The 115343-nt window shown below is 73.9% G+C and carries 101 protein-coding genes and 8 tRNA genes (2 of these 109 running past the window's edge); 58 read left to right on the forward strand and 51 right to left on the reverse strand.

Annotated elements, in window-relative coordinates:
* Positions 1-390: the 3' portion of a TetR/AcrR family transcriptional regulator gene (locus tag K1J57_RS18080; protein WP_255646414.1), read on the forward strand. 294 nt of this gene lie to the left of the window's left edge; the window shows 390 of its 684 coding nt (coding positions 295-684); its start codon lies beyond the left edge, outside the window; it ends in the stop codon at positions 388-390.
* Between the two features lie 187 nt (positions 391-577).
* Here the strand turns inward: K1J57_RS18080 and K1J57_RS18085 are convergent, their stop codons facing one another.
* The 7 genes from K1J57_RS18085 to K1J57_RS18115 form a co-directional block, all read right to left on the reverse strand.
* The gene (locus K1J57_RS18085) at positions 578-1945 is read right to left on the reverse strand and encodes a hypothetical protein (protein WP_220559736.1); all 1368 of its coding nucleotides are present in this window, start codon (positions 1943-1945) and stop codon (positions 578-580) included.
* Positions 1945-3006: a TIM barrel protein gene (locus K1J57_RS18090; protein WP_220559737.1), complete on the reverse strand. Its 1062-nt coding sequence runs from the start codon at positions 3004-3006 to the stop codon at positions 1945-1947. The genes K1J57_RS18085 and K1J57_RS18090 overlap by 1 nt, the downstream gene beginning before the upstream one ends.
* Before the next feature lie 10 nt (positions 3007-3016).
* Positions 3017-4843: a GMC oxidoreductase gene (locus K1J57_RS18095; protein WP_220559738.1), complete on the reverse strand. Its 1827-nt coding sequence runs from the start codon at positions 4841-4843 to the stop codon at positions 3017-3019.
* Between the two features lie 26 nt (positions 4844-4869).
* The gene (locus K1J57_RS18100; RefSeq protein ID WP_220559739.1) at positions 4870-6735 is read right to left on the reverse strand and encodes an NAD(P)/FAD-dependent oxidoreductase; all 1866 of its coding nucleotides are present in this window, start codon (positions 6733-6735) and stop codon (positions 4870-4872) included.
* A gap of 617 nt (positions 6736-7352) precedes the next feature.
* Positions 7353-7429: transfer RNA gene (locus K1J57_RS18105), tRNA-Val, on the reverse strand.
* A 15-nt stretch (positions 7430-7444) separates the two neighbouring features.
* Positions 7445-7515: transfer RNA gene (locus K1J57_RS18110), tRNA-Cys, on the reverse strand.
* Positions 7516-7556: 41 nt separating this feature from the next.
* A tRNA-Gly gene (locus K1J57_RS18115) sits at positions 7557-7629 on the reverse strand.
* A gap of 192 nt (positions 7630-7821) precedes the next feature.
* On the opposite strand from K1J57_RS18115, the gene K1J57_RS18120 reads away from it, so the two are divergent.
* The gene (locus K1J57_RS18120; RefSeq protein ID WP_220559740.1) at positions 7822-8997 is read left to right on the forward strand and encodes a molybdopterin molybdotransferase MoeA; all 1176 of its coding nucleotides are present in this window, start codon (positions 7822-7824) and stop codon (positions 8995-8997) included.
* A 50-nt stretch (positions 8998-9047) separates the two neighbouring features.
* On the opposite strand, the gene K1J57_RS18125 is transcribed toward K1J57_RS18120, so the two are convergent.
* The gene (locus tag K1J57_RS18125) at positions 9048-10670 is read right to left on the reverse strand and encodes an MFS transporter (protein WP_220559741.1); all 1623 of its coding nucleotides are present in this window, start codon (positions 10668-10670) and stop codon (positions 9048-9050) included.
* A gap of 192 nt (positions 10671-10862) precedes the next feature.
* Here K1J57_RS18125 and K1J57_RS18130 point away from each other — a divergent pair, with 192 nt between their 5' ends.
* The 3 genes from K1J57_RS18130 (at position 10863) to K1J57_RS18140 (ending at position 13357) form a co-directional block, all read left to right on the forward strand.
* Positions 10863-11414, forward strand: a complete 552-nt coding sequence (locus K1J57_RS18130; protein WP_220559742.1) for a TetR/AcrR family transcriptional regulator — start codon at positions 10863-10865, stop codon at positions 11412-11414.
* Between the two features lie 318 nt (positions 11415-11732).
* Positions 11733-12923, forward strand: a complete 1191-nt coding sequence (gene manA / locus K1J57_RS18135; RefSeq protein ID WP_220559743.1) for a mannose-6-phosphate isomerase, class I — start codon at positions 11733-11735, stop codon at positions 12921-12923.
* Between the two features lie 59 nt (positions 12924-12982).
* A complete protein-coding gene (locus tag K1J57_RS18140) occupies positions 12983-13357 on the forward strand; it encodes an FKBP-type peptidyl-prolyl cis-trans isomerase (protein WP_220559745.1) in 375 nt (124 codons plus the stop codon).
* 66 nt (positions 13358-13423) lie between these two features.
* On the opposite strand, the gene K1J57_RS18145 is transcribed toward K1J57_RS18140, so the two are convergent.
* Positions 13424-14599 carry an acyl-CoA dehydrogenase family protein gene (locus tag K1J57_RS18145; protein ID WP_220559746.1) on the reverse strand — a complete coding sequence of 392 codons (1176 nt, stop codon included), beginning with the start codon at positions 14597-14599 and terminating at the stop codon, positions 13424-13426.
* Positions 14600-14778: 179 nt separating this feature from the next.
* On the opposite strand from K1J57_RS18145, the gene K1J57_RS18150 reads away from it, so the two are divergent.
* Positions 14779-15420 (forward strand): TetR/AcrR family transcriptional regulator, encoded by a 642-nt coding sequence (locus K1J57_RS18150; RefSeq protein WP_220559747.1) that lies wholly within the window; start codon positions 14779-14781, stop codon positions 15418-15420.
* A 37-nt stretch (positions 15421-15457) separates the two neighbouring features.
* Here K1J57_RS18150 and K1J57_RS18155 read toward each other — a convergent pair whose 3' ends face one another.
* Positions 15458-17122 carry a hypothetical protein gene (locus tag K1J57_RS18155; RefSeq protein WP_220559748.1) on the reverse strand — a complete coding sequence of 555 codons (1665 nt, stop codon included), beginning with the start codon at positions 17120-17122 and terminating at the stop codon, positions 15458-15460.
* Positions 17107-17868, reverse strand: a complete 762-nt coding sequence (locus K1J57_RS18160; RefSeq protein ID WP_255647198.1) for an ABC transporter ATP-binding protein — start codon at positions 17866-17868, stop codon at positions 17107-17109. Before K1J57_RS18160 ends, K1J57_RS18155 begins: the two co-directional genes overlap by 16 nt.
* A 218-nt stretch (positions 17869-18086) precedes the next feature.
* On the opposite strand from K1J57_RS18160, the gene K1J57_RS18165 reads away from it, so the two are divergent.
* On the forward strand, positions 18087-19466 hold the full coding sequence (locus tag K1J57_RS18165) for a sensor histidine kinase (RefSeq protein ID WP_255646415.1): 1380 nt from the start codon (positions 18087-18089) through the stop codon (positions 19464-19466).
* Positions 19467-19474: 8 nt separating this feature from the next.
* On the forward strand, positions 19475-20236 hold the full coding sequence (locus K1J57_RS18170) for a response regulator (protein ID WP_370634438.1): 762 nt from the start codon (positions 19475-19477) through the stop codon (positions 20234-20236).
* Positions 20237-20408: 172 nt separating this feature from the next.
* On the opposite strand, the gene K1J57_RS18175 is transcribed toward K1J57_RS18170, so the two are convergent.
* Positions 20409-21761 carry an MATE family efflux transporter gene (locus K1J57_RS18175; protein ID WP_255646416.1) on the reverse strand — a complete coding sequence of 451 codons (1353 nt, stop codon included), beginning with the start codon at positions 21759-21761 and terminating at the stop codon, positions 20409-20411.
* A 282-nt stretch (positions 21762-22043) separates the two neighbouring features.
* On the opposite strand from K1J57_RS18175, the gene K1J57_RS18180 reads away from it, so the two are divergent.
* Positions 22044-22496, forward strand: coding sequence for a carboxymuconolactone decarboxylase family protein (locus K1J57_RS18180; protein WP_220559753.1), 453 nt, complete (start codon positions 22044-22046; stop codon positions 22494-22496).
* Positions 22497-22593: 97 nt separating this feature from the next.
* Positions 22594-24390 (forward strand): long-chain fatty acid--CoA ligase, encoded by a 1797-nt coding sequence (locus tag K1J57_RS18185; protein WP_220559754.1) that lies wholly within the window; start codon positions 22594-22596, stop codon positions 24388-24390.
* A 150-nt stretch (positions 24391-24540) separates the two neighbouring features.
* On the opposite strand, the gene K1J57_RS18190 is transcribed toward K1J57_RS18185, so the two are convergent.
* Complete coding sequence (locus tag K1J57_RS18190; protein WP_220559755.1) at positions 24541-25074, reverse strand: hypothetical protein; 534 nt, start codon at positions 25072-25074, stop codon at positions 24541-24543.
* Positions 25075-25279: 205 nt separating this feature from the next.
* On the opposite strand from K1J57_RS18190, the gene K1J57_RS18195 reads away from it, so the two are divergent.
* The 5 genes from K1J57_RS18195 to K1J57_RS18215 all read left to right on the forward strand — a co-directional run bounded on the left by K1J57_RS18195 (position 25280) and on the right by K1J57_RS18215 (position 30125).
* A complete protein-coding gene (locus K1J57_RS18195; protein WP_220559756.1) occupies positions 25280-25786 on the forward strand; it encodes a helix-turn-helix transcriptional regulator in 507 nt (168 codons plus the stop codon).
* Between the two features lie 19 nt (positions 25787-25805).
* On the forward strand, positions 25806-26876 hold the full coding sequence (locus K1J57_RS18200) for a serine hydrolase (RefSeq protein ID WP_220559757.1): 1071 nt from the start codon (positions 25806-25808) through the stop codon (positions 26874-26876).
* A complete protein-coding gene (locus K1J57_RS18205; RefSeq protein WP_220559758.1) occupies positions 26873-27259 on the forward strand; it encodes a hypothetical protein in 387 nt (128 codons plus the stop codon). Before K1J57_RS18200 ends, K1J57_RS18205 begins: the two co-directional genes overlap by 4 nt.
* 260 nt (positions 27260-27519) lie before the next feature.
* Positions 27520-28887, forward strand: coding sequence for an ATP-binding protein (locus K1J57_RS18210; RefSeq protein ID WP_220559759.1), 1368 nt, complete (start codon positions 27520-27522; stop codon positions 28885-28887).
* On the forward strand, positions 28884-30125 hold the full coding sequence (locus K1J57_RS18215; RefSeq protein WP_220559760.1) for a cytochrome P450: 1242 nt from the start codon (positions 28884-28886) through the stop codon (positions 30123-30125). Before K1J57_RS18210 ends, K1J57_RS18215 begins: the two co-directional genes overlap by 4 nt.
* Positions 30126-30169: 44 nt before the next feature.
* Here K1J57_RS18215 and K1J57_RS18220 read toward each other — a convergent pair whose 3' ends face one another.
* Both K1J57_RS18220 and K1J57_RS18225 read right to left on the reverse strand, forming a co-directional pair.
* Positions 30170-31291: a CU044_5270 family protein gene (locus K1J57_RS18220; protein WP_220559761.1), complete on the reverse strand. Its 1122-nt coding sequence runs from the start codon at positions 31289-31291 to the stop codon at positions 30170-30172.
* A complete protein-coding gene (locus K1J57_RS18225; RefSeq protein WP_220559762.1) occupies positions 31288-31911 on the reverse strand; it encodes an RNA polymerase sigma factor in 624 nt (207 codons plus the stop codon). Before K1J57_RS18225 ends, K1J57_RS18220 begins: the two co-directional genes overlap by 4 nt.
* A 199-nt stretch (positions 31912-32110) precedes the next feature.
* On the opposite strand from K1J57_RS18225, the gene K1J57_RS18230 reads away from it, so the two are divergent.
* Positions 32111-33085, forward strand: coding sequence for an alpha/beta fold hydrolase (locus K1J57_RS18230; protein ID WP_220559763.1), 975 nt, complete (start codon positions 32111-32113; stop codon positions 33083-33085).
* 21 nt (positions 33086-33106) lie between these two features.
* Here K1J57_RS18230 and K1J57_RS18235 read toward each other — a convergent pair whose 3' ends face one another.
* Complete coding sequence (locus tag K1J57_RS18235) at positions 33107-33952, reverse strand: NAD-dependent protein deacetylase (RefSeq protein ID WP_255646417.1); 846 nt, start codon at positions 33950-33952, stop codon at positions 33107-33109.
* A gap of 49 nt (positions 33953-34001) precedes the next feature.
* A complete protein-coding gene (locus K1J57_RS18240; protein ID WP_220559764.1) occupies positions 34002-34397 on the reverse strand; it encodes a nuclear transport factor 2 family protein in 396 nt (131 codons plus the stop codon).
* Between the two features lie 136 nt (positions 34398-34533).
* Between K1J57_RS18240 and K1J57_RS18245 the strand changes: the two genes are divergently transcribed.
* A complete protein-coding gene (locus tag K1J57_RS18245; protein ID WP_220559765.1) occupies positions 34534-35094 on the forward strand; it encodes a PadR family transcriptional regulator in 561 nt (186 codons plus the stop codon).
* Positions 35095-35136: 42 nt separating this feature from the next.
* Positions 35137-35664 carry a potassium channel family protein gene (locus K1J57_RS18250; RefSeq protein WP_220559766.1) on the forward strand — a complete coding sequence of 176 codons (528 nt, stop codon included), beginning with the start codon at positions 35137-35139 and terminating at the stop codon, positions 35662-35664.
* Between the two features lie 3 nt (positions 35665-35667).
* Here the strand turns inward: K1J57_RS18250 and K1J57_RS18255 are convergent, their stop codons facing one another.
* Entirely contained in the window at positions 35668-36015 is a 348-nt protein-coding gene (locus K1J57_RS18255) for a UBP-type zinc finger domain-containing protein (RefSeq protein WP_220559767.1), read from the reverse strand.
* 154 nt (positions 36016-36169) lie between these two features.
* Between K1J57_RS18255 and K1J57_RS18260 the strand changes: the two genes are divergently transcribed.
* Positions 36170-37105 carry an aldo/keto reductase family oxidoreductase gene (locus tag K1J57_RS18260; RefSeq protein WP_255646418.1) on the forward strand — a complete coding sequence of 312 codons (936 nt, stop codon included), beginning with the start codon at positions 36170-36172 and terminating at the stop codon, positions 37103-37105.
* 75 nt (positions 37106-37180) lie between these two features.
* On the opposite strand, the gene K1J57_RS18265 is transcribed toward K1J57_RS18260, so the two are convergent.
* The 6 genes from K1J57_RS18265 to K1J57_RS18290 all read right to left on the reverse strand — a co-directional run bounded on the left by K1J57_RS18265 (position 37181) and on the right by K1J57_RS18290 (position 39456).
* Positions 37181-38218 carry a CPBP family intramembrane glutamic endopeptidase gene (locus tag K1J57_RS18265; RefSeq protein WP_220559768.1) on the reverse strand — a complete coding sequence of 346 codons (1038 nt, stop codon included), beginning with the start codon at positions 38216-38218 and terminating at the stop codon, positions 37181-37183.
* 208 nt (positions 38219-38426) lie between these two features.
* Positions 38427-38500 (reverse strand) — tRNA-Val (locus tag K1J57_RS18270).
* A 19-nt stretch (positions 38501-38519) separates the two neighbouring features.
* Positions 38520-38594, reverse strand: a tRNA-Cys gene (locus K1J57_RS18275).
* A 51-nt stretch (positions 38595-38645) separates the two neighbouring features.
* A tRNA-Gly gene (locus tag K1J57_RS18280) sits at positions 38646-38718 on the reverse strand.
* A 68-nt stretch (positions 38719-38786) separates the two neighbouring features.
* Positions 38787-38862 (reverse strand) — tRNA-Gly (locus K1J57_RS18285).
* Positions 38863-39024: 162 nt separating this feature from the next.
* A complete protein-coding gene (locus K1J57_RS18290; RefSeq protein ID WP_017546789.1) occupies positions 39025-39456 on the reverse strand; it encodes a roadblock/LC7 domain-containing protein in 432 nt (143 codons plus the stop codon).
* A 387-nt stretch (positions 39457-39843) separates the two neighbouring features.
* On the opposite strand from K1J57_RS18290, the gene K1J57_RS18295 reads away from it, so the two are divergent.
* Positions 39844-40686, forward strand: coding sequence for an aminotransferase class IV (locus K1J57_RS18295; RefSeq protein WP_220559770.1), 843 nt, complete (start codon positions 39844-39846; stop codon positions 40684-40686).
* Between the two features lie 99 nt (positions 40687-40785).
* Here the strand turns inward: K1J57_RS18295 and K1J57_RS18300 are convergent, their stop codons facing one another.
* Positions 40786-41208 carry an SsgA family sporulation/cell division regulator gene (locus K1J57_RS18300; RefSeq protein WP_220559771.1) on the reverse strand — a complete coding sequence of 141 codons (423 nt, stop codon included), beginning with the start codon at positions 41206-41208 and terminating at the stop codon, positions 40786-40788.
* 485 nt (positions 41209-41693) lie between these two features.
* On the opposite strand from K1J57_RS18300, the gene K1J57_RS18305 reads away from it, so the two are divergent.
* Positions 41694-41767 (forward strand) — tRNA-Val (locus K1J57_RS18305).
* A 201-nt stretch (positions 41768-41968) separates the two neighbouring features.
* On the opposite strand, the gene K1J57_RS18310 is transcribed toward K1J57_RS18305, so the two are convergent.
* On the reverse strand, positions 41969-42259 hold the full coding sequence (locus tag K1J57_RS18310) for a PGPGW domain-containing protein (RefSeq protein WP_220559772.1): 291 nt from the start codon (positions 42257-42259) through the stop codon (positions 41969-41971).
* Positions 42260-42886: 627 nt separating this feature from the next.
* On the opposite strand from K1J57_RS18310, the gene thrS reads away from it, so the two are divergent.
* The gene (gene thrS, locus K1J57_RS18315; RefSeq protein WP_220559773.1) at positions 42887-44860 is read left to right on the forward strand and encodes a threonine--tRNA ligase; all 1974 of its coding nucleotides are present in this window, start codon (positions 42887-42889) and stop codon (positions 44858-44860) included.
* A 71-nt stretch (positions 44861-44931) separates the two neighbouring features.
* Here the strand turns inward: thrS and K1J57_RS18320 are convergent, their stop codons facing one another.
* The 5 genes from K1J57_RS18320 to K1J57_RS18340 all read right to left on the reverse strand — a co-directional run bounded on the left by K1J57_RS18320 (position 44932) and on the right by K1J57_RS18340 (position 51129).
* On the reverse strand, positions 44932-45183 hold the full coding sequence (locus tag K1J57_RS18320; protein WP_220565933.1) for a hypothetical protein: 252 nt from the start codon (positions 45181-45183) through the stop codon (positions 44932-44934).
* 79 nt (positions 45184-45262) lie between these two features.
* Positions 45263-45910: a hypothetical protein gene (locus tag K1J57_RS18325; RefSeq protein ID WP_220559774.1), complete on the reverse strand. Its 648-nt coding sequence runs from the start codon at positions 45908-45910 to the stop codon at positions 45263-45265.
* A gap of 374 nt (positions 45911-46284) precedes the next feature.
* Positions 46285-47442 (reverse strand): acyl-CoA dehydrogenase family protein, encoded by a 1158-nt coding sequence (locus K1J57_RS18330; protein WP_220559775.1) that lies wholly within the window; start codon positions 47440-47442, stop codon positions 46285-46287.
* Complete coding sequence (locus K1J57_RS18335; RefSeq protein WP_220565633.1) at positions 47439-49445, reverse strand: biotin carboxylase N-terminal domain-containing protein; 2007 nt, start codon at positions 49443-49445, stop codon at positions 47439-47441. The genes K1J57_RS18330 and K1J57_RS18335 overlap by 4 nt, the downstream gene beginning before the upstream one ends.
* A gap of 58 nt (positions 49446-49503) precedes the next feature.
* Positions 49504-51129, reverse strand: a complete 1626-nt coding sequence (locus tag K1J57_RS18340; RefSeq protein ID WP_220559776.1) for a carboxyl transferase domain-containing protein — start codon at positions 51127-51129, stop codon at positions 49504-49506.
* Between the two features lie 120 nt (positions 51130-51249).
* Between K1J57_RS18340 and K1J57_RS18345 the strand changes: the two genes are divergently transcribed.
* Together K1J57_RS18345 and K1J57_RS18350 are read left to right on the forward strand one after the other, a co-directional pair.
* Positions 51250-51867, forward strand: coding sequence for a TetR/AcrR family transcriptional regulator (locus tag K1J57_RS18345; protein ID WP_220559777.1), 618 nt, complete (start codon positions 51250-51252; stop codon positions 51865-51867).
* A 228-nt stretch (positions 51868-52095) separates the two neighbouring features.
* Positions 52096-53469 carry an NAD(P)/FAD-dependent oxidoreductase gene (locus K1J57_RS18350; RefSeq protein WP_220559779.1) on the forward strand — a complete coding sequence of 458 codons (1374 nt, stop codon included), beginning with the start codon at positions 52096-52098 and terminating at the stop codon, positions 53467-53469.
* 60 nt (positions 53470-53529) lie between these two features.
* Here K1J57_RS18350 and K1J57_RS18355 read toward each other — a convergent pair whose 3' ends face one another.
* Entirely contained in the window at positions 53530-53820 is a 291-nt protein-coding gene (locus K1J57_RS18355) for a metal-sensitive transcriptional regulator (RefSeq protein WP_073380305.1), read from the reverse strand.
* Between the two features lie 244 nt (positions 53821-54064).
* Between K1J57_RS18355 and K1J57_RS18360 the strand changes: the two genes are divergently transcribed.
* The 6 genes from K1J57_RS18360 to K1J57_RS18385 all read left to right on the forward strand — a co-directional run bounded on the left by K1J57_RS18360 (position 54065) and on the right by K1J57_RS18385 (position 60795).
* Positions 54065-55354, forward strand: coding sequence for a hypothetical protein (locus tag K1J57_RS18360; RefSeq protein ID WP_220559780.1), 1290 nt, complete (start codon positions 54065-54067; stop codon positions 55352-55354).
* 60 nt (positions 55355-55414) lie between these two features.
* Positions 55415-55660 (forward strand): DUF2630 family protein, encoded by a 246-nt coding sequence (locus K1J57_RS18365; RefSeq protein WP_220559781.1) that lies wholly within the window; start codon positions 55415-55417, stop codon positions 55658-55660.
* Positions 55661-55779: 119 nt separating this feature from the next.
* Positions 55780-56418, forward strand: coding sequence for a DUF4126 domain-containing protein (locus K1J57_RS18370; protein WP_220559782.1), 639 nt, complete (start codon positions 55780-55782; stop codon positions 56416-56418).
* A 50-nt stretch (positions 56419-56468) separates the two neighbouring features.
* Complete coding sequence (locus K1J57_RS18375; protein ID WP_220559783.1) at positions 56469-57143, forward strand: HAD family hydrolase; 675 nt, start codon at positions 56469-56471, stop codon at positions 57141-57143.
* Between the two features lie 282 nt (positions 57144-57425).
* Positions 57426-59408: an acetoacetate--CoA ligase gene (locus K1J57_RS18380; protein WP_220559784.1), complete on the forward strand. Its 1983-nt coding sequence runs from the start codon at positions 57426-57428 to the stop codon at positions 59406-59408.
* A 133-nt stretch (positions 59409-59541) separates the two neighbouring features.
* Positions 59542-60795: a heparan-alpha-glucosaminide N-acetyltransferase domain-containing protein gene (locus K1J57_RS18385; RefSeq protein WP_220559785.1), complete on the forward strand. Its 1254-nt coding sequence runs from the start codon at positions 59542-59544 to the stop codon at positions 60793-60795.
* Positions 60796-60802: 7 nt separating this feature from the next.
* Here K1J57_RS18385 and K1J57_RS18390 read toward each other — a convergent pair whose 3' ends face one another.
* Positions 60803-61486, reverse strand: coding sequence for a hypothetical protein (locus K1J57_RS18390; RefSeq protein WP_220559786.1), 684 nt, complete (start codon positions 61484-61486; stop codon positions 60803-60805).
* Between the two features lie 355 nt (positions 61487-61841).
* Between K1J57_RS18390 and deoC the strand changes: the two genes are divergently transcribed.
* From deoC to K1J57_RS18420, 6 genes are all read left to right on the forward strand, one after another.
* Entirely contained in the window at positions 61842-62789 is a 948-nt protein-coding gene (gene deoC, locus K1J57_RS18395) for a deoxyribose-phosphate aldolase (protein WP_220559787.1), read from the forward strand.
* Positions 62790-62791: 2 nt separating this feature from the next.
* Positions 62792-64222, forward strand: coding sequence for an aldehyde dehydrogenase family protein (locus tag K1J57_RS18400; protein WP_220559789.1), 1431 nt, complete (start codon positions 62792-62794; stop codon positions 64220-64222).
* Complete coding sequence (locus K1J57_RS18405) at positions 64215-65162, forward strand: aldehyde dehydrogenase family protein (RefSeq protein WP_220559790.1); 948 nt, start codon at positions 64215-64217, stop codon at positions 65160-65162. The genes K1J57_RS18400 and K1J57_RS18405 overlap by 8 nt, the downstream gene beginning before the upstream one ends.
* Before the next feature lie 202 nt (positions 65163-65364).
* Positions 65365-65976 (forward strand): GNAT family N-acetyltransferase, encoded by a 612-nt coding sequence (locus K1J57_RS18410; protein ID WP_220565634.1) that lies wholly within the window; start codon positions 65365-65367, stop codon positions 65974-65976.
* Entirely contained in the window at positions 65973-66770 is a 798-nt protein-coding gene (locus K1J57_RS18415) for a purine-nucleoside phosphorylase (protein WP_220559791.1), read from the forward strand. The genes K1J57_RS18410 and K1J57_RS18415 overlap by 4 nt, the downstream gene beginning before the upstream one ends.
* Positions 66771-66797: 27 nt before the next feature.
* Positions 66798-68474, forward strand: coding sequence for a phospho-sugar mutase (locus tag K1J57_RS18420; RefSeq protein ID WP_220559792.1), 1677 nt, complete (start codon positions 66798-66800; stop codon positions 68472-68474).
* Between the two features lie 29 nt (positions 68475-68503).
* On the opposite strand, the gene K1J57_RS18425 is transcribed toward K1J57_RS18420, so the two are convergent.
* Complete coding sequence (locus K1J57_RS18425) at positions 68504-68995, reverse strand: Lrp/AsnC family transcriptional regulator (protein ID WP_220559793.1); 492 nt, start codon at positions 68993-68995, stop codon at positions 68504-68506.
* A gap of 682 nt (positions 68996-69677) precedes the next feature.
* On the opposite strand from K1J57_RS18425, the gene K1J57_RS18430 reads away from it, so the two are divergent.
* From K1J57_RS18430 to K1J57_RS18475, 10 genes are all read left to right on the forward strand, one after another.
* Positions 69678-70718 (forward strand): thiamine pyrophosphate-dependent dehydrogenase E1 component subunit alpha, encoded by a 1041-nt coding sequence (locus tag K1J57_RS18430; protein ID WP_220559794.1) that lies wholly within the window; start codon positions 69678-69680, stop codon positions 70716-70718.
* Entirely contained in the window at positions 70715-71737 is a 1023-nt protein-coding gene (locus K1J57_RS18435) for an alpha-ketoacid dehydrogenase subunit beta (protein ID WP_220559795.1), read from the forward strand. The genes K1J57_RS18430 and K1J57_RS18435 overlap by 4 nt, the downstream gene beginning before the upstream one ends.
* A 7-nt stretch (positions 71738-71744) precedes the next feature.
* Positions 71745-72083 carry a biotin/lipoyl-containing protein gene (locus K1J57_RS18440; RefSeq protein WP_220559796.1) on the forward strand — a complete coding sequence of 113 codons (339 nt, stop codon included), beginning with the start codon at positions 71745-71747 and terminating at the stop codon, positions 72081-72083.
* Between the two features lie 169 nt (positions 72084-72252).
* Positions 72253-72951, forward strand: coding sequence for an alpha/beta fold hydrolase (locus tag K1J57_RS18445; RefSeq protein ID WP_255647199.1), 699 nt, complete (start codon positions 72253-72255; stop codon positions 72949-72951).
* A 407-nt stretch (positions 72952-73358) separates the two neighbouring features.
* Entirely contained in the window at positions 73359-74417 is a 1059-nt protein-coding gene (locus K1J57_RS18450) for a BMP family protein (RefSeq protein WP_220559799.1), read from the forward strand.
* A 173-nt stretch (positions 74418-74590) separates the two neighbouring features.
* Positions 74591-76198, forward strand: a complete 1608-nt coding sequence (locus tag K1J57_RS18455) for an ABC transporter ATP-binding protein (RefSeq protein ID WP_220559800.1) — start codon at positions 74591-74593, stop codon at positions 76196-76198.
* A complete protein-coding gene (locus tag K1J57_RS18460; RefSeq protein WP_220559801.1) occupies positions 76195-77760 on the forward strand; it encodes an ABC transporter permease in 1566 nt (521 codons plus the stop codon). Before K1J57_RS18455 ends, K1J57_RS18460 begins: the two co-directional genes overlap by 4 nt.
* Complete coding sequence (locus K1J57_RS18465) at positions 77757-79019, forward strand: ABC transporter permease (RefSeq protein WP_220559802.1); 1263 nt, start codon at positions 77757-77759, stop codon at positions 79017-79019. The genes K1J57_RS18460 and K1J57_RS18465 overlap by 4 nt, the downstream gene beginning before the upstream one ends.
* Positions 78998-79414 carry a cytidine deaminase gene (locus K1J57_RS18470; RefSeq protein WP_220559803.1) on the forward strand — a complete coding sequence of 139 codons (417 nt, stop codon included), beginning with the start codon at positions 78998-79000 and terminating at the stop codon, positions 79412-79414. The genes K1J57_RS18465 and K1J57_RS18470 overlap by 22 nt, the downstream gene beginning before the upstream one ends.
* Before the next feature lie 89 nt (positions 79415-79503).
* Complete coding sequence (locus K1J57_RS18475; RefSeq protein ID WP_220559804.1) at positions 79504-80793, forward strand: thymidine phosphorylase; 1290 nt, start codon at positions 79504-79506, stop codon at positions 80791-80793.
* 63 nt (positions 80794-80856) lie between these two features.
* Here the strand turns inward: K1J57_RS18475 and K1J57_RS18480 are convergent, their stop codons facing one another.
* Positions 80857-82041, reverse strand: coding sequence for an ABC transporter substrate-binding protein (locus K1J57_RS18480; protein ID WP_220559805.1), 1185 nt, complete (start codon positions 82039-82041; stop codon positions 80857-80859).
* 964 nt (positions 82042-83005) lie between these two features.
* Positions 83006-83485, reverse strand: a complete 480-nt coding sequence (locus tag K1J57_RS18485; RefSeq protein WP_220559806.1) for a hypothetical protein — start codon at positions 83483-83485, stop codon at positions 83006-83008.
* A gap of 152 nt (positions 83486-83637) precedes the next feature.
* Here K1J57_RS18485 and K1J57_RS18490 point away from each other — a divergent pair, with 152 nt between their 5' ends.
* The 6 genes from K1J57_RS18490 to K1J57_RS18515 all read left to right on the forward strand — a co-directional run bounded on the left by K1J57_RS18490 (position 83638) and on the right by K1J57_RS18515 (position 91613).
* Positions 83638-85380: an acyclic terpene utilization AtuA family protein gene (locus tag K1J57_RS18490; RefSeq protein WP_370634441.1), complete on the forward strand. Its 1743-nt coding sequence runs from the start codon at positions 83638-83640 to the stop codon at positions 85378-85380.
* Positions 85377-86975, forward strand: coding sequence for an acyl-CoA carboxylase subunit beta (locus tag K1J57_RS18495; RefSeq protein ID WP_220559809.1), 1599 nt, complete (start codon positions 85377-85379; stop codon positions 86973-86975). Before K1J57_RS18490 ends, K1J57_RS18495 begins: the two co-directional genes overlap by 4 nt.
* 8 nt (positions 86976-86983) lie before the next feature.
* A complete protein-coding gene (locus K1J57_RS18500; RefSeq protein ID WP_370634443.1) occupies positions 86984-89071 on the forward strand; it encodes a biotin carboxylase N-terminal domain-containing protein in 2088 nt (695 codons plus the stop codon).
* The gene (locus K1J57_RS18505) at positions 89068-90240 is read left to right on the forward strand and encodes an acyl-CoA dehydrogenase family protein (RefSeq protein ID WP_220559810.1); all 1173 of its coding nucleotides are present in this window, start codon (positions 89068-89070) and stop codon (positions 90238-90240) included. Before K1J57_RS18500 ends, K1J57_RS18505 begins: the two co-directional genes overlap by 4 nt.
* 58 nt (positions 90241-90298) lie before the next feature.
* The gene (locus tag K1J57_RS18510; protein WP_220559811.1) at positions 90299-90904 is read left to right on the forward strand and encodes a TetR/AcrR family transcriptional regulator; all 606 of its coding nucleotides are present in this window, start codon (positions 90299-90301) and stop codon (positions 90902-90904) included.
* A gap of 145 nt (positions 90905-91049) precedes the next feature.
* Positions 91050-91613 (forward strand): hypothetical protein, encoded by a 564-nt coding sequence (locus K1J57_RS18515; protein ID WP_220559812.1) that lies wholly within the window; start codon positions 91050-91052, stop codon positions 91611-91613.
* 395 nt (positions 91614-92008) lie between these two features.
* Here K1J57_RS18515 and K1J57_RS18520 read toward each other — a convergent pair whose 3' ends face one another.
* Both K1J57_RS18520 and K1J57_RS18525 read right to left on the reverse strand, forming a co-directional pair.
* The gene (locus K1J57_RS18520; protein WP_220559813.1) at positions 92009-93349 is read right to left on the reverse strand and encodes a GH1 family beta-glucosidase; all 1341 of its coding nucleotides are present in this window, start codon (positions 93347-93349) and stop codon (positions 92009-92011) included.
* Between the two features lie 107 nt (positions 93350-93456).
* Positions 93457-94827, reverse strand: coding sequence for an MFS transporter (locus K1J57_RS18525; protein ID WP_220559814.1), 1371 nt, complete (start codon positions 94825-94827; stop codon positions 93457-93459).
* 254 nt (positions 94828-95081) lie between these two features.
* On the opposite strand from K1J57_RS18525, the gene K1J57_RS18530 reads away from it, so the two are divergent.
* The 3 genes from K1J57_RS18530 to K1J57_RS18540 all read left to right on the forward strand — a co-directional run bounded on the left by K1J57_RS18530 (position 95082) and on the right by K1J57_RS18540 (position 98281).
* Positions 95082-95891, forward strand: a complete 810-nt coding sequence (locus K1J57_RS18530) for a glyoxalase (RefSeq protein WP_370634444.1) — start codon at positions 95082-95084, stop codon at positions 95889-95891.
* A 124-nt stretch (positions 95892-96015) separates the two neighbouring features.
* Positions 96016-97077 (forward strand): ATP-binding cassette domain-containing protein, encoded by a 1062-nt coding sequence (locus K1J57_RS18535; RefSeq protein WP_220559815.1) that lies wholly within the window; start codon positions 96016-96018, stop codon positions 97075-97077.
* A gap of 364 nt (positions 97078-97441) precedes the next feature.
* Positions 97442-98281: an ABC transporter permease gene (locus tag K1J57_RS18540; protein WP_220559816.1), complete on the forward strand. Its 840-nt coding sequence runs from the start codon at positions 97442-97444 to the stop codon at positions 98279-98281.
* A gap of 303 nt (positions 98282-98584) precedes the next feature.
* Here K1J57_RS18540 and K1J57_RS18545 read toward each other — a convergent pair whose 3' ends face one another.
* The 9 genes from K1J57_RS18545 to map form a co-directional block, all read right to left on the reverse strand.
* On the reverse strand, positions 98585-99226 hold the full coding sequence (locus K1J57_RS18545) for a PadR family transcriptional regulator (RefSeq protein ID WP_220559818.1): 642 nt from the start codon (positions 99224-99226) through the stop codon (positions 98585-98587).
* A gap of 91 nt (positions 99227-99317) precedes the next feature.
* Positions 99318-101285: an acyl-CoA dehydrogenase gene (locus K1J57_RS18550; protein WP_220559819.1), complete on the reverse strand. Its 1968-nt coding sequence runs from the start codon at positions 101283-101285 to the stop codon at positions 99318-99320.
* A gap of 514 nt (positions 101286-101799) precedes the next feature.
* On the reverse strand, positions 101800-103050 hold the full coding sequence (locus tag K1J57_RS18555) for a sulfotransferase (protein ID WP_255646419.1): 1251 nt from the start codon (positions 103048-103050) through the stop codon (positions 101800-101802).
* Between the two features lie 84 nt (positions 103051-103134).
* A complete protein-coding gene (locus K1J57_RS18560; RefSeq protein ID WP_220559820.1) occupies positions 103135-103401 on the reverse strand; it encodes a helix-turn-helix domain-containing protein in 267 nt (88 codons plus the stop codon).
* Positions 103402-103541: 140 nt separating this feature from the next.
* The gene (locus K1J57_RS18565) at positions 103542-104519 is read right to left on the reverse strand and encodes an LD-carboxypeptidase (RefSeq protein WP_220559821.1); all 978 of its coding nucleotides are present in this window, start codon (positions 104517-104519) and stop codon (positions 103542-103544) included.
* A 60-nt stretch (positions 104520-104579) separates the two neighbouring features.
* A complete protein-coding gene (locus K1J57_RS18570; RefSeq protein WP_220559822.1) occupies positions 104580-105950 on the reverse strand; it encodes a M20/M25/M40 family metallo-hydrolase in 1371 nt (456 codons plus the stop codon).
* A 71-nt stretch (positions 105951-106021) separates the two neighbouring features.
* Complete coding sequence (locus tag K1J57_RS18575; RefSeq protein ID WP_220559823.1) at positions 106022-106855, reverse strand: M55 family metallopeptidase; 834 nt, start codon at positions 106853-106855, stop codon at positions 106022-106024.
* Positions 106856-106915: 60 nt separating this feature from the next.
* A complete protein-coding gene (locus K1J57_RS18580) occupies positions 106916-107713 on the reverse strand; it encodes a HEAT repeat domain-containing protein (protein WP_220559824.1) in 798 nt (265 codons plus the stop codon).
* Positions 107714-107757: 44 nt separating this feature from the next.
* The gene (gene map, locus K1J57_RS18585) at positions 107758-108609 is read right to left on the reverse strand and encodes a type I methionyl aminopeptidase (protein WP_220559826.1); all 852 of its coding nucleotides are present in this window, start codon (positions 108607-108609) and stop codon (positions 107758-107760) included.
* Positions 108610-108715: 106 nt separating this feature from the next.
* Here map and K1J57_RS18590 point away from each other — a divergent pair, with 106 nt between their 5' ends.
* Both K1J57_RS18590 and npdG read left to right on the forward strand, forming a co-directional pair.
* On the forward strand, positions 108716-108904 hold the full coding sequence (locus K1J57_RS18590; protein WP_220559827.1) for a hypothetical protein: 189 nt from the start codon (positions 108716-108718) through the stop codon (positions 108902-108904).
* A 46-nt stretch (positions 108905-108950) separates the two neighbouring features.
* The gene (gene npdG, locus K1J57_RS18595) at positions 108951-109646 is read left to right on the forward strand and encodes an NADPH-dependent F420 reductase (protein ID WP_220559828.1); all 696 of its coding nucleotides are present in this window, start codon (positions 108951-108953) and stop codon (positions 109644-109646) included.
* 55 nt (positions 109647-109701) lie between these two features.
* Here the strand turns inward: npdG and K1J57_RS18600 are convergent, their stop codons facing one another.
* Both K1J57_RS18600 and panB read right to left on the reverse strand, forming a co-directional pair.
* Positions 109702-110742, reverse strand: a complete 1041-nt coding sequence (locus tag K1J57_RS18600; protein ID WP_220559829.1) for an LLM class F420-dependent oxidoreductase — start codon at positions 110740-110742, stop codon at positions 109702-109704.
* A 195-nt stretch (positions 110743-110937) separates the two neighbouring features.
* Entirely contained in the window at positions 110938-111783 is an 846-nt protein-coding gene (panB, locus tag K1J57_RS18605) for a 3-methyl-2-oxobutanoate hydroxymethyltransferase (RefSeq protein WP_220559830.1), read from the reverse strand.
* A gap of 414 nt (positions 111784-112197) precedes the next feature.
* On the opposite strand from panB, the gene K1J57_RS18610 reads away from it, so the two are divergent.
* Positions 112198-113796 (forward strand): MFS transporter, encoded by a 1599-nt coding sequence (locus K1J57_RS18610; RefSeq protein WP_220559831.1) that lies wholly within the window; start codon positions 112198-112200, stop codon positions 113794-113796.
* Between the two features lie 14 nt (positions 113797-113810).
* On the opposite strand, the gene K1J57_RS18615 is transcribed toward K1J57_RS18610, so the two are convergent.
* Positions 113811-114416, reverse strand: coding sequence for a DNA-binding response regulator (locus tag K1J57_RS18615; protein ID WP_220559832.1), 606 nt, complete (start codon positions 114414-114416; stop codon positions 113811-113813).
* On the reverse strand, positions 114413-115343 hold the 3' portion of the coding sequence (locus K1J57_RS18620; RefSeq protein ID WP_220559833.1) for a sensor histidine kinase. Its footprint extends 212 nt past the window's final position; 931 of the gene's 1143 nt are visible here — the last part of the coding sequence; its start codon lies off the right edge, out of view — the gene reads right to left on this strand; it ends in the stop codon at positions 114413-114415. The genes K1J57_RS18615 and K1J57_RS18620 overlap by 4 nt, the downstream gene beginning before the upstream one ends.

Genomic DNA, 115343 nt, shown 5'->3' on the forward strand with positions numbered 1-115343 from the left:
TTCCGCGAGCGGCCGTGGATCCTGGATCTGCGCCGGTCCGCCCGCGGCGTCGGCCCGGCCCTGATCACCTGGCTGGACTCGGCGCTGCGGGTGTTCGACGGCACCGGCCTGCCCGAACAGGTCAAGCTCGACATCATCGAGGCCCTGGACGCCTACGTCTGCGGGGCGGCCACCAGCGACGCCCAGTCCGGAGAGGACGAGCGCGTCGCGGCCCCGGAGTTGGCCGCCGAGGTCGGGGAGGCCTACTCCGGCGCCCTCGCCCTCCAGCGCGCCGTGGAGGGCGGCGCCCTCACCTCCCACGAGGGCCAGTTCGAGTTCGGCCTGCGCTGCCTGATCACCGGCTTCCGCGCCATCGCCGAGGAACACGGGAAGGCCGGGGAGGGCCCCTGACCGGCTCCGCCGGCCCGGATCCCGCCCGCGGCCGCCCCGGGGCGGTGCCGGGCCGCGCGTCCCGACACACCGTGCGGGGGAGGGGCGGACGCTCCGCTCCCTCCCCCCGGGCCGGCACCCGGCTCCGCGCGGTGCCCCCCACTGCCGCGGCGGGCACCGCGCGGCGCGTGCGGCGGTGGACGGTATGTCAACCGTCGGCGCTGGACGGGATGACGGGATCGGCCACCGGCCGGGCGAAGGTGTTGCGGAAGAGCCGGACCTCGGTCTTCCTGCTCTTGTAGTAGCCGACCGTGTGGTAGGAGGTGGTGGCGAAGTCCAGCCTGCCGTCGCCGTTCGCGTCGAGCACGGCGATGTGGGCGGTGGAGTCCCCGCTCACCCACTCGCGCACGACCACGCGGCCGGTGGAGTCCGCCTTCAGGTAGAGGACGCCCTGCGTGGGTTCGTTCGGATCGCTGTTCTGCGGTCCGCGCATGGCGATGAGGAACTCGTCGTCGCCGTCCCCGTCGAAGTCCGCGGCCACGACGTGGTGCCCGACCGCGTCGTACGACTTCTTCGGCCCCTCCTCATCGGATTCGATCGGCTGGGGGAAGACCTTCACCACCCGGCGCTCCCACGGCCGCTCGAACGGGCTCCCCGTCCCCCAGGGGCGGGTGTAGACCGCGACGGTGTTGCCGTGGAAGGGCTCCACCGTGACGATGCAGGAGGCGGCCTGTCCTCCGATCCGCCCGACGGCGACGTTGCCGCTCCCGCCGAACAGGGGGGTCTCCTTGTAGTTCGGCGGCCTGCCGATCTCCTGTGACGCGCGCGGAGGGACCCCGTCGCCGATGTGCCTGCGGATCCAGACGCCGTCCCGCCCCGGCCCGATCCAGTCCAGGCCGCTGTGGGAGGCGACGACGAACGACTGGAGGTCGGGCCGCGGCGTGCCGGGGAAGCGCCCGGCGACGACCGCGTGGATGATCCGGAACTTCAGCCGGTCCAGGCCGGGGGCCGACGCGGGCCTCCACTCCCCGGCGGGGTCCGCCGGGATGTCGTAGAGGACCGGGCTGTAGGGCGTGAGGAACCCCTTCTCCCCCTTCTCGGCCTCCGGCGTCCCCGGCGCGGCCCTGCCCACGACGGGGAACGCCGCCAACTGGAGGCCCTGTGCCGGGTCCCTGGTGAATCCGCCCAGGCGCACCCGGTGGGTCGCCACCAGCGAGGCCACCTCCTTCCGCGTGTACGCCCCGTTCGCGTCCGGCTTGAGCCAGGAGATCTTCCCGTCGTCGTTCCCGCAGCCGAACATGCACTGGCCGTAGTTGTGGCAGACGACGAGGTCCGGGTGGGGGCCGGTGCCGAGGCGGGCGTGGTCCAGCGCCACCGGCTTGTTCAGTCCCCCGGTGCCGAAGTCGAAGACGTCGCTCCGGGTCCAGGAGCCGTTGGAGTGCCCGTACCTCTCCACCTTCTGCCTCGTCAGCCCGGAGGTCACCAGCCCCGCCCCGGTCCGGTGGACCCAGTAGCCGTCCCCGGTGTCGGAGGCGATGGTCTCCGGGGTGAAGGCGGGCCGCGCGTGGGCCGTCATCACGATCCCCCCTTCGGGGAGGGCTTCGCGCCCCCGAGCAGGCTGTTGACGGTCCGGTAGGCGTCGACCGCGTAGTCCTTGGGCGTCTTCCCGTGGTGGAAGTCCGCGAAGGTGGGCTGCTCGGCCTCCACCACGAGCCACTTGCGCCACTTCTTCTGCGGGTCCGGCGCCTGGCCGGTCTTCTTCCAGCGGTCCTCGCGCGCGTAGTCGACGTCGTCCAGGGCCTTCAGCACCTTGTCGAAGGGCACCGTCCACTTCCCGTCGGAGCCGGGGACGGTGAAGATCCCGGCCTTCACCCCGTCCTTGAAGGAGGTCTTCGCCAGGTCCAGACCCGCGAACCTGTCCGGCCTCAGGTCCTTCAGGTGGATGTGCTTGATCCGCTCACCGTGCCGGTGCACGGCGGCCACGGGGTCGCCGCCCGCCCAGGTGAGGTGGCCGGTGTCCAGGAGCAGGTGGACGTACGCGGCGTCGGTGCCCGCCATCAGGCGGTCCATCTCGGGCTGGGTCTGCACGCCGGTCCCCATGTGGGGGTGGTAGCACAGGCGGAACCCGTCGGCGGCGGCCCGCCTCCCCAGCTCGTTGAGGCCCTCCACGAGGGCGTTCCACTGCTGGTCGGAGAACCGGTTTCGCTGTTTGAGGGGCACGTGCGGCCGCAGGTGCACGGCGTTGCCGAACTCGGCGGCCCCGATGTTCTGCACCCCGCGGGCCGACCACTGCCCCTTGTTCGCCTCGTAGAAGTCCAGCGTGCGCCGGTGGCCTCCGGCCGTGGTGAACCAGGTGCTGATCCAGGGCTCCGTGACGTGGAACTCCCGGCCGCTCGGCAGCCCGGCCGCCGTCAGGAACGCCTTCCAGTCGGCGGCGTCCTTCGGGAAGTCCCGGTCGTCGCTGCACCCGGTGAACCCGGTCGCGATGATCTCCTTCAGGCACTCCTGGGCCGTGTAGTACTGCGTTCCGTTCGCGTCCGCGGTCAGGTCCGGGAAGTCGGCGTTGCGCCATCCGGTGGGCGTGATCCCGATCCGCACACCCGTGAGGATGCTCCTGTCCGTGTTGCTCTCTGCCATGACGCCCCCTTCAGCTCTGCGTGCCGGCGTTGAGGACGCTGAGCACGTCCTGGACGGCCACGTGCGCCATGGCCATGCTCGTGTGCGTGGGGTTGCCCGCGTTGCCGAACGGGTGCAGGCCGTTGCCGCCCAGCCAGAGGTTCGAGGTCCCGCACACCCTCGACCGGGGCGTGACCACGTGGTCGCGCTCCTCCGTCACGTGGGCCCTGCCGTCGTTGGCGGGGTCGCTGCCCATTCGCGTGGTCCCCGCCACGTGCAGCGGCAGCCCCGGAACCAGGAACTGGGGCTCCGACCCGGGCATGAAACCGCCCAGGTGGGAGGCGACCTTGATCATGTCGGCCATCATCATCCCGGCCGTGTGCCGCTCCTCCTCCGTGAGCTGGAAGTGGAAGGTGGGCTGGGGCATGTCGAAGGAGTCGACGTTGCGGAACTTCAGCACGCCGTTCTCGCGGTAGCGCTCGCTGAACTCCACCCGGTTGGCCGCCCGGGGCCGGGACAGGCCGAACCAGCGCAGGTCGACGATGAGCCGGGTGTCGATGTTGGGCGGGACCGCCCCGTAGCTGAACGCGTCGCGGTGGATCTGGCAGTGCCAGGGGCGCGCGGTCGAGGCCGGGATGTACAGGTTCGGCTCCGGCTCGTCCTTGGGGAACGGGATGGGGTCGGCCGGGGCCTTGCGGAAGTTCTTCTGGTTCTCCTTGAGGACCTTGCGCTGGGCGGCGCGGTAGGCCGCGACCCGGGCCTTCGCCTGCTGCGCGAGCGGCCTGTCCTTGTCCCCGGTGACCTCGTCCAGGTGCCTTTCCAGGCCGTCCAGGTGCTCCTGCCGGAGCACCACCTGGCAGAAGGCCATGGGCTGCTCGGTCATGTACTTGCCGATGGGCAGGTTGAGCTTCTCGTCGAGTTCGGAGGCGTACAGCAGCTGGGCGGTGAGGACCGGGCCGCAGGCGATCACGTAGGCCCCGGCCTCGACCTCGGCGGTCTTGCCGAGATCACGCAGGTTGCGCAGGTGGACGCGCTTGACCTTCGCCGGCGCGGAGTCCGAGCCCCCCTCCAGTTCGATCCGGGTGGCCTGCCACTCGGCCCGGAGCGTGAACTCGGCCTCGCCGTTCCCCTTCTTCCACGCGGGGTCGGCGAGCCCTCCCAGCACGGTGTCGGCCGCGCTCCAGGTGACGAACTCCCGGTGGCCGTGTTCGTTCTCGTCCGTGCGCCGCTGCACCGCGAGGGGCAGCTCCGAGACCTGGAAGCCGGCGTCCTGGTTGAGGACCTTCTTCACCAGCTGGTGCCGGGCCGAGTGCCGGTAGGCCTCGGTGGTGCGCTTGAGCACCTCGGCCGAGTGCGCGTAACCGCCGTTGAGGTCCTGGTCGCCGAGCGGGTAACCGATCTCGTTGCCGTTCTCGTCCACCCAGGTGCGTTCCAGGGCCTTGTCGAACTCGGGCATCGCACAGGTCCAGTGGGTGGCCATCCCGCCGACCGCGTAGGTGGCGGCGTAGGCGCCGAGGTTGTCCTCCTCCCTCTGGTACGGGTTCTGGTTGTTGAGCACGAAACCCGCGTACTCCTCCGTGTCGTAGCGGTAGGAGGAGGGGTCCAGGGTCGTCGGGATGTCGCTTCGGGTGGACACCGACAGGGGGTGGAGGTGTCCCTTGATGACGTTGACGAACTCGTCGATGTTGCGCTGGTAGAGGAAGGAGTTCTTCTGGTGCTCCCCGTAGCGTCCGGCCGTCTGGGGACCGGCGTCCACCATCAGCACGTTCTTGCCCTGGGCGTGCAGGTCGCGGGCGAACAGTGCCCCGATGGGGCCCGTGCCCACGACGAGGACGTTCGGAGTGAGTTTCTCCGCCACTGTGTTCTCCTCTTGGTGCTCCGTCGTCATTTTCCGGCGCGCCGGTAGTACCTGTAGGCCTTGCTGACGGTGTCGCCGAGGACCAGGCCGGCGTTGTCCCCGCGCCTGAGGTGGGCGTCCATGCTCACCGTGGCCGCGGCCCCCTCACCGGCGGCCTGCGCGATCCGCTGGACCGACGCGGCGCGCACGTCGTCGGCCGCGAACAGGCCCTCCTCGGTGGTCTGGAAGGCCAGGACCTTCGGTTTCTGGTTCTCGGTGTCGGGGTCCTCCTCACCGTTCGGCTTGTACTTGCGGGGATAGGGCCAGGGGATCTGTTCCGTGAGGACGAAGCCGTTCCCGTCCCGGGCCACACGGGCCGCGTTCGGGTTCCGGCCATCGGGCGGGCGGAGCCATTCGGTGGCGGGCACACCGCCGATGAGCGCGAAGACGAAGTCCGCCGGGATCGCCTTTGTCGGAGTGGCCGACCGTGTGGGGCGGATGACCACGTGGGAGAAGGGCCGGATTTCCCCGGCGACGAATTCCCGAACGGTCCATTCCTTGTACAGGGTGACCTTTTTCTCCGTGGCGAGCGCTTCCACCTCCTCCCGGAGGGGGCCGCCCATGCTCAGGTCCGACCGGACGACCAGGATCACGTCGGCGACCGCGCTGAAGAGGACGGCCGCGCGCTCCGCGGTGTCGCCCCCGCCGACGATGACGACCTTCTTCCGGGCGCCGCCGGGGCCGGGCCGGAGGAGGTCGGCGTCCCCGGGGAGCGCGTCGTAGTACAGGCCCCGGTCGACGTACTTCTCCTCGTCCTGAGCGCCGATACGGCGCGGCCTGCGCCCGCAGGCCGGCAGCACCATGCCCGCCGAGTAGGTGCCGGTGGCGCCGTCCTGGTCGCGCCAATGGACCCGGTACCTCTTGAGCCGGACGTTTCCCTGCCCGAGGTCCACCGTGAGGATCTCGCGCTCGAGCGCGGTGGCGGTGACCGTGGGCATCCAGTAGGTGTACCGGGACCGCACGACCTGGGACAGGGCGCGCCGGATCAGGCTCGGGGCGGAGATGCCGCCGGGGAAGCCCAGGTAGTTCTCGATGCGGTTGATGCCGGTCCCGGCCTGGCCGCCGGGCGCGTCGTCCTCCAGGACGAGGGTGCTGAACCCCATGGCCGCGGAGCTCACCGCCCCCGCGAGCCCCGCCGGGCCGCCGCCCGTGACGACCAGGTCGAACCGCTGGCCCTCCCCGCCCCTCTGGAAGAGCCCCAGCTCCTTCGCCAGCGTGGTGAGCGAGGGGTCGGCGTGCACCGTGTGGTGTCCGGACCCCCATTCGATGAGGACCCGGATCTCGTCCGTCGGGGTGCCGCTCGGGAATGCGAGGTGGTTGATCCGGTTGAGCGCCAGGAACCGCTTGGTGCGGTGCGCGCGGGGACTGAGCCGGTCCCCGAAGACCACGACCAGGGGGTACTCCGGCACGGGTTCGGGCAGGAGCCTGCGCGTGAGGCGGAGGGCGAGGTCCTCCGTCTCGGAGGGGCGGTGGAGCAGGGCCACGGGCTCGTCCCGGAGCGCGGCGAGGTACTCCGGTGTCACGTCCCCGATGCCGTCCGGTGCCGGGGGCCGTGCGGTGAGCAGGAGGGTCTCGGCCACGCCGGCCTCGTCCGGGGCGTCGCCGAGGGCGCTCAGCGCGGTCCGCCCGGTCTCGCCGGCCACCGCGTCCTCATCGGCGACGACGACCACCTGTGGCGGTTCAGCGGAGGCTTCGGAGGGCAGGGCGCGGAGCGCTTCGCGCGCCCGGTCCAGGTCAGGGGTCGTGATGAGGCGGGCGTCGTTCCCGAGCCGGTCGTCGAGCGTTTCCCGGAGTGCTCCCAGGCGCTGCCGGTCGGGGTCGGAGAGGACGACCACGAGTTTCTCTTCGGACAACGGTCACACCGTCCATGCTGCGGAGAGGGCGGTTCCACGGGAATGGGACGCGGGATTTGCCGGTGGGCCCGGGCGCCGGGCATTTGATGAAACCGTAACAGCGAAAAAGCGGAAAGTGTCGCCGAAGAAAAAAATATCTCGCTTTTCGGGTGGGCCAAAAAAAGGAGTGGAGATTCTTCTTCTAAAACAGCGGAATCCTCAGTCGCAGAGAAGCCCTAATGTGAACCCAAAGGGAGAATTAGGCATAAGGTGCAAAGGGTTTCGTTGCCAGATGGTCCGGTGGGGGCGGGGGTGGGGGATCGACCTCTGGGAAGAGAGATCGGCCTGACATGGCAGGGCAAAGAGGGGCATTCGACGCGGGTCGCCGCGTGCGGGGGCCGGGGGAGGGTGCGGGGCCTCCCGCGCGCCGGCCTGCCGGGACGCGAACGAAGAACGTGCGTCTTACGTGCTCTCCGAAAACAGGGGACCTGTCCGCCGGCACCCGTGATGCGTACGGGCGCCGTGCCCTGGACGGCCGTTTCCGAGCGTTCGCGGGCCCCGGGAACCCGGGGCGGCCGGCCCGGTCACGGCCCCCACATGACGAACGGGCCGGAGGTGTCCTCCGGCCCGCTGCGTACTGGTGGGCGATACAGGATTCGAACCTGTGACCTCTACCGTGTCAAGGTAGCGCTCTAACCAACTGAGCTAACCGCCCGCGTGAAGCGATGTGAGGTGGAGACGGGATTCGAACCCGTGTAGACGGCTTTGCAGGCCGCTGCCTCGCCTCTCGGCCACTCCACCGAGTTCCACGCGGCCACCGGGGTGGCCGCGCGTCTCCTCCGAGCGGACGACGGGATTCGAACCCGCGACCCTCACCTTGGCAAGGTGATGCTCTACCAGCTGAGCCACGTCCGCTTGTCGACCGGCCCGGCCTCGTTCCCTCGGTCGTTGCCCTGTCGCTGGTTAGAACTTTAGCGGAAAGTCGTCAGACGGCAAATCGGGTTTGCGCGGGCCCCGGCCCACACGCTGGGAGGAGGTGGAAACGCCGCCGTCACAGCCCCGGGTGGACAATGGTGGCCAGGCCGCTGACGACGGGAGGGCGACGCCATGGGCGGGTGCGGATCGGACCGCGGGGGGCCGCTGGACTGGCCGGCGGCCCGGGACCGCGCGCGCGGTGCGGGGGAGCGGGCGGCCGCCGCGGTGCGCGAGGTGCCGCTGGCGCAGGCGCTGGGCGCGGTGCTGGGCGCGGACGTGCGCGCGCTGACCGGGGTCCCGGCGTTCGACGCCTCCGCCATGGACGGCTTCGCGGTGGCCGGTCCCGGCCCCTGGAAGCTGGTGGGGGCGGGCCTGGCGGGCGCCCCGGTGGCCGCCGCGGGCCTGGCGCCCGGCGAGGCGGTGGAGATCGCCACCGGCGCGCGGGTGCCCAAGGGGACCGAGGCGGTCCTGCCCTACGAACTGGCCGAACGCTCCGGCGGCCGCGTCTCGGGCCCGGTGCGGGCGGGGCGGCACGTGCGCTGGACGGGGGAGGAGACCGCCCCGGGCGAGACGGTCCTCACCCGGGGACGTGCCGTGGGCCCGGCGGTCCTGGGCCTGGCGGCCTCCCTGGGCCACGAGACCCTGCCGGTGCTGGCACCCCGGGTCGGGGTGCTGGTCACCGGTGCCGAGGTCACCACGTCGGGCCTGTCCGGCGAGGGCCTCGTGCGCGACGCCATCGGCCCGATGCTGCCCGGCCTGGTGGCGTGGGCGGGCGGCCGGGTGGCGCGGACGGTCCACCTGGACGACGACCGAGGCGCGCTGGCGGAGGCGATCGCCGCCGCCGACACCGACGTGCTCGTGGTGTGCGGCTCCTCCTCCAAGGGCCCCGCCGACCACCTGCGCTCCGTGCTGGCCGACCTGGGCGCGGAGGTCCTGGTGGACGGGGTGGCCTGCCGCCCCGGGCACCCGCAGCTGCTGGCGCGCCGGGAGGGCACAACGGTCGTCGGCCTGCCCGGCAACCCCGGGGCCGCCCTGGTGGCGGCCCTCACCCTGGTCGTTCCGCTGCTGTGCGCGATGGCCGGGCGCCCCGACCCCGCGGCCGACCCGGATCCGGTGCCGCTGGACGGGGATGTGGACGCCCATCCCCGTGACACCCGGCTGGTCGCCGTCCGCCTGGAGCGCGGCCGGGCCGTCCCGGTCGGCCACGACCGTCCGGCCAGCCTGCGCGGCGCGGCCCTGGCCGACGCCTACGCCGTGGTGCCGCCCGGTTGGAGCGGCGGTGCGGTCGAGCTGCTGCACCTGCCCTGAACAGGCGGGAGGCCCCGCAGGGCATCCCTGCGGGGCCTCCCGGGCCGGGGTCAGGACCGGTCGGCCGGCTCCTGCCCGTGCTGCTCGGCGAGCACCGGCGGCTCGGGCTGCTCGACCGCCGGGTTGCCCAGGCCGCGCAGCAGCAGCCATGCCTGGACCGCCGCCACCACCACGATCGCCACGGCGATCGCGCTGGTCATGTGCATGCCGCTGGTGAACGCGGTGCGCGCGGCCTCCATCAGCGCCGCCCCGGAGGCCCCGCCCAGGTCGGCGGCGGCGTTCGCGGCGCCGCCCAGGGTTTCGCGGGCGGAGTCCACCGCGTCGGCGGGCACGCCCTCGGGGCCGGTCAGGTGCGAGCGGTAGAACGCGGTCAGCGCACTGCCCAGCACGGCGACGCCCAGGGCCGCGCCCAGCTCGTAGGCGGTCTCGGAGATGGCCGAGGCCGCACCGGCGCGCTCGGGCGGGGCCGCCGACATGATGGCGCCGTTGGTGAGCGTCTCGGCGAACCCGGCGCCGGTCGCGATCAGCGCGAACCCGGTGGTCACGGCCGTCACGCCGAGCGTGACGTCGTTCACCGGCGCGATGACCAGCACCGCGAACCCGGCGGCGGTCACCAGCAGGGCCCCGCCGATCACGGTGGCCAGGCTCAGCCGGCGCGACAGCCGCACCGCCACGAGGCCGGCCAGGACCGACAGCGTCAGACCCGGGATCAGGACGATCCCGGCCCGCATCGGCGAGATGTCCAGCACCAGCTGGAGGTACTGGGTCAGGAAGAACAGGGACGACACCAGCGAGAAGACGATCATCAGGTTGGTGACCACCGCCACGCTGAACACGTGGTCGCGGAACAGGTCCACATCGATGAGCGGGTCGTCCAGCTTCTTCTGCCTGCGCACGAAGGCGTAGCCCAGGATCAGGCCGATCGCCAGCGAGGCGACGGGGACCACGGACAGGCCCTCGGTGGCGAGCTTCTTGACGCCGTACACGGCGGGCAGCATCGCGGCCAGGGACAGGGCCACGCTGACCGGGTCGAGGCGGCCCGCGTCGGGGTTGCTCGACTCGCGCACCAGCAGCGGCACCAGGACCAGGATCAGGGCCATCACCGGCAGGTTGATGAGGAACACCGAGCCCCAGAAGAAGTGCTCCAGCAGCCAGCCGCCCAGGATCGGGCCCAGCGCGGCGCCGCCGGAGAAGCCGGAGGCCCACAGGGCGATGGCCAGCAGCCGCTGGCGCGCGTCCAGGAAGATGTTGCGCAGCAGGGACAGGGTCGAGGGCATGAGCGAGGCGCCGGCGACGCCCAGCAGGGCGCGGGCGGCGATGAGGACCTCGGGCGTCGGTGCGAAGGCTGCCAGCAGCGAGGCGGCGCCGAACGCGGCCGAGCCGATCATCAGCAGCCGGCGGCGGCCGATGCGGTCGCCGAGCGAGCCCATGGTGATCAGCAGCCCGGCCAGGATGAAGCCGTAGACGTCGACGATCCACAGCAGCTGGCCCGCGGTGGGCGACAGCTGTTCGCTCAGTGCGGGTACGGCGAAGCCGAGCACGGTCGAGTCGACCGAGATCAGGATCACGGGCAGGACCAGGACGGCCAGCGCGGTCCACTCGCGGGGACCGGCCAGCGCGGGGCTGCCGTTGCGTGCGCGGTCGTGTCCGTTTCCGGCCTTGGCGGAAGTCATCTCTCCTCGTTACGTGTTCGCTGTTCCCGCGTTCCCGGCAGCGGCCGGGCGCGGCTCCGGCGGGATGGCGGGCTCCGGGCCGGAAGGTGGGGGACGGGAAGCGCTGTCGACCGTGCGGCGCGCGGGGCGCACCTCGGGGATTCTTCAACCGTCCAGACGGTACAGTACCGTCCAGCCGGTACAGTGTCAATCGTGAACACTTCCAACACCCGCGACCGCATCCTCGACGCCCTCCAGGAGATCCTCATCCGGGAGGGCTACTCATCGGTGACGCTCGAGGCGGTGGCCCGCGCCGCCTCGGTCTCCAAGGGCGGTCTGCTGTACCACTTCCCCTCCAAGGCCGCCATGCTCACCGGCCTCATCGAGCGCCTGTCCGTCCTGGCCGAGCAGGAGTTCCGCGAGGCGGTGGAGGGCGAGGAGGGCGTGGTCCGCGTCTTCCTGCGCACCTCGCTGCCGCAGAGCTCGGAGGAGCGCGAGCTCTACTGGGCGATCATCGCCGCGCTGCGCGGCCAGGACGACATGCCCCCCGAGGCCTTCGCGCACGTCCAGGACCTGTTCGACCGCTGGCGCCGCCTGCTCCACGAGGAGCTGGAGGACCCCGTCCTGGCCGAGATCATCCTGCGCGCCGGGGACGGGCTGTACCTGTCGGACATCGTCGGCCTGCCCCCCGCCGACCCCGCGCTGCTCCAGGCCGTGATCGACCGGCTGGCGGCCGAGTCCGACCGGGTCCGCCGCGCACGCTGACCCCTCCGGGCGCCCCCGGCCCCCCGCGCGGGCCCGGCGCACCGCCGTTCCGCCCGTCCGGCCCCCGGCTGTTCGCCGGACGGTGACACGGCGGTGCTGTCCATGTGTCCGGGATCATGATTTACTTCCCAGTAACTTCATTGCCGCCGCCGGGTCCCGGGACCGCCGGGTGCCCGCTCACACCGTGAGGTGACGCGTGCACCACCGCGGAAGTGGGGCGTGCCGGGTCGACGCAGGGGCGCTCCGTTCGCGAGACTGGCCCCACCTCGCCGGAGCGTCCACGGGGTGAGAACACGCAGACGGGAAAGCGGGGAGCGGATGCACAGGCTCACCAACCAGGTCCGACCGTACGCCTGGGGGGCGCGCACGGCCATCCCCCGGCTGCTGGGCCTGGAGCCGGACGGCACCCCGCAGGCGGAGCTGTGGCTGGGCGCCCACCACGGCGCCCCCAGCACCGCGCAGTGCGAGCAGGGCCCGCTCCCGCTGCCCGCGCTCATCGCCGCCGAACCCCACCGGGTCCTGGGCCCGGAGGTCGTCGACCGGTTCGGGGTGCGCCTGCCGTTCCTGCTCAAGGTCCTGGCGGCCGACGAGCCCCTCTCCCTCCAGGTGCACCCGAACGCCGACCGGGCCCGGGCCGGGTTCACCGCCGAGGAGGGCCGGGGCATCCCGGTCGACGCGCCGCACCGCAACTACCGCGACCCCCACCACAAGCCGGAACTGCTGCTGGCCCTGGAGCCCTTCGAGGCCCTGTGCGGCTTCCGGGAGCCGGCCGCCGCCCACCGCGATCTGCTGGACCTGTCCTGCGACCTGGCCGCCCTGCTGCGCGAGGACCTCTCCCAGGAGGACGACCGCGCCGCGCTGCGGGCGGCGCTCACCCGCCTGCTCACCCTGGACGAGGCCGACCGCGAACGGCTCATCGGCGGCTTCGTGGAGGAGTGGGAGCGGGTCCGCCCCCGGTGCGCCCACGCCGGCATCATCGGCGACCTGGCCGCCCGCTACCCGGGCGACCCCGGAGCGGTGGCGTCGCTGCTGCTCAACCGGGTCACCCTGTGGCCGGGCCAGGCCCTCTTCCTGCCCGCGGGCAACCTGCACGCCTACCTCCAGGGCACGGCCGTGGAGGTGATGGCGGGCTCCGACAACGTGCTGCGGGCCGGGCTGACCCGCAAGCACGTGGACCCGGCCGAGCTGCTCGACGTGGTCGACTTCTCGGTCCTGCCCATCCCGTACTCCCTGCCGACCGTCCAGGACGGGCGGCGGCAGTTCCGCCCGGCCGCGCCGGAGTTCGCCCTGCACGAGATCGGCCCGGGCCGGGTCACCGCCCACCTGCCGGGGGAGGGGCCCGCCGTGGTGCTGGCCCTCAACGGCCGGGTCGAGCTGATCCCCGAGGTCGGCCGCCGGATCGAGCTGCGCCGCGGCGAGTCGGTGTTCGTCCAGGCCGACAGCGGGCCGCTCAAGATCGAGGGGCAGGGGCACGTCGTCGCCGCCACGGTCGGCGCGCTGCTGGACTGAGCCCCGGGACCGATACGCTGGCCCTCTCTGTCCACTTGTGTCACAGAAGAGGTAGCACCATGGCTCTGGAGCGCCCGGAGATCGACCCCATCGAAGGCCCGCCCCCGGCGGACCTGCAGATCACCGACATCGTGGTCGGCGAGGGGCAGCAGGCCGGACACGGCAACACCGTCGACGTGCACTACGTGGGCGTGGCCTTCTCCAACGGCGAGGAGTTCGACGCCAGCTGGAACCGCGGCGCCCCGCTGAGCTTCACCCTCGGCAAGGGCCAGGTCATCCCGGGCTGGGACCAGGGCGTCCTGGGCATGCGCGTCGGCGGCCGCCGCAAGCTGGTCATCCCGCCGCACCTGGCCTACGGCGAGCGCGGCGCACGCGGCGCGATCGGTCCGAACGAGACCCTGATCTTCGTCTGCGACCTGGTCGGCGTCCGCTAGGACACGCCTTCGGCGGAGCACGCGTGAAGGGCCCGTGCCTGCGCGGCACGGGCCCCGTCCCCGCGGTCAGCCCAGGGTTGCGCCCACCTTGACGTGGCCCTTGAGCAGGTCGCGGGCGATCGTGCGGCGCTGGATCTCGTCGGTGCCCTCGAAGATGCGCAGCAGGCGCAGGTCGCGGTAGAACCGCTCGATGGGCAGCTCGCGCGTGTACCCCATGCCGCCGTGGATCTGGAGCACGCGGTCGACGATCTCGTTGGCCTTGACGCCGCCGAAGAGCTTGGCGATGGACTGCGCGTGGCGCGAGTCGCGGCCCTCGCCCACCTGCCAGGCGGCGTGCAGCACGAGCAGGCGCAGCGCCTCGATCTCCACCTGGGAGTCGGCGATCATCCACTGGATGGCCTGGCGGTCGGCGATCGGCGCGCCGAAGGTCTCCCGGGTTTTGGAGTAGTCGACGGCCATGGTCAGCAGGCGCTCGCAGCTGCCGACGGCGCGCGCGGGCAGCAGGTAGCGGCCCTTGCCGATCCACTGCATGGCCAGTGCGAAGCCCCTGCCCTCCTCGCCGAGGATGTTCTCGTGCGGGACGCGCACGTCCTGGAAGACCAGCGCGGCCGGGCGGCGCTCGCCCATGGTGTCGATGGGCTCGGCGGTCCAGCCCATGTCGCGGTCCACCAGGAAGCAGGTCACGCCCCCGTTGGCGCCCTTCTCGGGGTCGGTGACCGCGAAGACCATGGCGAAGTCGGCCTCGTAGCCGCCGGTGATGAAGGTCTTCTCGCCGTTGATGACCCACTCGTCGCCCTCGCGGACGGCCCGGGTGCGGATGGCCTTGGCGTCCGATCCCGCGCCCGGCTCGGTGATGGCGAAGCAGGAGCGCTTCTCGCCGGCGATGGTGGGCAGCAGGTAGCGCTCCTTCTGCTCCTCGTTGCAGTGGTAGAGGATGTTGTCGGCCTCGCCGCCGAACTTGAAGGTCAGGAAGGTCCGGCCCAGCTCCATCTCGATGACCGCGGCCGTGACGGGGTCCAGGCCCATGCCGCCGTACTCCACCGGGGTCTCCACGCCCCAGAAGTCGGACTTGCGGGCGAGGTCGCGCAGTCTGGTGCGCTCCTCCCGGTTCAGGCCCGGGGGGTGCCCCTCGCGTTCGCGCCGCAGCACGTCGTTCTCGAGCGGCATCAGCTCCCGCTCGACGAAGGTCCGGACCCAGTCGCGGACGGCGCGCTGCTCTTCGCTCAACGAGAAATCGATCACGGCCTGCTCCCAATTAACCTAACAGTGTTCGGTTATGTGAGGGTACGACGATCCCCGCCGCCGGTGCAAGAGGGGGCCCGCCCTTCCGCGAACGGCCCGGCCGGCCCGATGGCGTGCGATGATCGGGCCGGACACCGGTAGGGGCCGGTGCCGGCAGACCGCAGAGGGGACCTACGCCCGTGGCCCGACCCAAGACACCGATCCTGAGCCGTGAGGCCATCCGCCGCGCCGCGCTCGCGCTCATCGACCGGGACGGGCTGGACGGGCTGTCCATGCGCAAGCTCGCCGAGGAGCTCGACGTGCGGGCCGCCTCCCTGTACAGCCACTACCGCACCAAGGAGGAGCTGCTCACCGCGATCGCGGAGGAGGTCACCCGGGACATCGAGGTCTCCGCGTTCGAGAGCGGCGACTGGCGCCGGGGCCTCACCGCGTGGGCGCGCTCCTACCGCGGCGCCCTGGTCGCCCACCCCAACCTGCTGCCGGTGATCGCCGCGGGCCCCGGCCGCCGGGAGGAGGCGCTGCGCCGCGCCGACGCCATCCACGGCGGCCTGGTGGGCGCGGGCTGGCCGCCCCGGTACGCCACCATGATCGGCGCCTCCACCCGGTACCTGGTCCTGGGGTCGGCCACCGGCTCCTTCGCCCGCGGCTTCGACGACGACGTGCGCGTCTACCGCGACCGCTACCCCAACCTGTCCCAGGCCCACCGGCTGGCCGAGCACGCCGCCGAGATCGACGAGGACAGCTTCGACCTGGCCCTGTCGTCGTTCCTGGACGGCCTCGACACCCTCTACGAGAAGGTCCGCACCGAGCCCGGGCGCTGAGCCGGGGCGCCGTCCGCGCCCCGGCCCGGCGCCGCGTTCACGACCCCTGCGGCCGGGTCTCCCCGTTGCCGGAGATCGCCGTCCGCTCCAGCCGGTCCAGCAGGGACCCCCGCTCCGGCACCGACCGGAGCGCGACCTCCCTGCCGTAGCGGATGCGGGTGAACGTCTCCGGCAGACGGGCCGCCAGCCGCCGGTGCGCGACCCGCCCCAGCCACCAGGCCCCGAGCAGGCCGTTGGCGGCCCCCACCGGCAGCGCCGCCCACGGCGTCCCGGCCAGGCCCAGGAACACCGCCGCCAGCACCGCCGGGGCGGTCAGCACCGGCAGCGCCGCCAGGGACAGCCACACCTGGACCTGGTTGTCGCCGCTGTCGTTGGCGTCCACCCGCAGCTGCGGGTCCACACCGGGGGACAGGGCCACCACCGAGAACAGCAGGGACAGGCCCGACCCCACCCCGAACACCGCCGCCAGCCCGGTGAGCACGTAGGGCCAGGTCCAGTGCTCGCCGGTCGACACGATGAACAGCGCGCTCAGCACCAGCGCACCCGGAGCGCTCAGCAGCAGGACGGCGATCTGCCGGCCGCGCACGTCCGCCCTGGCGGTGTCCCGTCCCTGCCCCACGACCGCCTGCCACAGCGCCGTCCCGTCGTGCCCGTACATGTTCGCCGTGGCCAGCACCATGATGAACGCGCAGATCACCCCGGAGAACGGTGCGAAGAACGCGAACACCTCGCTCCACCAGCTCAGGAGCCCGATGAACAGGCCCGCCCACAGCGCGGCGCGCACCTCCAGGCCCCGCCACGGGTCGCGCCACCACTGGCGCACCTCCTTGCCGACCACCGCGCCCAGCGGCGTGTCCGGCAGCAGGCCGCGGGCCGGGCGGGACAGCGGCCGGGCGCCCAGGGGGCGCCCCCGGCGCCGCACCCCGCGCGCCGCGACCCGGGGGGCCAGCAGCACCGCGGTGACCGAGGCCAGGACCAGCGCGGTCAGGGCCGTGGCCGCCAGCCACCCCAGGGCCGCGCCCCAGTTGCCCGCCCCCGCCGCGTCCACCGCGTGCACCGGCCAGGAGGCGGGCAGCGCGGCCAGGACCGCGCCCGCCGTCCCCTCGCCCAGGCCTTGCTCGCGCAGCTCCAGGGTCGCCGCCAGCGCCGGCTGCACGGCCATCCACCCGAAGAAGAGCAGGGCCAGGATCAGCCCCCACTGCACCGAGGCGATCTCGACGCCGAGCCGCGAGTGCATCGCCGCGCCCAGGGCCCGGAACACCAGGCGCGACAGGGCGATCAGCGAGATCCACAGCAGCAGCGCCGCGGGCACCGCGACCAGGGCCGCGCCCGCCGACAGCGTCGCGCCGTGCCACACCAGGGCCGCGGCCGCGACCAGGGTCAGCGCGGGGCCGATGTCCACGAAGGCCGTGACCAGCAGCAGCGCGCCGGTGCGGCGGCGGTCCATCGGCAGCAGCGCGAAGTACTGCGACCGCAGCGTCCCCGCACCGTTGGCGACCGTGGGGCCCAGCGCCCAGCCCGCCGCCCAGACGGCGAAGACCAGGGCGAACAGGTCCGACCGGATCCCAGGGGCCGGGACGGCGAGGGCGAAGTACCAGGTCGCGGCGGTGCCCAGCAGGGCGAGGACCAGGCCCAGGACGCGCATGCCCGTGAAGGAGCGGCGCATCAGCGCCAGCTTCAGGCGGATCAGGACGAGAGCCACGACAGCTCCTCCTCACCGATCCCGCGTGCGCCGACCAGGCGCACGAAGGTGTCCTCCAGAGTGGCGTCCGAGCCGCGCACCCCGTCGAGGGTCCCGTCGGCCAGCATCCGGCCCCGGGCGATGATGGCCACCCGGTCGGCGAGCTGCTCCACCAGGGCCATCACGTGGCTGGAGACGACCACCGTGCCGCCGCCGTCGGTGAAGCGGCGCAGGATCGCGGTGAGCACCCGCGCCGACACCGGGTCGACCGCCTCGTAGGGCTCGTCCAGCACCAGGACGCGGGGGGCGTGCAGCAGGGCCGTGGCCAGGCCGATCTTCTTGCGCATACCGGTGGAGTACTCCGCGACCAGGACCCCCTTGCGGTCGGCCTCGTCCAGCTCCAGCACCCGCAGCAGCTCCTCCGCCCGTTCGCGGACCAGGTCGCGGCCGAGCCCGCGCAGCCCTCCCCAGTAGGTGAGCAGCTCGCCGCCGGTCAGCCGCTCGGGCAGGGACAGGCCGTCGGGGAGCACGCCGAGCAGGCGCTTGGCGGCCACCGGATCGGACCACATGTCCACGCCCAGCACCCGGGCGGTGCCCGCGTCGGGGCGCAGCAGGCCGACGGCCATGGAGATCGAGGTGGTCTTGCCCGCGCCGTTGGGGCCCACCAGCCCCAGCAGGGACCCGCGGGGGACGGACAGGGACACCCCGTCGGCGGCCGTCGTCCCGTTGAAGGCCTTGGTCAGCCCGACCAGTTCGAGGGCGGGCACGTCTTCGGCAGCGGGCCCGGCGCCCGTCGGGCCGGTGTCCTTCGGCACAGCGTCTGTCGGCACAGCGTCGTTCACCATGCCACCGATCGTCCCGCCGCGGGGCGGGGCCGCACATCGGCCGATCGGCCGACATCCGCGCCGACCACCCCGGGCCGCGGGATCGGCCTTTCGGCCGAGGTGCCGCCGCCCGCCCCCGGCCTACCCTGGAAGGGACGTCGGTGACGGGGGGCGTGATGGCGGGCGACGGGACCGGGAGCGGGACCGGGGAGGACGGGAGCGCGGAGCACCGCGGTGTCCGGCCCGGCCGGTGGGGCGTGACCTGGCGGACGGTGGTGGCGGTCGCCGCCGGGCTGGTGTGGGCCGTGCTGTACGCCCTCCTGTACGCGGCGGGGTACAACTCCTATGTGCCCCCGTGGCTGAGGGGCGTGGACGTGGCCCTGGGCGCTGCGGCCTCGGTGGCGCTGCTCGCGCGGCCCCGGCACCCCCTGGGCACGGCGGTGGCCGTCGGGCTGATCTCGGCCGTGTCCTCGGCCTCGGTGGTGGCGCTGGTCATCGCGCTCATCGGGCTCGCCGCGCGCCGTCCCTGGTGGCAGGCGGCCGCGGTCGTGGCGGGCACCCTGCTCGTCGGACTGCCCTGGTTCCTGCTCCTGGTCCCCGGCCACCAGGTCTCCTTCGCGATCGCGGTCACCGTGCTCCTGCTCTCGGGCTGCCTGGGCTGGGGGCTGGCGATCAAGTCCCGGCTCCGGCTGGTCGAGCGGCTGCGCGAGGACGTGCTGCGCGCCCGCGCCGACCGGGACCGCAGGCTGGACGAGGCCCGCGCGGACGAGCGCCGGCGCATCGCCCGCGAGATGCACGACGTCCTCGCCCACCGGATGTCCCTGCTGTCGGTGCACGCGGGGGCCCTGGCCTACCGTGTCCGCCAGAGCGAGCAGGGCCAGGCCCCGCCGCCGACCGCCGAGGAGCTCGGCGCGGCCGTCCAGGTCATCCGCGACAACGCCCACCGGGCGCTGGACGAGCTGGGCGGGGTGCTGGCGGTGCTGCGCGCCGCCGACACCGCCCGGGACGGGGACGGCGGCGGACCGGGGGAGGAGGGCACCGCCCCACCCCAGCCGACCCTCGCCGACCTGGACCGGCTGCTGTGCGAGGCCGCCGACTCCGGGCAGCGCGTGACCGCCCGGGTGGAGCTGCCCGAGGGCGCCGTCCTCGCCGACCGGGTGGGCCGCAGCGCCTACCGGGTGGTGCAGGAGGGGCTGACCAACGCCCGCAAGCACGCCCCGGGGGCCCGGGTGGAGGTGCGGGTCCACGGCGGTCCGGGGCGGGGGCTGGCGGTGTCGGTGCGCAACCCGCTGCCGGTCGGGGTGGCCGTGTCCGAGATCCCCGGGGCGAGCGCCGGGCTCACCGGCCTGGCCGAACGCGTGGGCCTCGACGGCGGCGCCCTGGCCCACGGGCCCGACGGGGGCGCCTTCCGCCTGGACGCGGAGCTGCCCTGGCCCGAGGGCGCTCCGGCCCCGCGACCATCCGGGACGGCGGCCCCGGGGGAGCCCGCCCGCCCACCGGTCCCGGCGGGCTCCGCGGCCCGCGCCCCGGGGGTGCGATAGTGGGGGGCGTGGACACACCCGTGCGCGTTCTCCTGGTCGACGACGACCCGCTGGTGCTGACCGGGCTGCGGATCATGCTCTCCGGGGCGCCCGGCCTGGCCGTGGTCGGGGAGGCCGCCGACGGGGAGCAGGTGGTCGCCGCGGTGGCCGAGCACCGGCCCCACGTGGTGCTCATGGACGTGCGCATGCCGGGCATGGACGGGATCGCCGCCACCCGGGCGCTGCGCACCGGCGGCGCCGACGACCCCCAGGTCATCGTGCTGACCACCTTCGACGCCGACGACACCGTCGCCCGGGCGCTGCGCGCCGGGGCCGCCGGGTACCTGCTCAAGCACACCGAGCCGGAGAGGATCGTCGAGGCGGTGCACCGGGCCGCCTCCGGTGAGCCGGTGCTCTCGCCCGCCGTCGCCCGCGCCCTCATGGACCGGGTCGCGGCCGGCACCGGGCCCGGTACCGGAACCCGGGACGGCGGCGCCGGCCCGGGCGATGCCGCCGGGGGCGGATCGGCCGGGCCGGGCCCCGGGGGCGGACGGGACGCCGAGCGCCGCCGCGCCGCCCGGGAGCGGCTGGCCCTGCTCACCGTCCGCGAGCGCGAGGTGGCCGACGCGGTCGCCGCCGGGCTGTCCAACACCGAGATCGCCCGAGCCCTGCACATGTCGCTGGGCACGGTGAAGGCGCACATCTCCAGCGCGCTCACCAAACTCGACCTGGCCGGGCGGGTGCCGCTGGCGCTGCTCGCCCACGACGCCCGCGACCCCGACCTGCCCTGACCCCGATCCGTCCTGACGGCGGTCCCCTGACCCCGTACCGCCCTGATGGCGCCCCCCGGCGGCGGCCCCGGACCGCGACCTGTCCCGCCCCTGCTCCGCCCTGGTGGCGGCCCGTTCCGGCAGCGGCCCTCCCTGGCCGCGGCCCGTTCCGGTGGAGGCCGGGGGCGGCCCCTCAGAGGTGGGCGGACCGCCTTCGGAAAGCCGCGGTCTGGCCCACGACGAGGCCGGCGTTGGCCACCGCGTAAGCGGTCCAGACCCCGGCGAGCCCGCCCAGCGCGGCGGCGGGCGCCGCCGCCAGGCACAGCAGCCCGTAGCAGACCGCGAACGTGTACATCGAGTACCGCGCCTGCTTGAGCCCCAGCAGCCCCATCCCCGGCAGCGACTGCACGGCGTCGGCCGCCACCGCCGCCGCCAGCACCGGCAGCAGCGCGACGACCGCCTCCCGCACCTCCGGGTCGGGCGTGAACACCCCCACCACGGACCCGCCCGACGCCCACAGCAGCACCAGGCCGACCGCCACCGCGGGCACCGCCACCAGGTACCCGGCGGTGACGGGACGGCGCACCCCCGCCACCGACCCCCGCTTGGCGGCCCGGACCGTGAACGGGATGCCGGACTGGCCCACCGCGACCGCCGGGAGGAACAGCAGGTTGGCGATGACAACCAGCACCTGGTGCGCGGCCGCCTGCTCCGTGCCGATGCGGGCCACCACCAGGCCCAGCAGGCTCAGCGCCCCGAACTTGATGAGCAGCGTGGCCCCGGTGGGCAGCCCGACCCGGGCGATCCTCACGACACCCGCCCACTCGGGCGCGCCCGTCCCCACCCGGTGTCCGCGCAGCACGGTCCGGCGGCGCGAGACGTACAGGAACAGCGCCGCCATGAGGCAGCCGTCCGCGAACAGCGCCAGCGCCGCCCCGGTCAGCCCCAGCCCGGGGACGGGTCCCGCGCCCAGCACGAGCAGCGGGGTGACGGTCACCGCCACACCGGTGTTGACCAGGCTCAGCAGCATCACCGACCGGTTCCGCCCCAGGCCGATGAGCAGCACCGTCACCGATGCCTTGAGCGCGGAGGCCACCAGGGCCAGACCCGCCAGCACCGCGGGCAGCACGCCCAGCGCCGCCAGGGTCGGCCCGGCCACCCCGATCGCCCGTGCCCACAGCGGGGCCAGGGCCAGGACGGCCCCGCCCGCCCCGCCCATGAGCAGGGCCAGCCAGGTGGAGTCGCCCACCACGGGCGCCAGCGCGGCCGGGTCGTCCCCGTTCTCGGCGATGAACGGCATCGACCCGCGCAGCGCCCCCTGCACCACCATGAGCAGCGGGTTGAACACCGTGATGAGCAGCGCGTAGGCGGCCAGGTCGGCGGTGGCGGTGTTGCCGATCACGCCGACCGTGACCATGCTCCCGGCGGTCCCGGCGAGCATCGAGCAGTACAGGGGGAACGCCTTGCCCCCCAACCGCAGCGCGGTCCGTCCCAGCGGTGCGGGGGAGTCGGCCTGTTCGGACGCGGTCGGGGGTTCCGTGGTCACGGCGGGGGCCTCCCGGGGTGGTTCCCGATGGGTCCCGGAAAACGTAGCACCCTTTTTCTGGAGGCTCCGGAAGAATGTGTCGATAAAAGTCCTCTCCATCACGGCGGCGATTCTTCTGAAAAAGGCCTCCCGCCGTTCGGTGCCGAACGGCGTCCGCAGCCCCGCCGACGCGCGGCCCGCGGTGCCGGAAAGGGCGGCCCCGACCCCGGGAAGAGCCGCGTCGTCGAGTACGTTGCCGGTAGTGCGGGCCATGCGGGCCCGCCCCGACCGAGGAGGAGCCCCGTGTCCCAGAACCGCATCGTGTGGTCCAAGCAGGTCCCGGAGATCTATTCCAAACTCGACGAGGTCGACGCCCTCGTCGCCGAGCACCTCGACATCACCCTGCTCGAATTGGTGAAACTGCGCTCCTCGGTCCTCAACGGCTGCTCGTTCTGCGTCGACCTGCACACCCGCCGGGCGCTCAAGGAGGGCGAGTCGCAGCAGCGCCTCTTCCTGGTGTCGGCCTGGTACGAGGCGGGGGAGAACTTCACCCCGGCCGAGCGCGCGGCGCTGGCCCTCACCGACGAGATGACCCGCCTGGGCGACCGCGGGGTCTCGGACGAGGTCTACGCGGAGGCGGCCGAGCACTTCGACGACAAGCAGCTGGCCGCCCTGGAGGTCGCGATCTCGATGATCAACCTCTACAACCGGCTGGCGGTCACCTCGCAGCTGCACCCGCGACCCCGCAGGGGCTGAGTGCCGTTCGGGGTCTGTCCGGGGAGGGGGCCCGGTGTTACGCTCGCCTGTGCTCTAGATCACATCTGAGTGCAGTGACGACCGTCAGGAGCCCTTCGTGCCCCCAGCCGTCTCCCCTGACCACACCCTCGCGCACCTCCTCGAACACAACGCCGCCGTCCACCCCGACCTGCCTGCCCTGTCCTGGCGCTCCGGTGCCGACTGGGAGACCCTCACCTGGTCCGAGGTGAACGCGGCCGTCGCCCGCCTCGCCCAGGGCTACGCCTCGCTCGGCGTGGCCCCGGGCGACCGCGCCCTGCTGATGATGGGCGACCGGCCCGAGCACTGGCTCTCCGACCTGGCGCTGGTGCACATCGGCGCGGTCCCCACCACCGTCTACGGCACCGCCGCACCCGAGCAGATCGCCTACATCGCCCGGCACAGCGGGGCCCGCCTCGCGGTCGTGGAGGACGCCGCCGTCGCGGCCGCCTGGGAACCCCTGGCCACCGACCCGGGCACGGCGCTGGAGTCCCTGGTCGTGGTCTCGGGGGCCGACCCCGGCCGCGGCCACCTCGACTACGCCGCCCTGGCCGCCACCCCCGAGGGCGACGCGTTCGGGCGCCGCCACGACCTCAAGCCCGATGACCTGCTCACGGTCGTCTACACCTCCGGGACCACCGGCGACCCCAAGGGCGTGGCGGTCACCCACCGGCGGATGCTCGCCAACCTGGCCGCCCTGGACTCCCTCATCGACCTGCCCGAGCACGCCGCCCACATCTGCTACCTGCCGCTGGCCCACATCGCCGAGCGCGTCCTGGGCCTGTACCTGCCGCTGCTGCGCGCCTCCCACGTGTGGATGTGCGACGACCCGGCCCGGCTGGTGGAGGTGCTGCGGCACGTGCGCCCGCCCCAGTTCTTCGGGGTGCCCCGGGTGTGGGAGAAGCTGGCCTCGGCGCTGCGGGCGGGCATCGCGGGGCTGCCCGAGGAGCAGCGCGCGGGGATCGAGGCCGCCATGGCGGTGGCCACCGAGCACACCGCCTGTCTGGAGCGCGGCGAGCCGGTCCCGCCGGACCTGGCCGAACGGTTCGCGGCGGTCCGCGGCCTCGCGCTGACCCCGCTCCTGGAGAAGGTCGGGCTGGACCGCGTGGTGTGGGCCTCCAGCGCCTCCGCCCCGATGCCCCAGGAGGTCGTCCGCTTCTGGGCGGGCCTGGGCGTGCCGGTCATGGACGCCTGGGGCCTGACCGAATCCCTGGGCGTGGCCACCGTCAACACCCCGACGGCCGGGTTCCGGCTGGGCTCGGTGGGGCGCCCGCTCGCCACGGTGGAGGTCCGGGTCGCCGACGACGGCGAGGTCCTGCTGCGCGGCGAGACGGTGTTCGACGGGTACGTGGACGCCGGGGGCGCGGTGCGGCCGGCCACCGACGCCGACGGCTGGTTCGCCACCGGCGACGTCGGGCGCCTGGACGGGGACGGCCACCTGTGGATCATCGACCGCAAGAAGGAGATCATCGTGACCAGCGGGGGCAAGAACGTCTCGCCCGCCCTGGTGGAGAACACCCTCAAGGAGCACCCGCTGGTCGGCCAGGTCTACGCCCACGGGGACGGCCGGCCCTACCTGGTGGCCCTGGTGGTGCCCGACCGCGAGGTCGCCCCGGTGTGGGCGGCGGCCCGGGGCATCGACACCGGCGGGGACTGGGACGCGCTGGTCGCCCATCCGGAGGTGAACGCCGAGCTGGAGCGCGCCGTCGCCGCGGCCAACGCCCGGCTGAGCCGGGCCGAGCAGGTCAAGCGCCACCGCGTGCTGGCGGGGGAGTGGGGCCCGGACACCGGTGAGCTCACCCCCTCCCTCAAGCTCCGGCGGCGCGTCATCCGGGACAGGTACGCGGAGGAGCTGGACGCCCTCTACCGGGACTGACGCCGCTCTCCGCCGCGGCCCCGCGCCTGCGGGGCCCGGGCGGAACCGGCGGGAGCAGGCGGGAGGGGCGCCCCGTCCGGGGCGCCCCTCCTGTCCGTGTTCCGCTGGGCCTGCCTGTTCTCGGCCGTCCGGTGCCCGGCCGGTCCGGGCTCAGCCGGCGGGCCGGCCGCGCTCGGTCGGGTGCCCGGCGGTCTGCTCCGGGGCCCGCGCGGGCCGGGGCGCCTCGTGCGCGGCCTGGTAGCCGCTCCGGTAGGCCTCCTGCTCGGCGGCGCTCATCCCGGCCGACGTTCCGGAGCCCTCCCGGGCGGCCCTGCTGGGCCACCCGGCGGTCAGGCCGTAGATCACCAGGATGTCGATGGCGATGGCCACCATCGACCACACCGGCATGGCCATGACGAACGCCAGCTGGGCCAGGGCGTTGAGGCAGGCCAGCACGATGGCGAAGACCCGGGCCCAGGTGCTGCCGGACAGCAGGGACAGCCCCGAGGCCACCAGGACCACGCCCCACAGGCCGAGCAGGACGCCCCAGGCGCCGTAGCCCATGACGAGCATCTGCGTGTCGCCGACCACGTAGAACTCCGGCGTGAACAGGGCGACCAGCCCCTGGATGATGTTGACCGCCCCGATCACGATCATCAGGGTCGCGGCGAAGAACTGCCATCCGTTGGGTGAATCTCCACGCATCTCGTCTCCTCCCCGACCGGGCGCGACGGTCCGGGCCCCGGCCCCTCGGACGTGCACGGAAGACGCGGGACGCGCTCCGCCCCTTCATGATCTGCCGGTCCGGGTCAGCGGAACGCCAGCGGTCGTCCCGCATCCGGCAAAGCCGGACGTGCCCTCGCGTTTCTACGGAATTACGTAATTACGGATTTCCTGGTATGGTCCGGGTGTGGCAGATGAGACGACCGAACGCAGGCTGGCCGACCTGGAGGCCAGGATCGCCGCGCTGGAGGCACGCGGCACGGCCGGGCCCGCGCCGGAGGCCGACGGCGACCCGTTCTTCGCCCTGGACGCCCTGAAGCGGCGCGTCACCGGAGCCGGAGGCGTGGTCTTCGCCGGGGTCGTCGGCTCGGGCCCCGAGGCCGTCGAGTGGCAGCAGGGCCTGCCCGCGGAACGGCTGGCCGCGGAGGACTGGTCCCGCCGCGCCGGGGCGCTGGACGCCCTGGGGCACCCGGTCCGCCTCCAGCTGCTCCAGGCGGTCTGGCAGGGCACCGACACCGTCGCCGCCCTGGCCGAACGCTCCGACTTCGGCACGACCGGCCAGATCTACCACCACGTCAACCTGCTGGCCGCCGCCGGATGGCTCGTCACCGTCCGGCGCGGCCGCTACGCAGTCCCTCCCGAACGCCTCGTCCCGCTCCTGGTGATCCTCACCGCCGCGGGCGGGGCCGTCTGACCCGAGAGAGAGGTGGCCCGTGCACACCCGCACCGCCGTGGCGGCCCTCCTGGCCGCGCTCCTGGTCATCGCCCTGGGCGTCGCGGTCGCCCCGCGCGTCCCGACGCTCTCCGCCGCCGGGACCGGTGACCCGGACCTGCTCGACCGCGCCCGTGACCTGTACGCCGACGGCCCCCGCGACCTGCTCGCCGTCGTCGAGGTCGACGGCGCCGACACCGCCGCCGCCCACTTCGGCGGCGGGGCCGACACCGACTTCGAGGTCGGCTCCATCGCCAAGACCATGACCGCCCTGCTCCTGGCCGACGCGATCGAGCGCGGCGAGGTCGCCGAGGAGACGCGGCTGGGCGACCTGCTCGACCTCGGCGACGCCCCGGCCGCCGACGTCACCCTGGCCGAACTGGCCTCCCACCGCTCCGGGCTGCCCAGGCTCCCCTCCCGGTTCCGGGACGTCGTGAACGCCGCGATCGCCGCCAACTTCCTGGGACGCGACCCCTACCGCTACGACGAGGCCGCCCTGCTGGACCAGGCGCGCGCCGCCGAGCTCACCGACCGGGGCGAGTCCCGCTACTCCAACCTGGGCTTCGCCCTGCTGGGCCTGGCCCTGGCCGAGGCGGCCGGGGCCGACTACCCGGACCTGCTGCGCGAACGCCTGCTGGACCCGCTCGGCATGCACGACACGTACCTCCCCCGCACCGAGGCGGACCTGCCCGCCGGCGCGACCCTCGGACACACCGCGAAGGGCCGCACCGCCGCCCCCTGGCTCGCCATGGCCTACGCCCCCACCGGCGGCGTCCGCTCCACCCCGGCCGATATGGAGCGGTTCGCCCGCGCGCTGCTGGACGGCACCGCGCCCGGTGCGGCGGCCCTGGAACCGCGCTGGCCGGACGGCGAGGACCGCATCGGCTACGCGTGGGTCGCCACCGACGTGGACGGCACCGAGGTGACCTGGCACAACGGGGGCACCGGAGGGTTCACCTCCATGCTGGCCCTGGACCGGGAGGCCGGCCGGGCGGTCGTCGTGCTCTCCAACACCACCGCCGAGGTGGAGGGGCAGGCCGTCGAGCTGCTCACCGGAAAGGAGTGGTCGTGAACACCGAATCGGTCGCCGTCGTCATCAGCGCCTTCTTCTGCCTCTGGTGGGCCGTCGCCGCCGTGTCCCTCGTCCTGGCCGCCCGCCCGGGCTCGGGCGGGCGCCGTCTCGCCGACCGCTGGGACGCGCTGTCCCGCACGGCCTCGCTGGCCTTCCTCGTCCCCATCTGCCTGGTCGCCGTCACCTGGACGGCCGTCCCGGTCGCCCTGTGGTACCTGCTGACCGCTCTGACCGCCGCGGCGGTCGCCCTCGTCGTGCTGCGCCTGCCCGGCCTGCCCGCCCGCGGGCAGGACGCCGGGGCGCCCGGCCGCCGCGCCTCGGCGATCGGCAACACCGCGCTGGCCGCGGCGCTCGTCTGCGCGCTCGCCCTGTTCCTGCCCTGAAAAGGGCCGGGGGGAATCCGGGACGACGGGACGATGCCTCGACCGGTGAATGCATTGTCCTGACAAATGGCGAATTCGGTGATCAAGGTACGTGCCGACCTGGGGGAATCCCGCTTTTTCGGCGGGGATTCCTTTTTGTAAGCCACGCGCCGAACGCGAATGTGGTCTAACGTGAAAATCGTCCGACCGCGCGTTCCCGGCGAGCGCCGTGGCCCGTCGAACGCGCGGCGGGACCCCCTTCCGTTCGACCCGAGGACCCCATGCCGACCGACTCCCGCGACCGGACCCGGACCTCCGTGCACCCCGCCCACCAGGCCCTCATCGCCCTCCTGGCCACCGCCGTCCTCGTCGTCCCCGCCTGGGCGTGGACGGTGGCCGCGGTCGGCGTCCGGGACCGCCCCCTGGTCGCCGCGGCCGCCGGGGCGTTCGGCGCGGCCCTGTGCGCGGCCGTCGCCGTGGCCGCCCACCGCGCCGCCACCGTCCACGTGGTCCGGGACGGGCGTATCCGGGCCCAGGCGGCGGGCGAGACCCTCGAACACGAGGCCGCGCTGCTGGCCGACCACCTCCTGCCCGCCCTGGCCGAGGGCGTCCGCGCCGGGCGCACCGTCCGGGAGGTCCTGGCCGCGCACCCCCCGGTCCGGCACGCGGCACTGGACCGGCTGCTGCGCGCGGCCGGGGGAGAACTCGACCTGGCCGCCCGCCGGGCCGAGCACGCCCGGGCGCTCATCGCCCGCTGCGAACGGCGGATCACCGACCTGGACCGCACCTGGCTGCCGCTGCTGACCGCCCGCATCCGCGCCGACCGCCGCGCCGCCGCCGAGGCCGCCGACCCGCCGCCCCCGCCCAGCGGGCACCAGCCCATCGACGACGCCCTGACCCGGCTGTGCGACCACGTCCGGGACGAGCTGCTGACCGCCGCCCGCCGCACCGATACCGCGCTGGCCGCCACCGCCGCCTGCGGAGCCCGCCTGCGCGCCGGGCTGGAGACCGCCGCCGAGCACCTGCACACCCTGCGGGAGACCCACGGCGACCGGCCCGAGGTCCGCGAGGACCTGGTGGAGGCGGGCCGGGTCCTGGCCCGCACCGTCCGGACCGCCGACACCCTGGTCACCCTCGCGGGCGGCGGCCTCGGCCGCCGCGACACCGGGACCGTCCCCCTGCCCGAGGTCCTGCGCCGGGCGACCCGGCGCATCGGCGCCCACCGGCGGGTGCGCGCCCGCGGCGCCGAGGGGGTGGAGGTCCTCGGCCAGGCCGCCGAGCCGCTGGCCCGCGTCCTGACCGAGCTGCTCGACAACGCCGCCGCCTTCTCCGGACCTGACACCGAGGTGCTCGTCCGGGCCGAGGAGGGGGAGGAGGGGGTCCTCCTGAGCGTCGAGGACGGCGGCCCCGGGATGCGCCGCCGCGAACGCGAGGCCGCCCGGGCCCGCATCGACTCCCCGGGGGGACTCCAGACCCTGGACGGGGAGCGCACCGGGCTGGCCGTGGTCGGCCTCATCGCGGCCCGCCACCGCTTCTCCGTGGACTTCGGCGCCTCCGCGCAGGGCGGGCTCAGGGTCGGCGTCCTGGTCCCGCGGACCCTGGTCGCGGCGGCCGGCCCGGTGACCGCGGGCGCGGGGATCGCCTCGTGAGCGCGGACGACCCGTTCCGGTGGCGGAAGGCGCCCGACACCCCGGTCCCGGCGAGCGGCGGCCCGCCGCCGCCCTCTCCCGACCACGCCGACGCGCCCCGCCTGTACGGGGACGGGGTCCGCCGCGACGTCCCGGGCCTGTACGCCCGCCTGCGCGCGCTCGGCCCGGTCGCCCCGGTCCTGCTGGAGCGGGACGTCCCCGCCTGGTTCGTCTCCGGCGTGCGCGAGCTGCGGCAGGTGATGGGGCGGCCCGAATGGTTCTCCCGGGACCACCGCCGGTGGAACCTCTGGGACCGGGTCGGCGCCGACCACCCGGTACTCGAACACGTGCTGTGCGCGCCGGTGCCGTTCGGCGAGGACGGCGGGGACCGGGCCGACGCGGTCGGCGACGCCCTGGCCGCCGTCGACGGGACCGACCTGCGCGACCTGGCGGTGCGGGTCTGCCTGGAGCGCATCGACGCCTTCGCCGCCGCGGGGAGTGCCGACCTGGTCGCCGACTACGCCCGGCACGTCCCGGCGCGCGTGTTCGCCCGCCTGTGCGCTCCGGGGGACGACCCGTCCCCGTTCGCGGACCTGGTCGCCGCGGCGGACCCCGGTCCGGGGGCCGTCCCGGCCCGCCGCCGCCTGCACGCCCGCCTCACGGAGCTGCTGCTGGACCGCCGCCGCCTGCCGCGCGCCGACCCGCTCTCCCTGCTGGCCGCCCGCCGGACGCCGGCGGACCCGGGGGAGCCCGCCCTGGACCTGCTCCTGGCGCTGGTCCACGGCCAGGCCACCACCGGCGACTGGATCGCCGGCGCCCTGCGCCTGGCCCTGGCCGGCGACGGCCCGGCGGCGGCGCTGGCCGCGGGGCGGACCACTGTCCCGGGGTTCCTCGAGGAAACACTGTGGCGGGACACCCCCGCCCGCAACACGGCGGGCCGCTGGGCGGTGCAGGACTGCGACCTGGGCGGCCGCCGGATCCGCCGCGGCGACCTGCTCGTGCTGGGGCTGGCTGCGGCGGGCCGCGACGCGCCGCGCACCGCGCGGGAGCGGCCCCGGGTCTTCTTCGGCCACGGGGAGCGCGGCTGTCCGCACCCCGCGCCCGGGGTCGCGGCGGCGATCGCCGCCGCCGCGGTGGAGACCGCTCTGGAGCACCTGCCGGACCTGCGGGCGGTCCCGTCCGGACCGGACCGCGGGCCCTCACCGTGGGCGGGCGGCCCGGACCGCCTCCCGGTGGCCTTCACACCCCGCCCGCGGTGACGCCCCGGTCCGCCCCCCTGGGGAAGCGGGGGGCGGACCGGGGGTCACTCCCCGCGCAGGTCCTGGTAGTCGACGGGCACCGCCGGCTCGCCGATCTCCTGGACGAAACCGGCCTCCTCGTAGGCCACCCAGACCTCGCCGCCGGCGCGGTGCTCGCTCAGCAGGGTGCCGGTCCCGGGGTCGATGATCCAGTAGGTCGTCAGCTCCTCGTCCTGGGGGGCGAGCGCGTAGGGGACCGCCACCTTGTAGCCCGCCCGCCCGAGCGGGTCCTCGGCCGGCCCGACCAGCCGGATCCCCTCCAGCCCCGCCGCCACGGTGAAGAGCGCCCCACGGGTGTCGCCGCGCACCGGGGAGGTGGCCAGGTCGGCGAAGGCCTCCCTCAGGTAGGCGTCGAAGTGCTCCTCCGTCCCCTGCCCGGGCTCGCCTCCCCGTTCCACCTCCGCCGTCCACTGCTCACGCAGCAGGACCTCCAGCCCCTCCGCGTCCCCGGGGAGCCGCGGCAGCTCGGAGACCCTCAGGTTCAGCATGTTGACGCCCTCGCCCCGGTACGCGGTGCTCATCGGGGTGGTGTGGTCCAATTCGGGGGACCCGGCCTCCTCCCACGCCCTCTCGTCCGCCTCGCTGGGGAAGGTGGTCTCCGTGCGGAGGTTGAGGTTGTTCAGTGTCCGGAACCCGCCGCCCAACTCGACCCACTCCTCCTCGGTGAAGGTCTGGAGGGCGGTGTACTCGGCCTGGCCGTAGTCCAGCGGGCCCGCCGGGCGGTGGTTGCGGGTGCGCACGTACCAGAAGCCGCCCTGCTCCTCCTCCTGCGCCGCGGCCGCCTCGGCGGCGGCCGCGAGCAGCTCCCGCGCGTCCGCGTAGGCGGGGGCCTCCGTGCCGCTGTTCTGCACGTCGGCGCCGCCCGGCTCACCGGGGACCACGAGCCGTTCCGGGGAGTACACGAAGAGTCCGGCGGCGACCGCGGCGGCGGTGGCCAGCGCGCCCACCGTCACCGGGAGCCGCCAGCGGCGGTCGGCGGCGGCACGCAGGAACGCGCGCCGGCCGCCCGCGGCCCGGGCCCGCGCCAGGACCTGTTCCCGGTTCGCCCGGCTCAGTTCTTCGGCGCGCTCGCGCAGGGCCGGGGGCTCCAGCGCGGACACGGTGTCGAGGATGTCTTCCTGGATCATCGGGCCTCCTGGTGCACGGTGCGGACGATGGTGTGGTCGGGGGTGCGGGGGCCGGGCGGCCGCGGATCGGGGGAGCCGCGCCCCCGCCCCCGGCGGGCCGCGGAGCCCTCCAGGGCCTCCAGTTCCTTGAGCAGTGCGCGGCGGGCGCGGTGCAGGCGGACCGAGAAGGTCCCGGCCGAGCAGCCCACCACCCGTCCCGCCTCGGCGGGGGAGAGCCCGTTCCAGGCGACGAGGGTCAGCGCCTCCACGTGCTTCTCGGACAGCTCGCTCAGGGCCCGGACGGCGCTCTCGCGCAACACGAACCGCTCGGCGACGTCCCACTCCTGCTCGTCGCGCCGGTCGGCCAGCTCGGCCAGCCGCCGCAGCAGGGTCTCCCGGCGCATCCGGGCGCCGTACTGCTTGCGCAGCAGGTTGCGGGCCACGCCCAACAGCCAGGGCAGCGGCGGGTCCGGGAGGGCGGACAGCTTGCGCCAGGCGATCACGAACGTCTCACTGGCCACCTCCTCGGCCACCGTCTCGTCCGCGCGCAGGAGACAGAACGCCAGGATCCTGGCGTGATATCGGTCGTAGAGATCCGCCAACCGGTCGGTGGGCGGGGCATCGGCCCTGTCGGTCCTCATCGGTCTCCTTCGCCGTCATCGGACTCTCGGGGAAGTAGTCCTCGGCGGGGCGGGCGGGATTACCGCCGGGGTCCCTTTTCCTCTGGCATCCGCCGACGTGTCCGAGAACGTTCGCTCCGTGTCGCCCGGCGGGGCGGACGGAGCGGCGGCCCGCACAGTAGCGTGGCCGTGACCCCCCCGATCGACCGAGTAACGGACGGTGGACATGGCGCACAGGGACATCCGGGTCAACGGAGTCCGACTGCACATCGCGGAGCAGGGGAGCGGGCCGCTGGTCCTGCTCCTGCACGGGTTCCCCGAGGGCTGGTACTCCTGGCGGTACCAGCTCACGGCCCTGGCCGAGGCCGGATACCGGGTCGTCGCCCCCGACCAGCGCGGGTACGGCCGCAGCGACCGCCCGAAGGAGGTGTCGGACTACTCGCTGCCGCACCTGGTGGGCGACGTGGTCGCGCTCATCGACGCGCTGGGGGAGGAGCGGGCCGTCGTGGTGGGCCACGACTGGGGCGCCCCGGTCGCCTGGGCCACCGCGCTCATGCGCCCGGACCTGGTGCGCGGGGTGGTCGGCCTGAGCGTGCCGCCGGCGCCCCCGGCGATGATGCCGCCGCCCTCGGTGACGCGGAAGCTCTACGGCGAGGGCTACTACCAGGTCTACTTCCAGGAGCCGGGCCGGGCCGACGCGGAGATGGCCGCCGACCCGGTCCGGTTCCTGCGGCGGCTCCTGGCGGGTGGCTCCGGCGACAAGCCCGGCGTCGACGAGCCCGGGCTGTGGATGATCCCCGAGGGGACGACGGCCGTGGACAGCCTGCCCGAACCGGAGACGCTGCCCGGCTGGCTCACCGAGGACGCCGTGCGGTTCTTCGCCCGCGAGCACGCCCTGCACAAGGAGCACGCCTACACCGGGCCGCTGAACTGGTACCGCAACATCGAGGCCAACCAGGGGCTGATGTCCCCCTTCCGAGGGCGCACCATCGACGTGCCCGGGCTGTACATGGTGGGCACGATGGACCTGGTCCTGGCCATGCGCGGGGTCCCGGAGCTGCGTGCGGCGCTCACCTCGATCGTCCCGGACCTGCGGGGGGACGTCACCCTGCCGGGCTGCGGCCACTGGACGCAGCAGGAACGGCCGGAGGAGGTCAACGCGGCCCTGCTGGAGTTCCTCGCCGGGCTCGACTGAGCCCCCGGCCCCGCCGCGCCCTCAGCCGGTGTAGGAGTCGGCCAGGGCGGTGAGCACCTCCGAGCAGCCCGCGTCGACGGTGAGGTCGGCCAGCGCGTCGCCGCGGGTGGCGCCCCGGTTGACGATGACGATCGGCAGGTGGCGGTCGGCGGCCGCCTTGACGAACCGCCGCCCCGACAGGACGGTCAGCGACGAGCCGACGACCAGGAGCGCGGCGGCCTCCTCCACCAGCCGGTACCCGCGGCGGACCCGAGCGGGGGGCACGTTCTCGCCGAAGTAGACGATGTCGGGCTTGAGCATGCCGCCGCAGTCGGCGCAGTCGGCCACCCGGAAGCCCTCGGTGGCCGACAGCGCCGCGTCGGCGTCGGGGGCGATCTCGACGTCGTCCACCCCGCCGGTGAAGCCGGGGTTGAGCGCGGTCAGCCGCTCGGCCAGCCGGTCGCGGGGGATCACCGCGGCGCACTCCAGGCACACCACCCGGTCGTAGCGGCCGTGCAGGTCGATCACCGAGCGGCTGCCCGCCGCCTCGTGCAGGGTGTCCACGTTCTGGGTGATGACCGCCGAGACGACCCCCGCGGCCTCCAGCCTCGCCAGCGCGCGGTGGCCGTCGTTGGGCCGGGTGCGGTGCACGTGCCGCCAGCCGACGTGGTTGCGCGCCCAGTAGTGGCGGCGGAAGGCCGGGTCGCCGACGAACTGCTGGTACGTCATGGGGGTGCGGGGCGGCGAGCCGGGCCCCCGGTAGTCGGGGATGCCCGAGTCGGTGGAGATGCCGGCCCCGGTCAGGGCCAGGACGGGGCCGTCCCCCAGGACCCGGCGGATCCGGTCGGCCGCGGTCGCGGGGTCGGTCGTCGCGAGTGCGTTCGTCACGCCTTCGAGGGTAGGCGCCGCGCCCGCCGGGGGCGACGCCCTCCCGCCCTCACCCGGCGGACGCGGCCTCCTCGCGGATCCGGTCGAACCGGGCGTTCATGGCGTCGGCCAGGGCCTGGAGGCCCGACAGCGGGCGGACCATCACGGTGAGGGCGTCGACCCGGCCGTCGTCGGCGTAGTGGAGCAGGTCGCAGCCCTCCACCTCCCTGCCCGACACCGAGGCCCGGAACCGCAGCACGTGCTCGCGGCCGTCGTCGGAGGTGTACTCGCCGACGTAGCGGAAGTCCTCGAACACCTCCAGCACCGCGCGCAGGATCGCGGCCGTGACGGCCCTGCCGTGGTGGGGTCTGAACGCCACCGGGCTGGTGAAGACGACGTCGTCGGCGAGCAGGCCGGCGACGGCGTCGGGGTCCCGGGCCTCGACTGCTTCGCGGAAGGTCCCCATGGCGCACACTCCTTATTCAAAAAATTGAGTAGGTGGACGGGAGGCTAACAGCTCCCGCGCGGCCTGTACACGGGTGCGGTTCGCGCGGAGCGGCCGGCCGACGGCGCGGCGGCGGGCCCGGCGCTACAGTGACCGGATGGCACTGCGCAACGCCGTCATGGCCGCCCTACTGGAGGGGCCGGCCTCCGGGTACGACCTGACGAAGGTCTTCGACTCCTCGGTGGGCAACTTTTGGATGGCCACCCCCCAGCAGATCTACCGGGAGCTGGAGCGGATGGAGGGCGAGGGCCTCATCGAGGCGACCGTGGTCCGCCAGGAGCGCAGACCCGACAAGCGCGTCTTCACCCTCACCGGGCACGGGCACGCGGAGCTGCGGGCCTTCACCGAGCGCCCGCCGCGGCACATCGCCATCCGCGACGAGCTCATGGTCCAGGTGCAGGCGGTGGACGCGGGCGACACCGACGCGGTGCGCACCGCCGTGACCGAGCGCACCGCCTGGTCCAGCGCCCGCCTGGGCCACTACCTGCGCCTGCGCGAGCGCCTGCTCCAGGGGCGCGGCGAGGAGGAGCACCTGGCCCGGGCCGAGCGGATCGGCCCCTACCTCACCCTGCTCCGCGGCATCGCCCTGGAGGAGGAGAACCTGCGCTGGTACGAACGGGTGCTGGAGATCCTGGAGCGCCGCGCGGCCCTGCGCTGACCACCGGGAAAGCCCGCCGTGTCCGTGCTATGACTGTGGGTCATGGCCTTCGTGAGCGGGCGGAGCCCGTCCCGGCGCCGGTGGGAGCACGCGACCCTCGCGGGGGAGGTGCTCCTGATCGGCGCGCTGTACTACCTCGTACCCCTGGAGGGCACCGGCCCGGCCTGGCAGCTGGGGCTGCGCTGGACGGGACTGGTCCTCGGGGTCGGACTGATCACCCTGCTGGTGGCCCGTGCGGCCCGGCTCCAGGCGCGCGAGGACCCGGCCGCGCTGCCCCTGCGCCCGCCGGTGCTGCTCGCCGCCTCCGGGATCGCGCTCTTCGCCCTGGCCGACCACGGGCTGGCGCTGACCCGTCCCGACGAGTTCAGCGGACTGGAGACCCGGACCGACGCCCTCTACTTCGCCCTCTCCACACTGGCCACCATCGGCTTCGGCGACATCCACGCCCAGGGCCAGTGGGCGCGCGCACTGCTCATCGTCCAGATGCTCTTCAACGCCGGGGTCATCGCGGCCGCGGTACGCCTGGTGGCCGTACGCCTCCAGGCCCGCGGGCGCCCGGGGGACGGCTGAGGGTCAGCGGTGGAGCCGCCTCGTCCAGTCGGCGGGCACCCGGCCCTCCGGCCCCGGGGACGGCTGGTCCGCGGGGTGCGAGGTGGGCTCCGCCAGCTCCGGGCCGTCGCCGGCCTCCCGGCTGCGGAAGTCGTAGAACCACGCCTCGCCCGGCTCGTAGCTCTGGATGAGCGGATGCCCGGTCTCCTCGAAATGGCGGGTGGCGTGCTGCCCCGGGGAGCTGTCACAGCAGCCCACGTGCCCGCAGGCCGCGCAGCGGCGCAGGTGGAACCACCAGCCCTCACCGGCCAGGCACTCCTGGCAGCCGGGGCCGCTGGGCGGGGCGGAGGTGTCGATCTCGGATTCGCTCATGGGCCCACGGTAGACGCCGACCGCCCGTTCCGGGAGGATGCGCCGCCGCCGTGTCAGCCGACGCGCCCGGGGCGGCCCGGCCGCCGGACACCCCCGTTGGACTTCCCCCGGTCCGGGCTCCTAACGTCGTGACCGCCGGATCGAAAGGAAACCCGTGAAGACCCTCACCCTGCCCGGGACGGACATCACCGCCCCCAACGTCGTGCTCGGCCTCATGCGCATCGCGGACAGGACCGACGACGAGATCCGCACCCTCGTGCGCACCGCCCGGGAGGCGGGCATCGACTTCGTCGACCACGCCGACATCTACGGCCGCACCCTGCACGAGTGCGAGCGCCGCTTCGCCGAGGCGATGCGCCTCACCCCGGCCGAGCGCGACGCCCTCACCATTCAGACCAAGGTCGGCATCGTCCCGGAGGGGCCGTACTTCGACTACTCGTACGAGCACATCGTCGGGTCCGTGGAGGGCTCGCTGCGGGCCCTGGACACCGACCGCATCGACATCCTGCTGCTGCACCGGCCCGACGCCCTCGTCGAGCCGGAGGAGGTCGCCCGGGCGTTCGACGAACTGGAGGCCGCGGGGAAGGTCCGCGCCTTCGGGGTCTCCAACCACACGCCCCGCCAGATCGACCTGCTGCGCCGGTACGTGCGCCAGCCCATCGTGGTGAACCAGCTCCAGCTGTCGATCACCCACGCCCCGATCATCGCCCAGGGGGTGGCCTCCAACATGCTCGGGGAACCGCAGTCGGCCACCCTGGACGGCGGCGGTGTCCTGGACCACGCCCGGCTGCACGACATCACCGTCCAGGCGTGGTCGCCGTTCCAGGCCGGGTTCTTCAACGGGGTCTTCCTCGGTTCGCCCGAGTACCCGGAGCTGAACGCCGTCATCGACCGGCTCGCCGGGAAGTACGGGGTGCCGCCCGTGGCCGTCGCCACCGCCTGGATCACCCGCCACCCCGCCCGCATGCAGGTCGTGCTGGGCACCACCACCCCCGAGCGGGTGACCGGGGCGGCCCGGGGGTCGGACCTGCCCCTGACCCGCCCGGAGTGGTACGAGCTGTTCCGCGCCGCGGGCCACCGCGTCCCCTGACGCCCGCGCGGACACGGGGAAGGCGGGGGCGGCACGCCGTGCCGCCCCCGCCGACTGGTCCCGGGACGCCGGGCGTCAGGCCGCGGGGACCTGGCCGGGCCGGGGCCCGGCGGGGGTCAGCGCGGGCCCGGTCCGCCGGGTGCGCCACCACACCACCGCCGTGACGGCGACGAGCAGGACGCAGGGGACGAGCATGATCGCGGACCCGGTGCCCACCGAGCGGTCGAACCCGGCGGCGAGGTCGGAGTGGGTGAGGACGGAGATCAGGAACGCGAGCGTGTTGTTCACCGCGTGGATGACGATCGCGACCTCCAGCCCGCCCGTGCGCCAGGTGATGAGGGCCAGGGTGGCGCCGAACGTGAAGTAGTAGAGGTTGAGCCACGGGTCGGCCGCGAAGTGCGCCGCCATGAACACCAGGCTGGAGACGGTGACGCCGATGGCCAGGGCCGCACGCGGGCCGCGGCTCCAGCTCCCGGCGACCCGGAAGATCAGCCCGCGGAAGCCGTACTCCTCGCCGGCGGCCTGGAGCGGCACCAGCAGCATGATGATGCCGAAGCTCAGGAACAGGTCGGTGGTCGACCAGACGCCCTCCTCGTAGGGCGTGACGAACGAGAAGGCGGTCATGTAGACGACCCAGATCGGGCCGATGACCAGCAGGGAGCGGGTGAACGGCCCGGACCGGAAGTGCGCCAGGACCGAGTGCAGGGACGCGCCCCTCACCCCGTACAGCCACCGCTGGACGAGCATGCTCCAGGGGGTGAGCAGCGCCATCGCCAGCAGGCCCGAGGCGTTGAGCAGCGGGGTGAGCTCGAACTCGCCCGACGTCGGGTCGGTCCTGCCCGTCAGCATGTCGACGGCGACGGCCAGGAAGGAGAGGACGGTGCTGAACAGCAGCATCCCGACCACGAGCAGCACGATCGCGAGGATGCCGCGCCAGACGCCGCGCTTCTCCCCGGCCAGGACACGGTGGTAGGGCACCCCCTCGGGGACCGGCCGCGGTCCGCGGCGACGCGGGGCGGGCGGCGGGACGGGGGCGGATTCCTGTGCGGGGGCGGGCGGCGCGTCGGTCGGCCGCGCGGTCGGGGAGGGGTGGAGGTGGTCGTCGCTGTTCATACCCCGAACCTAACGAGGGGGCCGCAGCGCCCGGCAGAGGCGGCCATCACCGGTTTCCCCTGTGATTCGCACGCCCCCACCGATGACATCTGTCATCGCCCCGGGCCCCGCCCCGGCGACGGCCCCCGGACGGCCCCGGAGAGGACCCTCCCGGGAAAAGCAGAAGGCCCGCACGGTGTCGCTGTGCGACGTCCGTGCGGGCCGGGCGTGGGCGATACAGGATTCGAACCTGTGACCTCTACCGTGTCAAGGTAGCGCTCTAACCAACTGAGCTAACCGCCCTCATGGGAGATGAGGTGCATGGAGGCGGAGACGGGAATCGAACCCGTGTGCAGGGATTTGCAGTCCCTTGCCTCAACCACTCGGCCACTCCGCCAGGAAACGACATGGGGGAGCCGCCTTGTGGACACCCATGCGGGCCTCTCCGAGCGGACGACGGGATTCGAACCCGCGACCCTCACCTTGGCAAGGTGATGCTCTACCAGCTGAGCCACGTCCGCGTGTGCTCCGGGACCGGGTCCCGGGGCCGGTCCCACTCCGCCACCTCGCGGTGGCCGAGTCGGACCGTTGGAGCGGACGACGGGATTCGAACCCGCGACCCTCACCTTGGCAAGGTGATGCTCTACCAGCTGAGCCACGTCCGCGCGGCGAGTTCCGCGGGCCTCCCGGTCGTGCCGGTCCGCCCCGCTCGCTGCGTTAAGAACTCTAGCGGATTCCGGGCCGAGCGCGAAATCGGCGGCCCGGACGCGCCCGGGCCCCCTGCCGTGGCAGGGCCGGCGGGCGGCCCGCCGCGGCGGCGGGGGAGGTCACTTCTCGACGTGTGCCGGGGTGGAGGGCATGTCGGGCCGGGGCGGTGCGGAGAGGTACTGGCCGACCCTCTCGATCACCTTGTTCATCTCGTAGGCGATCAGGCCCACGTCGCTGTCGGAGTCCGACATCAGGGCCATGCACGCCCCCTCGCCCGCTGCGGCGACGAAGAGGAACGCGCGGTCCATCTCGATGATGCTCTGGCGGATGTTCCCCGCGGAGAACTGCTTGCTGGCCCCTCCGGCGAGGCTGTGCAGGCCCGAGGCGATCGCCGACAGGTGTTCGGCGGCCGGGCGGTCCAGACCACTGGAGGTCGCCATGAGGAGTCCGTCGGTGGACAGGACGATGGCGTGCTGCGTTCCGGAGGCCCGGGTGAGGAGGTCGTCCAGCAGCCAGCTGAGTTCTCCGCGGGCGGTGCTCGGTGGGGTCATGTCTCTCTTTGCTCTGTCGGGTCGGAGCGGTCAGGGGACCTGCGGGGCCCGTGCGCCGCGGGACGGTCGTCCGAGGGGGGAGAGCACGACCGGTCACCGCCGGGTCCCGCATAAGCGTTGCCCAGATGATAGCCATTCGTAACTTATCTTTTCGGCCCTCCGGGCGTCAGGGGACCGGGCCGCCTTTTTTCGGTGTGCGCCTGACCAGTCACGATGCGATGATGAACGGACCTGGAGAACCGGACCACGGCCGGTGCCGGTCATGACCCTTGCCAAGCCCGACGGGCTGCCGGTAGGCACCCGGGCGTCGCCGCCGCCCCTGAGGTGGGAGGATCGTGCCGCGGCCCGGGCCCGTCCGGGCACCCGAGAAGCGTGGGGGTTGGGACAATGAGGGTGTGGATCGCCGGGGCCGGCTACGGCCGTGGCACCGTCGTCGACGCGGCCGAGGCGCGGATTCCTGTGGCCGACCACGGCATCACCGTGGGCGACGGCGTCTTCGAGACCGTTCGGGCGCGGCAGGGCCGCACGTTCGCGCTCACCCGCCACCTGCGCCGCCTGGCCCGCTCCGCCGAGGGGCTGGGCATGGAGACGCCCGACCTGGACCTGGTCGCCTCGGGCGTGGAACAGGCGGTGGCCGCCAACCCCGAGCTCTCCGACGCCCGGGTGCGCATCACCGTGACGGACGGCGCCGGCCCGCTGGGCTCGGACCGGTCCGTCGGCGAGCAGACCATGATCGTGGCGCTGGGCCCCTTCCCGCCGATCCCCCCGCACACGAACGTCGCCCTGGCCCCCTGGCCGCGCAACGAGTTCGGCGCCCTGGCGGGGCTCAAGACCACCTCCTACGCCGACAACGTGCGCGCCCTGGCCTACGCCAAGGCCCGCGGGGCGAGCGAGGCGGTCTTCCGCAACATCTCGGGGAACCTGTGCGAGGGCACCGGCAGCAACATCTTCGTGGTGCTGGACGGCCGCCTGGTGACCCCGCCGCTGTCCGCGGGCCCGCTGGCGGGCATCACTCGCGAGCTCGTCCTGGAGTGGTACGGCGGCGAGGAGGAGGACGTGCCGATGGAGCGCCTGCCGGAGATCGGTGAGGCGTTCCTGACCTCCACCGGCCGCGACGTGCAGCCGGTCCTCGGCATCGGCGACCTGGAGGTGTCGCAGGCCCCCGGGCCGGTCACCCTGGAGGCGATGAAGGTGTTCGCCGAGCGCGCGGCGGCCGACCTGGACCCGTGACGGACCCGCGGGACACACGAAGGGGGACGGCGCTCGGCGCCGTCCCCCTGCTGTTGGACTGTGCGGTGCTGTGACCGTGCGACCCCGTGGCCCGCGGGCCTAGGAGGCCAGGTGCTGCTGGATCTCCTCGTCGAGGTCCACGAACTGGGCCTCCTGGCCGGCCGGGACGATCTCGTAGGTCCGGTGGAGGAACTCGGCCAGGGGCGACACCTGGGTGTCGAACTCGGCCTGCCCGAAGGGGGAGGAGAGCGCGATGCAGACGTTGCGCTCGCCGTGCTCGTCCTTGGAGGGCCACACGCGGACGTCGCCCTCGCCGACCGGGCGGACGATGCCGACGGTCAGGAGCTCACGGGCGAAGATCCACTCGACGGGGTCCTCCTCGCCGGTGTGGAAGGCCACGCGGATCGCGTACGGGTCCTCCGCGCTGTAGTCGAGCCGTGCGACCAGGGGAACCGCGGTGCGCTCGGGAACCACGAGCCGAAGGCCCAGCTCGGCGGTGGCAGTGGTGTCGCTACTGTTCATGTTCGCCAAACCTTTTCTCGTCCGGCCCTCGCCTGCGGCGGTGCGGGTCGGTGCCGTCTCACTCGCTCCAACGGGGTCGCTCGCGGACTATGACGTGAGTACGGGGACTTTCTTCGATCGGACCGGAGGTCTCGCCGCCCGCCCTGCGGGCGCGGCGCGCCGCTCGGCGGCTCCGCGATCCTTCGTCACTGTAATGACCAGGAGAAACCAAAGATTTCCCAATGTCGGGTGGCCCGCGTCACGAAGACTGCGCTATACGGGGTCGCGCAGGGCGCCCACCGGGCCGTGAACTCCTTCTATCTGTGGGGATGCACGCCCGACGGGTGACTCTGCCATGAACCCGACGGTAGCGTAATGTGACCTCGGTCACAGGGGGTATCGGAGGGAGGGATCCGGGGTGGAGCGACCACCCTCCGGGATGCGCTAGAGTTTTCCTTGTCCGAACGACAGGGCGGACACCGAAACGGCGGAACACCGCGGTTCTCGGGCGATTAGCTCAGTTGGTTAGAGCGCATCGTTCACACCGATGAGGTCACAGGTTCGAGTCCTGTATCGCCCACTCGCTTCACGGAACGGCTCTGCTCGGAGGCCTCGGCCCCCGCGCGGGGCCGTTTCGCCGTTCAGGCCGGAGAGGACCCCGGCGCACGAGTCGGCGGCCGCGACCGGTCCCCGCTCGGGACGCGGCCCCTCCGGGTGCTTCGGCCGCGCCGGACGCGGCGAAGGGCCCGTGCGGGCCCTTCGATTCAGCGGACGGGCGCGCTCACCCGGCGAGTCTTTTGCGCCGCAGCTCCCGGCGGGCGCGGTAGCGCCTCATCGCCTCGGCCCGCAGCCGCATGCCGAACCGCTCCGCCCGGTGGAACCAGATCTGGGCCGGGCGCACCACCTTCCGGGCCCACAGGAACTCGGTGCTGAGCACCACCAGGCCGAGGATGACCGCCGCGACCCCCGGTCCGGGGGCCACCATCATCAGCAGGCCGGCGAGGATGATCAGGGCGCCCGCCGTGCCCACGAGGATGCGCCAGGGCAGGTGCAGCACCGGATGGGTGTGCATGCGCCTGCGGAAGAGGCGGAGCCGTGCCCTGGTGCGCCGCCACACGCGGGCGCGGCGACTGCTGCGGGACGTGCTGGGGGATGTCTCCGGGGTCGATGGTCCGTTCGGTGGGCTCGGTGACATGCGCTCACGGTATTCGGTCGAAGCGAGTGGGTGCATTCGGGTCGACTGGGACGGTGGTCGGATGTCTGCTGATTGTCACCGATCCCCGGAAGGGGATCAATGGCCCTCGGCGAACCTGTGGACGACTCGCTGAAAACCTGACAATTCGTGACAGATTCGTCTTGCCCGCGGGTGCCCCACCGAGTGCCCTGCACGGTCGTCCCGGCTCGGGCCTCCTGTTACGGTCCCTCGGACACGGCGACACCCGAGTCCGAATCATGCGATCTCCAGGGGGAACGATCGTGTCGGCAGGCCGGTTCCCGACGCCTCCCAATTCCCTGGGGAAACCCCCGCCCCCTTCTGCGCATACGCCGTATACCGCGAGGTGGAACGCCGTTCCCGTCCCGTGCGGACCGCGGGGCGGCCGCCGCCCGGAGCCGATAGCATCGTTCGCAGACGCGGCGCCGCCCGCAAGGGACGCGGCGCCCGGCGTCACCACCTGTTCGCGTCTTACGAGGAGTCACCGTGTCCGCCGCGCCCGAGCTGCACATCACCATCGCCGGAACACCGCGTGTGGTGGCGGCCACCACTACGGCGGGGCAGGCACTGGAGGCGGACGGCCGGACCGTCATCGCCGCGCTGGTCAACGGCGAGCCGCGGGACCTGTTCCGCGAGCTGCACGAGGGCGACGCCGTCGAGCCGATCACCATCGACTCCGAGGAGGGCCGGGCGATCCTGCGCCACTCCACCGCGCACATCCTCGCCCAGGCCGTCCAGGAGCTGTTCCCCGAGGCCAAGCTGGGCATCGGCCCGCCCGTCGAGAACGGCTTCTACTACGACTTCGACGTCGCCGAGCCCTTCACCCCGGCCGATCTCAAGAGCATCGAGAAGAAGATGCAGCAGATCATCAAGCAGGGGCAGCGCTTCGACCGCCGGGTCGTCGGCGACGACGAGGCCCGCGCCGAGCTGGCCACCGAGCCCTACAAGCTGGAGCTGATCGGCCTCAAGGGCGGCGCCGCCGAGGCCGCCGAGGGCGCCTCCGCCGAGGTCGGCGCGGGCGAGCTGACCATCTACGACAACATCGACCCGCGCAGCGGCGAGCAGTGCTGGAAGGACCTGTGCCGGGGTCCGCACCTGCCCACCACCCGGGTCGTCCCGGCGTTCAAGCTCATGCGCACCGCCGCCGCCTACTGGCGCGGCAAGGAGACCAACCCGCAGCTGCAGCGCATCTACGGCACCGCCTGGGAGAGCAAGGACGCCCTCAAGGCGTACCTGGCCTTCCTGGAGGAGGCCGAGAAGCGCGACCACCGCAAGCTCGGCGCCGAGCTGGACCTGTTCTCCATCCCGGACGAGATCGGCTCGGGCCTGGCGGTCTTCCACCCCCGCGGCGGCATCGTCCGCCGCGTCATGGAGGACTACTCGCGCCGGCGCCACGAGGAGAGCGGCTACCAGTTCGTCTACACCCCGCACGCCACCAAGAGCGCCCTGTTCGAGAAGTCGGGGCACCTGGACTGGTACGCGGACGGCATGTACCCCCCCATGCAGCTCGACGGCGGCCAGGACTACTACCTCAAGCCGATGAACTGCCCGATGCACAACCTGATCTTCGACGCGCGCGGGCGCTCCTACCGCGAGCTGCCGCTGCGCCTGTTCGAGTTCGGCACCGTGTACCGGTACGAGAAGTCCGGGGTGGTCCACGGGCTCACCCGCGCCCGCGGCTTCACCCAGGACGACGCGCACATCTACTGCACCAAGGAGCAGATGGCGGACGAGCTCGACTCGCTGCTGACCTTCGTGCTGGACCTGCTGCGCGACTACGGGCTCGAGGACTTCTACCTGGAGCTGTCCACCAAGGACCCGGAGAAGTCCATCGGCTCCGACGAGGTCTGGGAGGAGGCCACCGAGACCCTGCGCCAGGCCGCCCAGAAGCAGGGGCTGGAGCTGGTCATGGACCCGGGCGGCGCCGCCTTCTACGGCCCCAAGATCTCCGTCCAGGCCAAGGACGCCATCGGCCGGACCTGGCAGATGTCGACCATCCAGGTGGACTTCAACCTGCCCGAGCGGTTCGACCTGGAGTACACCGCCTCCGACGGCTCCCGCCAGCGCCCGGTGATGATCCACCGCGCCCTGTTCGGCTCCATCGAGCGGTTCTTCGCCGTCCTGCTGGAGCACTACGCGGGCGCCTTCCCGGCCTGGCTGGCCCCGGTGCAGGCCGTCGGCATCCCGATCGCCGACGAGCACGTGCCGTACCTGGAGGAGGTCGCCGCCGAGCTGCGCTCCCAGGGCATCCGCGTGGAGGTCGACGCCGGCGACGACCGCATGCAGAAGAAGATCCGCAACGCCCAGAAGCAGAAGGTGCCCTTCATGCTGCTGGCGGGCGACGAGGACATCAGCAAGGGTGCGGTCTCCTTCCGCTACCGCGACGGCTCCCAGAACAACGGGGTGCCGGTGGACGAGGCGGTCGCCGAGATCGTCGCGGCCGTCCGCGAGCGCCGCTGAGCCCGCCCCTCCGCACGCGAAGAGCGCCCGTCCGGTCCGCCGGGCGGGCGCTCTTCGCGTCGCGGGCCGCGTCAGTCGTCGTCGCGGAACAGGTCCGCGCGGGAGATGCGCGCGGTGGAGTTCGGGTCGGGCGCCTGGGCGGCGTCCTGATCGCGGAACAGCTCGGCACGGGAGATGCGCGCCGTCGAGTCGGGGTCGGGGGCCTCCTCGTCGCGGAAGAGGTCGGCACGGGAGATCCGGGCCGTCGAGTTGGGGTCGGGGACCTCCTCGTCGCGGAACAGGTCCGCGCGGGAGATGCGCGCCGTCGAGTTGGGGTCGCTCAAGACGGATGTCACTCCTTGCTGCGTTGGGGCAAGCCGGATTCTAGCGCTCTCCCGGCGGCGTGAGCGGTGTACGGCCGGGTCAGGAGCCGGTGGCGTGCGTCCCCCAGGCCTGCGCGGGGACGCGGTCGATGAGGTCGATGAGGTAGTCGGCCGCCGTGAGCGCCCGGTCCGGGTCCAGCCGCATGACGGCCCAGGTGAGCACGTGCTCCCCGGTGAAGCGGACCGGGAAGGAGCGCGAGCGGGGGTCGGAGAGCAGCCACTCCACCGTCTCCGGTCCCAGGGCGGCGCGGGCGAACCCGTCGCCGCCCGACACCTGGAAGGCCCGTGCGAAGTCGGTCGTGGCTCCGGTCGCCGCGTCGTCGCGGCGGCGGATCTCCAGGTCGGTGTCGGTGCCGGGGGTGCGCACGGCCACCACCCGGTAGGTGTGCGGGACCTCGTCCGTGCCGCGGGCGGCCGGGCGGGGGGTGTGCTCGAAGAAGGTGACGCGGTGGCCGCCGTGCCGTCCGTCCAGGACGTGGTGGAAGCGCGGGGAGCGCCCGCCCAGGGGGCGGGGCAGGGCGGCGCCGCCCAACGGGGCGGGGTGGTGTTCGGTGTAGGTCCATCCCTGTGCGCGCGCCCAACCGCGGAGTTCGGCGACGCGTTCCTTGCGAAAGTGCGCGGAGACCGCGACCGCGCCGGCCGTCACCACGACGACGACCAGGGCGAGGACGGGCAGGGCGCCTTCCATCCGGTGACTCCTCCGGCCGGGGATACGGGCGGCCGTGGACCCGTGGCGGGGGCCGCTGCGTGGGCGGACCGGGTCTTCCGGGTCCGGAACGCAGGGGACCCGCACTGGCCGTACGGAGTCCATTCTGTGCCGATTGTGGGTACTTGTCACCCCTGACCTTCACCGAACGGCGGGCGGAGGCCGGTCCCGGCCACGGACGCCGCCCGCGAGCGGGCGGGCGGTGTCCGCGCGTCGGGGCCCGGAGCAGAGCGCCGGAGCGTTCCCGGGTGCGGCCACGGGCACGGTCGTCGGCGCCCCCGTCACCGCCGGGGGCGCCGTGGCGGAGCCGTTCGCCCGGGCGGCCCGGGCGCGACCGTCCCGCGCCCGGGCCCCCGTCAGGCGGGAAGTCCCAGTTCGCGGGCGATGAGCATCTTCTGGACCTCGCTGGTGCCCTCGCCGATCTCCAGGATCTTGGCGTCCCGGTAGAAGCGGCCCACCGCGTAGTCGTTCATGAACCCGTACCCGCCGAACACCTGCGTGGCGTCGCGGGCGTTGTCCATGGCTGCGTTGGAGGCCACCAGCTTGGCGATCGCCGCCTCCTTCTTGAACGGCTCGCCCGCCAGCATCCGGGAGGCGGCGTCGTAGTAGGCCAGCCGGGCGGTGTGCGCGCGGGCCTCCATCTCGGCGATCTTGAACTGGATCGCTTGGTAGTGGCCGATCGTGTTCCCGAACGCACTGCGCTCGTGGGCGTAGCGCACGCTCTCGTCCACGCAGCCCTGGGCCAGGCCCACCGACAGCGCGGCGATGGCGATGCGCCCCTCGTCGAGGATGCGCAGGAACTGGGCGTACCCGCGGCCGCGCTCGCCCACCAGGTTGGCCTCGGGCACCCGGCAGTCCTCGAACACCAGCTCGTTGGTGTCGGAGGCGTTCCACCCGACCTTGGAGTACTTCTGCCCGACCGAGAACCCGGGGGTCCCCGCGGGCACCAGGATGGAGGAGATCTCCGGACGCCCGTCCTCCCGCCGGCCGGTGACGGCGGTGACCGTGACCAGCGCGGTGATGTCGGTGCCGGAGTTGGTGATGAACGACTTGGTCCCGTTGATCACCCACTGCCCGTCCTCCAGCCGGGCCGTGGTGCGGGTGGCCCCCGCGTCGGACCCGCCGTCGGGCTCGGTCAGCCCGAACGCGCCCAGCGCCTCGCCGGAGGTCAGCCGCGGCAGGTAGGCCTTCTTCTGCTCCTCGGTGCCGAACCGGTACAGCGGCATCGCGCCCAGCGACACCCCGGCCTCCAGGGTGATGGCCACCGAGGAGTCCACCCGGGCCAGCTCCTCCAGGGCCAGGCACAGCGCGAAGTAGTCGCCGCCCATGCCCCCGTGCTCCTCGGGGAACGGCAGGCCGAACAGGCCCATCCGCCCCATCTTGGCGATGACCTCGTAGGGGAAGGTCCCGTTCTCGTAGTGCTCGGCGATGACCGGGGCGACCTCGGTCCGGGCGAACTCCTCCACGGAGGCCCGCAGGTCGGCGTGCTCGGTCGACAGCTGGTGGCGGTTCAACGCTGGTTCTCCTCGCTGGTGGCGGGGGCGGACGGGGCCCCGGGGGTGTCCGGGGTCCCGGTGGGCTCGACGACGACCAGGACGGCGTCCATCGGTACGGACGCGCCGGGCCGGACCGCGACGGTGGCCACGGTGCCGTCGACGGGTGAGGTGACGGAGTGCTCCATCTTCATGGCCTCGACGACGGCCAGCGCCTGGCCGGCGGTGACCGTGTCGCCGACCGCGACCGGCACGGCGAGCACCGTGCCGGGCATCGGGCTGCGCACGGTGCCGTCGGCGGCGGCCTCGTCGCCGCGCAGGGCGGCGTCGACGGGCTCCTCGTGCAGGGTCCAGGCGGAGCCGTCGGCGCCCAGCCACCGGTGCGCGGTGGCGGGGTCGTCGGCCCGCAGGTAGGTGCGGGTGCGGCCCGCGTAGGACACCGTGAGCCGGTCGCCGTCGCGGCGGGCGCGGGCGTCCACCGCCTCCATCTCGCCCACGGCCACCGAGAAGCCGGACCCGGTGCGGCGCACCCGGACGGTCACGGCCTCGCCGCCGGGGGCCCGCAGCCGCCACGGCGTCCACGCGGCCCCGCCGATCCGCCACCCGTCGGGGACGGCGAACCGGTCGGCGGTGGGCGCGGGCGGCTCCAGGTCGAGCATGTGGTCCAGGGCTGCGGCCGCGTACACCGCGTCGGGCACGCCCTCGGGGGCGGACTCGGGCGGTTCCGCCCCGATGAGGTCGGTGCTCAGGTCGCCGGCGACCACCCGCGGGTGGCGCAGCAGCCGGCGCAGGAACGCGGTGTTGGTGACGCACCCCAGCAGCAGGTACCCGCCCAGGGCGTCGTCGGCGCGGCGCAGCGCCGCGCCGCGGTCCGGGCCCCACACGATCACCTTGGCGAGCATGGGGTCGAACGACGAGGTCACCTCGCTCCCGGCGGCGATGCCCGAGTCGACCCGCACCCCCTCGCCGGCGGGCTCGGCCAGGGCCAGCACCGGGCCGCCGCTGGGCAGGAACCCGCGGTCGGCGTCCTCGGCGTAGATCCGGGCCTCCACCGCGTGCCCGACCCAGGACACGTCGTCCTGCCCGAAGGGCAGCGGCTCCCCCAGGGCCACCCGCACCTGGAGCTCGACCAGGTCCAGGCCGCGCTCGCCGCGGACCGCGACGACCTCCTCGGTGACCGGGTGCTCCACCTGGAGCCGGGTGTTCATCTCCAGGAACGAGAACGACAGCCCGCCGTCCTCGCCCGCCTCGGCGATGAACTCGACGGTGCCCGCGCCCACGTACCCGCAGGAGCGGGCGGCGGCCACGGCGGCCTCGCCCATGGCGGCCCGCTGCCCGTCCGTGAGCAGCGGGGAGGGCGCCTCCTCCACCACCTTCTGGTGGCGGCGCTGCAGGCTGCACTCGCGCTCGCCCAGATGGAGCACGGTGCCGTGGGCGTCCGCCAGCACCTGCACCTCGATGTGCCGGGGACGCTGCACCAGGCGCTCCACCAGCAGGGTGGAGTCGCCGAACGAGGCCAGGGCCTCGCGGCGGGCGGCCGCGGCGGCGTCGGGGAGCTCCGCGGGGGAGTGGACGGCGCGCATGCCCTTGCCGCCGCCTCCCGCGGAGGGCTTGATGAGCAGGGGGTAGCCGGTGCCAGCGGCCAGCTCCAGCAAGGCGTCGTCGGGCAACGGGGCCCCGGGCTCCTCGGTGAAGCCGCCCAGCACCGGCACCCCGGCGGCGGCCACCGTCTCCTTGGCGCGGATCTTGTCGCCCATGGCGTCGATGGCGGCGGGCGGCGGGCCGATGAACACCAGCCCGGCGTCCGCGCAGGCGCGGGCGAACACGGCGTTCTCCGACAGGAAGCCGTAGCCGGGGTGGACCAGGCGGGCCCCGGTCTCCAGGGCGGCGGCGACGATGGCGTCGGCGTCCAGGTAGGAGGGCACGCGCACGGCCAGGTCGGCGGCCCTCACGTGCGGGGAGCCGGCGTCGGCGTCGGTGTGCACCGCCACCGCGCCCAGGCCCATCCGGCGCAGGGTGCGCATCACCCGCAGGGCGATCTCGCCCCGGTTGGCGACGAGTACGGTCGTGGTCAAGGGTTCCTCACATCCGGAAGACGCCGTAGCCCACGGGCTCCAGCGGGGCGTGGCGGGCGGCGGACAGGGCCATGGCGAGCACGTCGCGGGTGTCGGCGGGGTCGATGACGCCGTCGTCCCACAGCCGGGCGGTGGAGTAGTAGGGGCTGCCCTGCTCCTCGTACAGGTCCCGGATGGGGGCCTTGAACCCCTCCTCGGCCTCGGCGGACCACTCCTCGCCGCGCGCGCTCATCTGGTCGCGGCGCACGGTCGACAGCACGGACGCGGCCTGTTCGCCGCCCATGACGGAGATGCGGGCGTTGGGCCACATCCACAGGAACCGGGGCGAGTACGCCCGGCCGCACATGGAGTAGTTGCCCGCCCCGAACGAGCCGCCGATGACGACGGTGAACTTGGGGACGCGGGCGCAGGCCACCGCGGTGACCATCTTGGCGCCGTGTTTGGCGATGCCCCCGGCCTCGTAGTCGCGGCCCACCATGAACCCGGAGATGTTCTGCAGGAACACCAGCGGGATGCTGCGCCGGTCGCACAGCTCGATGAAGTGGGCGCCCTTGAGCGCCGACTCGGCGAACAGGATCCCGTTGTTGGCGATGATCCCCACCGGGTGCCCGTGGATGTGCGCGAAGCCGGTGACCAGGGTGGTCCCGTACTCGGCCTTGAACTCGGTGAACTCGCTGGCGTCGACGACGCGGCCGATGACCTCGCGCACGTCGTAGGGGGTGCGGGTGTCGGCGGGCACCACCCCGTACAGCTCCTGCGGGTCCAGCGCGGGCGGGCGCGGCTCGCGGGTCTCCCAGGCGGGCGCGCCCTGCGGGCCGAACGTGTCGGCGATGCGCCGCACGATGGACAGCGCGTGCGCGTCGTCGTCGGCCAGGTGGTCGGTCACGCCCGACACCCGGGAGTGCAGGTCGCCGCCGCCCAGCTCCTCGGCGGTGACGACCTCGCCGGTGGCGGCCTTCACCAGCGGCGGGCCGCCCAGGAAGATGGTGCCCTGGTCGCGGACGATGACGGCCTCGTCGCTCATCGCCGGGACGTAGGCGCCCCCGGCGGTGCAGGAGCCGAGCACCGCCGCGATCTGCGGGACGCCCAGCCGCGACATGGTGGCCTGGTTGTAGAAGATCCGCCCGAAGTGCTCGCGGTCGGGGAACACCTCGTCCTGCATGGGCAGGAACGCGCCGCCGGAGTCGGCCAGGTAGACGCACGGCAGCCGGTTCTGGAGGGCGACCTCCTGCGCGCGCAGGTGCTTCTTGACGGTCATCGGGTAGTAGCTGCCGCCCTTGACGGTGGCGTCGTTGGCGACCACCACCGTGGGGCGCCCGGCCACCCGGCCCACCCCGGCGATCATCCCGGCCCCGGGGGCGTCCTGCCCGTCGGCCCCGTACAGCCCGTAGGCGGCCAGGGGGGCGATCTCCAGGAAGGGGGAGCCCGGGTCCAGGAGGTGGTCGACACGGTCGCGCGGCAGCAGTTTGCCGCGCTCGACGTGGCGGGCTCGGGACTTCTCGGGGCCGCCCAGGGCCGCGGTGGCGATCCGCTCGCGCAGCTCCGAGGCGAGGGCGCGGTTCGCCGCGTCGTTGGCGGCGAACGCGGGACCGGCGGTGTCGACCGCCGAGCCGAGTACGGATGCCCTGCTCATGCTGTCCTCTCGTGGAGGGGTGTTAATGCTCACTAACATCAGTGATGTTAGTGACCATTAACATGGGTGTCCACAGTCCGGCGCCGCGAACCGCCGGGCGGGGTGAGGAACGGAGCGGGCATGGTGTCCAGACCGACGGGCGACCGCCGCGCGGCGCTGCTGGGCGCGGCGGCGGAACTGTTCGCCGAACGCGGCTACCGGAGCGTGCTCATCGACGACATCGGCCGGGCCGTCGGCACCACCGGTCCGGCCCTGTACCGCCACTTCTCCGGCAAGCAGGCGCTGCTGGGCGCGATCCTCATCGACGTCAGCGAACGCCTGGCGGGCCGCGGGCGGGAACTGGTCGCCGCCGCCCCCGACCCCGCGTCCGCGCTGACCGCTCTGCTGCGCGGGCACATCGCGTTCGCCCTGGACGAGCCGGCGCTGATCACCGTGCACGACCGGGAGCTGCACCACCTCACCGAGGGGGACCGGCGCCGCGTCCGCCGCCTCCAGCGGGGCTACGTCGAGGAGTGGGTCGGCGTGCTCTCCCAGACGCGCCCGCACACCCCGGCCCCCGTGCTGCGGGCCGCGGTCCACGCCGTCTTCGGCCTGCTCAACTCCACCCCCCACAGCCGCGGCGAGCTGCCCCGCGCGCGCATGGCCGACCTGCTGCTGGACATGGGCGCCGCCGCGCTGACGGCCCCCGAGTCCCCGGCGGGCGGCGCCGGTCCCGCCTCCGCCGACGGCGGCCGCTGACCGCGGCCCGCGCCCTTCCCGGACAGGCCGCCGCTCCGGTCCCCGGAGAGGACCGCCGCAGGACGGCCCTCCCCTTCACCCGCACAGGGCGAAGTCCGACAAAAAGGTCACCAAGAGGTGGGAACGGACCGGCTCTGCGGTTTCGGGGGCGTCCGGGCGCGGCTCTACATTCGGCCGTATCGGGTAGGGCCGCCTGTGACGGCGACCGACACGGAGAAGGAGCAACACATGGCTCGGCCTCGGATCGTGGTGGTCGGCGCGGGGTTCGGCGGTATCCACACCCTGCGTCGTCTGGAACGCCGCATCCCGTCGGGGGCGGCGGACATCGCCTTGATCGCCCCCCACGACTACATGCTCTACAGCCCGCTGCTGCCGCAGGTGGCCTCCGGACTGCTGACACCGCAGTCCGTGGCGATGTCGGTGCACCGGCTGACGCGGGACACCCGGCTCATCCCCGGCAACGCCGTGGGGGTCGACACCGACGACCGCGTCGTCGTGGTGTGCCGGCCCACCGGCGAGCTGATCCCCGTACGCTACGACCGCCTGGTGCTGGCCCCCGGCGGCCTCACCCGGGCCTTCGACATCCCCGGCCTGACCGAGCACGCCTACGGGGCCAAGACCCTGGCCGAGGCGGTCCTGCTGCGCGACCACGTGCTCGCCCAGCTGGAGCTGGCCAACGACACCGCCGACCCGGTCGAGCGGGAGGAGCGCTGCCGGTTCATCGTGGTCGGCGGCGGCTACACGGGGGTGGAGACCGCCGCCTCGCTGATGCGCCTGTGCGAGGAGGCGGCCAAGCGCTACCCCGAGCTGCGCTCGGTGATCCGCTGGCACCTGGTGGACATCGCGCCCAAGGTGCTGCCCGAACTCGGCGACCGGCTCGGCCGCAAGGCCCTGGACCTGCTCCGCCGCATGGGCATCGAGGTCAAGCTCAAGGTGTCGGTGCGCGAGGTCACCGCCGACAAGGTGGTGCTCACCGACGGGCGGGCGCTGCCCTGCCGCACCCTGATCTGGACCGCGGGGGTGTCCCCCAGCCCGCTGGTGGAGACCCTGGGCAGGCCCACCCAGCGCGGCCGCCTGGAGGTGGACGCCGACCTGCGGGTGCCGGGCGTGCCGGAGGTGTTCGCCCTGGGCGACGCCGCGGCGGTGCCGAACCTGTCCGGTGACGCGCCCTACTGCCCGCCCACGGCCCAGTACGCGACCCGGCAGGCGGTGACCGCGGCGGACAACGTGGTGGCCTCGATCCTGGGGCGGCCGCTCCGGGAGTTCCGCCACCGGGACCTGGGCCTGGTGGTGGACCTGAGCGGCAGGGACGCGCTGGCCCGGGTGATGGACATGGAGCTGACGGGGCTCCCGGCGCTGGGCGCCACCCGCGGCTACCACCTGATGGCGGTGCCCTCGCCCAACGCGCGGGCGCGCATCCTGGCCAACTGGGGCATCCGGGCCCTCATCGGCGGGGACGTGTCCCGGATGGGCTTCGCCGACGACGGGCGGCCGTCGTCCTTCGTGGCCAACGAGGCCGTGGACTACCTCGACGCGGAGTCGGCCGGGCGCGAGGGCGCGAGGCTGCTGGAGAACCTCAGGGCCCGCTACGGCGAGGACTGACACGGCGAGGGGCGGCGGCCGTGGCGGCCGCCGCCCCCGGAACGACGCGTGGCGGGCGGGTCAGGAGCGGACCAGCCGGGCGATGGCCTCCGACGCCTCCTTGACCTTGGCGTCGGCCTCCTCGCCGCCGTTGGCGACGGCGTGGGCCACACAGTGCTTGAGGTGCTCGTCCAGCATGGCCAGCGCGAAGGAGCGCAGGGCGCTGTTCACGGCCGAGGTCTGGGTGAGGATGTCGATGCAGTACTGGTCGTCCTCGACCATGCGCTGCAGGCCGCGGATCTGCCCCTCGATGCGGCGGAGTCGATTGATGTGGCTCTGCTTGTCATTGCTGTAACCGTGGGTCGCAGCCATGGTCCCGCTTCCGTGTCGTTCCTGCTCTATTGCCATGAACAATACCCCCTCGAGGTATTGAACCACCCGGGTCGGCGGAGCATTCCGCCGTCGGGTGCCCTAGGAGGAGTTTCCCAGACGAACAGGGGCGTAGGGTGTGCCGCGTCCTGCCGGATCTCCGGGCGTCCGTTACCTAGAGTGTTCCCCATGGCCGGGATCAACTACGGGGAGTGTTGAATTGGTTGCGGTGCGAGATCGTTCATTGGTGCGGCGGCGTGCCGGGGCCGCCGCCGTCACGTCGGTCCTGCTGGCTTCGGGAGCCCTCGCCGCGGGCGCGGTCTTCGGGGCCCGCGACGTGGTGGCGGCGCCCGCGACCCCCTACGCGTCGAGTGTCTGGAGCCGGCTGTCACTGGACGGCTCCGTGTACGGGAGCCCGGTGAACGAGACCCTCCGGGCCATCGAGGTCTCGGGGAACGGCAACGACTCCTGGAACGGACTGCCGGAGTCGCCCTACCTGACCTCCGCGACGGCCACCGGCGAGGTGAACGTCGTGACCGGCCCGGAGAGCGCCATGACCAACGCCAACGGCGCCTTCACCAACCTGACGGTCCCCGACTCGGGGATCCCCTGGGTCTCACAGCTGCTCGACCAGGGGACCCCGAGCGGCGGCGGCAGCACCGTCCTCCAGGTCTCGACCTGGAACAACCGGGTGCAGTGCGCGCCGCCCGCCGACGTCATCGCGCAGACGGCGACCACGGCGCCCTACGTCCTCGGTCGCCTGGTCGACGCCCCGCCCGCGAACCAGGCGGGGACCGGGACCTCGGAGCTGACCTTCGCCGGGGACTACGGCGACGGGGCCACCGAGGTCCGGGTCACGTCGCGCATCGAGCACGTCGAGGAGATCGTCGACCCCTACTTCGGGCACGTCTACACCGACTTCACCGCGACGGCCCAGCGCTACGACGCGGCGGGCGCCCCGGTGGGAGACCCGGTGACCCTGTACGACCTCGTCCTGGGCGACGTGACGGTCGACTGCAATGCTCCGGAGCCGTCTCCGAGCCCGAGCCCGTCCCCGAGTCCCTCCCCGAGCCCGAGCCCGTCTCCCTCGCCGACGGAGTCGCCGAGCCCGTCCCCGAGCCCGAGTCCCAGTCCGTCTCCGAGCCCGAGTCCCAGCCCGAGCCCGAGTCCCTCGCCCAGTCCGAGCCCTTCTCCGTCCCCGTCGCCCACGGAGTCGCCTTCTCCGAGCCCGTCGCCCAGTCCCAGTCCCTCGCCCAGTCCGAGTCCGTCTCCGAGTCCGAGTCCGTCGCCCACGGAATCGCCCTCGCCGAGTCCCAGCCCGTCTCCGTCGCCGTCTCCGTCCCCGTCGCCCACGGGGTCGCCGTCTCCGACGGAGCCGCCGACCGTGTCGCCGGAGCCGCCCCCGCCGCCCAAGCCGGGGTACAAGCCCTCGCTGCCCGTCACCGGGCCGGGCCTGGCCGCCCTGGTCTCCGGCGGTCTGATCACCCTCGGCGCCGCCATCGCGGTGCTGGCCGCCGCCCGTAAACGTCGGGCCTGATCTGGGCAAGCCCGGGGCGGGGGGCTTGCCCCCGCCCCGGGGCCGCACCACCATGGCCCTATGGATCGAAGCGCCGACAACGACATCCTGTCCACCATCAAGGGCCTGATGGACGAGGAGCACGCCCTGCGCGCCACACCGGGCGGCCTGTCCGACGAGGAGCGCGGCCGCATGAAGGAGGTCGAGCAGGCCCTCGACCAGTGCTGGGACCTGCTCCGCCGGCGGCGGGCCCGCGAGGAGTTCGGGCAGGACCCCGACGAGGCCGAGGTCCGGCCGGTGTCCGAGGTCGAGAACTACCGCCAGTGAAGCGCCGCCGGCCGAAACCACAGGGCCCCGGCCGGCATCAACCACGGTGAACCGGCGCGGGCCGGGACCGGCCCGCGCGCCCGGACCGGCCCCGCGCCACGGATCCGGAAGGGCCCCTCTTGCTCACTGCACTCACCGGCATCGGTCTGTCCACCGCGGCCGGGCTCAACGCCTACATCCCCCTGCTGCTGGTGGGCCTCATCGCCCGCTTCACCGACCTGCTGGTCCTGGGCGACTCCTGGACCTGGCTGGAGCACCCGGTCACCCTCGTCCTGCTGACCGTGCTGCTGGTGGTCGAGTTCCTCGCCGACAAGTTCCCGGCGGTCGACAGCATCAACGACGTGATCCAGACCGTCGTGCGCCCCACCTCCGGCGGCATCGTCTTCGGCGCCGGGGCCTCCGCGGTGGAGCTCTCCGAGATCACCGGTGCCGCCTCCGGCGCGACGGCGCAGGACGGGGTCTCCTGGGGACCCGTCATCGCGGGCGTGGTCATCGCCCTGGTGTTCCACCTGCTCAAGTTCCTGGGCCGGCTGGCCGCGAACTCGGTCACGGCGGGCTGCGCGGCCCCGTTCGTCTCCCTCATCGAGGACGTCGTCAGCTTCTTCACCTCGCTCGCGGCCATCCTGCTGCCGGTCCTCATCCTGCTGGTGGTCCCGGCGCTGGCCGCGGTGGGCGCGCTGCTGGTGCGGCGCAGCCGCCGCCTGCGGGCCGAACGCGCCGCGGGGGGCGGGGACACCGGCCCCGGGGCCCCCGCCTGAGGCGACCGGCACACGGCGCCGGCCGGCCAAGGCCGCGTAAAGTGCAGGTGATGACAGAGCTGACTTTCGATCCGAACGACATCACCCACATCGTCTGGGACTGGAACGGCACCCTCCTGGACGACAACCACGCGAACCTCTCCGCGGTCAACGCCGTGTGCGCCGCCTACGGCGTCGACCCGGTGGAGCTGGACCACTGGCGCAGCGTCTTCCGGCGCCCGCTCGTCCCCCTCTACGAGGAGCTGCTGGGCCGCGCCCTCGCCGTGGGCGAGTGGGAGCGCCTGGAGAAGCTCTACGACGAGGACTACCTGCGCCACCTGCCCGCGTGCCGGCTGGCGCAGGGCGTTCCGGACGTGCTGCTCGACTGGGCGGGCCTGGGGCGCACCCAGTCGCTGCTGTCGATGGCCTCGCACGACCACGTCGTCCCGCTCATCGCCGAACGCGGCCTGGCCGCGCACTTCACCCGGGTCGACGGCCGCAGGTACGACACCGAGGTCGACTCCAAGGCGGAGCACCTGGTGCACCACCTGTCGGGCCAGGACATCGACCCCTCCCGGGTCGTGCTCATCGGCGACATCGACGACGACGCCCGGGCCGCCCACGCGGCCGGCGCGCACTCGATCCTGGTGTCCACCGGCCTGATGGCGCCCGAGAGGCTGGCCGCCACGGGCGCCCCGGTGGCCGAGTCCCCGGTGGCGGCGGTCCGCGCGCTGCGCGGCCTCTGAGCCGGCCGGGCGGGGCCCGCCCAGCGGTCGGCCGAAAGAACCCATGACCGGTTCTCCCGGCCGGCCGCACCGCGGGGGAGGGGGCTGTCAATGGTGGTCCCCCACCCTGTGCGGGCGCCCGGCAGTGGGCTCGCCACAGGGTCCGTGAACGCGGTGTGACCTGGGAACTTCCCGTCGTCGCCCGGGCCCTGTTCCGGGGAGCCCTGGGGGTGGCCCCCGTCATGGTGTGCTGTTAGATGGACCTCACAGCAACACACAGCCACGCGAATGGAAGGCGGGCCAATGACGGAGAGCAGCGTGCCCCGTGTGCTCTGGCGACCCGACGAGGAGACGGTGGCGTCCTCCAACATCGTCGCGTTCGCCCGGTGGGCCGAGGAGCACAGGGGCGTCGAGGCCTTCGGCGCCGACGGCGACTTCGACTACGACGCGCTGTGGCGCTGGTCGGTCACCGACACCGACGGTTTCTGGGACGCGATCCGCGTGTACTACGGCGTCCGCTTCGACACCCCCGCCGATGGCGTCCTGGCCGAGGACGCCATGCCCGGCGCCCGCTGGTTCCCCGGGGCCACCCTCAACTACGCCCGGCACGTGTTCGAGGGCCGCGACCCCGACCGGGTCGCGATCCGCCACGCCACCGAGCTGCGCCCCCTGGCCGAGTGGACCTGGGGCGAGCTGCGCGCCCGCACCGCCGCGATCGCCGCCGGCCTGCGCGAGCTGGGCGTGGGTCCCGGCGACCGGGTCGCGGCCTACCTGCCCAACCTGCCCGAGACCGCCGCCGCGTTCTACGCGGTCGCCTCCCTGGGGGCGATCTGGTCCTCCTGCTCTCCCGACTTCGGCGTGCGCAGCGTCATCGACCGCTTCGCCCAGATCGAGCCCAAGGTCCTGCTGGCCGTCGACGGCTACCGCTACGGCGGCAAGGACTTCGACCGCGGCCCCGTCGTCGAGGAGCTGCGCACGGCCCTGCCCACGGTCGAGCACACCGTCGTGCTCGACCACCTCCGCCCGGGCGCCGGGCCGGCCGAGGGCACCCTGGCCTGGTCGGCCCTGGAGGCCTCCGGGGCGGGCGCCGACCTGGAGTTCACCCCCGTCGCCTTCGACCACCCGCTGTGGGTGCTCTACTCCTCGGGCACCACCGGCCTGCCCAAGGCCATCGTGCAGGGCCACGGCGGCATCCTCCTGGAGCAGTTGAAGAACCTCCACCTGCACCTGGACGCGCAGGAGCACGACCGCGTCTTCTGGTTCACCACCACCGGCTGGATGATGTGGAACTTCCTGGTCAGCGTGCTGCTGACCCCGGCGTCCATCGTCCTGTACGACGGCAGCCCCGCGGCCCCCGACCTGGGGGCGCTCTGGGACCTGGCCGACGAGGCCGGGATCACCGTGTTCGGCACCAGCGCGGGGTTCCTCTCCTCCTGCATGAAGGACGGCGTCCACCCCCGCCGCGGCCGCGACCTGTCCCGCCTCAAGGCGATCGGCTCCACCGGCTCCCCGCTCAGCCCCGAGGCGTTCGCCTGGGTCTACGAGGAGTTCGGCGACGACCTGTGGCTGTTCTCCACCAGCGGCGGCACCGACGTGTGCAGCTGCCTGGTGGGCGGCACCCCCACCCTGCCGGTGTACGAGGGCGAGATCCAGTCCCGGGCCCTGGGCATGGCCGTCGCCGCCTGGGACCCCGACGGCAAGGAGCTGGTCGGCGAGGTCGGGGAGCTCGTCGTCACCCGCCCGGCCCCGTCCATGCCGGTCTTCTTCTGGGGGGACGAGGACGGGGAGCGCCTGCGCGACAGCTACTTCTCCATGTACCCGGGCGTCTGGCGGCACGGCGACTGGATCGAGATCACCGACCGCGGCACCGCGATCATCTACGGCCGCTCGGACTCCACCATCAACCGCGGCGGCGTCCGCATGGGGACCAGCGAGATCTACCGTGCCGTCCTGGCCCTGGAGGACGTCACCGACGCCCTGGTCGTGGACGTGCCCCGCGGCGACGGCTCCTCGCGCATCGAGCTGTTCGTCGTCCTGCGCGAGGGCGCCGCACTCGACGACGCCCTCGTCAAGGAGATCGCCCGGCGCATCCGCACCGACTGCTCGCCCCGCCACGTGCCCGACCGGGTGCGGGCCGTCCCCGCGGTGCCGCGCACGCTCTCCGGCAAGATCCTGGAGGTGCCGGTCAAGCGCATCCTCATGGGCCAGAGCCCGGACAAGGTCGCCAGCCGCGACTCCCTGGCCGACCCCGAGGCGCTGGACCTCTTCAGCACGCTGGCCGACTGAGCTGCGGGGTCCCGGGCGCCAGCCCGGGGCCCCGGCCGCCGGTCCCGCCCGGCGGCGGTGTGGCCGGACCCGGCCACACCGGGGCGAACGGTCTTGATTGTGGCCCTACCGCCGGAGGCATAGCCTGGCCCGCGTGGCACAGAAGCGACCAGACGACACCACCGCGCCGGCCTCCGGCCCGGCCCCCGCCCGGACCAGGATCGACGGCATCGACGCGGCCCGGGCCCTGGCGGTCTTCGGCATGTTCATCGTCCACCTGGGCGTGGACTCCATGGGCCTGCTCTCCCCGGAGGACTACGCCTGGGACCTGCACGGCATCGTGCGGGGCAACTCGTCGGCGCTCTTCGCCTTCCTGGCCGGGGTCTCGCTGGCGATGATGACCGGCCGCACCCGGCCGCTCGCGGGGGATCCGCTGTTCCGGGCGGTGGTGCGGATCGTCACCCGCGCGGTGCTCATCGCCCTGCTCGGCCTGATCCTGGACCTGATGGCGGTGCCGGTCGCCATCATCCTCACCTACTACGGCGGGTTCTTCCTGCTCGCCCTGCCCCTGGTCAGGCTGCGCTCGTGGATGCTGTGGACGGTCGCGGGGGCACTGGCCGTCGTGGGTCCCCCGCTGTCGTTCCTGCTGCGCGACACCCTGTTCCCGGTCCAGCCGCGCACCGGCGCGGTCACCTCGTTCACCGAGTTCTTCCTCACCGGCTACTACCCGGCGATCACCTTCATGGTCTTCATGACCGCGGGGATGGCGGTGGGCCGCCTGGACCTCACCGACCGCGCCGTGCGCCTGCGCCTGCTCGTCGTCGGCGCCGTCGCCGCGGCCTGCGGCTACCTGGGCTCGTGGCTGGCCCTGGGGCCGCTGGGCGGCATGGAGCGGCTGATGGAGCTGCGCGCCCCCGAGCTGGCCGGGGCCCCGCTGTCGGCGGTCACCGACCCCGTCGCGCTGGAGGAGCTGCGCTACGCGGTCGACCAGGAGGCCGAGTCGATCTCGGGACAGGTGCCCACCGACTCGTGGTGGTGGCTGGCGGTCAACACCCCGCACACCGGCACGACCTTCGAGATCCTGGAGGCGGTGGGGCAGGGCCTGGTGGTGCTCGTCCTGTGCATGTGGCTGTGCGAGCGGGCCCGCCCGGTGATGTACCCGCTGGTCTCGGTGGGGCGCATGCCGCTGACCGTCTACACGGGCCACCTGGTGGTGATCGCGATGCTCGTCGCGGCCGCCGGGTACGAGTTCTACACCCCGTGGCTGACCGAGCGGTTCATCCTCGGGGCGCTGCTCTTCGCCACCCTGTGGCGCCTGGCGTTCGGCCGGGGCCCCGCCGAGTTCCTCCTGGGCGAGGCCGCCGACGGGACCGTGCGCCTGGTCGACTCCCTGCGCGACCGGGCCTGACCCGGGGTCACCGCTCGGGGCGGCGGATGGTGGACGAGGTCCGGTCCCGGTGGGCCAGCGTGTCGGAGGTGGTGCGCGCGTTCTGCCGGATGAGCCGACGGGCGTCGTCGGCCGCCGACCGGGCCACCGCCGGGCTGGCCACCGGCCGCAGCGCGGGCTCGGCGTCCTCGGGCAGGCCGAGGTCCACCGGCAGCCCGGCCCTGCCGATCACCCGCAGCTGGGCGCCCTCCTGGGAGAGGGAGGGGCGGATGTCCCCGTCCGGGGTGCGCCAGGCGCGCAGCCGGGCCGCCAGCCACTCGGTGCCCCGGCGCTCGGGGCCGGTCGGCCACGGCTCGCCGTCGGGCCGGTGCCCCAACGCGTGCAGCACGTCCTCGGTGGTCCACCCGGCGGAGAACAGCCGGGCCGCCTCCGTGCGCAGCGACGCGAAGTCCACCCCGCGCAGCGTCGGGTCCTCGGCGTGGATCATCTCGCAGGCCCGGTGCACGTCGCGCGGGGTGTGCAGGGGCCGGGTGCGCAGGTCCGGCTCGGGGCGGCGCAGCAGGGCGTCGTCGACGGTGACGATGACCTCCCCGCGCCGGTTGTCCCAGATGCCCACGTCCTCCCGCGCCCACCCCTGGGACTCCGCCAGGGCCGTCGCCAACCTGCGCAGGTCGACCTGCGCGTCCTCGCTGCTGATCCGGAACTCCGCCATGGGGCAAGGGTACGCACGGCAGGCGTCCGGGCGCGCCGCGGCGGGGGCCGGGGGAGGGGCGCACAGGGACAGTCCGGTATAGACCGCGGTCGGCCCTCCTGTGACCGAGGACATGGCCGGAAGTCCCGTTTCCGGGGGTTCGCACCAAGGAATTGGAGGAAAAGACCATGGTTCGGTCAAGCCTCGGTTGGACTCTCCTCCAACCTTGGACGGTGCGTCGTCGAGGGGTACCGGCGGCCCGTGCCCCCGGGGTTATGGTGACCACCTGACGGCCCGGAGGGGATCGCCGATCCCTCCCGCGCCGCCCCCGCCGACCCGGCGGAGGAGCCCGTCCCATCGTTCGACCGAGCTGTAGGTGCCCGTGTCCCACACCGCATCCGCGCCCGAGGCGATGACCGACCGCGCGCTCCGGGCGTTCCTGCACGGACTCCCGGGCGTCGACGAGGTCGGCGCCCGCGCCCGTGCCCAGGACCTGTCCACCAGGTCCGTCAAGACCACCGCCAAGGCCCAGGCGATCGACCTGGCCATCTCCATGGTCGACCTGACCACCCTGGAGGGGGCCGACACGCCCGGCAAGGTGCGCTCGCTGTGCGCCAAGGCCGCGCTGCCCGACCCCGCCGACCGCTCCGTGCCGCACGTGGGCGCGGTCTGCGTCTACCCCGACATGGTGTCCGTCGCGGTCGCGGCTCTGCGCGGCACCGGCATCGGCGTCGCCTCCGTCGCCACCGCCTTCCCGTCCGGGCGCGCGCCCCTGGAGGTCAAGCTCGCCGACACCGCCCGCGCGGTGGCCGACGGCGCGACCGAGATCGACATGGTCATCGACCGCGGCGCCTTCCTGTCCGGCGACTACCTGAAGGTGTACGAGGAGATCGGGGCCGTCAAGGAGACCTGCGGCGACGCCCACCTCAAGGTCATCCTGGAGACCGGGGAACTGGTCACCTACGACAACGTGCGCCGGGCCTCGCACCTGGCCATGCGCGCGGGCGCCGACTTCATCAAGACCTCCACCGGCAAGATCTCCCCGGCGGCCACCCTGCCCGTCGTCCTCGTCATGCTGGAGGCGGTGCGCGACCACCGCGCCGAGACCGGCCGCTACGTGGGCGTCAAACCGGCGGGCGGCATCCGCACCACCAAGGACGCCATCCGCAACCTGGTCCTGGTCAACGAGACCGCCGGACCCGCCTGGCTCACGCCGGACCTGTTCCGGATCGGTGCCTCCAGCCTGCTCAACGACCTGCTCATGCAGCGGACCAGGCTGACCACCGGCACCTACCCGGGCCCCGACTACTACACGCTGGACTAGCCGTGATCTTCGAGTACGCGCCCGCCCCGGAGTCCCGCTCCGTCGTCACCCTGCGCGAGTCCTACGGGCTGTTCATCGACGGGGAGTTCACCCCCGCGGCGAGCGGCGAGAACCTGACCAGCCTCAACCCCGCGGACGAGACCAAGCTCGCGCAGGTCGCCGTCGCCGGTCCCGAGGACGTGGAGCGGGCGGTCGCCGCCGCCCGCCGCGCCCAGGAGACCGTGTGGGGCCGCATGTCCGGCGCCGAGCGGGGCAAGTACCTGTTCCGCATCGCCCGCATCGTCCAGGAGCGCTCGCGCGAGCTGGCGGTGCTGGAGTCGCTGGACAACGGCAAGCCCATCAAGGAGACCCGCGACGTCGACCTGCCGCTGGTCGCCGCCCACTTCTTCTACTACGCGGGCTGGGCCGACAAGCTCGCCCACGCCGGGCTGGGACCCGACCCCAGGCCCCTGGGCGTGGCCGCCCAGGTCATCCCGTGGAACTTCCCGCTGCTCATGCTGGCGTGGAAGATCGCCCCGGCGCTGGCCACCGGCAACACGGTCGTCCTCAAGCCCGCCGAGACCACCCCGCTGACCGCGATGGTCTTCGCCGAGATCTGCCAGGAGGCCGACCTGCCCCCGGGCGTGGTCAACATCCTCACCGGCGCGGGCGAGACCGGCCGCACCCTGGTCGAGCACCCCGGCGTGGACAAGGTCGCCTTCACCGGCTCCACCGAGGTCGGGCGGCGGATCGCCCGCTCCGTGGCGGGCACCGACAAGCGCCTCACCCTGGAACTGGGCGGCAAGGGCGCCAACATCGTCTACGACGACGCCGCCATCGACCAGGCCGTCGAGGGCATCGTCTCGGGCATCTTCTTCAACCAGGGCCACGTGTGCTGCGCCGGGTCCCGTCTGCTGGTGCAGGAGTCCGTCGCCGACGAGGTGCTGGCCAGGCTCAAGGAGCGCGTCGCCAGGCTCCGGCTGGGCGACCCGCTGGACAAGAACACCGACATCGGCGCCGTCAACTCCGCAGCCCAGCTGGAGCGCATCCGCGAGCTGGCCGACAGCGGCGAGGCCGAGGGCGCCGAGCGCTGGTCGCCCGCCTGCGACATCCCCGAGAGCGGCTACTGGTTCGCGCCGACCATCTTCACCGGTGTGTCCCAGGCCCACCGGGTGGCCCGGGAGGAGATCTTCGGCCCGGTCCTGTCGGTGCTGACCTTCCGCACCCCCGACGAGGCCGTGGCCAAGGCCAACAACACGCCCTACGGGCTGTCGGCCGGGGTGTGGACCGAGAAGGGCTCGCGCATGCTGTGGACCGCGGAGCGGCTGCGCGCCGGCGTCGTGTGGTCCAACACGTTCAACAAGTTCGACCCGACCAGCCCCTTCGGCGGCTACAAGGAGTCGGGCTACGGCCGCGAGGGCGGACGGCACGGATTGGAGGCCTACGTTGGCTGAACGACGCGGCGGCAAGAAGGCCGGTGCGGCCAAGGCGGCCAAGGCGGCGGAGGCGCCCGCCGTCCCCGCCCGCCTGGCGGTCCGCAAGACCTACAAGCTCTACCTGGGCGGGGCCTTCCCGCGCTCGGAGTCGGGCAGGAGCTACCCCGTGACCTCGAACGACGGAACGCACCTGGCCAACGCCGCACTGGCCTCGCGCAAGGACGCCCGCGACGCGGTGGCCGCCGCGCGCAAGGCGTTCGCCGGGTGGTCCGGGCGCACCGCCTACAACCGGGGCCAGATCCTCTACCGGGTCGCCGAGGTCCTGGAGGGGCGGCGCGACCAGTTCGCCGCCCAGGCCGTCGCCGCGCAGGGGCTGAGCAGGGCCCGCGCGCAGGAGGTCGTCTCCGCCGCCATCGACCGGTGGGTGTACTACGCCGGGTGGACCGACAAGGTCGCCCAGGTCGTGGGCGGGGCCAACCCCGTCTCGGGCCCGTACTACAACCACTCGGCCCCCGAACCGGTCGGCGTGGTCGTGGTGTTCGCCCCGCAGAACGCGCCGCTGCTCGGCCTCACCTCGGTGGTCGCCCCGGTCATCGCGACCGGCAACACCGCCGTGGTCGTGGCCTCGGAGGCCGCCCCGCTGGCCGCCGTGGACCTGGCCGAGGTGCTGGCCACCTCCGACCTGCCCGGCGGGGTGGTGGACCTGCTCACCGGGCGGGTTCCGGAACTGGGCCCGCACCTGGCCTCGCACGCCGACGTCGACGCCCTGGACCTGACGGGGGCGGGCCCGGACGCGGTCGCCTTCGAGGAGGCCGCCGCGCAGACCCTCACCCGTGTGGTGCGCCCCGGAGCGGGCGCCGACGCGGGCGAGGAGGCCTGGCTCGACCCCGACCCCGGCACCTCGCGGATGACGCCCTTCCTGGAGACCAAGACCGTCTGGCACCCCGTCGGCGTGTGAGGCCGTGCTTCTTCGGCCCTCCGGAACCCCGTGGGCGCCCCCGCGGCCCCTCCCGCCGCCGTCCGCGGCCCCTCTCGCCGTCCGCGGGCGGCCGGCCCCGGCTTGCGCCGGACCCGGATCGAACGCCAGTGTGAGGCGGGGCGGATCGTGTCCGCCCCACACGGGAGAGGAGCCCACGGTGGGCGATGCGGTCGAGGACGTGATGGAGACGGCGCGGACCCCGGGCGGTGCGGCGCCGCGCCTGGTGCGGCTGGACCTGGACACGCGGGAGGCCGCCCTGTTGCGCGCGGCCGTGCTGCGCCACCGGCTGGCCCCGGGCCAGACCCGGTTCGTGGGCCTGCCGGTGGCCACCCTGCCCGCCGCGGACGCCGACCCCGACCGGGTGCCGTTCGCCATCGTGGTCGGCCCGGTCGCCGACGCGGCCGGGGCTGCGGAGGCCGCGGCCGGGTTCGGCGTGCTGGACGGCGGGGCCGGCCTGCGCGAGCTGGTCGACGAGCCACAGCGCGCCGTACTCCTGCGCGCCTACTACGTCACGCCACAATGGCAGGGCCGGGGCATCGGCCGGGCCGCCTGTTCCGCGCCCCTGCTGGACCGCCTGGCCGCCGAGGCCGCGCCGTACGCGGCCGAGGCGGTGCTGTGCGTCAACACCGCCAACCCCGGCGCCCGGCGGGTCTACGAGGCCGCCGGCTACACCGACACCGGGCGCGTCATCTCCAGTGACACGGGCCCGCAACACGTGATGTCGCGCCCCCTGGACACCGGGGCGCACCCCGCGCCGCGCCAGCGGCCCGAACGAACGGAGAAACCGCTGTGACCACAGGACCCGAGGCCCTCGCCGAGCAGGCCGCCGCCGCGCTGCGCTCGCGCACCGGCGTGGACTCCTACGACATCGCCCTGGTCATGGGCTCGGGCTGGGCGCCCGCGGCCGACCTCCTGGGGGAGGGCAGGGACGAGCTGCCCACCGCCGAGCTGCCCGGCTTCCTGCCGCCCGGCGTGGAGGGGCACAGCGGCACCGTGCGCGGCATCGTCGACGGCGACCGCAACGTCCTGGCCTTCCTGGGCCGCACCCACCTGTACGAGGGGCACGGCACCGACGCCGTCGTGCACAACGTGCGCACCGCCGTCGCCGCCGGGGCCAAGACCATCGTCCTCACCAACGCCGCGGGCGGCATCAACTCCACCTACTCGGTGGGCTCGCCGGTGCTCATCGCCGACCACCTCAACATGACCGCCCGCTCGCCGCTCACCGGGGCGACCTTCGTCGACCTCACCGACACCTACTCCGCCGAGCTGCGCACCCTGGCCCGCGAGGTGGACCCGCGCCTGCCCGAGGGCGTCTACGCGGCCATGCCCGGCCCGCACTTCGAGACCCCCGCCGAGATCCGCATGCTCCGCGCCATGGGAGCCGACCTGGTCGGCATGTCCACCGTGCTGGAGGCCATCGCCGCCCGCGAGGCCGGGGCGCGGGTGCTGGGCATGTCCCTGGTGACCAACATCGCCGCCGGGCTGGAGGGCGCCAACCTCGACCACGAGGAGGTGCTGGCCGCCGGCCGCGACGCCGCCGACACCGTGGGCCGCCTGCTCGCCGACATCGTCGCCCGTATCTGACCCGAGCCGGCCCCGAGGAGACCCGACATGACCACCGACACCGTCGCCCGCGCCCGCGCCTGGCTGGAGGCCGACCCCGACCCCGCCACCCGAGAGGAGCTGTCCGCCCTGCTGGAGCGGGTGGCCGCCGGGGACGCCGAGGCCGCCGCCGACCTGGGCGACCGCTTCGCCGGGCGGTTGGAGTTCGGCACCGCCGGCCTGCGCGGCGCGCTGGGCGCCGGGCCCAACCGGATGAACCGGGCCGTGGTCATGCGCGCCGCGGCCGGCATCGCCGCCTGGCTGCACGGCCGCGGCGGGGCCGGGCACGTGGTCGTCGGCTACGACGCCCGGCACCGGTCGGCGGACTTCGCCCGCGACAGCGCCGCCGTCCTCACCGGGGCCGGGCACCGGGTCTCCCTGCTGCCGGGACCGCTGCCCACGCCGGTGCTGGCCTTCGCCGTCCGGGACCTGGGCGCTGACGCCGGGATCATGGTCACCGCCAGCCACAACCCGCCCCAGGACAACGGCTACAAGGTGTACGTGGGCGGGGACCGCGACGACGCCGGGGCCCAGATCGTCGCCCCGACCGACATCGAGATCTCCGCGGCCATCGACGAGGTCGGCCCGCTCTCCGCACTGCCCCTGGGCACCGGGTGGACGGTGCTGGGCCGGGAGGCCGTCGACCGCTACCTGCGGGCGGTCACCGCGCTGGTCCCGCCCGGCCCCAGGGAGCTGTCGGTGGTCTACACCGCGATGCACGGGGTCGGCGGCGCGGTCCTGGTGGAGGCGATGGAGCGGGCCGGGTTCCCGGCGCCCGAGAGGGTGGCCGCCCAGTTCGACCCCGACCCGGACTTCCCGACGGTGGCCTTCCCCAACCCGGAGGAGCCCGGGGCGCTGGACCTGGCGCTGGCCGCGGCCGCGGAGGCCGGCGCCGACCTGGTGGTCGCCAACGACCCCGACGCCGACCGGCTGGCGCTGGCGCTGCCCGGGCGCGGCCCGCTCACGGGCGACGAGGTGGGCGGACTGCTCGCCGAGTACGTGCTCGACCACACCACCGGGGACGACCGGGTGGTGGCCGCCTCCATCGTCTCCTCCAGCCTGCTCGGCAAGATCGCGCGCGAGCGCGGGGTGCACTACGAGGAGACCCTCACCGGGTTCAAGTGGCTGGCCCGGGCCGGCGCGCCCGGCTCCCGGCGCGTCTTCGCCTACGAGGAGGCCCTGGGCTACTGCCTGGGGGGAGACGGCGGCCGCCCCGTCGCGGACAAGGACGGCATCAGCGCTGCGCTGGCGGCGGCGGCGCTGGCCGCGGCGGCCAAGGCGGACGGGCGGACGCTGGCGGACCTGCTCGACGACCAGGCCCGCAGGTACGGGCTGCACCTGAGCGACCAGCTCTCGGTGCGGGTGACGGACCTGTCGCTCATCGACACGGCGATGCGGCGGCTGCGCGCCGAACCGCCCGCCGCGTTCGGTCCCCTGAAGGTCGCGGGGATCGACGACTTCGCCGCCGGGCACGCGGGCCTGCCGCCGACCGACGCCCTGCGCTTCCGTCTGGAGGGCGGGGCCCGGGGGCGTGTGACGCTACGGCCTTCGGGCACCGAGCCCAAGCTGAAGGCGTACGCCGAGATCGTGATGGACGTGGAGGGCGAGGTCGCGGCCACCCGCGCGCAGGGTTCGGCGCTGCTCGCCGAACTGATGGCCTCGGTCGCCCTGGTGGTACGGGGGTAGTGGGGGGTTCGGGGGGATAGGGGTCCGTTTCACTCGGTGTCGCCGGGCTCCACGACGGGACGGTGCACGACCTCGTCGATGACGGTGAGCGTCTGGGTGGACGTCACGCCGGGGAGCGATTGCAGGCGGGTCAGGATCAGGTCCCGCAGCTGGTTGGTGTTGGCGACGCGGACCAGCAGGACGATGTCCGCCGAGCCGACCACGTACCAGCAGTATTCGATCTCGGGGTAGGAGGAGAGGATCTCCCGGTTGGCCCGCCAGTCCGGCTGGCTGCCGGAGATGAGCACGAGCGCGGTGACGCCCAGGCCCATCTTGGAGTGGTCGGTCACCACGGAGTAGCCGCGGATGACGCCCTCGTCGGTCAGGCGCTTGATCCGGTTGTAGGCCGTGGCGCGGGAGACGTTGGCCAGCGCGGCGATCTCCGTGATCCCGGTCCGCGCGTCCTTGGCGAGCGCGCTGAGGATCGTCTGGTCGGTCGCATCCGGCCGCCGGCCGTTCCGGCGTTGCTCGCCCATGGCCATGTGGGTGCTCCTCGTGTCTTCTCGTTCCAGTGCAAGCCCCTTTCCATCGTCGTCGACCGGGGCTAACGAACTACCAGGTAAACATCGTTTGCTTCCATCGGGGTCTCAGTCGCCGAGACGATGTCCGTCTGCGTATGCGCCCGATCACCAGGGGGTGCGTACGGGTGGTCTCACCATGCGGAATCTTCTTCTCGCGTTCCCGGCGCGCGCCGGCGCCGGGGTCAACCGACTGTACCCAGGGTTGACGCGGCGATCGGTGCGGGGGTTTCCGGTGGCCGGGGGTGCTCGCGCGCGGGTTCCGAGGCGGTGACCGGTGTTCTCGCGGGATGGCCGCTTTCGGTCGTCTCTGTCGTGCCGCGCCGCCTTTTCCTGGTCGGACTGCTGGGGTGCATCCGAACGTATGCGCTCCACTGTCGAACGGGGCACCCATCGTGGCCAACTGCGATCGTTCTGTGATGATGGGCGCCGATTAGTGGTGTATAGGTGCACCTGTCGTTTTCGCTGGTGGCGTGGGTCACTCGTTGGACGATGGCGAACCAGACGTGCTTTTTTGTTCCCATCTGTATCAAGTTTTCCAGATTATCTGGCGCAAGTGTCGAGTGATCCGGACAATCGCCTCATCAGTCAACAGACCACCCAGGAGTCCGGCGCTTGCGACGGACCATGTTGGGAGCCGCTGCACATGTCGACCCACGAGCCGCCGGACCGGGACTCCGTCTCCGTGGACCACCTGGACCCCGACCTCACCCGCGCGCTGTACACGCACATGCGGACCGCACGCGACCTGGACGCCGAGGCCGTCGCCCTCCAGCGCCAGGGAGTCTTCCCGGCCTACGTGTCCGTCCGCGGACAGGAGGCGGCCCAGGTCGCCAGTGCGGCGGCGCTGGACCCCGAGCGCGACTTCGTCTTCCCCACCTACCGCGAGATGGCCTCGGCGCTCGCCTACGGGGTCGAGATGGTCGGCTACATGGCCACCCACCGGGCGCTGTGGCACGGCGGGCTCTACGACGTCATGGAGTCCCGCTTCGGCGCCATCAACGCCGTCGTCGGCGGCCCCGTCCCGCACGCCGTCGGCTGGGCGGTCGGCGAGCGCATGCGCGGCGGAGAGGGCGTCGCCCTGGCCTACTTCGGCGACGGCGCCAGCTCCGAGGGCGACGTCCACGAGGCCATGAACTTCGCCGGGGTCTATGGCGCCCCCGTCGTCTTCTTCTGCCAGAACAACCGCTGGGCCCTGTCGGTGCCCAACGAGCGCCAGGTCGCCGGCGGCTCCGTCGCCGCCCGGGCCCGGGGCTACGGCATGGCCGGGGTGACGGTGGACGGCAACGACGCCGCCGCCGTGTACGACGCCGTCACCGAGGCCGCCGACCGCGCCCGCCGCGGCGGGGGCCCCACCCTCATCGAGGCCCTCACCTACCGGGTGGAGCCCCACTCCACCTCCGACGACACCGGCCGCTACCGCGACGAGACCGAGGCCGACCGCTGGCGGGCGCACCGCGACCCGGTCGCGCTGCTGCGCGCCGCCCTCCTCGAGGCCGGCCACGCCACCGCCGACGAGCTCGACGCGATCGACGCCCAGGCGGGGAAGCGCGCCGAGGAGATCCGCGACGGCGTCTCCGCCGCACCCGAGCCCGACGGCTCCGAACTGTTCACGCACGTCTTCCGGGAGACCACCCAGGAGCTGACCCGGCAGCGCCGCATCTGGGAGGAAGAGGTCCAGCCGTGACGGAACTCATCGACCGCACCGACGCCGCCGCCGAGACCCCCGTGCTCGAAGAGCTGTCCATGCAGCAGGCCATCAACCGGGCCCTGCGCGTCCTCCTGGCCGAGGACCCGGACGTCCTGGTGTTCGGCGAGGACGTGGGCGCCCTGGGGGGCGTCTTCCGGGTCACCGACGGACTCCAGAAGGAGTTCGGCGACCAGCGCGTCTTCGACACCCCGCTGGCCGAATCGGCGATCATGGGAATGGCGGTGGGCCTGGCCATGAACGGCTGGCGCCCCGTGCCCGAGCTCCAGTTCGACGGGTTCGCGTATCCGGCCATCGACCAGATCGTCAACCAGGTGGCGCGCATGAACTACCGCACCCGCGGCGCCGCACCCATGCCGATCACCCTGCGCCTGCCGTCCTTCGGCGGCATCCAGGCCCCCGAGCACCACGGGGAGAGCCTGGAGGCGCTCTTCGCCCACACCCCCGGGCTGAAAGTCGTGGCCCCCTCCGACCCCGCCGACGCGTACAGCCTGCTGCTGCAGTCCGTGCGCTCCGACGACCCGGTCGTCTACATGGAGCCCAAGGCCCGCTACTGGGACCGCCGCCCGGTCCGGCTCACCGAGCCGACCGACCCCATCGGCACCAGCCGCGTCGTCCGGCCCGGCCGCCACGCCACCCTCATCGCCTGGGGCGCCATGGTCCACCGGTGCGTCCAGGTGGCCGAGCTCGCCGCGGAGGACGGCGTCGAGCTGGAGGTCCTGGACCTGCGCTGGCTCAAGCCCATCGACGCCGCCGGACTGGCCGCCTCGGTCGCGCGCACCAAGCGCGCCGTGGTCGTCCACGAGGCCCCGCTCACCGCCGGGCTCGGCGCCGAGGTGGCGGCCTTGGTCACGGAGCAGTGCTTCCGCGACCTGGCCGCCCCCGTGCAGCGCGTCACCGGTTTCGACGTCCCCTATCCCGCGGGTCCCCTGGAGCCGCAGTACCTGCCGACGATCGACCGCATCCTGTTCGCGGTGCAGAGAACCCTGGAGTACTAGAACGACCATGGCTGAAGAGAACGTCACCTTCACCCTCCCCGACCTCGGGGAGGGCCTCGTCGAGGCCACCGTCCTGGAGTGGCAGGTGTCCGTCGGCGACGTCGTCGAGCGCAACGCCCCGCTCGTGGAGGTGGAGACCACCAAGTCGGCCGTGGTCATCCCCTCGCCCAAGGCCGGGCGGATCGTCGAGCTGCATGCGCAGGAGGACCAGGTCGTCCCCGTGGGGGACCCGCTGGTCACCTTCGCCGTCGAAGCGCAGGAGCAGCAGGCGGGCATCGTCGGCAGGGTCCCCGCCGAGGAGGCCCGCCCCGCCCGCCGCGTCCGGCTCAGGCCGCCGTCGGACTGACCCGGCCCGCACACGGGGTCCGTTCGGAGGAAGCCACGAGTGGAGGCGGATTTCCCCGCCCTCCGTTTATCGGAACCTCTGAAAGGACCCCGTTCCTTCTTCTGTTAATACATACGGCCGCACAAGGATTGAAGGATTCATGTCTGCGAATCTCATCGGCGACGTGACAATGCGCTATGTGGATTTGCGTCCGCAGTCCCCGGCGGGCGCCGTCCCCGTGCTTCTGCTCCACGGTTTCGGGACGAACTTCGACATGAATTGGCAGGCCGCCGGGTGGCCCCGGCTGCTGGACTCCGCGGGGCTGCGCGTGCTCGGCCCGGACCTGCGCGGGCACGGCGCCAGCGGGAAACCCGGCGACGACGCCTCCTATCTCCCCGAATGCTTCGTCTCCGACCTCGTCGCCCTGCTCGACGAACTCGGAGTGGAGCGGGTCGACGCCGTCGGATACTCCATGGGCGCGCGGCTGGCCTGGGAATTGGCGCTCACCCGGCCCGAGCGGGTGCGCCGCCTGGTCCTGGGGGGATTCGGCCCGGGGAACGCGTTCGACGGCACCGACCTGTCCGCGCCCGGCGAGGGGGCGACGCCCTTCGACCACGTGTTCCGCACGGTCGCCGCGCTGCCCGGCAACGACCCGGCCGCGCTGGCCGCCTGCGCCCGCGGCCAGGCGGCCCGGCCGTTCTCCCCGGAGCCTCCCGTCACGGTGCCGACACTGCTGGTCACGGGCGCCAAGGACGCGATCGCGGCGGGCGCCGCCGAGCTGGCGGCGGCGGTCGACGGGGCCCACGCGGAGATCCCCGGGCGGGACCACCTCAACGCGGTCTCCTCACGGCTCTTCAAGCAGGCCGTGCTCGACTTCCTCGCCTCCTGAGAGGCGGGGTCGCGCCCCGGTCCGGTCCGCCGCTCCCAACGCCGGGCCCCGGGGCGCCGGTCCGGGCTCCGGCGGGACCGCCCGCCGGAGTCCAGACCGGTCTAGACCGGCACCGCCCCACGTGCCGTTGTGACCCGTTGTGGCGGCCGGAGGGCCTTGTGTAGTAGTGGCTCGTCGGGGCCCCGCAGGGGCCGGGAATATACCTCCCCGGCAAACGTGGTCGCCCCCGCCCGGGTGTGTGCTTGGTAACTTCCGAGTAAGGCCCCGTGTCATTCAGCTCTCGCCTTCATAACAAGTCTGTGTGCCGGTTGGGTGTACTTTCCACTACCGGATATCGTCCGACCGCAGAACTCAGCCCGGCCCCCGGTTGAAAGCGGGCCGCTGAGAGGGCGAAGGGGAGTTAACAAGTGAAGCGCAGCAACACGCTCAGGTTCGCCGCCATCGCGGCGGCCGGTGTGCTTGCCCTCACCGCGTGTGACAACGCGGCCCAGGAGGGATCGGGCGAAGGGGGCGGCGACGGCGGCGAGGAGGCCTCCGAGCTCCGCGTCGGACTCGCCTACGACGTCGGCGGTCGTGGCGACCGCTCGTTCAACGACTCGGCCTACCGCGGCCTGGAGCAGGCGATGAACGAGCTGGGCATCGACGCCCAAGAGTTCGAGCCCACCGACGGCGAGGCCGACTCCGCCAAGGTGGAGCGCCTGTCCACCATGGCCGAGGAGGGCTACGACGTCATCATCGCGGTCGGGTTCGCCTACGACGGCGCCGTCCGCGAGGTCGCGCCGGAGTACCCGGAGGTCGACTTCGCGATCGTCGACTCCGAGATCGCCGACGTCGACAACGTCACCAGCCTGGTCTTCGCCGAGGAGCAGGCCTCCTTCCTGGCCGGTGCCGCCGCGGCGCTGTCCACCGAGGAGGACCACGTCGGCTTCGTCGGCGGCGTCGAGACCCCGCTGATCCACAAGTTCGAGGCGGGCTACGCGGCCGGCGTCGCGCACGTCAACGAGGACATCACGGTCGAGGTCGACTACCTCAGCCAGCCGCCGGACTTCAGCGGCTTCAGCGACCCGGCCCGCGGCCGCGAGCTGGCCCAGGCCCAGTACGACCGCGGCGCCGACGTGATCTACCACGCCGCCGGCGCCTCGGGCAACGGCGTCCTGGAGGCCGCCGTCGCCAACGACTTCCTGTTCATCGGCGTCGACAGCGACCAGTACGAGAACGCCGAGGACGACCAGAAGCCGTTCGTGCTGACCTCCGCGATCAAGCAGGTCGACGTGGCCGTGTTCGAGCTGATCCAGTCCGCCACCGAGGGCGACGTCGCCGCCGGCATCGAGCGCTTCGACCTCGCGGGCGGCGGTGTCGACTACACCACCTCCAACGAGGAGCTCATCAGCCCGATCCAGGCCGAGCTCGACGAGATCAAGCAGCAGATCATCGACGGCGAGATCGAGGTTCCGACCGAGCCGTAAACGCGCGATCGCGCACCTGAACCGCGGGTAGGACCCGTGGTGACTCACGGCCTGGGACGGCCGCCGGACGGGGGACCCCCGCTCCGGCCGCCGTCCCGGCCGTCGTTACGCGGACGAGGGCGTCCGGCGGTGGCGACCGGCCCCGCGCCGCTCCGCATTCCTCAAGGAGACAGATGAGCAGCACGCCATCGGGCGATGGGGGCCAGGCGCCCCCCGCCGTTGAGCTGCGCGGGATCACCAAGCGTTTTCCCGGGGTCGTGGCCAACCACGACATCGACATCTCCGTGGCCCCCGGCACCGTGCACGCCATCGTCGGCGAGAACGGTGCGGGCAAGTCCACGCTGATGAAGACCCTGTACGGGATGCACCGTCCCGACGAGGGCACCATCGCCGTCAACGGCGTCCAGGTGAAGTTCAACTCGCCGTCCGACGCCATCAGGAACGGCATCGGCATGGTGCACCAGCACTTCATGCTCGCCGACAACCTCACCGTCCTGGAGAACGTGGTGCTGGGCGCCGAGCGCCTGCACGGCATCGGCTCCAAGGCGCGCACCGAGATCCTCCGCCTGTCCGGGCAGTACGGCCTCGGGGTCGACCCGGACCGCCTGATGGAGGAGCTGGGCGTCGGCGACCGCCAGCGGGTGGAGATCCTCAAGGTCCTCTACCGCGGCGCCCGCACCATCATCCTGGACGAGCCCACCGCCGTCCTGGTCCCGCAGGAGGTCGACGAGCTCTTCGACAACCTGCGCGAGCTCAAGAGCGAGGGCCTCACGGTCATCTTCATCTCGCACAAGCTCGACGAGGTGCTGTCCGTCGCCGACGAGATCACCGTGATCCGCCGCGGCACCACCGTGGCCACGGCCGACCCGCGCACCACCACCGCGCGGGAACTGGCCACGCTCATGGTGGGCGGCGAGCTGCCCGTCCCCGAGCTGCGCGAGTCCACGGTCACCGAGAACGTGGTCCTCTCCCTGGACGGGGTCACCGTGCGCGCCGCCGACGGCCGCGCCGTCGTCGAGGGCGTCACCCTCGACATCCACGAGGGCGAGATCGTCGGCATCGCCGGCGTCGAGGGCAACGGCCAGTCCGAGCTCATCGAGGCCATCATGGGCATGCGGCCGGTCGCCGGCGGCCGCATCCGGCTGGGCGGCGACGACGTCACCGGCTGGCACACCCTGAAGATCCGCGAGGCCGGGGTCGGCTACATCCCCGAGGACCGGCACCGCCACGGCGTGCTGCTGGAGTCCTCCCTGTGGGAGAACCGCATCCTGGGCCACCAGACCAAGCCGCCGAGCGTGCGCGGCCCCTGGATCGACAGGGCCGGGGCGCGCGCCGACGCCGAGCGCATCGTCGCCGAGTACGACGTGCGCACGCCCAACATCGACGTCATCGCCGACGCCCTGTCCGGCGGCAACCAGCAGAAGTTCATCATCGGCCGCGAGATGAGCGGGAACCCCCGCTTCCTCGTCGCCGCCCACCCCACCCGGGGTGTGGACGTCGGCGCACAGTCCGCGATCTGGGAGCAGCTGCGCGAGGCGCGCGCGGCGGGCCTCGCGGTGCTGCTGATCTCCGCCGACCTCGACGAGCTCATCGGCATGTCCGACACACTGCACGTCATCCTGCGCGGCCGCCTGGTCGCCCAGGCCGATCCGGCCACCGTCACCCCCGAGCAGCTCGGCTCCGCCATGACCGGCGCCACCCTCGGCGGCGACGGGGCCACCGACAGCACAGAAGGTGGCAGCGGTGACGACACCGCCGACCGGAACGGGGGTGGATCGTGACTGAGAAGAGCACCCGCCCCGGAACGTCCCGGGCACTGCTCCCGGCACTCCTCATCGCCCTGCTGGGCACGGGCGTCACCGCCGCCCTCGACACGGTGCTGCTGTGGTGGGCGGCACTGATCATCGGGGTCGTCCTGGCGTTCGCCGCGGTGGTCCTGGTGGACCGCCGGATCCCCGACGCCAGGCGGGCCGGCGCCGCGGGGACCAAGGAGGAGGGCACCACGCTGCACCGCACCCTGGTGGTCCCGACCGCCCTGGTGCTGTCGGTGGTCTCCGGCCTGCTGGTGGCCTGGTTCCTCGACCTGTCCCTGATCGAGCCGGTGGCCGCCGCCGTGGGCGCGCTGGTCGGCTCGGGCGCAGCCTTCCTGCTGTACCGCCGCCTGGCGGCGATGCTCGCGCTGTCCTTCGCCGCGGTGTTCGCCGCCGGGATCATCGCGATCGCCGTCACCGCGCTGGTGCTGTTCTTCAGCGGGATCGCCCCGGGCGCCACCTTCGCCCGGATGATCGAGTACGGCACCCGGCCCAACAGCCTGGTGCAGATCATCAACGACGGCACCACCTACTACCTGGCCGCCGTCGCCGTGGCGATCGGCTTCAAGATGAAGCTGTTCAACATCGGCGTCGACGGGCAGTACCGGCTCGCCGCCCTGCTGGCCGCCGCCGTCGGCGGCTGGCTGGTGCTGCCGCCGGTGCTGAGCCAGATCGTCATCATCCTGGTCGCCGTCGCGGTGGGCGGGGCCTGGGCCGGCATCGCCGGGTACCTCAAGGTCACGCGCGGCGTGTCCGAGGTCATCTCGACGATCATGCTCAACGCCATCGCCACCGGCATCACCGCCTACCTGCTGAACACCGACCGCCTCGCGGTGGAGATCAGCACGAACAACATCGGCACCCCGCCGCTGCCGGAGGGCTCCTGGGTGCCCGGCGTCCCGGCCCTGTTCCTCGGCTCGGAGCGGGAGATCTTCGGCCTGGTGTTCCTGGCGATCGCCGTGGGCATCGGCTACGCGGTGATGCTCAACCGCACCCGCTTCGGCTTCGAGCTGCGGGCCACCGGCCAGTCGCAGAGCGCCGCCGAGGCCAGCGGTGTCAACGTCAAGAAGATGGTGTTCCTGTCCATGCTCTTCTCGGGCATGGTCGCGGGCCTGGTGGGCATGCCCCAGCTGCTCGGGAGCTCCCACTACTACGCGCTGGACTTCCCGACCGGCATCGGCTTCATCGGCATCGCCATCGCGCTGCTGGGCCGCAACCACCCGGTGGGCATCGCCTTCGCGGCCCTGTTCTGGGCCTTCCTCAACCAGGCGGCGGGCATCCTGCCCTTCGACGGCATCCCGCAGGAGATCGCCGTCATCGCCCAGGCCACCATCGTCCTCACGGTCGTCGTGGTCTACGAGATCGTCCACCGCTGGGGCCGCCGGTACCAGCAGCAGCAGATCGGCAAGGAGCTCGGCACCACCGTCGCCGGGCCCGCCGAGGAGACCGTGCCGGCCGGCACGGCGTCCGACAGCGGTGACGCCACCGGGGACGACACCCCCGGCGGCGACCGCGGCGGGGAGGCGAAGTGAGCCAGGAACTCAACGTGATGGAGCCGGTGTCCGCACCCCCGGCCCGCTCCGGCGGCCGGTCGGTGTGGCGCCTGCTCAGCCTGTTCGGCGCGGTCCTGGTGGCCCTGGCGGGCCTGCGGGTCGTCACCGGCCAGGACATGCTCACCGACGCGGGCACCGTCCGCACCACCCTCACCTTCGCGGTGCCCATCGCCCTGGCCGCCCTGGGCGGCCTGTGGGCCGAGCGGGCGGGCGTCATCAACATCGGCCTCGAGGGCATGATGATCCTCGGGACCTGGTTCGGCGCGTACTTCGCGTGGTCGACCGGCAGCCCGTGGATCGGCCTCGCCGCCGGTGTGCTGGCCGGTATGGCGGGCGGCCTGCTGCACGCCGTCGCCACGGTCACCTTCGCCGTGGACCACATCGTGTCCGGTGTGGCGATCAACATCCTCATGCTCGGCGCGATGCGCTACCTGTCGATCCTGGTCTACGCCGACGTGCCCGGGGCCGGCGCCTCGCAGTCGCCCACCGCACCGCCCTTCCCGCAGCTGAGCCTGCCCGGGGTGGCGGACGCCCTGGGACCCGTCGCCGCCAGCGGGATCCCCGTGGTCGGCGACCTGGCGTCCCTGGTCATCGGCGTCACCACCCGGCTGTCGGCGCTGACGGTCATCGCGATCCTCATGATCCCGGTGACCTACCTGGTGCTGTGGAAGACCGCGTTCGGCCTGCGGCTGCGCTCGGTCGGTGAGAACCCCGACGCCGCCGAGTCCCTGGGCGTGCCCGTGTACACCTTCAAGTACATCGCGGTGATCATCTCCGGCGGCCTGGCCGGCATGGGCGGGGTGTTCCTCGCCGTCGTCGCCTCGCAGATCTACCAGGAGGGGCAGACCGGCGGCCGCGGCTACATCGGTCTGGCCGCGATGATCTTCGGCAACTGGCGGCCGGGAGGCCTGGCCATGGGCGCCGGGCTGTTCGGGTACACCGACGCCCTCCAGATCCGCGGCGGCGGCGCGGCGATCCACGCCCTGCTGCTCCTGCTGGCCGTGGTGCTGCTGCTGGTCGCCCTGTGGCAGGTCCGCCAGGACCGCAAGGGCCTGGCGATCGCCGGTGCGATCGCGGCCGTGCTGCTGCTGGTCTGGTACTTCACCACCGACTCGCTGCCCCGCGAGCTGGCCACCTACAGCCCGCACATCGCGACGCTGCTGGTGCTGTCGCTGGCCTCCCAGAGGCTGCGGCCGCCCGCCGGGGTCGGCAAGCAGTGGAGGGCGAGCCGGTCATGAGCACTGCGGAGGCCGTGGACTGGGAGGCGCTGCGCGGCGCCGCCCGGGAGGCCATGACCCGTGCCTACGCGCCGTACTCGCAGTACCCGGTGGGCGCGGCGGCGCTGGTCGACGACGGCCGCACCGTCAGCGGCTGCAACGTGGAGAACGCCTCCTACGGGGTGGGGCTGTGCGCCGAGTGCGGCCTGGTCAGCGCCCTGCACGCCACCGGCGGCGGCCGACTGGTCGCGTTCGCCTGCGTGGACGGCCAGGGGGCGACCCTCATGCCGTGCGGGCGCTGCCGCCAGCTGCTGTACGAGCACGGCGGGCCGGACCTGCTGGTGGACACCCCCGAGGGGATCCTGACCATGGACCGCGTCCTGCCGCAGGCCTTCGGTCCGCACAACCTGGCCTGAGAACCAAGAGAACAGGCACCATCCCTCTCCCCGGTCGCCGCCCGAACGGCGGCGGCCGGGGAGACCCGTTTTCTCCCGGAAGGAATGACATGGACGTCATCGAGATCATCCGCGCCAAACGCGACGGGGGAGAGCTCACTCCGGAGCAGATCGACTGGGTGATCGACGCCTACACCCGCGGCGCGGTCGCCGAGGAGCAGATGTCGGCGCTGGCCATGGCGATCTTCCTGCGCGGCATGAACCGCGCCGAGGTGTCCCGGTGGACCGAGGCGATGCTGGCCTCCGGCGCCCGGCTCGACTTCTCCGACCTGGACCGGCCCACCACCGACAAGCACTCCACCGGGGGCGTGGGCGACAAGATCACGCTGCCGCTCACCCCCACCGTCGCCGCCTGCGGCGCGGCGGTGCCCCAGCTGTCCGGCCGGGGCCTGGGGCACACCGGCGGCACCCTGGACAAGCTGGAGTCCATCCCGGGCTGGCGGGCCGCCCTGAGCACCGACGAGATGCGGTCCGTGCTCGCCGACACCGGCGGGGTGATCTGCGCGGCCGGCGAGGGGCTGGCCCCGGCCGACCGCAAGCTGTACGCGCTGCGCGACGTCACCGGGACCGTGGAGTCGATCCCGCTGATCTCGGCCTCCATCATGAGCAAGAAGCTCGCGGAGGGCACCGGCGCCCTGGTGCTGGACGTCAAGGCGGGGTCGGGGGCGTTCATGAAGGACGTCGACTCGGCCCGCGAGCTGGCCCGCACCATGGTGGACATCGGCACCGACCACGGGGTGCGCACGGTCGCGCTCATCACGGACATGTCCGTGCCGCTGGGGCGCCAGGTGGGCAACGCCCTGGAGGTCGCCGAGTCCGTGGAGGTGCTCTCCGGGGGCGGCCCGGCCGACGTGGTGGAGCTGACCGTGGCCCTGGCCCGGGAGATGCTCGCCGCCGCGGGGCTCACCCCGGGCGAGAACGGGGTCAAGGACCCCGCCGAGGCGCTCCGGGACGGCAGTGCCCTGGAGTCGTGGAAGCGGCTGATCCGCGCCCAGGGCGGCGACCCGGACGCCCCGCTGCCGCAGGCGGCCGAGCGCCGCACCGTGCTCGCCCCGGCCTCGGGCGTGCTCACCCGCCTGGACGCCTACCAGGTGGGCCTGGCCGCCTGGCGCCTGGGGGCGGGCCGCGCCCGCAAGGAGGACGCGGTGTCCTTCGGTGCGGGCGTGACCCTGCACGCCAAGCCGGGGGAGGCGGTCTCGGCCGGCGAGCCGCTGTTCACCCTGCACGCGGACGAGCCGGAGCGCTTCGAGCGCGGCGCGGCCGCGCTGGAGGGCGCCTTCGACATCGACCCGGACGGCGTCTTCGAGCCGGGCCCGATCGTCATCGACCGCATCGCCTGACCGCCGTGCACGCCGCGGGGCGGGAGCCGGGACCCCCGGCGCCCGCCCCGCGGGGAGAACGGGTCAGGAGCCCAGGGAGAACGTGCGGACCTCGGTGTCCACGGGCTCGCCCTCGCCGTGCAGGCGTACCACCTCGAACGGCACGTCCACCAGCAGGTTGCCGTCGTCCCAGGTGAGCGGCCCGCGCGGGCCGACGTAGGCGATGTCCTGCCCGGCGCGGACACGGGCCACACAGTCCTCGTACCCGGTGCACTCCCGGCCGCCCGCGCTCACCGCGGGCATCCGGGCGGCGACCTCGGCGGGCTCGACCGAGCCCGCGGCCTCGGCGGCCAGGGCGACCAGGTTCACGCAGTCGTACAGCGCGGCCGTCACCCCGCCGAACTGGGCGGCGTAGGACATGTCCCCGCTGTCGGAGGAGCCCCACTCGATCTCCGGGAAGCGCTCGCCGCCCGAGTGGTGGCGGACCACGGTCGACCCGGCCGGGCCGAGGGAGTCCAGCGGGGCGGTCGGGTTCGCGACGAGCGGGAGGCCGGGGAGGTAGACGCCCTCGGCCGGAAGGCCCTCGTCCATCAGGGGTTCGGTGACCACCACGGCGGTCGGCTCCAAGGGGATGACGGCGTCCGCCCCCTCCTCCAGCAGCTCCGCCGCCCCGACCCCGTCGGACGACGGGTCCGCCATGGCCCGCAGGAGGTCCACTCCGACGACCTCGACGCCGTGGGCCTGTGCCTCGGCGGTGATGGCGTCCAGCCAGACCTCGCTGCCCGGCGTGTGCGGCACCACGATCTTCTCGCGGCCGTCCTCGGCGGCCAGCCGGACCAGCGCCCGCACCATCTGGTCCTGGCCCGGGATCGCGGAGAAGTACAGGCCGTCCCCGAAGCCCGGTGTCGTGGTGTAGGGCTCGGCGTTGCCGCAGTAGAGGGTGCCCGCCTCGAGCAGCCCCGGGAGGAGCTGTTCGCCGCCCATCGCGTGGGAGCCCAGCACGGCGTCCAGGTCGGCGCCCAGCAGGTCCCCGGCGTCCTCCGACGCGATCGGGGCGGCCACCTCGTGGCCGAGTACGCCGCCGACGGCGTTGATCTCCTCCAGGGCGAGGGCGATGGCCTCCTGCTTGGGTCCCGTGCTGCCCTCGACGGAGAACAGGCCCAGGGCCAGGGGCTCGGGGGAGACCGCCAGGGGGTCGCCGACCGACGGGGTGCGCAGCCAGTAGGCCGCGCCCGCGGCGGCGCCCATGAGGACGACGGCCAGGGCCACCGCGCCGATGACCAGCGGGCGCCGGTTCGGCGCCTTCGGCGCGGCGGGCGCGGGTGTCTCGGGCGGGGGAGGGGAGGGGTGGTCATGGTTCTCCGAAGGGGGAATGGGGATGTCGGCGGCGGGTGCCGCCGTGGTCGGTCCGGCAGGCCGGAGGCCGGGTCCGGGCCGGGGGCGTGGAGCCGCTCCGCCGGGGTGTCCGGGCGGGTGTTCCCGCCGATGTGGAGCCGGGCAGGCCCTCGGCAGGGGTCACCGCGCCGGTGCCGAAGGGGCCTGCGCGGGACGGCCCGCGCGGAGGGGCCGCGAGGGCGTCCTCTCGGGGGCAGTCCGGTGCGCAGGGCGGGGGTGGTTCGCACGGCGGGGCCACGAGGGCGCCGTCCCCTGGGGGTCCGTCCGGTGTGCGGGGCGGGGCCGGCCAGCGCGGCGGGTCCGCGGAGATGCCCCCGTGGAGCCCACCTGGTGCGGAGGGCAGGGGCAGTTCGCGCGGCGGGTCCGCAGAGGTGCCCCCGCGGAGCCCACCTTGTGCGGAGGGCGGGGCCGGTCCGCATGGCGGGGTTGCGAGGGCGCTCCCTGGGCGGTCCATGCGGGCCGCGTGGACGCGGACGGGCGCGGCCTCCTCGCCGGTGACGGGGCCGTTCTCCTCGCATGGCCCGGGGGTGCGTACCCGAAGGCAGGAGATCCGGGCGGACCCTCGGGGGAGGAGGGCGGGGCCGACCCGTCGGTGAGGGCCCGGGCGGCACCGGTGCGGCCGGTGGCGGGGGAGCGGACCGGGGCCGTACCGGCGGCGGCCATGACGGTGAGGGGGGAGGCGGCGCGGGCACCGGCCGGGGGCCGGGGGTGGCGCGCCGGGGAGGGGGATGCCAAGGGGGATGGTCTCCGGGGCACGGGAGAAGGCGGCCTTTATGTGGCTTATGCCTTGCTTGTCAGGGTTTGCGCATCCTAACAGTCCCGTCCCCCGGCAGGCCCGTCAGATCCGGCCCGCCGCGATGACGTAGGTGACGATGGCCAGGACCACGAACAGGCCGCCGGCCAGCACCGTCGCCGAGGACAGCCAGCGCGCCCAGGGGCGGGTCGTCGCCCGGCCCAGGAACAGCGACAGCGACGCCGTCAGCACGGTCAGCACGCCGAGCCCGCCGTAGGCGAGCAGGTCGGCGTTGACGGAGGCCAGGTGGCCCTCGGTCTCCAGCGTGACGTCGGTGAAGGCGAACCGGCCGAAGAGCTCGAACAGGCGCTGCCCGGTCGCCGCCGGTGCGAGCAGCAGCAGGGAGGCCAGGGCGAAGGTCTCGGCCGACAGGACACCCGGCGCGGTCGCCGCGCGCCCGGCGTCCAGGAAGGCGTCGGCGGCCGGGGCGTTCGCCTCGGGGGCGTCGTCGGCGGGGGCGGCCGCGGCGGGGGTGTCGTCGGAGGCGGCGTCGTCGGCGGGGGTGGTGTTCTCGGAGGTGCTCACCCGGACAAAATATCCGCTCGCTCCCCGGTTCCCCGAGGGTGATAACCCACGCTCCGTGGCCGGTTCCGGCCATATCGTGATGAAAAGCGCGATAACAGAAAAACAATCACGAGTGCTTGTTTTTTCATGTGTCCGGTGTCACTCTCATCACCATGACCGATACGCCCTCGCTGTGGGTCGGCAACGCCTCCGGTTTCTACGGGGACCGCCTCTCCGCCGTCCACGAGATGATCACCGGAGGACCGGTCGACGTCCTCACCGGTGACTACCTGGCCGAACTCACCATGGCCATCCTCGGCCGGGACCAGCTCGCCGACCCCGGCCGCGGCTACGCCAGGACCTTCCTGCGGCAGATGCGCGAGAGCCTCGCCCTCATCCTGGAGCGCCGCATCAGGGTCGTCACCAACGCGGGCGGCCTCAACCCCCAGGGCCTGGCGGACCGGCTCACCGAGCTCGCCGAATCCCTCGGCTTCGACCCCCGCATCGCCTACGTCACCGGCGACGACCTGCTGCACCGCGCCGAGGAGCTGGGCCTGGACGGACCCCTCACCGCCAACGCCTACCTGGGCGCGTTCGGCATCGCCGCCTGCCTGGACGCCGGGGCCGACATCGTCGTCACCGGCCGGGTCACCGACGCCTCCCTCGCCGTCGGCCCCGCCATCTCCCACTTCGGCTGGACCCGCGACGACCTCGACGCCCTGGCCGGGGCCACCGTCGCCGGGCACGTGATCGAATGCGGCGCCCAGGCCACCGGCGGCAACTACGCCTTCGCCGGCGAGCTGCGCCGCGAGGGGTACGACATGGACCGGCCCGGCTTCCCGGTCGCCGAGATCCACGCCGACGGCTCCGCGGTCATCACCAAGCACCCCGGCACCGGCGGAGCCGTCACCACCGGCACCGTCACCGCCCAGCTGGTGTACGAGATCGCCGGGGCCCGCTACCCGGGCCCCGACGTCACCGCCCGCCTGGACACCGTCCGCCTGGAACAGGAGGGCCCCGACCGGGTGCGCCTGTCCGGGGTCCGCGGGGAGGCCCCGCCGCCCGACCTCAAGGTCGGCCTCACCGGCCTCACCGGCTTCCGCAACGAGGTCGACCTGCTCATCACCGGCCTGGACGCCCGGGAGAAGGCCGCCTGGGCCGAGCGCCAGCTGCGCGCCGCCCTGGCACGGCGCCGCCCCGAGGAGCTGGACTTCGAGTTCGTCCCCGCCGCCGACCCCCACGGCGACACCCAGGACGCGGCCACCGCCCGGCTGCGCGTCACCGCCCGCGACCACGACCCCGCGGTCGTCGGCCGCCCCTTCGGGGCCGCCGCCGTGGAACTGGCGCTGGCGGGCTACGCCGGGTTCCACCTCACCTCCCCGCCGCGCGACGCCCGCCCCGACGGGGTGATCGCGAGCCACGCGTTCGTGCCCGCCGCCGAGGTCGAGCACACCGCGATCCTGCCCGACGGCGACCGCCTCGTCATCGCCCCTCCGAAGACCACCCGGCCGCTGGAGGAGGTGCCCGAGCCCCCGCTGCCGCCGCCGCTGCCCGAGGGGCCCGTGCGCGAGGCCCCGCTGGGGCTGGTCCTGGGCGCCCGCAGCGGCGACAAGGGCGCCGACGCCAACCTCGGCGTCTGGGCCCGCGACGACGAGGGCTGGCGCTGGCTGGCCCACCGGCTCACCGTCGACCTGCTGCGCGAGCTGCTCCCCGAGACCGCCGGCCTCGAGGTCACCCGCCACCTGCTGCCGCACCTGCGCGCCGCCAACTTCTGGATCGAGGGCATGCTCGCCCCCGGCACCGCCCGCCGCGGGGGACCGGACCCGCAGGCCAAGGGCCTGGGCGAGTGGCTGCGCGCCCGCCGCCTGCCGCTCCCGGAGTCCCTTCTGCCCGCACCCGGGGAGGCCCGCCCGTGACCGTGCTCGACAGCAGGATCGACACCGGGTCCGCGGAGTTCGCCCGGGCCCGCGAGGCCATGCTCGGCAAGCTCGCCGAGATCGACGCCGAACACGCCAAGGCGCTGGCCGGGGGCGGCGACAGGTACGTCGAGCGCCACCGCTCCCGCGGCAAGCTCACCGCCCGGGAGCGCGTCGAACTCCTCCTCGACGAGGGCTCGCCCTTCCTGGAGCTGTCGCCGCTGGCGGGCTGGGGCAGCGAGTACACCGTCGGCGCGAGCCTGATCACCGGCGTCGGCGTGGTCTCGGGGGTCGAGTGCGTCATCGTCGCCAACGACCCCACCGTCCGCGGCGGCGCCAGCAACCCCTGGACGCTCAAGAAGTCCCACCGGGCCGGGGAGATCGCCGCGCAGAACCGGATGCCGATGATCAGCCTGGTGGAGTCCGGCGGCGCCGACCTGCCCTCCCAGAAGGAGATCTTCATCCCCGGCGGGCGCACCTTCCGCGACCTCACCCGGCTGTCCGCCGAGGGGATCCCCACCGTCGCGCTGGTGTTCGGCAACTCCACCGCGGGCGGCGCCTACATCCCCGGCATGAGCGACCACGTCGTCATGGTCCGCGACCGCGCCAAGGTGTTCCTCGGCGGCCCGCCCCTGGTCAAGGCCGCCACCGGGGAGGAGAGCGACGACGAGTCGCTGGGCGGCGCCCGCATGCACGCCGAGGTGTCCGGCCTGGCCGACCACCTCGCCCGGGACGAGCACGACGCCCTGCGCATCGGCCGCCGCATCGTCGCCCGGCTGGGCCACCGCAAGGCCGGGCCCGCGCCCGCCGCCGGTGCCCGCGAACCGCTCCACCCGGTCGAGGACCTCATCGGCGTCATGCCGCCCGACCTCAAGGTCCCCGTCGACCCCCGCGAGATCATCGCCCGCATCGTCGACGGCTCGGAATTCGACGAGTTCAAGCCCGCCTACGGCGGCGGGCTGGTCACCGGCTGGGCCGACCTGCACGGGTACCCGGTCGGTATCCTCGCCAACGCCAACGGGGTGCTGTTCAGCGCCGAGGCGCACAAGGCCACCCAGTTCATCCAGCTCGCCAACCGGGCCCACACCCCGCTGGTGTTCCTGCACAACACCACCGGCTACATGGTCGGCCGCGAGTACGAGCAGGGCGGCATCATCAAGCACGGCTCGATGATGATCAACGCCGTCTCCAACAGCACCGTCCCCCACTTCTCGGTGCTGGTCGGCGCCTCCTACGGGGCCGGCCACTACGGCATGTGCGGCCGCGCCTACGACCCCAGGTTCCTGTTCGCCTGGCCCAGCGCCCGCTCCGCCGTCATGGGCCCCCGCCAGCTCGCCGAGGTGCTGTCGATCGTCGCCCGCCAGTCCGCGGCCCGCAAGGGGCAGCCCTACGACGAGGAGCAGGACGCCCTGGTCCGGCAGATGGTCGAGGGGCAGATCGAGGCCGAGTCCCTGCCCCTGCTCCTGTCCGGGCGGGTCTACGACGACGGCGTCATCGACCCCCGCGACACCCGCACCGTCCTGGGACTGTGCCTGTCCTTCGCCCACAACGCCCCGGTGCGCGGCACCGACCGCTTCGGCGTCTTCCGAATGTGAGGGCACCCGTGACCACCACTCCGACCGAGCACCCCCGCCCCGTCACGACCCTGCTGGTCGCCAACCGCGGCGAGATCGCGCGCCGCGTCATGCGCACCTGCCGCACCCTGGGCATCGGCATCGTCGCCGTGCACGCCCCCGGGGAGGAGGCCGCCGCCCACGTCGCCGAGGCCGACACCGCCGTCCCCCTCCCGGTCCCCGCCGGGGGCGGGCCCGTGGACGCCTACCTCGACCCCGGCGCGATCGTGGCCGCGGCCCGCACCGCCGGGGCCGACGCCGTCCACCCCGGCTACGGGTTCCTGTCCGAGAACCCCGCCCTGGCCCGCGCCGTCACCGCCGCCGGGCTCACCTGGGTGGGGCCCGGCGCCGACGCCATCGAGGGCATGGGCTCCAAGACCCGCGCCAAGGAGACCGCCCGCGCGGCGGGGGTCCCCGTCGCCGCCTCCCTGGACCCCGCCGACGTGCGCGCCGAGGACCTGCCCGTCCTGGTCAAGGCCTCCGCCGGCGGCGGGGGCCGGGGCATGCGCGTGGTCCGCGACCTCGCCGACCTGCCCGCCGAGGCGCGGGCCGCCCGCGCCGAGGCCGCCGCCGCGTTCGGCGACCCGGAGGTGTTCTGCGAGCCGTACGTGGAGCGCGGGCGCCACATCGAGGTGCAGATCCTCGCGGACGCCCACGGCACCGTGTGGGCCGTCGGCGAACGCGACTGCTCGGTGCAGCGCCGCCACCAGAAGGTGGTCGAGGAGGCCCCCGCCCCGGGGCTGCCCGAGGACGTGCGCCGCGGACTGCACGAGGCCGCCCGCGGCCTGGCCCGCGCCATCGGCTACGTCGGCGCGGGGACCGCCGAGTTCCTCGTCCCGGTCCGTCCGCCCGGCGAAGGGGGCGGCGGCGCGTTCGGCACGCCCGTGTTCCTGGAGATGAACACCCGGCTCCAGGTCGAGCACCCCGTCACCGAATGCGTCACCGGGCTGGACCTGGTCGAATGGCAGATCCGGATCGCGGAGGGCGAGCCGCTGCCCGACGGCGGCCCGCCCCCGCCCGCCGGCCACGCCGTCGAGGTCCGCCTCTACGCCGAGGACCCGCGGCAGGGGTGGCGGCCGCGCACCGGCGTGCTCACCGCGTTCGAGGTCCCCGCCGCCACCGCGCGCTTCGACCGGCCCGCGGGCCCCGGCGTGCGCCTGGACTCCGGGGTGGAGGCCGGGGACGCCGTCGGCACGGACTTCGACCCCATGCTCGCCAAGGTCGTCGCCCACGGCCGCGACCGCCGCGACGCCCTGCGCCGCCTGGCCGCGGCCCTGGCCGGCGCCCGCGTCCACGGCGTGGGCACCAACCGCGACCTGCTCGTGCGCGTCCTGCGCCACCCGGTGTTCGCCCGGGCCGCCGAACACCCCTGGGAACTGCACACCGGCTTCCTCACCGGGGACCGCCTCACCGCGCTGGCCACCCCGCTGGCCGCCCCCGACACCGAGGAGCTCGCCGCCCTCGCCGCGGCCCTGGTCGGCGCCGAGGCGTCCCGCGGGAGCGGGCCCCTGCCCGCCGGGATCCCCGCGTACTGGCGCAACCTGCCCTCCGGGGCGCACCTGCGCCGCTACACCACCGACGACGGGCGCGAGGTCACCGCGGCCCACCGCACCGTCCGCGGCGCCCCCGTCCCCGAACGGCCCGGCGTGCGCGTCCGGTCGGTCACCGCCGACCGGGCCGCCCCCGCCGCGGCCACCGCCGGCCGGGCCGTCCTGGAGGTGGACGGGCTGGTGCGCGCCTTCGACGTCCACGGCTCCGGCGACCGGATCCACGTCGACACCCCGCACGGGTCGGTCGCCCTCACCCGCGTCGACCCCCTGCCCGTCCCCGAGGCCGCCGTCAACCCCGGGGCGCTGCCCGCGCCCATGCCGGGCACCGTCACCTCCGTCGACGTCGCGGCGGGGGAGAAGGTCCGCGCGGGACAGACCCTGCTGCGGATGGAGGCCATGAAGATGGAGCACCGCATCACCGCGCCCGCCGCCGGAGCCGTCCGGGAGATCCCGGTCGCCCCGGGGGAGCGGGTCGCCGCCGGAACCCCCCTGGCCGTACTCGACTACGAAGGGCAGCACAGCCGATGACCGGAGCCATGACCTTCAACGAACCCCCCGAGCGCGTCGAACTGCGAGCCGTGGTCTCCGCGTTCGCCGGCGGCTACGGGTCCGCGTACTACCGGGCCAAGGCCAAGGAGGACGCCTACCTCACCGAGCTGTGGAGGGAGGCGGGCAAGCTCGGCTACCTCGGCGTCAACCTCCCCGAGGAGTACGGCGGCGGGGGCGGCGGTATCGGCGACCTGGCCGCCGTCCTGGAGGAGCTCAGCGCCGCCGGGTGCCCGACCCTCATGATGGTCGTGTCCCCGGCCATCTGCGGCACCGTCCTGTCCCGCTTCGGCACCCCCGGCCAGCGCGAGCGCTGGCTGCCCGGGATCGCCACCGGCGAGACCATCATGGCCTTCGCCATCACCGAACCCGACGCCGGGTCCAACTCCCACCGGATCACCACCACCGCCCGCCGCGAGGGCGACCAATGGGTCCTCAACGGGCGCAAGACCTTCATCTCCGGGGTGGACGTCGCCGACGCGGTCCTCGTGGTGGGCCGCATCCAGGACGAGGACACCGGCAGGCTCTCCGCCGCCCTGTTCGTGGTGCCCACCGACACCCCCGGGTTCGAGAAGCACCGCATCGAGATGGACCTGGTCAGCCCCGACCACCAGTACCAGCTGTTCCTCGACGACGTCCGGCTGCCCGCCGACGCCCTGGTCGGCGACCCCGACGCCGGGCTCCTGCAGCTGTTCGCCGGACTCAACCCCGAACGCATCATGGCCGCCTCCCTGGCCGCCGGCAGCGCCCGGCACGCCCTCGACAAGGCCGTGGCCTACGCCAAGGAGCGCACCGTGTGGCGGAACACCCCCATCGGCGCCCACCAGGGCCTGGCCCACCCCCTCGCCCAGGTGAAGATCGAGCTGGAACAGGCCCGGCTGATGACCCAGCACGCCGCGTTCCGTTACGATTCCGGCGACGACGCGGGGGCGGGCGAGGCGGCCAACATGGCCAAGTACGCCGCGGCGGAGGCGTGCGTGCGGGCCATCGACCAGGCCGTGCAGACCCTCGGCGGCAACGGCCTGGCCAGCGAGTACGGGCTGGGGTCGGCGATCGCCAGCGCCCGCCTGGCGCGGATCGCCCCGGTCAGCCGGGAGATGGTCCTCAACTACGTGGCGCAGCAGTCCCTGGGGCTGCCCAAGTCGTACTGATTCGGGTGCGGGCGCCCGGGGCCGGGCGTCCGCACGGTGGTGAGCGAGGGGGCGACGGTTGGGGACCGCAGCGGAGCGCGAACCCAGACAGGAGCGCAGCCGGGCCACCCGCGCCCGGCTGCTGGAGGCGGCCGTGGACCGCCTGGCCGGGCACGGGGTGGCCGGGGCCACCGTCGGGGCGGTCGCCGAGGCGGCCGGGGTGTCCCGGGGGGCGGCACAGCACCACTTCCCGACCCGCGAGGACCTGTTCCTCGCGGCCATGCGGCACATGCTCGACACCCGGGGCGCCGAGCTGCGCCGCCGCATCGCCGAGGTCCCCGAGGGGCCCGGGCGGACCGAGGCCGTGGTGGAGGTGGCCGTGGACGCGTTCACCGGGGACGACTTCCGGGCCGCGCTACAGCTGTGGGCGGCCGCCGCCAGCGACCCCGCCCTGCGCGAGAGCGTCGTCCCGATGGAGGAGCAGGTGGGGCGCGAGCTGCACCGGGCCGCGGTGGAGCTGCTGGGGGCGGACGAGTCGCGGCCCGGGGTGCGCGAGGCCGTCCAGGCCACCCTCGACCTGGCCCGCGGCCTGGGGCTGGCCAACCTGCTCACCGACGACACCGCACGTCGCAGGCGCATCGTGCGCCAGTGGGCCGGAATGCTCGACACGGTCCTGGCCGGATGAGGCCGCGCGTCCGGGCCTCCCGCGATGGCGGCACCGCGAACGCGGTGTTTATCATCGGAAGCCCGGCCGTCACCGAACGTGCCGACACCCCCGGTGGCGCCTCCCCCGAGAGAACAGCCTCACAACAGGAAAAGGCGGTGGACAGGTGAGTGCGGACGCGGGCAGGGACATCCCCGCCCTGGCCAGGAGAGCACTGGACGCCTTCGCGGAGAGCGCCGCGCGCCGCAGGGACCGGGACGCGCTCATGGACGAGGCCTTCGCCGCGCTGTTCGACCTCTACCGGGCGACCGACCGCGCCGCGCGCCGGTCGCCCGCCGGCCGCGAGTTCACGTCCACCCTCGCCGAGCTGCTGGTCAGCGGGAACAACCCCGACCGGCTCGGCCTGTACGTGGTGCGCAGCCAGACCGCCGCCGAGAACGGCCGCTACGAGGGCTACCGGCCCGCCTGCTGGCGCCGGTCCATGCTCCAGATCCTCGCCGAGGAGTTCGTGCCCTGGCGCGAGTTCCTGCGCCAGGAGGACCTGGAGGCGGTGGTGCGCATCGACGACGCGCTGGAGGCGGTGGCCGAGACCGCGGTGTCCTCCGCGGGCGAGGAGGTGCCCGACTGGGTGCCCGATTCGCACTGGTGGTGGTGGGAGCCCGCCCGCAAGCGCGGCGAGCACGCCCCCGAGCGGTTCGACAGCGGCCCCCTGGACCCCGTCGCCGAGTAAGCCCCCGGTCGGCGCCGTGCGGCGCCGCGCACGGCCGCCGATGGTCGCGGTGCCGCTGATGCGGATGCGTCTCCGGTGCGCTCCGGGACCCTCTCCGGCGGAGCCCGGCTTGGCGCACGGCCGCCGGGGGCGGCGGTGCCGCCGACACGGAAATGGCTCCGGTGCGCGCAGGGCCTCTTCGGTGGAATCCGGGGCGGTGCACGGCAGCCGGGGCGACGGTGTCACGTGGCCCTGGGACCGTTGGCACGGATGTGGCTCCGGTGCACCCTGGTGGTGCGCGTGGGTCCTTTCCGGCGGAGCCGAGAGGGCGGTGGGCGGCCCTGGGGCCGCCGACACGTATGCGCCTCCGGTGCGGGCCGGGGCGCGGCCGGTGGGTCGGCCGCGCCCCGGGGCGATCAGGCGGGGGAGTCGGGCGCCCCGGTGCGGGCGGCGATGATGTCGCGGTAGCGGGCGAAGGAGTCCTTGGGCGTGCGGACCTGGGTCTCGTGGTCCACGTGCACCAGGCCGAACCGCTGGTGGTAGCCCTCCGCCCACTCGAAGTTGTCGGTGAGCGTCCACACGAAGTAGCCGCGCACGTCCGCTCCCCGCGCGCGGGCCGCGTCCACGGCGGCGATGTGCGACTCCAGGTAGGCGATGCGCCCGGGGTCGGCGACCCGGCCGTCGACCACGGTGTCCTCGCAGGAGCAGCCGTTCTCGGTGACGTACAGCGGCGGCAGCGCCTCCCCGTACCTCTCCGACAGCCCCACCAGCGTGTCGGTCAGCCCCTCGGGGACCACCGGCCACCCGAACGCCGTCGTGGGCACCCCGGTGATCTCGCCCAGCGCGAACGGCAGCCCCGCCCCCTCCTCCGGCGCCAGGACCAGGCTCGGGTTGTAGTAGTTGACGCCGATGCCGTCCGCGCTGCCCGCGATGACCCCGAGGTCCCCCTCGCGCACCCCCGGCACCTCCGCCGCGCCGAACGCCGACAGGTCCGGGTAGGAGCCCAGCAGCACCGGGTCGGTGAACAGCCGGTTGTGCAGGGCGTCGTAGGCCGCCCCCGCCGCCAGGTCGGCCCCGGTCGGGTCCTGGGGGCCGCGCACCGGGCTCAGGTTGTTGGTGAGCAGGGCCTCCAGGCCGCGCGAGCGCAGCTCCGCGGCGGCCAGGCCATGGGCGAGCAGCAGGTGGTGCGCCACCGCCAGGACTCCGGGGACCTCCAGGGCGTGACCCGGGGCGTGGGTCCCGAACGCGTGCCCGTAGGCCATGTGGACCACCGGCTCGTTCAGGGTGATCCACCGCGGGACCCGGTCGCCCATCCGGTCGGCGACCACCGCCGCGTAGTCGGCGAACGCCGACGCGGTGTCCCGCGACGACCAGCCGCCCGCGTCCTCCAGGGCCTGGGGCAGGTCCCAGTGGAACAGGGTCGGGAACGGGGTGATGCCCCGCTCCAGCAGGGCGTCGACCAGCCGGTCGTAGAAGTCCAGGCCCGCCTTGTTCACCGGCCCGGTGCCCTGCGGCACCACCCGCGGCCAGGCGACCGAGAAGCGGTAGGCGTTCACGCCCAGCCGGTCGAGCAGGTCCACGTCCTGCTGCCAGCGGTGGTAGTGGTCGCAGGCCACGGCCGGGCTGTGGCCGTCGCGGACGGCGCCCGGGCGGGCGGCGAAGGTGTCCCAGACCGACGGGCCGCGGCCGTCCTCGGCCAGGGCCCCCTCCACCTGGAACGCGGCCGAGGCCACACCCCACAGGAACGGTGACGACATAACGGATCCGCCTTTCGTGCACGGGTGCCCTCCGGTGCCGGGTCCGGAAGCGGAGACCGGCCGGGGAGGGCGGGGACAGGGGTACGGGGTACGGGCGGGGGCGCGGGTCAGGCCACCCCCTTGATGCGCCACACCAGGACGGCGCCCAGCAGGGTCAGCAGGCCGCAGACCGTGTACAGGACCGGGTAGCCGCCCAGGTACACCACGATCGGGCCGGCCAGCGCCGGGGCGATCACCTGCGGGCCGGCGCTGGCGATGTTCACGATCCCCAGGTCCTTGGCGCGGCCCTCGGCGGCCGGGAGGACCTCGGTGACCAGGGCGTTGTCCACCGACAGGTAGATGCCGAACCCGACGCCCAGCACCACCGCGCACGCGATCGTCATCGGCCAGGACGGGAACAGCGCCACCAGGAACGCCGGGAGCGCGCACACCGCGCCGGACACGCACACCGGTCCGCGGCGGCGCCCCCAGCGGTCGGAGAGCACGCCCGCGACCACGGTGGTCGCCACCACAGCGGCCGTGTAGACCAGGATCAGCAGGAGCAGGCCGTCGGTGGCCGAGGAGCCCGGGAAGAGCTCCTCGTAGCCGATGCCGTCGCGCAGGAAGTACAGCAGGTAGAGGGTGAACATGGCGTTGCCGGTCTGCATGAGGAACCGGGTGAGCCAGGCCCAGGCGAAGTCGGGGTGGCGGCGCGGGGACACCCAGAAGCCGCGGCCCAGGTCGCGCCAGGGCGGGCGGGCCCCGCGCGGCAGCGGGGGGTCCGGGGACAGCAGGGCGAAGGGCAGGGCGCAGGCGATGAGCAGCACGCCGATGAGCGTGTAGCCCGGGGCGACGCGGGTGACCACCGCGGTCACCAGCACCACGGCGACCACCACGCCCGCGGACTGGGGGATGCCGACCCAGCCGGAGACCGCGCCGCGCTGGCGGACCGGGACGCGGTCCGGGACGGCGGCGAGCAGGGTGGCGTTGAGCAGGGACAGGGCCGCCTGGACCAGCGACCAGCCGACGAGGACGCCCGCCACGCTGTCCTGGCGGCCCAGGACGGTCAGGCCGATCCCGCCCAGGACGGCGCCCAGCAGCACCCACGGGCGGCGGCGGCCCAGGCGGCCGGTGGTGCGGTCGGACAGCGCCCCGGCCAGGGGGGTGCCGAGCGTGGCCACGAGGGCGCCGACTCCCGTGACCCAGGCCAGGGCGGTCTCCTTGCCCTCCGGGGCGATCGCCCCGACCTGCTCGGGGAGGAGGACCTGGAGGGGGCCGAAGAACGCCATCCACATGCCGAGGTTGGCCAGGCTGATCCCGGCCACCCACAGGGCGCCGACGGGGGAGGCGGGCTCGGCGAGGGCCTCGGGGACCGGTTCGGAGGTGGTCGCGGCCCCGGCGGGGGAGGTGGCCGCGGTGTCGGGGGCGGTGCCGGTGCCGGGGGGCGGGTCGGCGGGGCCGGGGCGTTCGGAGGGCGGGGGCGCCGGGGGTGTGCGCACGGATCACCTGCCTAACGTGAATTGTCTTCATGTTAGGTGGGTCACAGGCACGGGTGGAAGTCCGAGGCGGCATTTCCCGCGATTGATCAAAGTTGATTAGTGGGAGTGGTGTGGTCTAGGCTCGCACCACTGATCAAATTTGATCACTCCTGTGTGTCGGGGCGTCGATGGCCCGGCTGCGGACTGCGGGGCCGGGGTGGCCGGGCTTTCGGGTCTCGTGGTGCCAGGGGGAGTGGTGTGGCGAAGGAGGGGTCGTGGGCGAAGGCGTCGCGGAGGCCGGGGGCGGGATCGGCGGGAGTGTGGAGGAGGGCGGGCCGGCGGTGCGGGATGCGCCGCCGGGGGTGCGCCCGAACGAGACCACGATCCCCCTGCTGCCGTGTGTCTCGGCGGAGGAGACGCTGGACTTCTTCCAGTCCCTCGGGTTCGAGGTGACCTACCGGCAGCACCGGCCCTACCTCTACCTCGCGTTCCAGTGGAGCGGAATCCACCTGCACTACGGGCGGGCGCCCAAGGGGCTCGACCCCGCGCTGGAGGAGAGCGGCGGCTGCCTGGTCCTGGTCGACGACGTGGCCGCCTACCACGCGGCGCTGGTGGCGTCCGTGCGTGCGGCCAAGGGGCGGGTGCCGACCCGGGGGCTGCCCCGGATCACCCGCTACCGGCCCGGAGCGAGCCGGTTCACGGTGATGGACCCCTCGGGCAACTCGATCATGGTCATCCAGCGAGACGAGCCCGAGGACCTGGAGTACGGGGGGTCGCCGGATCTGGAGGGCCTGGCCCGCGTCCTGGACGGCGCCCGCATCATCCGCGACTTCAAGCTCGACGACCGGATGGCCTGGCGCTTCCTCAAGTCGGGGCTGCGCAGGCACGGCGACGGGGCTCCGCCCGTGGAACGGGCGATGGCGCTGGCGATGCTGATCGAGCTGTCCGTCCCGCTCGGCGAGAAGGAGCGGAGTGCCGAGTGGATCGGGCAGTTGCGGGGGATCGGGCTCACGGAGGCGGAGCGGGCCCGTGTCGAGGCGGAGCTCCGCAACGCCGGCGAGCTCCGGCGCTGGCTGTCCGACTGAGCGGCGCCGCGCCGCCGGTGGGCCGGACGTTTGAAGAACATCAGGTAATCAAGTTTGACTAGGGGGCGGGGTGGGCAGTACCCTCCTCCGGGTAGTCAAACTTGATCAGTCATGGGGAGGGTCCATGGAGAACAGCGAGCCCGCCGTTCTGGTGGAAGGGCTGCACAAGGCCTACGGCGACACGCGTGCGCTGGACGGTCTCGACATGACCGTGGAGCGGGGGACGGTGCACGCCATCCTGGGGCCCAACGGCGCGGGCAAGACCACGCTGGTCCGGACCCTGGCCACCCTGCTGCGGGTGCAGCGGGGACGGGTGGAGGTGGACGGGGTCGACGTCGCCACCCGGCCGCGCGACGTCCGGCGCCGCATCGGGCTGCTCGGCCAGCACGCGGCACTGGACGAGGAGCTGTCCGGGCGGCAGAACCTCGAACTGTTCGGCCGCCTGCACCACCTGGGCGACCGCCGGGCCGCCACCCGCGCCGGCGAACTGCTGGAGCGGTTCGGCCTGGCCGACACCGGCAAGCGCCCGGTGTCCGGGTACAGCGGGGGCATGCGCCGCCGCCTGGACCTGGCGGCCTCGCTCATCGTCGACCCGGCGGTGCTGTTCCTGGACGAGCCGACCACCGGCCTGGACCCGCGCGGGCGCACCGAGGTGTGGGAGTCGGTCCGCTCGCTGGTGGGCGCGGGGACCACGGTGCTGCTCACCACCCAGTACCTGGAGGAGGCGGACCAGCTGGCCGATCTCATCAGCGTGGTCGACGGCGGCCGGGTGATCGCCGAGGGCACCGCCGACCGGCTCAAGGGGATGGTCGGCGGCGACCGGCTCGACGTGGTCATCGCGGACCCGGGCCGCCTGGCCGAGGCCGCCGTCGTGCTGGGACGCCTCTTCGGCGGCTCCGGCGCGTTCGACCTTGACCAACTGGTCAAGTTTGACCAGTCGTCCGGGGAGGGTGAGCGCGCACGCCGCATCAGCCTCCCGGTCGCCGACCGGCGGGGCGCATTGGCCCGCGCCGTCCGGGCGCTGGACGCGGAGGGGATCGAGGCGGAGGACCTGGCCGTCCGCCGCCCCACCCTGGACGAGGTCTTCCTCCGCCTCACCGGATCCCCCGCCGAGCCCCCCGCGGACGCCGCCGGGGCCCCGGCCTCGCCCGCCGCGGGCGTCCCCGCCGCCCCGGGCACCACGTGACCGACCCGCGCACCCCGGCCCCGCGGCTCCGCCCCGCGCGCTCCGGCACCCGCCCGGACCCGCGCGAGGCCACCCGCGACCGGCCCCTGCCCGGCAGGGGCGGTGCCCGGTGGGGCCGCAACCGCGCCCCGGCCGGCGGGGGCGGTGCCTCACGGGGCGGGGGAGGTGCCCTGCACCGGGAGACCGGCACCCCGCGGAATGGCGATGGTGCCCTGCCCCCTGGGAGCGGGGGCCTGACCGGCTGGGACGGCGCCCCGGCTGCCGGGGGCAACTCCCTGCGGGACGGGGGAGGCGCCCTGCCCGGCGGGGGCGGGGACGGACATCCGGGGCGGGCCCCGGCCGCTGACGACGATCGGAGAAGGACATGACACGCACGACCGACCTGTACGACGCCCGGGCGCACGAGGAGGAACTCGGAGCCCTCGCCCGCTGGGCGGGCGACTCCTGGACGATGACCCGCCGGGAGTTCGCCCGCTGGGCCCGCAACCCGTGGGGCCCGGTCATCGGGCTGCTCTTCCCGGTGATGATGCTGGTGCTCTTCGCGCTCTTCCTCGGCGGGAGCATGACCGTCGCCGGCGGCGGCGACTACACCGAGTTCCTGGTCCCCGGCCTGCTGGTGCTCACCATGGCGTTCGGCCTGGAGGGCACGATGACCGCCATCACCCGTGACCTGGAGCGCGGGGTGCTGGACCGGTTCCGCTCCCTGCCCATGGCCTCCACCGCCGTGCTGGTCGGGCGCGGGGTCGCCGACCTCCTGGAGTCCGTCGCGGGCCTGCTCATCGTGCTCGCCGCCGGCTTCGCCCTCGGCTGGCGCTGGCACGGCAGCCTGGGCGCGGCACTGGGCGCGGTGGGCCTGCTGCTCCTGCTGCGCGCCGCGATGCTGGCCTGCGGCGTCTGGCTGGGGCTGGTCGTGGGGCGGCCGGAACTGGTGATGGCGGTGCAGATCCTGGTGTGGCCGGTGGCCTTCACCTCCAGCGCCTTCGCCTCCCCCGAGGCCATGCCGGGGTGGCTGGGCGCGGTCGCCGAGTGGAACCCGATGTCGGCGACGGCCACCGCGGTCCGCGACCTGTTCGGCAACCCCGGCGCGGCGGGCACCTCCTGGGCGGCGGAGAACGCCCTGTTCCTGGCGGTGCTGTGGCCGGTGCTGCTGCTCCTGGTCGCCTGCCCGATGGCCGCGGCCCGATTCCGGTCCCTGTCCCGCTGACCCGGCCGTGGGCATCCGCGGGGTCCGACCGGATCCCGCGGACACCCGCTCCGTACCTGGACGCCCGGGGGAGGACGACCTGTCCGCCCCCGGGCGCCCGTGCGTTCCCGCCCACGCCCCGCGCTCCGTATACCGGGCCCCCGGGAGCCCCTGGCCGCGCCCCACGTTTCGCCTACCGGGTTCCCGTGAGTTCCCGTCCGCGTCCTGCGTTTCGCTTACCGGACTCCCGGGCGTTCTCCCGTGCCGCGCACGCCGCTCCGGGTGCCCCGGCTCCTCCCGGGCACCGCCCCCCGGGAGCCGGGGTCAGGCCGGGGGCTCGCCGATCCGCCAGGCCGCCATGAGCTCGGGGTTGTCCTCGGCGAACACGCCCTCGAAGGGGTTCCCGCCCTCGCCCGCGAACGAGTGCGCGCCCGTCTCGATGCGCTCGATCAGCCGCCGCGTCCACTCCGCCTCCGCGCGGCCCACGGCCAGCCACATGCCCATGATCTCGCCGATATGGCCCATGGTGTCGGCGTACTCGTCGGGGATGTAGTGGCTGCTGACCGAGTCCTGCCAGGCCTTCAGCCCCTCCTCGCGGACGCTCAGCAGCTCGACCACCTCGTGGCGGGGCAGGTCCACCATGAACCCCAGGCCGGCCGAGAGCATGTCCCGCCGCTCGTCGTGCGCGGACAGCGCCCGCCGCAGCAGCGAGAAGTACTCCTCGACGCCCTCCGGGGTGATCTCGTACTCGGTGCGGGGCGGGCCGCCCGCGGTGGAGGGCGCGGTGTCGTGCGCGCGCAGCAGGCCCTGCTTGGCCAGCTGCTTCAGGGCGTGGTAGACCGACCCCGGCTTGGCGTTGGACCACTCGTCGGCGCCCCAGAACTCCAGGTCGTTGCGCACCTGGTAGCCGTGCGCCCGGCCGTGCAGGCGGACCGCCCCCAGGACCAGCAGCCGGATGGCCGACATGCCACACCCTCCCCGTTCGGCAACGGAATGCTAATCAACTTTGACTACTCTATCCGACGGGTGCGGCCCGCGCCCAGGGCCGCACCCCCGGTCACCCGCGGGCCGGGGCCGTGTCGCCCTGCCGCCGGTGCTCGGAGCCCAGCGCGATCGGCGCCGCCAGCCACTCGTCGCGCAGCCCGAACGCGTCGACCAGCTGCACCGCGTACGGCCGCAGCCCCCGGCACAGGTCGTCCACCGCCCGCGTCACCGCCTTGGTCCGCGCCGTCGACAGCCGCTCGTGCTCCAGGAACCAGGCGCGGTCCTCCTCGATCACGGACATCACGTACAGGTCGCACACGCGGTTGAGCAGCTTGGCCGTCGCCTTGTCGCCGCACCGGTCGATCCCGGCCACGAACGCCTCCAGCACCACCCGGTCCATGTGCGCCCGCCCGGCGGCCAGCACGTGGTCCTGGGCCCGGTTGAACACCTCGAACGCGTCGCCGCCGTCCTTCCCGGCGCGGCGCAGCCGCCCGGCCAGGCCCTCGATGATGTGCTCCTCCCGGTCCTCGAACAGCTCCAGGTGCCAGCCCCGGTTGTACAGGTCGGCGCCGTCGCGTCCGGGGGAGGCCGCGATGAGCCGGTCGATCAGCGGGATCGCCGCGGTCCGCTCGATCACCGTCTCGAACACCCTGCCCGCCATGAACCGGGCCAGCCCCATCGTGTCCAGGTCGCCGAACGAGTCCTGGAAGTTGGTCAGCAGGCCCTTGGTGAGCTGCTGCAGCAGGACCGTGTTGTCGCCCTCGAACGTCGTGAAGATGTCGGAGTCGGCCTTGAGCTGCGGGATGCGGTTCTCCGACAGGTACCCGGCACCGCCGCACGCCTCCCGGCAGGTCTGGATGGTGGCGGTCGCGTGCCAGGTGGAGACGGCCTTCAGCCCCGCCGCCCGCGACTCCAGCTCACGCTGGGCGTGCTCGTCGCGGCGCGGTGCCCGCGACAGCTCGTGCAGCCGCGTCACCAGCTCCTCCTGCGCGAAGTGCAGGGCGTAGGTCCGGGCCAGCGCGGGCAGCAGCTTGCGCTGGTGCGCCAGGTAGTCGAGGATGCGCACCTCCTGCTCGGGCGCGCCGTCGACGCCGGGCCGGGTGAACTGGCGCCGGGTGTCGGCGTAGCGCACCGCGATGGCCAGCGCGGCCTTGGCGGCGCCGCCCGCGCCCCCGGCCACGCTGATGCGGCCGCGGATCAGCGTGCCCAGCATGGTGAAGAACCGCCGGTTGGGGTTCTGGATGGGGCTGGAGTAGGTGCCGTCGGGCGCCACGGTGCCGTACCGGTTGAGCAGGTTGGCGCGGGGCACCCGCACGCCCTCGAACCACAGCCGCCCGTTGTCCACGCCGTTGAGCCCGGCCTTGGGGCCGCAGTCCTCGATCCGCACCCCGGGCATCGGGTCGCCGTGCTCGTCGCGGATCGGCACGAGCAGGGCGTGCACCCCGTGCTCCTCGCCGTCGGCGTGCAACTGGGCGAACACGACCGCCATGCGGCCGTCCCGGGCGGCGTTGCCGATGTAGTCCTTGCGCGCCGACTCGTCGGGGGTGTCGATCACGAACTCTTCGGTGACCGGGTTGTAGGTGGCCGTCGTGCGCAGGTTCTGCACGTCCGAGCCGTGGCCGGTCTCGGTCATCGCGAAGCAGCCGGGCAGCTCCACCGACATGACCCGCGGCAGGTACTCGGTGTGGTGCCGCTCGGTGCCCAGGGCGCGGATCGCCCCGCCGAACAGGCCCCACTGCACGCCCATCTTGACCATGAGGGACAGGTCGGCGACGAGCATCTCGAAGGCCACCACGGAGGCGCCGATGTCGTCCGCGCCGCCCACCGAGGCGGGGAAGCCGTACGCGGGCAGGTCGGTCTCGGCCAGTGCGAGCAGCTGCTTCAGGGTGCGCTCGCGGTGCTCCTCCACGGACAGGCCGTACACGGGGGCGTACAGCTCTCCCCGCAGGACGTCCCGGACGCGTTCGCGCACGTGGGCCCACCGGCCGTCCAGGAGGCCGCGGAGTTCGGCCTCGTCCACCCGCAACGCCTGTTCGCTCATGTCTTCCCCCTGCTGGTCCTCGTCGACGCGGCCCCCTCGTGCCTACCACCCGCGCGGCCGGAGGGGTCGGGAACACGCCCGGTACGGGCGTGTGATCCCAACCTAGCCCCAGGGTTCCGCGCCGGACCGGAGAGGTCCGCCGCCCCGGGGCCCACCCCGGGCGGGTCGCGGGGTCCGTGCGGGGATCGCAGGTCCGGCGGCCCCGGTGCGTCTCACTGCCGGAGAAGCCCGCGTGGGCGGCCGTCCGGTGCGGCCGCAGGGACCGCCGCCCGAGGGCCGCCGGTCTCGGGGCGGCTCAACCTCCGGAGACGCCCGTGCGGACCGCAAGGGCCCTCCTCACGCGGCCACGGGCCCCGGTGCGTCCTGGCCACCGGGCACGCCGGTGCGGGCGGCCGTCCCCGTACGGTCGCATGGACTGCCGGGGCGGTGGCCCTGGCACGCCTCGGCCACCGGAGGCGTCCGCGCGGGTCGCCGGGGCCGCGAGGGGACCGCCGGCCCGGCGGTCCCGGGGGCCTCAGCCTTCGGAGGCGGCCGCGCGGGCGGCGGCGGAGCCGGTCGGGTCCGGGCCGAAGGCCGCGCGCATCTCCCCGGCGGTGAGGCCGTAGCGGTCGAGCCCGTACCTGTGGCCGCCGGGGTTCCGGCGCCGGTCCCGCCGCGTGTACGCGAGCGTGCGGGCCCGGCTGTCCGCGTCGAACTCCTCGCCCAGGCTCCGCCAGACGCGTTCGGCCGCGCCGAGCGGGTCGGACGTCAGCTCGTCGTAGGGCAGGTCGAGGAAGCGTTCGGGGGCGCTCCCGCGCCGCACGGCCCGGGCGCGCTCGGCGGCCCGCGCCCAGATGTCCAGCCACTCGCGGCCGATCCGGCGCGGGTCCACCCCGCGGCAGTGCAGGCGCATCCCCGCCTCGGTCAGGCTCGCCCACGACGGCATCGCCCGGGCGGGGTCGCGGTCGGTCAGGACCACCACCGCGTCGGGGAAGACCGACAGCAGGACGTCCAGGTTGGGCAGGTGCAGCGGGGACTTGAGCACCCAGCGCCGTGCGGGCCGCCCCCACTGGAGCGCCTGGAGCTGCTGTTTGAGGTAGACGTAGTCGGGGGTGGCGTCGCGCCGCTCCAGCCACGCGCGGTAGCCGGGGACGGGGGCGCGGACGTGGTTGTTCAGGCCGTGCGGCAGGAGGAAGACGCACTCCTCCGGCTCCATGGGGTGCATGGGGTGGATCGTCGCGAAGCCCGGGCCCAGGGCGTTCATGCCCCGGATCTGCGTCCGGGCCGAGGCGAGGCGCTCGCGCCTGCCCACCGTGCGCTCCCCGGGCCTGCCCGTGTCGGGGACCGGGCTCAGCAGCTCCCACAGCATCGGGGCGCGGCCCCGGACGTGCCGGGCGAGGAGCCCGTGCCCGAACGTGGTGCCGGTCCGGGGCAGGCCGGTGATGAACACCGGCCGGTCGACGGTCTCGGCGGCGACTTCGGGGCGGGCGTCGAGCAGGTGGAGCATGCGCAGGCGCGTCTCCAGCCGCCGCCGGATCTCGCTCCGCAGGGCGAACCGGCCGACCGGGGTGAGGTCGGGCGACGTCTGCCAGGCGTCGTGGAGGACCTTCAGGTCGGACAAAAAGGGCTCGTCGGGGAGCCGGGGCAGGCCGCTGCGGGAGGAGGCCGCCCGCAGCGCGGCGTCGAAGGACCCCCCGTCCCCGGACCGCCCCTCGAACGGGGCGAGCAGCGCGTTCACGGGTTCCAGCCACCACGCGGGGCGCACGCTCTGAGACGGTCTCTCCACTGGTCCTCCTTCGGTCGCGGACGTGCGGCCACCGGATCAGACCACGGCGGCGGGCGCCGGCGAAAGAGGGGGAAGGGCCCTCGTTCAGGCGCTCACCGGGGCCGCGGCGGCGTCGTCCACGCGGCGCAGCAGGTCGTCCAGGGAGAGGTCGAGGGCGGCGGCGATGGCGGCGACGGTGAAGAAGGCGGGGGTGGGGATGCGCCCGCCCTCGATCTTGCGCAGCGTCTCCACGGAGATCCCGGCCTGCCGGGCCACGTCCACCATGGTGCGGTCGGCGCGGGCGCTGCGCAGCAGCCCGCCGAGCAGGCGTCCGCGTTCGATCTGGGTCTGGGTCAGCGGCTCTCTCACCATGCCGTCGAGTCTAGACTCCCGCCCCGGATTCCGCCGGTATAGGTATCCGATCGCCGGTCCCGAGGGCGCGGACGGGCGGTCCCGGGCCGCCCGACCAGCCGCGCGGCCGGTGCCGGGCGCCGCGCCCGGCACCGGCCGGCTCAGGCCAGGCCGGGGACGGCGAGCTCCAGGGTGCCGTTCTCGGCGTCGAGCAGGGCCGGGACGCCCAGCGGCACCGTCAGCTGGGCGGCGCAGTGCCCCGTCTCCAGCCCCCACAGCACCGGTACCCCCAGCGGGGCGAGGCGGTCGCGCATCAGGTCGGCGATCGCCCCCGGGTCCGGCGGGCAGTCGGTCCACGTGCCCAGCACCACACCGGCCAGGCCGTCCGTCCACCCGGTGCGCAGCAGGTGGGTGAGCATCCGGTCGACCCGCGCCACGTCCTCGCCGACGTCCTCCAGCATGAGGATCCCCCCGGCGGCCGACGCCCGGCTGTGCGGCGTCCCCAGGCCGTCGTTGAGCAGGCTCAGGTTCCCGCCGAACACCACCCCCTCGGCGCGCCCGGGCACCAGCGCGTGCGCGCCCGACGAGGTCAGCACCGTGCGCCGCTCCGGCTCGAACAGGGTCACGCGCAGCTCCTCCTGCGCCACCGGGTCGCCCACGAAGTACTTGGTACCGATCACCGGCCCGTGGACCGTCGCCACGCCCAGCTCCACCGCGAACGCCTCGTGCAGCGCCGTGACGTCGCTGAACCCGATGAGCGCCTTGGGGGCGGCCGCCCGCAGCGCCGCGAAGTCGAGCAGGTCCAGGGTCCGGTGCGCCCCGTCCCCGCCCCGCACACAGAACACCGCGGCCACGTCCGGGTCGCACCACGCCTCCTGGAGGTCGGCGGCCCGGTCGGCGTCCTCGCCCGCCAGGTACGGCAGCACGGGGTGCCGGTCGCGCACGTGCGCCCCGAACTCCACGGCCAGCCCCCAGCGGCGCAGTTCCTCGGCCGCCGTCTCCAGCATCGGCTCCGGGACCGGACTGCACGGCGCCACCAGCCGCACCCGGTCGCCCCTGCGCAGCCGCGGCGGCCGGACCCCCGCCGCCACCCCCCGGTCGGCCACCGCCGTCGGTTCCGTCACGTGTTCCCCCCTCATGGATCCCGGTATCGCCGCGCCCGCCTTGACGGCGCGCGCCCACCCATAACGCTCGGCCGCTCAGGCCCGCAGGAAGCGGTCCAGGGCCCGCACCCCGAACCGCAGCCCCTCCAGCGGCACCCGCTCGTCCACCCCGTGGAGCAGCCCCGTGTAGTCCAGGCCCTCCGGCTGCCAGGACGGCGAGAACCCGTAGCAGTCGATCCCCAGCCGCGCGAACACCTTGGCGTCGGTCCCGCCGGACAGGCACACCGGCACCACGTGCGCCCCGGGGTCCTGCTCCAGCAGGGCGGCGCGCAGCGCGGCGAACGCGGGCGAGTCCACCGGGGCGGACACCGGCGGCGAGGAGTGCGCGTACTCCCACGACACCCGGTCCCCGGTGAGCGCGTCCATCGTGCGCTCGAAGTCCGCGGCGGCCCCCGGCAGCACCCGGCCGTCCACCCCCGCGGTGGCCTCGCCCGGGACCACGTTGACCTTGTACCCGGCGGAGAGCATCGTGGGCGCGGCGCTGTTGCGCAGGGCGGGGGAGACCAGCGGGGCCGCCGTGCCCAGCCGGGCCAGCAGCGCCTCCACCGCCTCGTCGGTGTCGGCGTCCCCAGGGGTACGCTCCACCCCCAGGGCGGCGGCGATGCCGTCCAGGGCGGCCCGCACCACGGGGGTGGGGTGCAGCGGCCAGCGGTGGCCGGCGATCCGCACGACCGCCTCGGCCAGGCTCGCGACGGCGTTGTCCCGGGGTGGGCGCGACCCGTGCCCGGCGGTGCCCGCGGCGCGCAGCGTCAGCCAGGCGCTGCCCCGCTCGGCGGCCCCCACCGGGTACAGCCGCACGGTCCGCCCGTCGGCGCCGCGGGCGTACACGGTCTCGCCGCCGCCCTCGCCGACGGCCTCGGTGCAGCCCTCGAACAGGTCGGCGTGCCGCCGCACCAGGAACTCGGCGCCGTGCTCGGAGCTGTCCTCCTCGTCGGCGACGAACGCCAGCACGATGTCGCGGCGCGGACGCACTCCGGCGCGGGCCCATTCCCGGACGACGGCGGTGACCATGCCGACGGTGTTCTTCATGTCCACGGCGCCGCGCCCCCAGAGCGCGGGCAGCCCGGTGACGGGGCAGTCGGCGATCTCCCCGGAGAACGGGGGCACCGTCCAGTCGGCGGCGTCGGCGGGCACCACGTCCAGGTGGCCGTGGACGAGCAGGGCGGGCGCGTCCGGGTCGGTGCCGGGCACCCGGGCCACCACGTTGGCCCGGCGCGGCTTCGACTCCAGCACCACCGGGGCGAGCCCGGCGTCGGTCAGCGCCTCGGCCGCGTACTCGGCGGCGGCCCGTTCGTCCCCCTCGCCCCCGCCCCGGTTGGTGGAGTCCCGGCGGATCAGCCCCCGGGTGAGGACGACGGCGTCCTCACCGGCCCGGGCGGTGTCGGTGGCGGAGGAGGTGGGGGCCACGGCGCGGCCTTTCTGCGGTTCTGCGGTGCGGGAGGGTGTGCGGGTCCGGGAGGTGGACGCGGGGCGGCCGGTCAGCCGTAGTCCTGCTCCATCGCCTGGGAGATCATCGTGGTGACGGTCTTGAAGCAGCGGATCATCTCGTAGGCGTCCGGCGAGGTGTAGCGGACGCGGCGCGCCCCGGTCCGGGTGACCCCGGGGACGAGGGCGGCGGCCTGCGCCAGGTGGGCGGCGTCCACCTCGACCTCCACGGCCCGGGCGGCGGGCTCCGCGGGGTCCAGGCGCCCGGCGAGCAGGGTGGCCTTCGACGCGGCCAGCCGGATGTCCTCGGCGGTGCGCGCGGGCGGGCGGCAGCGGGCCGCGTACCGGCTCACGTACTCCTTGACCGCGACGGTGCGGGCGAACGGGGCGTAGGTCTCGGCGTCCTCGCAGGCGCGGTCGTCGCCGGTGACCAGGATGACGGGGGTGCCGTACTCGGCGACCACGGCGGCGTTGAGCCGGCCCTCGCTCGCGGGCTCCCCGTCCAGCCACACCCCGGTGACGGCGTTGGGGAGGTAGGTGTGGGCGAGCACGCCCTCCTCGCCCGCGCCGCAGTGGTAGCCCAGGAACACGGCGCCGTCGCAGTCGCCGTGCTGGACGCCCTCCACCATCGACAGCTCCTTGTGGCGGCCGGTGATCATGGTGGCGCGCCCGTCCAGCTCCTCCAGCAGCAGGTTGCGCATGGTGGAGTGGGCCTCGTTGACCAGGACCTCGGTGGCGCCGCCGTCGAACAGCCCGGCGATCGCCGCGTTGACGTCGCCCGTGAACATCGTCCGGCAGCGCTGCCACTGCTCCGTGCCGGGTTCGCAGTCGGCGGGCCAGGTGACGCCGGTGGCGCCCTCCATGTCCGCGGAGATCAGGATCTTCACCCGCCCGACACTAGCCCCCACCGCACTGACCGCGCCAGACATCGCCGGAACAGGCCCGGACTACCGGTCCCCGCGGATCTCCCGGACGTCCCCGGCGGCCTCCCGCACGCCGGGGTCGGGGTCGGCGGCCAGCAGGGAGATCAGGTCGCCGGTGCCGGGGGTGGACCACCCGCAGACCGCCCACACCAGGGCGGAGCGCACCCGCGGGTCGGGGTGGCCGGCCAGCGGGAGCAGCCGGTCCACGGGACCGCGCCGCCGGTGGCCGAACCCCTCCAGCGCCGCGCACAGCGCCGCCGCGTCGCCGTCGGCCGACGCCCGGTCGATGCGCTCCAGCAGCACCCGGGGCGGCGGCCAGGGGCCGTCCGCCGGATGGGGCCTGCGTTCGAGCAGTCTCCGCGATCCGTACGCGCCGCGCACCGGGCAGCCGGCGCACGTGCACGGCGGCCGCCCGTGGGCCCCGGGCAGGTAGCGCCAGCCGACCCCGCGGCGCACGGTCCGGACCGCGCGCACCTCCCGGGCGGTCACCGCCCGGGGCACGAACACCTCCCAGCCGCGCGGGTCCTCCAGCGCGGCGACGGCGCCCACGGCCCCGGCCGCGGTCGTCCGGCGCCCGGGGCCGCCGTAGTGCCCGACCAGGACGGGTTCGCCGTCGGGCAGCAGCAGGTGCACGGCGGCCATGCCCCGGGCGTCCTTCCAGCGGGACAGCTCGCGCAGCCACTGGTGGGTGAGCGTGTAGGAGGGCAGCACCGGGAAGCAGTACACCCCGCGCTGCCCGTCGCGCCCGGGGTTCGCGCGCAGCCCGGACCGCGCCGCGCGCCGGGCGGCCGCGGCGGGCGCCAGGTGGACGAACCGCGCCACGGGACCTCCGGGGGTGCGCTGGGAGGGGAGCCGGGGGACGGCGGCTACGGGAGGGTGAGGATCTCCGCGCCGGTGTCGGTGATGACCAGGGTGTGCTCGAACTGGGCCGTCCATTTGCGGTCGGCCGTCACGGCGGTCCAGCCGTCGTCCCACATGTCGTAGTCGACCCCGCCCAGGGTGATCATCGGCTCGATCGTGAACGTCATCCCGGGCACCATCTCGGTGTCCGCGCGCGGGTCGTCGTAGTGCGGCACCACCAGGCCGGAGTGGAACTCCGGGCCGACGCCGTGCCCGGTGAAGTCGCGCACCACCCCGTAGCCGAACCGCTTGGCGTACGACTCGATGACCCGGCCGATCACGTTGATCCGCCGCCCCGGGCGGCACGCCTTGATGGCGCGCATGGTGGCCTCGCGGGTGCGCTCCACCAGCAGGCGGTGCTCCTCGGACACGTTCCCGGCCAGGAACGTGGCGTTGGTGTCGCCGTGCACGCCGTCCTTGTAGGCGGTGATGTCGATGTTGACGATGTCGCCGTCGGAGACCACCGTGTCGTCCGGGATGCCGTGGCAGATGACCTCGTTGAGCGAGGAGCACAGCGACTTGGGGTAGCCCTTGTACCCCAGCGTGCTCGGGTAGGCGCCGTGGTCCAGCAGGAACTCGTGGCCGATCCGGTCGAGCTCGTCGGTGGTCACCCCCGGCACGACGTGCCTGCCGACCTCCTCCAGCGCCTGCGCGGCGATCCGCCCCGCCACGCGCATCCGCTCGATGGTCTCCGGGGTCTGCACGTCGCCCAGGACGCCCTCCACGGGGTGCTTCCGCCCGACGTACTCGGGGCGGACGATGTGGGAGGGGACCGAACGTTGTGGCGAGATGCGCCCGGGAACCAGCGGAGTAGTCATGGACACGGATTGTAGTTCGTGGCGCCGGCCGGCAGAGGCCGCGCGGGTGTGAGGAACACCCCCGCCCGGGTAGGTGACCGACCAGGAACGAGGAAAGGCGGACGCGGTGGCCGACGTACAGGATGACGGCTGGTGGTACTGCCTCAGGCACAACACCGTCGAGCACGGGGCCGGCTGCCCCAACCGGGAGCGCCTGGGGCCCTATCCGGACGAGGCCACGGCGGCGCGGGCGCTGACCATCGCCGCCGAGCGCAACAGCGACTGGGAGGACGAGGACGAGAAGGACGGGTGGTGAGGGGGCGCGCACCGGATTCCGAACCCGGTTCTGACAGGATCGGCGCATGACCGAAGTGAGCACACCTGAGACCACCGACATCACCGGGCGCACCATCTCCGTCCTGGGCGGGACGGGCGACCAGGGGCGCGGGCTGGCCCGCCGGTTCGCCCTGGCCGGGCACACCGTGTACCTGGGGTCGCGCAGCGCCGAGCGCGCCGAGAAGGCCGCCCGCGAGCTGGTGGAGGCCGAGTCCGCCGCCATCGACGTCCGCGGCCTGGACAACGCCTCCGCCGCGGCCGAGGGCGACATCGTCATCGTGGCCGTTCCCTGGGACGGGCACCGGGAGCTGCTGGAGTCCCTGGCCGGGCCGCTGGCGGGCAAGCTCGTGGTGGACTGCGTCAACCCGCTCGGCTTCGACAAGCGCGGCCCGTTCGCGCTGGACGTGCCCGAGGGCAGCGCGGCGGAGCAGGCCGCCGCGGTGCTGCCGGACAGCACCGTCACGGCGGCGTTCCACCACGTCTCCGCCGTGATCCTCCTGGACCCGGAGGTGGAGACCGTGGACCTGGACGTCCTGGTGCTGGGCGAGGACCGGGCCGCCACCGACACGGTGCGGGCCCTGGCCGAGCTCATCCCGGGCGTGCGCGGGGTGTTCGGCGGGCGGCTGCGCAACGCCCACCAGGTGGAGGCGCTCACCGCGAACCTCATCGCGGTCAACCGCCGCTACAAGACCCACGCGGGGATCCGGATCACCGGCCTGTGAACACCGCGGCGGGGCCGGGGGAGCGCCCCCGGCCCCGCGCCGCGCCCCGTCCGGGTCAGGACACCCAGCCCTTGACCTTCTCGATGAGCGCGGCCGGGTCCTCGCCCACCGGGATGACGTTGAGGCTGGTGACCCCGGCGGTGCGGAACGCCTCCACGCGCTCGCGCACGTACGACTCGGGGCCGACCATGTTGGTCAGCTCCACGAACTCCTCGGGGACGGCGGCGGCCGCCTCGTCCTTCTTCCCGTCCAGGTACAGGTCCTGGATCTTCTCGGCCGCCTCCTCGTAGCCGTAGCGGCGGGCGACGGTGTTGTAGAAGTTCTTGCCCTTGGCGCCCATGCCGCCGACGTACAGGGCGATCATCGGGCGCACGAGGTCGAGCAGCTTCTTGGTGTCCTCGCCCTCGCCGATGGCGAGCAGGCCGCCCGCGGCGATCTCCAGCCCGCCCAGCGACGCGTCGCGCCTGTCCCCGCCCGCCGCCAGGGCCTCGCCCCACACGGTGCCGGCCTTCTCGGGGATGAACAGGTGGGGGAGCCAGCCGTCGGCGATCTCGGCGGTCATCTCCACGTTCTTGACGCCCAGGGACGCCACGTAGATCGGGATCTCGGACCGCACGGGGTGGTTGATGATCTTGAGCGGCCTGCCCAGGCCGGTGCCCTGGTCGGCGGGCAGCGGCAGCCGGAACACCGGGCCGTCGTGGGTGAGGCGTTCCTCGCGCTTCCACACCTTGCGGCAGATCTCGATGGTGTCGCGGGTGCGGGCCAGCGGCTTGACGTAGGGGACGCCGTGGAAGCCCTCGATGACCTGCGGGCCGCTGGCGCCCAGGCCGAGGATCGCCCGGCCGCCGGACAGGTGGTCCAGTCCCGCGGCGGTCATCGCGATGAGCGTGGGGGTGCGGGTGTACAGGGGCAGGATCGCCGAGCCGATGTTCACGGTCTCGGTCCGGGCGGCGATGTAGCCCATGAGGGTGGCGGCGTCGAAGCCGTAGGCCTCGGCGACCCAGACGGTGTCCAGCCCGGCCTTCTCCAGTTCGACCACCTGGTCGACCGCGGCCTTGGGCTCGCCCGCGTACTGGAGCGGCATCGAGATGCGCATGCGTCCTCCCAAGGGCCGGGTGCCCCGGCCCGCGTAGGTGCTGGGATATGAGGCGACTCTACTCCCGAGTACGATTCGGTTCGTGTCCCGCCTCACATGAATCCGGCACCCCGATGCCCGGACCGCCCGTACACGGCGGACGCCGGCCGGGGCGGGTGCCCCGGCCGGCGTCCGTTGCGGGGGACGCCCCGCGGGTCAGCTCGCGTACGAGTGCTCCGCGTCGGGGAAGACCCCGTTGACGACCTCGTCGGCGAACGCCGACGCCGCGTCGCGCAGCGTGTCGTGCAGGTTGGCGTAGGTCTTGACGAACTTGGCCACCCGCGGGCTCAGCCCGGCCATGTCCTGCCACACCAGCACCTGGGCGTCGGTGGCCTTGCCCGCCCCGATGCCCACGGTCGGGATGCCCAGCTGCTCGGTGACCTGGGCGGCCAGGTCGCTGGGCACGCACTCCAGGACGACGGAGAACGCGCCCGCCCGCTCCAGCTCCTTGGCGTCCTTGAGCAGGGCGGCGGCGGCCTCGCCGCGGCCCTGCACCCGGTACCCGCCCAGCGTGTTCACCGACTGGGGGGTCAGGCCCAGGTGGGCCATCACCGGGATGCCCGCCGAAACGAGCAGTTCCACCTGCCGGGCGACGGCGTGGCCGCCCTCCAGCTTCACGGCCTGGGCGCCGCCCTCCTTCATGAACCGGGAGGCGGTCGCCAGGGCCTGCTCGGGGGAGCCCTGGTAGGAGCCGAACGGCAGGTCCGCCACCACCAGCGCCCGCTTGGTGGAGCGGGACACCGCGGCGGTGAGGGGCACCAGCTCGTCCACGGAGACCGGGACGGTGGTGTCGTAGCCGTACACGACGTTGGCCGCCGAGTCGCCGACGAGGAGGACGGGGATGCCCGCCTCGTCGAACACCCGCGCGGTGAGGGCGTCGTAGGCGGTCAGCATCGGCCAGGTCTCGCCGCGCCGCTTGGCGGCGGCCAGGTCGCGGATGGTGACGCGCCGGTTGGTGACCCCGCCGTACAGGGCGGAGGGGGTCTTGTCAGTGGTGCTCATGATGTCTTCCTCCGTTGTCTCGAAGCACCGCGTGGGTGTCCCCGGACGTGTGGACGAAATAGATGTGCGCCGCGCGGACGCGGCGGATGTGCGGCCCCGCGGGGCCGGGGGCGGTCGGGCTCCGGCCGCCGCCGTCGGCGGTGGGAAGGGCCGGGCCCGCGTGCCGTGTGTGCATCATCGCACGGTCGCGCGCGTCCGCTTCCTTCGGGATACAACCGGGACCCGGGGCGGGAACTTCCCCCGTGGCCCTCTCTCTCGGACGGGCGTGCGTCACGCCGCCCGCCCCCGCCGGGCGGACGCGGTCACCGGGAGCGCGCCGCGGGGACGGAAGGGCCCGGCCGCTACCATGGCGATCCCGTCGGGCGGGTCGTCCGCCCGCGCGCGGACGGGTTCGTGGAGAACGAGGGTGCTCACGTGGACGCTGGGACGGCTTATCGACGGCGGTGGGGCGGACTGGCGGTCCTCATCATCTGCCTGCTGGTGCTCGTCGCGGACAACACGATCCTCAACGTCGCCCTGCGCACCCTCTCCGACCCCGAGCTCGGGGTCGGCGCCAGCCAGTCCGAGCTGGCCTGGGCGATCAACTCCTACACCCTGGTCTTCGCCGGGATGCTGTTCACCTTCGGCGTCCTGGGCGACCGGTGGGGGCGTAGACGGATGATCACCGCCGGGCTCGCGGTGTTCGGCGCGGCCTCGGCGCTGTCCGCCTACTCCCAGAGCCCCGAGCAGCTCATCGCCGCCCGCGCGGTGATGGGCTTCGGCGCCGCCATGGTGATGCCGCAGACCCTGTCGATCATCACCGCCGTCTTTCCGGCCGAGGAGCGCGGCCGCGCCATCGGCCTGTGGTCGGGCTCGGTCGGGCTGGCCATGGCGATCGGGCCGTCGGCGGGCGGCCTGCTGCTGGAGAACTTCTGGTGGGGGTCGATCTTCCTCGTCAACGTGCCGTTCGTGCTGCTGGGCCTGGCCCTGATGTACTTCCTGGTCCCGGAGTCCAGGGACGAGGCCCCCGGCCGCCTGGACGTCCCCGGGGTGCTGCTGTCCGTCCCGGGCCTGGTCCTGCTCATCTACGGCATCATCACCGCGGGCGAGCGCTCCTCCCTGGCCGGGCCCGACGTGTGGGGCAGCCTGTTGGGCGGGGTGGCGGTCGTCGCCCTGTTCCTGTTCCACGAGTCGCGCACCGAGAACCCGTCGCTGGACGTGCGGTTCTTCCGGAACCCGCGGTTCAGCGTCGCCATGGCCACCGTCATGCTGATGTTCTTCAGCATGTCCGGGCTCATCTTCTTCATGAGCTTCTACTGGCAGAGCGTGCGCGAGTTCAGCCCGTTCGTCGCCGGGCTGCTGGTGCTCCCGGCCGCGGTCGGCCAGATGCTCCTGGCTCCGCTCAGCCCCAACCTGGTCCGGCGGTTCGGGCCGCGCGCCGTCGCCGCCACCGGCATCCTCATCGTCTGCGCCAGCCTGGCGTTCTTCACCCTGCTGGAGGCGGACACCCCGCTCTGGCTGATCCTGGTCTTCTTCTTCACCCAGGCCAGTGCCATGGCGGTGGTCCTCACCCCGTCCACCGACGCGATCGTCTCGTCGGTGCCGCCGGGCAAGGCGGGCGCGGCCTCGGCGATGCAGAACACCGTCCGCCAGGTGGCCACCGCCATGGGCGTCGCGGTGCTGGGGGCGGTCATCTCCTTCCGCTACCGGGCGGACATCACCCCGGCCCTGGAGGAGGCCGCCGCGCAGGAGGGAGCCGCCGCGCACCCGGGCGACCCGGGGCTGCACGCGGCGGGCGAGTCGATCGAGGCCACCATGGCCGTGGCCCGGAGCCTGGGCGAGGCGGGGGCGGCGCTGGTGGCACCGGCCAAGGAGGCGTTCCTGTCGGGGCTGCACGCGGCGGCGCTGGTGTCGCTGTGCTGCGCGGCCGTCGGGGTGGTCATCGTGCTGGTGTGGATGCCGCGCGAGGCCGGAGCGCACCAGGCCGCGGACGGGCCCCGCACGCCCGCGCCCGAGGCGGACGGCCAGGGCTGAGTGGGCCGGTACGCCTAGATCCAGCCCTCCTCCCAGGCGCGGTGCGCGGCCGCGTGCCGGGACGACACCCCCAGCTTGCCCATCGCCGACGACAGGTAGTTGCGCACCGTCCCGGGCGCCAGGTGAACCCGGGCGGCGATCTCGTTGACGGACGCCCCGCCCCGGGAGTGTCGCAGCACCTCCAGCTCCCGCTCCCCGAGCGGGCAGTCGTCCTCGGTCAGCGCGGACGCGGCGATGTCGGGGTCCACGTACCGGCGGCCCGCCGCCACCTCCCGCAGGATCTCGGCGAGCCGCTCCGCCGGGGTGGTCTTGGGCACGAAACCGCTCGCCCCCGCCCGCAGGGCGCGCCGCAGCACGCCGGGCCGGGCGTGCCGGGTCACCAGCACCACCCGGCAGCCGGGGTCGTCCCGGATCTCCTCGGCCGCCCGCAGCCCGTCCGCCGGGGGCATCTCCAGGTCCAGGACCGCGATGTCGGGCCGGTGCGCGCGGGCCAGCCGCACCGCTTCGGTGGAGGTGGCGGCCTGCGCCACGACCTCCAGGTCGGGCTCCAGCCCGAGCAGGGCGGCCAGGGCGCCGCGCAGCAGGTCCTCGTCGTCGGCGACCAGCAGCCGGATGCTCATCCGTTCCCCTCCCAGGGCAGGACGGCGGTCACGGTGAACCGGCCGCCCGTGTCGTCCCACGTCAGCGTGCCCCCGGCGGTCCCGACCCGCTCGGCCAGGGAGCGCAGGCCGGTACCGTCGCCGCTCCCGGCGGGGTCGGCGCCGTCGTTGGCGACCCGCAGCCGTACGCCGTCGCCCTCGGGGCGCAGGGCGATCTCCACCTCGCCCGCCCGGCTGTGCCGCAGCACGTTGGTGGTGGCCTCGCGCACGACCAGGCCCAGCAGCCCCCGGACCCCGTCGCTCCCGCCGTCGACCGCCTCCACCGACGAGCGCACCCGGATCCCGGCGGACTCCAGGACCCTGGCGGCGTTGGCGACCTCCCGCTCCAGCGAGGTGCCCCGGTAGCCCCGGACCACGGCGCGGGTGTCGCGCAGCGCGTCGGCGGCCAGGCCGGCGACCTCCCGCATCTCCCCGGCGGCCCGCTCCGGATCGGTCCCGGCCAGCCGGGCGGCCAGCTGGGCCTTGAGCGCGATCACCTGGAGGTGGTGGCCCTGCACGTCGTGCAGCTCGGCGGCGAACCGCAGCCGCTCCCCGGCGACCGCGAGCCGGGCGGCCAGCCGACGGGACTCGTCGAGGCGCGCGGCGACGTCCCAGGTCCACAGCAGGCCGAGCACCGCCCAGGCCACGACCAGCGCCAGCCCGGGAGGGAACAGCACCCCGAACGCGTCCGACCCGCGCAGCAGCCCGGGCACGGCCAGGGCGAGCGCGACCGCGGCGAGGGACACCCAGGCCGGGCGCGGACGCAGGAACATCGCCACGGGGGCGGCCACCGTCGCGGGGGCCACCGACCACAGCACCTCGTCCAGCGGCCACAGGACCAGGGCGGTGACCAGCGCGCCCGCGCACCCCGCGGCGGCCCACCCGGCGGGGAAGGGGCCGTCGGGCCCG

It is taken from the genome of Nocardiopsis sp. MT53 (assembly GCF_019598965.1).
Taxonomy (GTDB): Bacteria; Actinomycetota; Actinomycetes; order Streptosporangiales; family Streptosporangiaceae; genus Nocardiopsis; species Nocardiopsis changdeensis.

What these genes read in the sequence shown, in the direction of transcription:
- K1J57_RS18290 (WP_017546789.1), bottom strand. Translation starts at nt 39,456, where the DNA reads ATGACCCCACCGAGCACCGCCCGCGGAGAACTCAGCTGGCTGCTGGAC.
- K1J57_RS18355 (WP_073380305.1), bottom strand. Translation starts at nt 53,820, where the DNA reads ATGGCTGCGACCCACGGTTACAGCAATGACAAGCAGAGCCACATCAAT.
- K1J57_RS18345 (WP_220559777.1), top strand. Translation starts at nt 51,250, where the DNA reads ATGGTGTCCAGACCGACGGGCGACCGCCGCGCGGCGCTGCTGGGCGCG.
- K1J57_RS18600 (WP_220559829.1), bottom strand. Translation starts at nt 110,742, where the DNA reads ATGCGCATCTCGATGCCGCTCCAGTACGCGGGCGAGCCCAAGGCCGCG.
- K1J57_RS18475 (WP_220559804.1), top strand. Translation starts at nt 79,504, where the DNA reads ATGGACGTCATCGAGATCATCCGCGCCAAACGCGACGGGGGAGAGCTC.
- K1J57_RS18390 (WP_220559786.1), bottom strand. Translation starts at nt 61,486, where the DNA reads ATGGCGGAGTTCCGGATCAGCAGCGAGGACGCGCAGGTCGACCTGCGC.
- K1J57_RS18210 (WP_220559759.1), top strand. Translation starts at nt 27,520, where the DNA reads ATGCCGACCGACTCCCGCGACCGGACCCGGACCTCCGTGCACCCCGCC.
- K1J57_RS18190 (WP_220559755.1), bottom strand. Translation starts at nt 25,074, where the DNA reads ATGCGTGGAGATTCACCCAACGGATGGCAGTTCTTCGCCGCGACCCTG.
- K1J57_RS18410 (WP_220565634.1), top strand. Translation starts at nt 65,365, where the DNA reads ATGGAGACGGCGCGGACCCCGGGCGGTGCGGCGCCGCGCCTGGTGCGG.
- K1J57_RS18545 (WP_220559818.1), bottom strand. Translation starts at nt 99,226, where the DNA reads ATGTCGGCCATCCGGCTGCTGGTCCTGGGGGCGGTCCGCCTGCACGGC.
- K1J57_RS18245 (WP_220559765.1), top strand. Translation starts at nt 34,534, where the DNA reads ATGGCACTGCGCAACGCCGTCATGGCCGCCCTACTGGAGGGGCCGGCC.
- K1J57_RS18615 (WP_220559832.1), bottom strand. Translation starts at nt 114,416, where the DNA reads ATGAGCATCCGGCTGCTGGTCGCCGACGACGAGGACCTGCTGCGCGGC.
- K1J57_RS18425 (WP_220559793.1), bottom strand. Translation starts at nt 68,995, where the DNA reads ATGGCCATGGGCGAGCAACGCCGGAACGGCCGGCGGCCGGATGCGACC.
- K1J57_RS18240 (WP_220559764.1), bottom strand. Translation starts at nt 34,397, where the DNA reads ATGGGGACCTTCCGCGAAGCAGTCGAGGCCCGGGACCCCGACGCCGTC.
- K1J57_RS18350 (WP_220559779.1), top strand. Translation starts at nt 52,096, where the DNA reads ATGGCTCGGCCTCGGATCGTGGTGGTCGGCGCGGGGTTCGGCGGTATC.
- K1J57_RS18440 (WP_220559796.1), top strand. Translation starts at nt 71,745, where the DNA reads ATGGCTGAAGAGAACGTCACCTTCACCCTCCCCGACCTCGGGGAGGGC.
- K1J57_RS18490 (WP_370634441.1), top strand. Translation starts at nt 83,638, where the DNA reads ATGACCGATACGCCCTCGCTGTGGGTCGGCAACGCCTCCGGTTTCTAC.
- K1J57_RS18120 (WP_220559740.1), top strand. Translation starts at nt 7,822, where the DNA reads ATGGGCGGGTGCGGATCGGACCGCGGGGGGCCGCTGGACTGGCCGGCG.
- K1J57_RS18505 (WP_220559810.1), top strand. Translation starts at nt 89,068, where the DNA reads ATGACCGGAGCCATGACCTTCAACGAACCCCCCGAGCGCGTCGAACTG.
- K1J57_RS18300 (WP_220559771.1), bottom strand. Translation starts at nt 41,208, where the DNA reads ATGAACAGTAGCGACACCACTGCCACCGCCGAGCTGGGCCTTCGGCTC.
- K1J57_RS18430 (WP_220559794.1), top strand. Translation starts at nt 69,678, where the DNA reads ATGTCGACCCACGAGCCGCCGGACCGGGACTCCGTCTCCGTGGACCAC.
- K1J57_RS18565 (WP_220559821.1), bottom strand. Translation starts at nt 104,519, where the DNA reads ATGAGGGGGGAACACGTGACGGAACCGACGGCGGTGGCCGACCGGGGG.
- K1J57_RS18550 (WP_220559819.1), bottom strand. Translation starts at nt 101,285, where the DNA reads ATGAGCGAACAGGCGTTGCGGGTGGACGAGGCCGAACTCCGCGGCCTC.
- K1J57_RS18250 (WP_220559766.1), top strand. Translation starts at nt 35,137, where the DNA reads ATGGCCTTCGTGAGCGGGCGGAGCCCGTCCCGGCGCCGGTGGGAGCAC.
- K1J57_RS18520 (WP_220559813.1), bottom strand. Translation starts at nt 93,349, where the DNA reads ATGTCGTCACCGTTCCTGTGGGGTGTGGCCTCGGCCGCGTTCCAGGTG.
- K1J57_RS18420 (WP_220559792.1), top strand. Translation starts at nt 66,798, where the DNA reads ATGACCACCGACACCGTCGCCCGCGCCCGCGCCTGGCTGGAGGCCGAC.
- npdG (WP_220559828.1), top strand. Translation starts at nt 108,951, where the DNA reads ATGACCGAAGTGAGCACACCTGAGACCACCGACATCACCGGGCGCACC.
- K1J57_RS18455 (WP_220559800.1), top strand. Translation starts at nt 74,591, where the DNA reads ATGAGCAGCACGCCATCGGGCGATGGGGGCCAGGCGCCCCCCGCCGTT.
- K1J57_RS18125 (WP_220559741.1), bottom strand. Translation starts at nt 10,670, where the DNA reads ATGACTTCCGCCAAGGCCGGAAACGGACACGACCGCGCACGCAACGGC.
- K1J57_RS18310 (WP_220559772.1), bottom strand. Translation starts at nt 42,259, where the DNA reads ATGCACACCCATCCGGTGCTGCACCTGCCCTGGCGCATCCTCGTGGGC.
- K1J57_RS18085 (WP_220559736.1), bottom strand. Translation starts at nt 1,945, where the DNA reads ATGACGGCCCACGCGCGGCCCGCCTTCACCCCGGAGACCATCGCCTCC.
- K1J57_RS18265 (WP_220559768.1), bottom strand. Translation starts at nt 38,218, where the DNA reads ATGAACAGCGACGACCACCTCCACCCCTCCCCGACCGCGCGGCCGACC.
- K1J57_RS18225 (WP_220559762.1), bottom strand. Translation starts at nt 31,911, where the DNA reads ATGAGGACCGACAGGGCCGATGCCCCGCCCACCGACCGGTTGGCGGAT.
- K1J57_RS18335 (WP_220565633.1), bottom strand. Translation starts at nt 49,445, where the DNA reads ATGCGCACCCTGCGCCGGATGGGCCTGGGCGCGGTGGCGGTGCACACC.
- K1J57_RS18090 (WP_220559737.1), bottom strand. Translation starts at nt 3,006, where the DNA reads ATGGCAGAGAGCAACACGGACAGGAGCATCCTCACGGGTGTGCGGATC.
- K1J57_RS18380 (WP_220559784.1), top strand. Translation starts at nt 57,426, where the DNA reads ATGACGGAGAGCAGCGTGCCCCGTGTGCTCTGGCGACCCGACGAGGAG.
- K1J57_RS18140 (WP_220559745.1), top strand. Translation starts at nt 12,983, where the DNA reads ATGGCTCTGGAGCGCCCGGAGATCGACCCCATCGAAGGCCCGCCCCCG.
- manA (WP_220559743.1), top strand. Translation starts at nt 11,733, where the DNA reads ATGCACAGGCTCACCAACCAGGTCCGACCGTACGCCTGGGGGGCGCGC.
- K1J57_RS18295 (WP_220559770.1), top strand. Translation starts at nt 39,844, where the DNA reads ATGAGGGTGTGGATCGCCGGGGCCGGCTACGGCCGTGGCACCGTCGTC.
- map (WP_220559826.1), bottom strand. Translation starts at nt 108,609, where the DNA reads ATGACTACTCCGCTGGTTCCCGGGCGCATCTCGCCACAACGTTCGGTC.
- K1J57_RS18375 (WP_220559783.1), top strand. Translation starts at nt 56,469, where the DNA reads ATGACAGAGCTGACTTTCGATCCGAACGACATCACCCACATCGTCTGG.
- K1J57_RS18340 (WP_220559776.1), bottom strand. Translation starts at nt 51,129, where the DNA reads ATGAGCAGGGCATCCGTACTCGGCTCGGCGGTCGACACCGCCGGTCCC.
- K1J57_RS18220 (WP_220559761.1), bottom strand. Translation starts at nt 31,291, where the DNA reads ATGATCCAGGAAGACATCCTCGACACCGTGTCCGCGCTGGAGCCCCCG.
- panB (WP_220559830.1), bottom strand. Translation starts at nt 111,783, where the DNA reads ATGAGCACCACTGACAAGACCCCCTCCGCCCTGTACGGCGGGGTCACC.
- K1J57_RS18560 (WP_220559820.1), bottom strand. Translation starts at nt 103,401, where the DNA reads ATGGTGAGAGAGCCGCTGACCCAGACCCAGATCGAACGCGGACGCCTG.
- K1J57_RS18365 (WP_220559781.1), top strand. Translation starts at nt 55,415, where the DNA reads ATGGATCGAAGCGCCGACAACGACATCCTGTCCACCATCAAGGGCCTG.
- K1J57_RS18325 (WP_220559774.1), bottom strand. Translation starts at nt 45,910, where the DNA reads ATGGAAGGCGCCCTGCCCGTCCTCGCCCTGGTCGTCGTCGTGGTGACG.
- K1J57_RS18540 (WP_220559816.1), top strand. Translation starts at nt 97,442, where the DNA reads ATGACACGCACGACCGACCTGTACGACGCCCGGGCGCACGAGGAGGAA.
- K1J57_RS18535 (WP_220559815.1), top strand. Translation starts at nt 96,016, where the DNA reads ATGGAGAACAGCGAGCCCGCCGTTCTGGTGGAAGGGCTGCACAAGGCC.
- K1J57_RS18255 (WP_220559767.1), bottom strand. Translation starts at nt 36,015, where the DNA reads ATGAGCGAATCCGAGATCGACACCTCCGCCCCGCCCAGCGGCCCCGGC.
- K1J57_RS18445 (WP_255647199.1), top strand. Translation starts at nt 72,253, where the DNA reads ATGCGCTATGTGGATTTGCGTCCGCAGTCCCCGGCGGGCGCCGTCCCC.